Annotated in this window: 95 protein-coding genes and 4 pseudogenes (2 of these 99 cut by a window edge); 58 read left to right on the top strand and 41 right to left on the bottom strand. The window is 63.6% G+C overall.

All coding sequences use genetic code 11. The features are described 5' to 3' along the window. The 4 genes in view from AC5WEY_RS21990 to AC5WEY_RS21975 are tightly spaced (at most 7 nt apart) and all read left to right on the top strand, a layout consistent with a single transcriptional unit that may run on beyond the window. Positions 1–1,935, top strand: partial view of a xanthine dehydrogenase family protein molybdopterin-binding subunit gene (locus AC5WEY_RS21990; protein WP_495647539.1) — the 3' portion only. 432 nt of this gene lie to the left of the window's left edge; only the last 1,935 of its 2,367 coding nucleotides appear in the window; its start codon lies off the left edge, out of view; the stop codon is at positions 1,933–1,935. Then, the gene (locus tag AC5WEY_RS21985; protein WP_495647538.1) at positions 1,932–2,435 is read left to right on the top strand and encodes a (2Fe-2S)-binding protein; all 504 of its coding nucleotides are present in this window, start codon (positions 1,932–1,934) and stop codon (positions 2,433–2,435) included. The genes AC5WEY_RS21990 and AC5WEY_RS21985 overlap by 4 nt, the downstream gene beginning before the upstream one ends. Next, positions 2,432–3,058: an SRPBCC family protein gene (locus tag AC5WEY_RS21980; RefSeq protein ID WP_495647537.1), complete on the top strand. Its 627-nt coding sequence runs from the start codon at positions 2,432–2,434 to the stop codon at positions 3,056–3,058. Before AC5WEY_RS21985 ends, AC5WEY_RS21980 begins: the two co-directional genes overlap by 4 nt. A 7-nt stretch (positions 3,059–3,065) precedes the next feature. Further along, on the top strand, positions 3,066–4,265 hold the full coding sequence (locus AC5WEY_RS21975) for an XdhC family protein (RefSeq protein ID WP_495647536.1): 1,200 nt from the start codon (positions 3,066–3,068) through the stop codon (positions 4,263–4,265). On the opposite strand, the gene AC5WEY_RS21970 is transcribed toward AC5WEY_RS21975, so the two are convergent. Then, entirely contained in the window at positions 4,175–5,293 is a 1,119-nt protein-coding gene (locus AC5WEY_RS21970; RefSeq protein WP_495647535.1) for a YbfB/YjiJ family MFS transporter, read from the bottom strand. The two genes, AC5WEY_RS21975 and AC5WEY_RS21970, sit on opposite strands and share 91 nt — an antisense overlap. A gap of 130 nt (positions 5,294–5,423) precedes the next feature. On the opposite strand from AC5WEY_RS21970, the gene AC5WEY_RS21965 reads away from it, so the two are divergent. The 5 genes from AC5WEY_RS21965 (at position 5,424) to AC5WEY_RS21945 (ending at position 9,126) form a co-directional block, all read left to right on the top strand. Further along, positions 5,424–6,287: a hypothetical protein gene (locus AC5WEY_RS21965; protein ID WP_495647534.1), complete on the top strand. Its 864-nt coding sequence runs from the start codon at positions 5,424–5,426 to the stop codon at positions 6,285–6,287. A gap of 91 nt (positions 6,288–6,378) precedes the next feature. After that, positions 6,379–6,678, top strand: coding sequence for a type VII secretion target (locus AC5WEY_RS21960; protein ID WP_057475972.1), 300 nt, complete (start codon positions 6,379–6,381; stop codon positions 6,676–6,678). Then, positions 6,675–7,658 (top strand): hypothetical protein, encoded by a 984-nt coding sequence (locus AC5WEY_RS21955; protein WP_057475971.1) that lies wholly within the window; start codon positions 6,675–6,677, stop codon positions 7,656–7,658. The genes AC5WEY_RS21960 and AC5WEY_RS21955 overlap by 4 nt, the downstream gene beginning before the upstream one ends. Before the next feature lie 164 nt (positions 7,659–7,822). Then, the gene (locus AC5WEY_RS21950) at positions 7,823–8,599 is read left to right on the top strand and encodes a hypothetical protein (protein WP_162248316.1); all 777 of its coding nucleotides are present in this window, start codon (positions 7,823–7,825) and stop codon (positions 8,597–8,599) included. Positions 8,600–8,616: 17 nt separating this feature from the next. Continuing rightward, the gene (locus AC5WEY_RS21945; RefSeq protein ID WP_057475969.1) at positions 8,617–9,126 is read left to right on the top strand and encodes an LpqN/LpqT family lipoprotein; all 510 of its coding nucleotides are present in this window, start codon (positions 8,617–8,619) and stop codon (positions 9,124–9,126) included. 1 nt (position 9,127) lies between these two features. On the opposite strand, the gene AC5WEY_RS21940 is transcribed toward AC5WEY_RS21945, so the two are convergent. After that, positions 9,128–10,051: an ABC transporter substrate-binding protein gene (locus AC5WEY_RS21940; protein WP_495647533.1), complete on the bottom strand. Its 924-nt coding sequence runs from the start codon at positions 10,049–10,051 to the stop codon at positions 9,128–9,130. Between the two features lie 73 nt (positions 10,052–10,124). Continuing rightward, positions 10,125–12,428, bottom strand: a complete 2,304-nt coding sequence (locus AC5WEY_RS21935; RefSeq protein ID WP_495647532.1) for an ATP-binding cassette domain-containing protein — start codon at positions 12,426–12,428, stop codon at positions 10,125–10,127. A 173-nt stretch (positions 12,429–12,601) separates the two neighbouring features. On the opposite strand from AC5WEY_RS21935, the gene AC5WEY_RS21930 reads away from it, so the two are divergent. Then, entirely contained in the window at positions 12,602–13,063 is a 462-nt protein-coding gene (locus AC5WEY_RS21930) for a PASTA domain-containing protein (protein WP_495647531.1), read from the top strand. A 35-nt stretch (positions 13,064–13,098) separates the two neighbouring features. Here AC5WEY_RS21930 and AC5WEY_RS21925 read toward each other — a convergent pair whose 3' ends face one another. Beyond that, complete coding sequence (locus tag AC5WEY_RS21925; protein ID WP_495647530.1) at positions 13,099–13,611, bottom strand: DUF2231 domain-containing protein; 513 nt, start codon at positions 13,609–13,611, stop codon at positions 13,099–13,101. Positions 13,612–13,700: 89 nt separating this feature from the next. On the opposite strand from AC5WEY_RS21925, the gene AC5WEY_RS21920 reads away from it, so the two are divergent. Then, a complete protein-coding gene (locus AC5WEY_RS21920; protein WP_495647529.1) occupies positions 13,701–15,197 on the top strand; it encodes an acyl-CoA synthetase in 1,497 nt (498 codons plus the stop codon). Between the two features lie 7 nt (positions 15,198–15,204). On the opposite strand, the gene AC5WEY_RS21915 is transcribed toward AC5WEY_RS21920, so the two are convergent. The 3 genes and pseudogenes from AC5WEY_RS21915 to AC5WEY_RS21905 all read right to left on the bottom strand — a co-directional run. Continuing rightward, positions 15,205–16,992, bottom strand: a complete 1,788-nt coding sequence (locus AC5WEY_RS21915; RefSeq protein ID WP_495647528.1) for an HNH endonuclease signature motif containing protein — start codon at positions 16,990–16,992, stop codon at positions 15,205–15,207. 37 nt (positions 16,993–17,029) lie between these two features. Continuing rightward, positions 17,030–17,281 (bottom strand): DUF3253 domain-containing protein, encoded by a 252-nt coding sequence (locus AC5WEY_RS21910; protein ID WP_495647563.1) that lies wholly within the window; start codon positions 17,279–17,281, stop codon positions 17,030–17,032. 15 nt (positions 17,282–17,296) lie between these two features. Continuing rightward, positions 17,297–17,425 (bottom strand): annotated as a pseudogene (locus AC5WEY_RS21905) (DUF2256 domain-containing protein); the annotation flags it as partial. Positions 17,426–17,462: 37 nt separating this feature from the next. On the opposite strand from AC5WEY_RS21905, the gene AC5WEY_RS21900 reads away from it, so the two are divergent. Continuing rightward, complete coding sequence (locus AC5WEY_RS21900) at positions 17,463–18,029, top strand: peptide deformylase (RefSeq protein ID WP_495647527.1); 567 nt, start codon at positions 17,463–17,465, stop codon at positions 18,027–18,029. A 104-nt stretch (positions 18,030–18,133) separates the two neighbouring features. Here AC5WEY_RS21900 and AC5WEY_RS21895 read toward each other — a convergent pair whose 3' ends face one another. Further along, positions 18,134–18,484 (bottom strand): hypothetical protein, encoded by a 351-nt coding sequence (locus tag AC5WEY_RS21895; protein WP_495647526.1) that lies wholly within the window; start codon positions 18,482–18,484, stop codon positions 18,134–18,136. Between the two features lie 84 nt (positions 18,485–18,568). On the opposite strand from AC5WEY_RS21895, the gene AC5WEY_RS21890 reads away from it, so the two are divergent. Beyond that, positions 18,569–18,982, top strand: coding sequence for a DUF6992 family protein (locus AC5WEY_RS21890; RefSeq protein ID WP_495647525.1), 414 nt, complete (start codon positions 18,569–18,571; stop codon positions 18,980–18,982). Positions 18,983–19,124: 142 nt separating this feature from the next. Further along, positions 19,125–20,393, top strand: a complete 1,269-nt coding sequence (locus AC5WEY_RS21885; RefSeq protein ID WP_495647524.1) for a glycoside hydrolase family 183 protein — start codon at positions 19,125–19,127, stop codon at positions 20,391–20,393. Here AC5WEY_RS21885 and AC5WEY_RS21880 read toward each other — a convergent pair. Further along, positions 20,326–20,988 (bottom strand): hypothetical protein, encoded by a 663-nt coding sequence (locus AC5WEY_RS21880; RefSeq protein ID WP_495647523.1) that lies wholly within the window; start codon positions 20,986–20,988, stop codon positions 20,326–20,328. The two genes, AC5WEY_RS21885 and AC5WEY_RS21880, sit on opposite strands and share 68 nt — an antisense overlap. Continuing rightward, entirely contained in the window at positions 20,985–21,941 is a 957-nt protein-coding gene (locus tag AC5WEY_RS21875) for a hypothetical protein (protein WP_495647522.1), read from the bottom strand. The genes AC5WEY_RS21880 and AC5WEY_RS21875 overlap by 4 nt, the downstream gene beginning before the upstream one ends. A gap of 320 nt (positions 21,942–22,261) precedes the next feature. Between AC5WEY_RS21875 and AC5WEY_RS21870 the strand changes: the two genes are divergently transcribed. From AC5WEY_RS21870 to AC5WEY_RS21845, 6 genes are all read left to right on the top strand, one after another. Further along, positions 22,262–23,242, top strand: a complete 981-nt coding sequence (locus AC5WEY_RS21870) for an ABC transporter permease (protein WP_495647562.1) — start codon at positions 22,262–22,264, stop codon at positions 23,240–23,242. A 32-nt stretch (positions 23,243–23,274) separates the two neighbouring features. Then, positions 23,275–24,195 (top strand): ABC transporter permease, encoded by a 921-nt coding sequence (locus AC5WEY_RS21865; protein WP_495647521.1) that lies wholly within the window; start codon positions 23,275–23,277, stop codon positions 24,193–24,195. Then, positions 24,188–26,089 (top strand): ABC transporter ATP-binding protein, encoded by a 1,902-nt coding sequence (locus tag AC5WEY_RS21860; RefSeq protein WP_495647520.1) that lies wholly within the window; start codon positions 24,188–24,190, stop codon positions 26,087–26,089. The genes AC5WEY_RS21865 and AC5WEY_RS21860 overlap by 8 nt, the downstream gene beginning before the upstream one ends. Before the next feature lie 35 nt (positions 26,090–26,124). Further along, positions 26,125–27,813: an ABC transporter family substrate-binding protein gene (locus AC5WEY_RS21855; RefSeq protein ID WP_027497842.1), complete on the top strand. Its 1,689-nt coding sequence runs from the start codon at positions 26,125–26,127 to the stop codon at positions 27,811–27,813. Positions 27,814–28,004: 191 nt separating this feature from the next. Further along, positions 28,005–28,463, top strand: coding sequence for a hypothetical protein (locus AC5WEY_RS21850; protein ID WP_495647519.1), 459 nt, complete (start codon positions 28,005–28,007; stop codon positions 28,461–28,463). Positions 28,464–28,544: 81 nt separating this feature from the next. Beyond that, complete coding sequence (locus AC5WEY_RS21845; protein WP_495647518.1) at positions 28,545–29,909, top strand: acetamidase/formamidase family protein; 1,365 nt, start codon at positions 28,545–28,547, stop codon at positions 29,907–29,909. A gap of 14 nt (positions 29,910–29,923) precedes the next feature. On the opposite strand, the gene AC5WEY_RS21840 is transcribed toward AC5WEY_RS21845, so the two are convergent. Continuing rightward, the gene (locus AC5WEY_RS21840) at positions 29,924–30,517 is read right to left on the bottom strand and encodes a TetR/AcrR family transcriptional regulator (RefSeq protein ID WP_495647517.1); all 594 of its coding nucleotides are present in this window, start codon (positions 30,515–30,517) and stop codon (positions 29,924–29,926) included. 143 nt (positions 30,518–30,660) lie between these two features. On the opposite strand from AC5WEY_RS21840, the gene AC5WEY_RS21835 reads away from it, so the two are divergent. Continuing rightward, positions 30,661–31,725, top strand: coding sequence for an aldo/keto reductase (locus AC5WEY_RS21835; RefSeq protein WP_495647516.1), 1,065 nt, complete (start codon positions 30,661–30,663; stop codon positions 31,723–31,725). An 8-nt stretch (positions 31,726–31,733) separates the two neighbouring features. Here AC5WEY_RS21835 and AC5WEY_RS21830 read toward each other — a convergent pair whose 3' ends face one another. Further along, entirely contained in the window at positions 31,734–32,351 is a 618-nt protein-coding gene (locus AC5WEY_RS21830; RefSeq protein ID WP_495647515.1) for a TetR/AcrR family transcriptional regulator, read from the bottom strand. Positions 32,352–32,437: 86 nt separating this feature from the next. Between AC5WEY_RS21830 and AC5WEY_RS21825 the strand changes: the two genes are divergently transcribed. Then, positions 32,438–33,790: a cytochrome P450 gene (locus AC5WEY_RS21825; protein ID WP_495647514.1), complete on the top strand. Its 1,353-nt coding sequence runs from the start codon at positions 32,438–32,440 to the stop codon at positions 33,788–33,790. 2 nt (positions 33,791–33,792) lie between these two features. Here AC5WEY_RS21825 and AC5WEY_RS21820 read toward each other — a convergent pair whose 3' ends face one another. The 5 genes from AC5WEY_RS21820 to AC5WEY_RS21800 all read right to left on the bottom strand — a co-directional run bounded on the left by AC5WEY_RS21820 (position 33,793) and on the right by AC5WEY_RS21800 (position 37,899). Next, on the bottom strand, positions 33,793–34,656 hold the full coding sequence (locus AC5WEY_RS21820) for an alpha/beta fold hydrolase (protein WP_495647513.1): 864 nt from the start codon (positions 34,654–34,656) through the stop codon (positions 33,793–33,795). A gap of 43 nt (positions 34,657–34,699) precedes the next feature. After that, complete coding sequence (locus AC5WEY_RS21815; protein ID WP_495647512.1) at positions 34,700–34,996, bottom strand: antibiotic biosynthesis monooxygenase family protein; 297 nt, start codon at positions 34,994–34,996, stop codon at positions 34,700–34,702. Further along, complete coding sequence (locus tag AC5WEY_RS21810) at positions 34,993–35,649, bottom strand: response regulator (RefSeq protein WP_495647511.1); 657 nt, start codon at positions 35,647–35,649, stop codon at positions 34,993–34,995. The genes AC5WEY_RS21815 and AC5WEY_RS21810 overlap by 4 nt, the downstream gene beginning before the upstream one ends. Beyond that, positions 35,646–36,725, bottom strand: coding sequence for a sensor histidine kinase (locus AC5WEY_RS21805; RefSeq protein WP_495647510.1), 1,080 nt, complete (start codon positions 36,723–36,725; stop codon positions 35,646–35,648). The genes AC5WEY_RS21810 and AC5WEY_RS21805 overlap by 4 nt, the downstream gene beginning before the upstream one ends. A 238-nt stretch (positions 36,726–36,963) precedes the next feature. Next, positions 36,964–37,899, bottom strand: a complete 936-nt coding sequence (locus AC5WEY_RS21800) for a UbiA family prenyltransferase (RefSeq protein WP_495647509.1) — start codon at positions 37,897–37,899, stop codon at positions 36,964–36,966. A 224-nt stretch (positions 37,900–38,123) separates the two neighbouring features. Between AC5WEY_RS21800 and AC5WEY_RS21795 the strand changes: the two genes are divergently transcribed. From AC5WEY_RS21795 to AC5WEY_RS21745, 11 genes are all read left to right on the top strand, one after another. Next, positions 38,124–38,288 carry a hypothetical protein gene (locus AC5WEY_RS21795; RefSeq protein WP_495647508.1) on the top strand — a complete coding sequence of 55 codons (165 nt, stop codon included), beginning with the start codon at positions 38,124–38,126 and terminating at the stop codon, positions 38,286–38,288. A 98-nt stretch (positions 38,289–38,386) separates the two neighbouring features. Next, positions 38,387–46,933, top strand: coding sequence for an AMP-binding protein (locus AC5WEY_RS21790; RefSeq protein ID WP_495647507.1), 8,547 nt, complete (start codon positions 38,387–38,389; stop codon positions 46,931–46,933). Beyond that, complete coding sequence (locus tag AC5WEY_RS21785) at positions 46,930–47,850, top strand: TauD/TfdA family dioxygenase (RefSeq protein WP_495647506.1); 921 nt, start codon at positions 46,930–46,932, stop codon at positions 47,848–47,850. Before AC5WEY_RS21790 ends, AC5WEY_RS21785 begins: the two co-directional genes overlap by 4 nt. Beyond that, entirely contained in the window at positions 47,847–49,943 is a 2,097-nt protein-coding gene (locus AC5WEY_RS21780) for a non-ribosomal peptide synthetase (RefSeq protein WP_495647505.1), read from the top strand. Before AC5WEY_RS21785 ends, AC5WEY_RS21780 begins: the two co-directional genes overlap by 4 nt. Then, positions 49,940–54,274: a condensation domain-containing protein gene (locus AC5WEY_RS21775; protein ID WP_495647504.1), complete on the top strand. Its 4,335-nt coding sequence runs from the start codon at positions 49,940–49,942 to the stop codon at positions 54,272–54,274. The genes AC5WEY_RS21780 and AC5WEY_RS21775 overlap by 4 nt, the downstream gene beginning before the upstream one ends. Then, positions 54,271–55,884 (top strand): cyclic peptide export ABC transporter, encoded by a 1,614-nt coding sequence (locus AC5WEY_RS21770; protein WP_495647503.1) that lies wholly within the window; start codon positions 54,271–54,273, stop codon positions 55,882–55,884. The genes AC5WEY_RS21775 and AC5WEY_RS21770 overlap by 4 nt, the downstream gene beginning before the upstream one ends. Positions 55,885–55,926: 42 nt before the next feature. Next, positions 55,927–56,130 (top strand): MbtH family protein, encoded by a 204-nt coding sequence (locus AC5WEY_RS21765; protein ID WP_495647502.1) that lies wholly within the window; start codon positions 55,927–55,929, stop codon positions 56,128–56,130. Next, on the top strand, positions 56,127–57,452 hold the full coding sequence (locus AC5WEY_RS21760) for an aminotransferase class III-fold pyridoxal phosphate-dependent enzyme (RefSeq protein WP_495647501.1): 1,326 nt from the start codon (positions 56,127–56,129) through the stop codon (positions 57,450–57,452). Before AC5WEY_RS21765 ends, AC5WEY_RS21760 begins: the two co-directional genes overlap by 4 nt. After that, on the top strand, positions 57,449–59,278 hold the full coding sequence (locus AC5WEY_RS21755) for a non-ribosomal peptide synthetase (protein ID WP_495647500.1): 1,830 nt from the start codon (positions 57,449–57,451) through the stop codon (positions 59,276–59,278). The genes AC5WEY_RS21760 and AC5WEY_RS21755 overlap by 4 nt, the downstream gene beginning before the upstream one ends. Beyond that, on the top strand, positions 59,272–61,422 hold the full coding sequence (locus AC5WEY_RS21750; RefSeq protein ID WP_495647499.1) for an MMPL family transporter: 2,151 nt from the start codon (positions 59,272–59,274) through the stop codon (positions 61,420–61,422). Before AC5WEY_RS21755 ends, AC5WEY_RS21750 begins: the two co-directional genes overlap by 7 nt. A 41-nt stretch (positions 61,423–61,463) precedes the next feature. Further along, complete coding sequence (locus AC5WEY_RS21745) at positions 61,464–62,903, top strand: serine hydrolase domain-containing protein (protein WP_495647498.1); 1,440 nt, start codon at positions 61,464–61,466, stop codon at positions 62,901–62,903. 74 nt (positions 62,904–62,977) lie between these two features. Here AC5WEY_RS21745 and AC5WEY_RS21740 read toward each other — a convergent pair whose 3' ends face one another. Further along, positions 62,978–64,354, bottom strand: a complete 1,377-nt coding sequence (locus tag AC5WEY_RS21740; protein ID WP_495647497.1) for an NAD-dependent succinate-semialdehyde dehydrogenase — start codon at positions 64,352–64,354, stop codon at positions 62,978–62,980. Between the two features lie 240 nt (positions 64,355–64,594). Between AC5WEY_RS21740 and AC5WEY_RS21735 the strand changes: the two genes are divergently transcribed. Continuing rightward, positions 64,595–66,832, top strand: coding sequence for an NADP-dependent isocitrate dehydrogenase (locus AC5WEY_RS21735; RefSeq protein WP_495647496.1), 2,238 nt, complete (start codon positions 64,595–64,597; stop codon positions 66,830–66,832). Positions 66,833–67,005: 173 nt separating this feature from the next. On the opposite strand, the gene AC5WEY_RS21730 is transcribed toward AC5WEY_RS21735, so the two are convergent. Beyond that, the gene (locus AC5WEY_RS21730) at positions 67,006–67,899 is read right to left on the bottom strand and encodes a LysR family transcriptional regulator (protein WP_495647495.1); all 894 of its coding nucleotides are present in this window, start codon (positions 67,897–67,899) and stop codon (positions 67,006–67,008) included. 82 nt (positions 67,900–67,981) lie between these two features. Between AC5WEY_RS21730 and AC5WEY_RS21725 the strand changes: the two genes are divergently transcribed. From AC5WEY_RS21725 to AC5WEY_RS21715, 3 genes are read left to right on the top strand one after another with little or no spacing between them, the layout of a single operon-like run. Then, positions 67,982–69,394 (top strand): CitMHS family transporter, encoded by a 1,413-nt coding sequence (locus AC5WEY_RS21725; RefSeq protein ID WP_495647494.1) that lies wholly within the window; start codon positions 67,982–67,984, stop codon positions 69,392–69,394. Beyond that, positions 69,391–70,743 (top strand): acyclic terpene utilization AtuA family protein, encoded by a 1,353-nt coding sequence (locus tag AC5WEY_RS21720; protein WP_495647493.1) that lies wholly within the window; start codon positions 69,391–69,393, stop codon positions 70,741–70,743. The genes AC5WEY_RS21725 and AC5WEY_RS21720 overlap by 4 nt, the downstream gene beginning before the upstream one ends. Continuing rightward, positions 70,740–71,054 (top strand): AtuA-related protein, encoded by a 315-nt coding sequence (locus tag AC5WEY_RS21715; RefSeq protein ID WP_495647492.1) that lies wholly within the window; start codon positions 70,740–70,742, stop codon positions 71,052–71,054. Before AC5WEY_RS21720 ends, AC5WEY_RS21715 begins: the two co-directional genes overlap by 4 nt. Here the strand turns inward: AC5WEY_RS21715 and AC5WEY_RS21710 are convergent. Beyond that, positions 71,051–71,884 carry an adenylate/guanylate cyclase domain-containing protein gene (locus AC5WEY_RS21710; protein WP_495647491.1) on the bottom strand — a complete coding sequence of 278 codons (834 nt, stop codon included), beginning with the start codon at positions 71,882–71,884 and terminating at the stop codon, positions 71,051–71,053. The genes AC5WEY_RS21715 and AC5WEY_RS21710 overlap by 4 nt on opposite strands. Further along, positions 71,881–72,861, bottom strand: coding sequence for a GlxA family transcriptional regulator (locus tag AC5WEY_RS21705; RefSeq protein WP_495647490.1), 981 nt, complete (start codon positions 72,859–72,861; stop codon positions 71,881–71,883). The genes AC5WEY_RS21710 and AC5WEY_RS21705 overlap by 4 nt, the downstream gene beginning before the upstream one ends. 125 nt (positions 72,862–72,986) lie before the next feature. Here AC5WEY_RS21705 and AC5WEY_RS21700 point away from each other — a divergent pair, with 125 nt between their 5' ends. Genes AC5WEY_RS21700 through AC5WEY_RS21685 form a run of 4 tightly spaced genes read left to right on the top strand, consistent with a single transcriptional unit; the run spans position 72,987 to position 75,722 of the window. After that, a complete protein-coding gene (locus AC5WEY_RS21700; RefSeq protein WP_495647489.1) occupies positions 72,987–73,619 on the top strand; it encodes an isochorismatase family protein in 633 nt (210 codons plus the stop codon). Between the two features lie 20 nt (positions 73,620–73,639). Further along, positions 73,640–74,059: an EVE domain-containing protein gene (locus AC5WEY_RS21695; RefSeq protein ID WP_495647488.1), complete on the top strand. Its 420-nt coding sequence runs from the start codon at positions 73,640–73,642 to the stop codon at positions 74,057–74,059. Positions 74,060–74,071: 12 nt separating this feature from the next. Beyond that, the gene (locus tag AC5WEY_RS21690; RefSeq protein WP_495647487.1) at positions 74,072–75,058 is read left to right on the top strand and encodes an alpha/beta fold hydrolase; all 987 of its coding nucleotides are present in this window, start codon (positions 74,072–74,074) and stop codon (positions 75,056–75,058) included. Between the two features lie 7 nt (positions 75,059–75,065). Beyond that, positions 75,066–75,722, top strand: a complete 657-nt coding sequence (locus tag AC5WEY_RS21685) for a nitroreductase family protein (RefSeq protein WP_094718743.1) — start codon at positions 75,066–75,068, stop codon at positions 75,720–75,722. A 22-nt stretch (positions 75,723–75,744) separates the two neighbouring features. Here the strand turns inward: AC5WEY_RS21685 and AC5WEY_RS21680 are convergent, their stop codons facing one another. From AC5WEY_RS21680 to AC5WEY_RS21670, 3 genes and pseudogenes are all read right to left on the bottom strand, one after another. After that, entirely contained in the window at positions 75,745–76,035 is a 291-nt protein-coding gene (locus AC5WEY_RS21680; RefSeq protein ID WP_495647486.1) for a hypothetical protein, read from the bottom strand. A 64-nt stretch (positions 76,036–76,099) separates the two neighbouring features. Beyond that, positions 76,100–76,745: pseudogene (locus AC5WEY_RS21675) on the bottom strand (response regulator). Then, on the bottom strand, positions 76,736–77,956 hold the full coding sequence (locus AC5WEY_RS21670; protein ID WP_495647485.1) for a sensor histidine kinase: 1,221 nt from the start codon (positions 77,954–77,956) through the stop codon (positions 76,736–76,738). The pseudogene AC5WEY_RS21675 and the gene AC5WEY_RS21670 overlap by 10 nt, the downstream one beginning before the upstream one ends. Before the next feature lie 171 nt (positions 77,957–78,127). On the opposite strand from AC5WEY_RS21670, the gene AC5WEY_RS21665 reads away from it, so the two are divergent. Further along, positions 78,128–78,811, top strand: coding sequence for a DedA family protein (locus AC5WEY_RS21665; protein ID WP_495647484.1), 684 nt, complete (start codon positions 78,128–78,130; stop codon positions 78,809–78,811). A gap of 4 nt (positions 78,812–78,815) precedes the next feature. Here the strand turns inward: AC5WEY_RS21665 and AC5WEY_RS21660 are convergent, their stop codons facing one another. From AC5WEY_RS21660 to AC5WEY_RS21640, 5 genes are all read right to left on the bottom strand, one after another. Beyond that, a complete protein-coding gene (locus tag AC5WEY_RS21660; RefSeq protein WP_495647483.1) occupies positions 78,816–80,597 on the bottom strand; it encodes an ABC transporter ATP-binding protein in 1,782 nt (593 codons plus the stop codon). Beyond that, positions 80,597–82,171: an ABC transporter transmembrane domain-containing protein gene (locus tag AC5WEY_RS21655; protein ID WP_495647561.1), complete on the bottom strand. Its 1,575-nt coding sequence runs from the start codon at positions 82,169–82,171 to the stop codon at positions 80,597–80,599. Before AC5WEY_RS21655 ends, AC5WEY_RS21660 begins: the two co-directional genes overlap by 1 nt. A gap of 177 nt (positions 82,172–82,348) precedes the next feature. Beyond that, complete coding sequence (locus AC5WEY_RS21650) at positions 82,349–83,416, bottom strand: ParB/Srx family N-terminal domain-containing protein (protein ID WP_495647482.1); 1,068 nt, start codon at positions 83,414–83,416, stop codon at positions 82,349–82,351. Positions 83,417–83,548: 132 nt separating this feature from the next. Continuing rightward, on the bottom strand, positions 83,549–84,775 hold the full coding sequence (locus tag AC5WEY_RS21645) for an MFS transporter (RefSeq protein ID WP_495647481.1): 1,227 nt from the start codon (positions 84,773–84,775) through the stop codon (positions 83,549–83,551). A gap of 33 nt (positions 84,776–84,808) precedes the next feature. Then, on the bottom strand, positions 84,809–85,339 hold the full coding sequence (locus AC5WEY_RS21640; protein WP_495647480.1) for a GNAT family N-acetyltransferase: 531 nt from the start codon (positions 85,337–85,339) through the stop codon (positions 84,809–84,811). 158 nt (positions 85,340–85,497) lie between these two features. Between AC5WEY_RS21640 and AC5WEY_RS21635 the strand changes: the two are divergent. The 5 genes and pseudogenes from AC5WEY_RS21635 to AC5WEY_RS21615 all read left to right on the top strand — a co-directional run. Beyond that, positions 85,498–86,298: pseudogene (locus AC5WEY_RS21635) on the top strand (ABC transporter permease); the annotation flags it as partial. A 10-nt stretch (positions 86,299–86,308) separates the two neighbouring features. Beyond that, entirely contained in the window at positions 86,309–87,028 is a 720-nt protein-coding gene (locus tag AC5WEY_RS21630; RefSeq protein ID WP_495647479.1) for an ABC transporter ATP-binding protein, read from the top strand. 28 nt (positions 87,029–87,056) lie between these two features. Next, positions 87,057–88,103, top strand: coding sequence for an ABC transporter substrate-binding protein (locus AC5WEY_RS21625; protein ID WP_495647478.1), 1,047 nt, complete (start codon positions 87,057–87,059; stop codon positions 88,101–88,103). A 28-nt stretch (positions 88,104–88,131) separates the two neighbouring features. Continuing rightward, positions 88,132–89,232 (top strand): LLM class flavin-dependent oxidoreductase, encoded by a 1,101-nt coding sequence (locus tag AC5WEY_RS21620; RefSeq protein ID WP_495647477.1) that lies wholly within the window; start codon positions 88,132–88,134, stop codon positions 89,230–89,232. Positions 89,233–89,372: 140 nt separating this feature from the next. After that, positions 89,373–90,404, top strand: coding sequence for a zinc-binding dehydrogenase (locus AC5WEY_RS21615; protein ID WP_495647476.1), 1,032 nt, complete (start codon positions 89,373–89,375; stop codon positions 90,402–90,404). 67 nt (positions 90,405–90,471) lie between these two features. Here AC5WEY_RS21615 and AC5WEY_RS21610 read toward each other — a convergent pair whose 3' ends face one another. Genes AC5WEY_RS21610 through AC5WEY_RS21595 form a run of 4 tightly spaced genes read right to left on the bottom strand, consistent with a single transcriptional unit; the run spans position 90,472 to position 94,468 of the window. After that, positions 90,472–91,605, bottom strand: a complete 1,134-nt coding sequence (locus AC5WEY_RS21610) for a serine hydrolase domain-containing protein (RefSeq protein WP_495647475.1) — start codon at positions 91,603–91,605, stop codon at positions 90,472–90,474. Beyond that, positions 91,595–92,221: a TetR/AcrR family transcriptional regulator gene (locus AC5WEY_RS21605; RefSeq protein ID WP_495647474.1), complete on the bottom strand. Its 627-nt coding sequence runs from the start codon at positions 92,219–92,221 to the stop codon at positions 91,595–91,597. The genes AC5WEY_RS21610 and AC5WEY_RS21605 overlap by 11 nt, the downstream gene beginning before the upstream one ends. Next, on the bottom strand, positions 92,218–93,780 hold the full coding sequence (locus AC5WEY_RS21600) for a class I adenylate-forming enzyme family protein (protein ID WP_495647473.1): 1,563 nt from the start codon (positions 93,778–93,780) through the stop codon (positions 92,218–92,220). The genes AC5WEY_RS21605 and AC5WEY_RS21600 overlap by 4 nt, the downstream gene beginning before the upstream one ends. Positions 93,781–93,805: 25 nt before the next feature. Next, the gene (locus tag AC5WEY_RS21595) at positions 93,806–94,468 is read right to left on the bottom strand and encodes a nitroreductase family protein (RefSeq protein WP_057475927.1); all 663 of its coding nucleotides are present in this window, start codon (positions 94,466–94,468) and stop codon (positions 93,806–93,808) included. 183 nt (positions 94,469–94,651) lie between these two features. Here AC5WEY_RS21595 and AC5WEY_RS21590 point away from each other — a divergent pair, with 183 nt between their 5' ends. Beyond that, on the top strand, positions 94,652–96,577 hold the full coding sequence (locus AC5WEY_RS21590; protein ID WP_495647472.1) for a flavin-containing monooxygenase: 1,926 nt from the start codon (positions 94,652–94,654) through the stop codon (positions 96,575–96,577). On the opposite strand, the gene AC5WEY_RS21585 is transcribed toward AC5WEY_RS21590, so the two are convergent. From AC5WEY_RS21585 to AC5WEY_RS21575, 3 genes are read right to left on the bottom strand one after another with little or no spacing between them, the layout of a single operon-like run. Further along, positions 96,578–97,210: a DUF6636 domain-containing protein gene (locus AC5WEY_RS21585; RefSeq protein WP_495647471.1), complete on the bottom strand. Its 633-nt coding sequence runs from the start codon at positions 97,208–97,210 to the stop codon at positions 96,578–96,580. Continuing rightward, positions 97,210–97,842 (bottom strand): DUF6636 domain-containing protein, encoded by a 633-nt coding sequence (locus AC5WEY_RS21580; protein ID WP_495647470.1) that lies wholly within the window; start codon positions 97,840–97,842, stop codon positions 97,210–97,212. Before AC5WEY_RS21580 ends, AC5WEY_RS21585 begins: the two co-directional genes overlap by 1 nt. Positions 97,843–97,856: 14 nt before the next feature. After that, positions 97,857–98,528 carry a hypothetical protein gene (locus AC5WEY_RS21575; RefSeq protein ID WP_495647469.1) on the bottom strand — a complete coding sequence of 224 codons (672 nt, stop codon included), beginning with the start codon at positions 98,526–98,528 and terminating at the stop codon, positions 97,857–97,859. Positions 98,529–98,790: 262 nt separating this feature from the next. Between AC5WEY_RS21575 and AC5WEY_RS21570 the strand changes: the two genes are divergently transcribed. Further along, on the top strand, positions 98,791–99,318 hold the full coding sequence (locus AC5WEY_RS21570) for a hypothetical protein (protein WP_495647468.1): 528 nt from the start codon (positions 98,791–98,793) through the stop codon (positions 99,316–99,318). A gap of 12 nt (positions 99,319–99,330) precedes the next feature. Here AC5WEY_RS21570 and AC5WEY_RS21565 read toward each other — a convergent pair whose 3' ends face one another. Together AC5WEY_RS21565 and AC5WEY_RS21560 are read right to left on the bottom strand one after the other, a co-directional pair. Beyond that, positions 99,331–99,804, bottom strand: a complete 474-nt coding sequence (locus tag AC5WEY_RS21565; RefSeq protein ID WP_495647467.1) for an ArsR/SmtB family transcription factor — start codon at positions 99,802–99,804, stop codon at positions 99,331–99,333. Further along, the gene (locus AC5WEY_RS21560; protein WP_495647466.1) at positions 99,801–100,904 is read right to left on the bottom strand and encodes a serine hydrolase; all 1,104 of its coding nucleotides are present in this window, start codon (positions 100,902–100,904) and stop codon (positions 99,801–99,803) included. The genes AC5WEY_RS21565 and AC5WEY_RS21560 overlap by 4 nt, the downstream gene beginning before the upstream one ends. A 159-nt stretch (positions 100,905–101,063) precedes the next feature. Here AC5WEY_RS21560 and AC5WEY_RS21555 point away from each other — a divergent pair, with 159 nt between their 5' ends. Both AC5WEY_RS21555 and AC5WEY_RS21550 read left to right on the top strand, forming a co-directional pair. Continuing rightward, on the top strand, positions 101,064–101,666 hold the full coding sequence (locus tag AC5WEY_RS21555; protein WP_495647465.1) for a TetR/AcrR family transcriptional regulator: 603 nt from the start codon (positions 101,064–101,066) through the stop codon (positions 101,664–101,666). Between the two features lie 32 nt (positions 101,667–101,698). After that, the gene (locus tag AC5WEY_RS21550) at positions 101,699–102,130 is read left to right on the top strand and encodes a GNAT family N-acetyltransferase (protein ID WP_495647464.1); all 432 of its coding nucleotides are present in this window, start codon (positions 101,699–101,701) and stop codon (positions 102,128–102,130) included. A 56-nt stretch (positions 102,131–102,186) separates the two neighbouring features. Here the strand turns inward: AC5WEY_RS21550 and AC5WEY_RS21545 are convergent, their stop codons facing one another. Together AC5WEY_RS21545 and AC5WEY_RS21540 are read right to left on the bottom strand one after the other, a co-directional pair. After that, complete coding sequence (locus tag AC5WEY_RS21545; protein WP_495647463.1) at positions 102,187–102,960, bottom strand: 8-oxoguanine DNA glycosylase OGG fold protein; 774 nt, start codon at positions 102,958–102,960, stop codon at positions 102,187–102,189. A 56-nt stretch (positions 102,961–103,016) separates the two neighbouring features. Continuing rightward, positions 103,017–103,892 (bottom strand): helix-turn-helix transcriptional regulator, encoded by an 876-nt coding sequence (locus AC5WEY_RS21540; RefSeq protein ID WP_495647462.1) that lies wholly within the window; start codon positions 103,890–103,892, stop codon positions 103,017–103,019. Positions 103,893–103,978: 86 nt separating this feature from the next. Between AC5WEY_RS21540 and AC5WEY_RS21535 the strand changes: the two genes are divergently transcribed. The 5 genes and pseudogenes from AC5WEY_RS21535 to AC5WEY_RS21515 all read left to right on the top strand — a co-directional run bounded on the left by AC5WEY_RS21535 (position 103,979) and on the right by AC5WEY_RS21515 (position 107,857). Then, positions 103,979–104,764, top strand: coding sequence for an SDR family NAD(P)-dependent oxidoreductase (locus tag AC5WEY_RS21535; protein ID WP_032406951.1), 786 nt, complete (start codon positions 103,979–103,981; stop codon positions 104,762–104,764). A 150-nt stretch (positions 104,765–104,914) separates the two neighbouring features. Continuing rightward, on the top strand, positions 104,915–105,157 hold the full coding sequence (locus AC5WEY_RS21530) for a hypothetical protein (protein WP_495647461.1): 243 nt from the start codon (positions 104,915–104,917) through the stop codon (positions 105,155–105,157). Positions 105,158–105,163: 6 nt separating this feature from the next. Beyond that, positions 105,164–105,568, top strand: a complete 405-nt coding sequence (locus tag AC5WEY_RS21525) for a hypothetical protein (RefSeq protein WP_495647460.1) — start codon at positions 105,164–105,166, stop codon at positions 105,566–105,568. A gap of 424 nt (positions 105,569–105,992) precedes the next feature. Further along, a pseudogene (locus AC5WEY_RS21520) lies at positions 105,993–106,490 on the top strand (helicase-related protein); the annotation flags it as partial. Further along, complete coding sequence (locus tag AC5WEY_RS21515; protein WP_495647459.1) at positions 106,487–107,857, top strand: hypothetical protein; 1,371 nt, start codon at positions 106,487–106,489, stop codon at positions 107,855–107,857. The pseudogene AC5WEY_RS21520 and the gene AC5WEY_RS21515, both read left to right, overlap by 4 nt. A gap of 81 nt (positions 107,858–107,938) precedes the next feature. Here the strand turns inward: AC5WEY_RS21515 and AC5WEY_RS21510 are convergent, their stop codons facing one another. Then, the gene (locus AC5WEY_RS21510; RefSeq protein ID WP_495647458.1) at positions 107,939–109,063 is read right to left on the bottom strand and encodes a DNA-binding protein; all 1,125 of its coding nucleotides are present in this window, start codon (positions 109,061–109,063) and stop codon (positions 107,939–107,941) included. A gap of 418 nt (positions 109,064–109,481) precedes the next feature. Here AC5WEY_RS21510 and AC5WEY_RS21505 point away from each other — a divergent pair, with 418 nt between their 5' ends. Further along, a complete protein-coding gene (locus AC5WEY_RS21505; RefSeq protein ID WP_495647457.1) occupies positions 109,482–112,448 on the top strand; it encodes a UvrD-helicase domain-containing protein in 2,967 nt (988 codons plus the stop codon). A gap of 131 nt (positions 112,449–112,579) precedes the next feature. After that, positions 112,580–115,343 carry the 5' portion of a helicase-related protein gene (locus AC5WEY_RS21500; protein ID WP_495647456.1) on the top strand. 302 nt of this gene lie beyond the right edge of the window, so the window shows 2,764 of its 3,066 coding nt (coding positions 1–2,764); its start codon is at positions 112,580–112,582; its stop codon lies off the right edge, out of view.

The raw sequence follows: 115,343 nt of genomic DNA, 5'->3' as shown, positions 1-115,343 counted from the left end.
GCAGATCAGGCAATGTCCGAAGGCGTTCCTCTGGTTCATGATTCGGTTCCGAACAACACCGTCGTCGACGTGCAGATGTTCGCCACCGAGGGCATCGACGAGATATTCGACGACGCGCACACCGTGGTGTCCGTGCAGTCCAGAACCGGACGTCAGAACGCACTGCCCCTCGAGACCCGGGGATGCATCGCGTACTGGGACGACCGCGACGAGCAGTTGATCATCTACATCTGCACGCAGGTCCCGCACCAGGTGCGTACCGTCACCGCGCAGTGCCTCGGTCTGGACGAACGTCAGGTGCGAGTTGTCGTGCCCGATATGGGCGGCGGGTTCGGGCAGAAGTGTGTCGTCGGCCGCGAGGAGATCGCGGTTGCTGCGGCTGCCCTGAAACTCGGCCGTCCGGTCAAGTGGATCGAGGACCGCAAGGACGCGCTGACGGCCTCGTTCCTGGCGCGCGAGCAGCAGTACGACGTGCGGGCCGCTTTCGACTCCGAGGGACACATACTGGGCCTCGACGCGGATGTCGTGTGCGACATGGGCGCGTACTCGTGCTACCCGTTCACCGCGGGTATAGAGCCACTCATGGCGTCCGCGGAAATGCCGGGGGTGTATCAGGTTCCGGCGTACCGAGTACGTGGACGGTCGGTGTTCAGCAACAAGGCTCCGACCGCGCCGTACCGAGGGGTGTCACGCCCGCAGTACGTCATGGTGATGGAGCGATTGTTCGAGCGCGCAGCGCGCGAACTGGCCCTCGATGCAGTGGAGATCCGGCGCCGCAACGTCATCACTGCCTTTCCGTACACCGGCGTCAACAACATCACCTACGACCCCGGCTCGTACCTCGAGGCTCTGAATCTGTGTGAGCAGACGCTGCGAGACGGCGGATGGTACGACTTCCAGCAGCGAGCCGCAGCGGAAGGCCGACACATCGGCATCGGATATTCGTGCTTCAGCGAGCGAACAGGTTACGGCAGCAGCGCCTTTGCGGCCCGCAAGATGAACGTGGTCCCGGGATTCGACATCTCGGAGGTCAGGATGGACACCTCCGGAACCGTGGTCGTGACGACCGGAACGATGAGTCACGGCCAGAGCCACGAGACCACCATGGCGCAGATCGTTGCAGATCGACTCGGCATCGGCGTCGAACAGGTGAAGATCGTGCAGGGCGACACCGACCGGATCACGTACGGATTCGGATCGTTTGCGTCTCGCTCCATCACCATCGGCGGCAGCGCGGTGGCGTTGGCGTCGAACAAGCTGGGAGACAAACTGTGTGAAATCGCAGCGCACTTGATGGAGACCCGGGAAGACAACGTCGAGCTCGCCTCGGGTCGCGTTCGCCAGCGCGACGACCACTCGAAGTACGTCACCTACCGGGACATCGCCGACGTCGCGTATCTGAAGGCGCAGCTGCTACCGAAGGGCGTCGAGCCGGGATTGTCCGCGACGGCAAGTTTCGACGTGTTCAACGACGGCACCTTCTCCAACGCCACCCACGGCGTCGTCGTCGAATTGCACGATGGCACCGGGCAAGTGGAGATCCTGAAGTACGTGTGTGTCGAGGACTGCGGGGTCGCGATCAATCCGAAGATCGTCGAGGGCCAGTGCCGCGGCGGGATCGCGCAGGGGATCGCAGGCGCGTTGTTCGAGCAGGTGTCGTACGACGACCGCGGGAACCCGCTGTGTGCCAGCTTCATCGACTACAAGGTGCCGACGGCATGCGAGATTCCCGACATCGAGATCCATCACCTCGAGACCCCTTGCCTGTTCACCGAATCCGGTGCCAAAGGGGCCGGTGAGGGTGGAACGATCGGAGCACCGGCCGCGGTCCTCAATGCAGTCAACGACGGATTGCGTTCCACCGGAGTGGAACTGAACGATACACCGATCACTCCCGTCGCAGTACAAGCGGCACTGGCGAAGGGAAAGCCATGAGCAACAAGCAACTGATCGAACTGACCGTCAACGGTACCGAGCACGAAGTGATCAGCGAACCACGCCGCACCCTGGTCGACGTATTACGCCACGACCTGCAATTGACCGGAACCCATGTGGGTTGCGAGCACGGCGTGTGCGGGGCCTGCACTGTCCTGATCGACGGTAAGCCGGCGCGTGCCTGCTTGACGTTTGCCGCGCAGGTGGAGAACTCGGAGATTCGGACCGTCGAATCACTCGGCACCGACGGCGAATTGAACGATCTGCAACGGGCGTTCGCAGACCACCACGGACTGCAGTGCGGATTCTGCACACCAGGGTTTCTGATGCTGGCCGAGGGATACCTCGCCGACAATCCCGATGCAACCAAGGACCAGATCCGCGAAGTGGTGGCCTCGAACTATTGCCGCTGCACCGGATACCAGACCATCGTCGAGGCCATCGACTCGTGCGCCGAACAGCGTCGCTGCGTCGGCTGCGCGAAAGGAGTTTCCCAGTGATACTGACCAATACCCTCGACATCGACGCGTCTGCGGACGACGTCTTCAGGCTGATCAACGACGTCGAGAAAGTGGCGACCTGTGTACCCGGGGCCGCTATCACCGGCAAGGACGGTGAGACGTTCCTCGGTGGAGTCAAGGTCAAGGTCGGGCCGATCAGCGCGGCTTACGCCGGCACGATTCGGTTCCTCGAGGTCGACGCCGAGACCCGCACGCTCACCCTCGAAGCCAAGGGCGCGGACTCGCACGGTAACGGCGATGCCGAGGCCCAAGTCGATCTTGCGGTCGAGGCGATAGGCGACCGTTCGCGGTTGACCTTGAACACGGACCTGGTGATCAGCGGCAAGATCGTCTCGTTCGGCAAGGGCGCGATCGTCGCGGTCTCGAACAAGGTGCTGCAGCAGTTCGCTGTCAATCTCGGTGCGCTGCTCAGCGGTTCGGCCACGGCCGATCCCACCGCGCCGGCAGCTGCGAGAACAGCTGTTGCGAGCCCGATGGGCGGCGAACTGAACGCAATGTCTCTGCTGCCGGACCCGATGCGCAAGTATGCGCCGGTCGCGGGGATCTTTCTCGCTGGAATGTTCGAGGGCTGGCTGGTGTCCAGAGCCTTCGGGCGTCGGTAGGTCCACGATGCTCGACTTTGCTGCCACACTGCGCGATTGGTTCGTCGACGGACGACCGTTCGGTGTGGCCACTGTGGTGGCCACCTCGGGCAGCGCGGTCCGGGACGTCGGTGCCGTCATGGCCGTCGATGCCGGTGGTACCGCTCTCGGCGGCGTATCCGGCGGATGCGTCGAAGGTGCAGTGTTCGACGCAGCAGTGGCGGCGGCGGAGGGTGGACTCGTCGACCGCCTGAGGTTCGGCGTTGCGGCCGACGACCCGTTCGTCATCGGTCTCACGTGCGGCGGAACGGTCGATGTTGTGGTCGACCGAGTCGATCGGGACACCCGCCCGCACTATGAAAAGCTCTTGGCCCGAATAACATCGCGATCGCCGGTTGCCGAGGTGACCGTCGCCTCCGGTGCCGCGGCTGGGCATCTCGTGGTGAGTGCCGACGACTCGTCCGGCTCCATCGGCACCCCGACTCTCGATGCCGGAGCTGCAAGTGTCGCTCGGGTCATGTTGGCGCACGGCGCAAGTGGACTGCGGGAAATCGAAGTCGACGACGGTGTCGTCGAGGTCTTCGTGCGATCGTTTCCGGCCCCGCCGCTGCTGATCGTCTTCGGCGCACTGGACTTGGCCGATGCCGTTGCTCACGCAGCAACCATCGTGGGGTACCGCACCGTGGTGTGTGATGCCCGGCCGATATTCGCCACGGAGGAGCGCTTCCCGCACGCCGACGAGGTGGTGGTTGCCTGGCCGCACGAGTATCTGACGTCCCAGTGGGACAAGGGGCTGATCGACGGCACCACCGCCCTGTGCGTGCTGACGCACGATGCGAAGTTCGATGTCCCGTTGCTCGACGTCGCAGTGCGCACCCCCGCCGGCTACATCGGCGTGCTGGGCAGCCGTCGAACGCACGAGGACCGACGTGAACGTCTTGTCGACAGAGGGGTCGGGGAGGACTCGTTCGCGCGGTTGTCGTCGCCTGTCGGTCTCGACATCGGCGGACGCACCCCCGGGGAGACCGCACTGTCGATCGTCGCCGAAATGGTTGCGGTGTCCAATGGACGATCCGGCGGGCGCTTGCGTGACGGCATCGGTCCGTTGCACGGCAGAACGGTCCGCGGCGGCGGGGCTCAGAGTGGCGCGGTCAACTGCGATACGCGCACTGCGCCCGCAGTTCCGAGTATCAGCACGCCGGTCGCGATGGCGAAGGCGATCGAGTAGGAGCTGCCGATCGCGGGTGCCACGATCAGTGGACCCACCACCTGTCCGAGGCCGTAGACCGCCGTCAACGTCGCCGCGGTACGGCCGACGGGAAGCGCCTGCGCGGTGGTCATCGTCAGCATCGTGATGCCCATGAACGTTCCGCCGAACAGCAGTGCCGACAATACCGCCGCGATGGTGTTGTCGGTCAGGGCCGGCAGCACTGCGGCGACGGACTGTAAGGCGAACGCGGCCACCAGAGCGCTGCGCAGGCTGGTTCGACGGGCCACGCCCTGCCACAGCACAGTGGCCGGCACCGCGGCGAATCCGACGACGATCCACACCACCGGACCCACCGACGTGCTGCCGTGGCCACCGACCGCCGCGACGAGAAACGTGCCGACGATGATGTAGCCGAGGCCCTCGAGGAAGTACGCGACGAGCAATGTCTGCCACACTGCCCGGGTCCGGACGTTCACCTCGCCTGCCTCGGACCGCCCTGCAGGTTCGGGGTGCACCCGAAGCGTCCACGCCGGGGCGACGAGCACCGCAGTCAGTATCGCCGAGCACAGCCACAGTGCCTGCCACGACAGATGCGGCCCGACGAGCAACGTGAGTATGCCCGACGCTGCGATACCTGCACCGACGCCGCCGAACGCGATGCCGGGTGACGCACCGTCGACCCTGTGCTCGGTCACGGTGCTCGCGCAGGCGATGAACACCGCGGCACTGGCCAGGCCGGCCAGGAACCTCAGTGCCGAGAATGCTGCGGTGGAATGTACTGCTGCCATGGCCAATTCGCTGGCGATGAGCACGAGCGTCCACAGCCTGAACGACGCCGTCGTGTTGATCGACGGGCGCACCGACAACACGATCGCGCCGACGAGGTAGCCGGCGTAGTTCGCGGTTGCGATGACGGCACCGCTGCTCGGGGTCACCTCCGCGGCATCGACCATGATCGGTAGCAGCGGCGTGAACACGAATCGCCCGACGCCCATCGCGGCCGCGAGTCCGGCCGCGGCAGCGAACGATAGTCGACGGCCGTTCATTGCGGTTACCCTCCTAAGTCATTAGCCGCGCCAACGGTACTCGTCGCATTCGCGTCGCCGGAATCGGACCGGAGGGAACCGATCGCACCACCGGTGCGTCCAACACCTGATACCGACTGTGGGGGGACGCATGAGTGAGACGAAGTACACCGACGCAGAACGACCTATCTGGGCGCCGTACTGGCCGAACACGTTAAGCCGACTGTGGCAGGCCGTCATCGCGATTGTCGCGGTGGTAGCCATTGCGACCTATCGCGGACGGCTCGAGGTGCACGGAAGCGACAATGGGTACACGATCGGATCGATCGCTCTACTTGCCTTCATGGCCTTTGTCTGGATCGGCATCAACGACAACGTGATTCGATGGGGAATCCCCGTCCGATTCGTTCGGCGCGTCGAGGACCACGTGCTCGGTGGCGGCGTCTCCATTCCGCCCCGGACCGCCAAGCTCTGGTTGATCACGGTCGCGTCCATCTTGGTGTCAGGAATGGGGGTCGCCCTGTCGAAGAGTGACGTGTTCGGCGCGGCCGGTATACCGATTGCTGGAATTGCCATCGTTGTACTGGTGGCGACGCTCGGCTTCCGCAGCAGCGTCGAACTGCGTTTGTTCGCGGATGGATTTGTCAGACGCAGACGGTCGTGCATGTTCTTCTTTCCGCGCACTCACGACATCCTCGTGCGCTGGGACGATGTGGAGCAGTACGAGGCCTCGACGTACCGAACGTCAGAGAAGCGGGGGAGTGGATTCACCGAGCCCGTTCTGTACATCCGGGCCGCTGGGCTCGGCATCGAACGTCCTCGCGACCGGCTCGATCAACCGGACCGGATGGCGATTCGCATCCATTTGCTCGCCGCCGAGCCGAATGCCGTTCTGGCATTGATGAAGTGGTGCACGGACGGCCCGGTCAATCGGATTCGCATGACCGGCTACGACTCACCAGACCTGCTGGTGCCACCACCGCTTCGGGAGCGACTGGAACTGTCGCGGTCCTAGCTTCGGCACGGAACCGATCACGGGCTCGCTGCGTCAAACCCGATGACGTCGATCGACCGGGCGTCGATTCGGTACGACTCGGGGGAGCGTCATGACAGTGAATGTGGATCCAGTGATCCTGCGGCAGTTCTCGACTGTGCTGAGGGGAACGGGGGAGGCTATTGCCGAGTTGGATGCCCTCGACCCGTTCCGCAAATCCGAGAATGCGCTGCAGGGCACAGACTTCGGCGCAGCATGTGCGGCAGCCGCCGCTGCGGCGGCGGGAGCTGTTGCAGCACTGGCCGGCCGGGCCGAATGCGTCGCGGACATCGCTCGTGGTGTCGCACAGAACTACGAGATCGCCGACGACGAACTCGCACGCCGCCTCGCTGCGATGGACCAGCCGAAGTGACCCCGACCGTGCCGCACGTCGCGGGCTGGGAGCCGGAGTCGATGCGCAAGACGATGATCGAACTGGCCGAGATCGTCGAGCGTGTCAACGGCCAGCGCACCGGAGTGCTGGAGGAGCAGGACGTGCTGGCCGAGACGTGGACCGGCGACGCAGCAGTCGCAGCGGCCGAACGCGTGGTGACCGAATGCTCCCGGATGAGCTCGGTGTGCGGTGAGATCGATTCGCTCGGTGCGGCATTCGAGACCGCAGCAGGAATGGTCGACGCCGCGAAGGCGCATCTGCAGGCGCAGGTGTCGGCAGCGACGGTCAGTGGGTTTGCCGTCGCAAGTGACGGTGTGGTCAACCCCGACGGGATGATTGCGCTGATACCGGACAGCCTGGGCGAGGAAAAGGTGCGACAGGCCGACGAACTACGCTCTGCTGCAGCGCAGTTGACCCGGGACATTCAGGGTGCTCTGAAACAGGCCGAGGAGGCTGCGCTCGACGCTGCCGAGCAGTTGGCCGGACCCACGAAGCTGTTGACCGAGCTGGCGCTCACCAGTCCGACCGGGAAATTCGTCGAGAACCCCGACGGATCGTTCTCATGGATGCCCGACTGGCCGACGACCATAGCGTCGACAGTGATCGGAGGCATGGCCGACGTGACGAGTCGAGCACTCGAGTTGCCGGGTGTCGATTCTGTGGACGACGTTGCCAGGAACATCGGTCGGGGATTGGGAGCGTTCGGTGCCGTGGCCGGAGCGATCCCCGGAATCGCCGGCAATATCGATGACGGGATGGACCCGGCCAAGGCCGTCATCGTCGAGGCAGCACCCATCGCTGCGGGGGCCGCCACGACATGGGTGTTCGGTGCCATCGGCAGCGTGGCGGGTTCGATCGTTCCGGGACCCGGCACGGTGGCCGGCGCGGCGATCGGTATTGCTCTCGGAGGTGCCGTCAATTACGGCGTGTCCAAGCTGTTCGAGGCGAAGTGGAAATGAGCCGAGACGAAGACAACCGCGCCATCTCGAAGCAAGCCGTCTGTTCGCTGCGTAAAAGCACTGCAGGGCAGCAGAAACCATTGTGGGTGCGAACCTGTCGCAGTGTGCATGTTGGGTGGCTCACAGCGTTCGTCGGTCTCGCTGGGGCATCCGTAGCGATTCTTGTGACCCTCGTCCTTCTGTTCGAGCCCCTTACCCCGGATGTGCTCATGGGCGTGTTGTGGCTCGCGTTTCTGGTGATCGTGGCACTCGGACAGTCTGTGGTGATGTCCGGCGTAGGGTCTGCGCGGCTGTCGCGTTTCGTGCGACCGATCGAGGTGGCTGCGGCGGGACGTGGTTTGTCCGTGCCCGGGCGCGGAGACTTCCTGATCCGGAGCTTCATCTTCGCCTTCGCGGTTCTGCTCGGCTTTTCATACTTCTATTGGAGGGACGACGAACCTGGACGTCGTCAGTTCAGGGCGGAGATCTCGACGCTCGTCGGAGCCCCGGTGGGCCTTCTGTGGTTCATTCTGGGATTCGTCATCGTCAACCGGACGAGAATTTCACTGCATCCCGACGGCATAGTGCAGGAGATCTATCGACGTCGGGTATGGAAGGTGACGAGCGATGTCACAGTTGTTCCGTGGGACGGGATTGTCGGCCTGCAGCCGCAGACACATCCGAATCCGGCGGTGCCCCATCCGCATCAGTACCCCACTGTCCGCGTTGTGTATCGCGAAGTCGACAGTGAATTGGATCAGGAACTGACGCTGATGGTGTGCGAGAAGAAGGTCGAGCCCAACGCGTTGCTTGCTCTGTTGCAATGGTGTCGCGACAATCCATGGGCGCGCGAACAGCTCGCTCACGACGACGCACGGGAATTGCTTCGCCCGCCCCGGTTCCTCGATCGCATCGAAGCAGACCGAGCGGCGTCGATGTCGGGTCGACGGGACGTCCAGTGACTACTCGGGAACGGTCGATGCAGAGCTTCTTGCAGCAGCAGGGTGTCGAGCTCGTGGCCGTACACCGCAGTGAATGCAACAGGTTCGGTCTCGAGCTACCCGCGCTGCCGGGGTGGGACGTGGTTCCCGAGCACCTGTTCCCGCATGCCACCGCGGTGCTGTGTTCACCGGTGAACGCCGTCGATGGGTTCGTGCCGAACGCCGTGACGCTGGTAGGAAAGCTATCGCGATCGGTGGATCCGATGGTGTTGCTGGAGTCCGGGTTCGGAGACTCACGGGCGTTGCCGGGCTGGGTCGAGGTCAGCCACGACCGAGACCCGCTGCGCGGACTACCGTCGGTCTCGATCGCCGGTCGGTACGAGTGGGATGGGCATCTGCTCTTCGCCAGGACCCGTTACGTGGTCGTCCACCACATCGTCGATCAGTACCTCGTGCAGCTGACGGTCACCGTGCCTGACGCGAGTAGGGCTCGATCGGGTTGGGTAGCAGACGAATTCGTGGACGAGGTGCGGATCGGGTACGAGTGACTCACGCCGGAATCTGCTGCACTACGGCGGCGACGGCCTCGACCTGGTCTGCGATGCGGGGTCCCCATCGACTCGACAGGTCCTCGTCCATCGGGAAGATTCGGCCGTCTCGCACCGCGGTCATCGAACTCCAACCTGGTCTGGCTGCAACGGATTGGGCTGTCACGCCGCAGCATTGGGCGTCGGCGAGGAAGACCACGTCGGGGTCCGTAGTGATCACCGTCTCGGCGGACAGCTGCGGGTAGTCGCCGGCATCGGAGCCGTCGGCGATGCTCTGCAGACCGAACAGGCCGTAGATCTGGCCGACGAAGCTCTGGCTGGACACGGTGTACAGCGTGTCGTCGAGTTCGTGAAAATACGTCAGCGGCTCTGCACGCGTCGGCACGCTCGCGACGGCGGCGTCGATTCGGTCACGCATCTGAGCGACCACCGCGTCGCCTTCGGCGTCGTGACCGGTCGCGTCGGCCACTTGTTCGATCTGCGAATAAGCGTCGTCGAGGCTCGTCGCGGCCGGCAGCAACAGCGTCGGGACCCCCGCCTCGGCCAGGGTGGAGGTCACGATGCCGAGGTCGGTGGAGGTGATCACCAGATCGGGGTCGTAGGCGACGATCGCTTCGAGGCTCGGCGTGAATGCCGACAGGCCGGTCTTGGGTGCATCGGCCGGATAGTCCGACTGATCATCGACGGCCGCAACCTGATCACCCGCGCCGACGGCGAACAGGGTCTCCGTCGCCGTCGGGCTGAGCGAGACGATCGTGCGGGGCATCGCGTCGAGGGTGATGGTCCCGCCGTCCGAGCCCGACGCGATCGACTTGGGAAACTCCCCGTTCGACGCCGCGGACGGGGTGGCGGGGGGTGCGTCGGTCGTCGCGCTGCCGCACCCGGCTGCAACGAGCGCGACGACCGCGAACCCTGCTGAGATCATTCGTGCCGATCGACGCTGCACTGCCACTCCTGTGTCCGATGTCCCTGGAGCGCCAACACTATCGGGTCTCAGGTCACCGTCTCAGGCTGCGTGCCAGGTAACGCCCGGTGTGGGTGTCCGAGGTGAGCAGTCCGTCCACTGTTCCGGTGAACGTGATGAGGCCGCCGTTGTGTCCGCCGTCGGGGCCGAGGTCGATGACCCAATCGGCAGCGGCGACGACGTCCAGGTTGTGTTCGATGACGATCACCGATCTACCCTCGTCGACCATCCCTGACAACAACGCGATCAAATTAGACACGTCCGACGGATGCAGGCCGGTCGTCGGCTCGTCGAGTACCAGCACCGGTGATGATCCGACCAGCTCGGTGGCGAGCTTGAGGCGTTGGCGCTCGCCACCGGACAATGACGAGAGGTTCTGGCCCAGCGAGAGGTAGCCGAGTCCGACGTCCCGGCACCGCCGCAGAATGTCTCGGATCTTCTTGACGTCGAAGAAGTCCTGCGCGTCCTCGACGGACATCTCGAAGATGTCCGCGATGCTGATGCCGTCGACGGTGTGCCGGATCGCCCCCGACCGGAATCGCCGACCCTGGCACGTCTCGCACGTGCTGGTCACGGGGTCGGTGAAACCGAGGTCGGTGAAGATGACCCCACTGCCCTGGCAGTCGGGGCACGCGCCGTCGGAGTTGGGTGAGAACAGCGACGGCGGCTGCCCGGTCTTCTTGGCGAAGTACGCGCGGATCGGGTCGAGTAGTCCGGTGTACGTCGCGGGGGAGGAGCGGCGCGAGCCACGGATGGGGGCCTGGTCGATGATGACGGCGTCCGGAGCGGCCTCGCAGAGGTGTCCGTGGATGAGGGAAGACTTGCCGGAACCGGCGACCCCGGTGACGGCCGTCAGGACTCCCAGCGGAACGTCGACGCTGACGTCGCGCAGATTGTGGGTGCGCGCTCCGGTGATGCTGAGCCAACCGGAAGGGGTACGGGGAGTCCGCAATTCGATGTTCTCGCGCCGCAGTGCGGCACCGGTCCGGGTGTCGGCGTTGCGCAGCTCGTCGTAGGTTCCCTCGAACACGACTGTGCCGCCCGACTTTCCGGCACCGGGCCCGATCTCGACGATGCGGTCGGCGATGGCCATGACCTCGGGGTCGTGCTCGACGACGAGGACGGTGTTGCCCTTGTCGCGCAGGGCGAGCAGCATGTCGTCGAGGCGGTGCACATCGCGGGGGTGCAACCCGGTGGTCGGCTCGTCGAAGACGTAGAGCATGTCGTTGAGTGTGGCTCCCAGGTGCCGGACCATCTTGATGCGCTGCGATTCACCGCCGGAGAGCGACGACGTAGCGCGGTTCAAGCTGAGGTATCCCAGCCCGAGATCGACGAGTCTGCGCAGCTGCGTGACGATTTCGTTCGTGAAGGTGCCCAGGCCCGTGATCTGCCAGCCGTCGATGCGATCGGCGAGTTCGGATACCTGCATGGCGAACGCGTCGGGCAGGGAGAGTCCTTCGAGGGTGGCGCCTCTGACGGTCTCGTTGTAGCGGGAGCCGCCGCAGGCCTCGCATGTTCCTCGGGTGACGATGCGCTCGAATGCGATTTTCGCTTTGCCCTTGAGCGCATCGGCGTCCTTCGCCAGGTAGCTGCGTCGGAAACGAGAGACGATGCCCTCGTAGCTCTTCATCACGGCATCGGGGTTCATCACCTCGACCTCGCCGGGCTTGGCGTCGAAGAAGACGTGGCGCTCGCGGGCCGAGTACTGCTCGATCGGTACGTCCAGGTCGAACAGACCCGAGTCTGCGAACACTCGGTACGGCCATTTGCCGACCTCGAAGTCCGGGTGCTTGAACGGCCCCTCTCGCAACGACTTCGACTCGTCCACTAGTTCACCCAGGTCGACGATCTTTGCTTCGCCGAGCCCCTCGCATTCGGGGCACATGCCGGCGGGGTCGTTGAACGAGAATGCGTTGGCGTACCCGATCGATGGCGTGACGGCCCGTGACCAGAGCATGCGGAGCCAGTCACCGATGTCGGTGATCGTGCCGACCGTCGAACGCGGGCCGCCGAAGAGTCGCTTCTGATCGACGATGACGACGGCCGACAGGTTGGCGATCAGATCCGCGTCGGGGCGACCGTAGGACGGAAGGAACGTCTGCGCGAAGGCAGTGAACGTGGAATTGATCTGCCGCTGAGCTTCGGCGGCGATGGTGTCGAAGACCAGGGAAGACTTACCGGACCCGGAAACGCCCGCGAACACGACGAGCGAACGTTTGGGCAGGTCAAGGCTGACATTACGGAGATTGTTCTCGCGAGCGCCGCGAACGATGATGGTGGACAGGTCGTGGGCAGGTGTCGCTGGAGGGGTGGACATCATCGGCTGGGCTGGAGTCATTGCGCGGAATCGCCTTTCGCCGCCCCCGACGCTGGTTCGTCCGGGGCCGCTGCAGTCTACCGTACGGTGTACGGAAATGCTCGAAGAGCGATCGACGTAACAGACTTACCGGTCTGACGATCTCACAGGGGTGCCGGTTGCATCAGGCTGTCGGTCGTCCTCGAGAGGTATTCATGACGCGTAGTAGTCGTGTCCGCGTGCGATCGGTCATCGCGCTCGCTCTGCCCGTCGTCGTCCTCGCGGGCTGCGGATCGACGGACTCCGCCGAACCCGAAGTTGGAACCGAAGTGCGGACAGTGACCATGGAGGCGACCGCGACCACGACCCCGATCGCGCCGACATCGATCCCACGGATTGTCCTACCGGACAGCGCCGTCTCCGAGACTCCCGCACCGAAGCCCGTCCTCGTCTCGATGCCTGCGGTCGTGTGTATGAATTTGCAGTCCGCGCAGAACGCGATCCAGGCAGCCGGCGTCTTCTACTCCAGGAGCGCCGACGCGTCGGGCGCGGGTCGGATGCAGGTCAACGACTCGAACTGGATTGTCGTAGCACAGGATCCACCCGCTGGGACGCTCATCGGTGAGGGGGATGCACTGCTGTCCGCGGTGAAGATCGGGGAGCCGAGCAACTGCTGAGGGGTTGCTCAGTTCGATAGTCGGTGCCGATCTTCCTACTCCGCGTCGCTACCGGTCGAGCTGTAGGCGAGGTGACCGCCGATGAGTCCACCCATGCTGGCGGAAGCGAGACCGGCCGCGGCGAGGACCTTGGCGACACCGTCGGTGTGCTTGCGGCGTCGTAGGTAGGAGCCCAGGAACAGGAAGACGCCGGTTGCGTTCGAGGCCGCGTGGATCATCCCTACGCGCCGCTGTCGAGTGTTCATCGTCGACCAGTCGGCCCAACCGGTGGCAATGGCTGCCGGCGCGGACGCCAGCCCGACGGAGATGACTAGCTTGCTCGCCCGGGACTGGTGATTCAGCAGGTCCAGAACCACGGCGCTCATCCAACTACCGATCGTGACATTGACCAGCGCTGGGTGAATGGGGTGTCCGATCCACCGTCCGCGGAGCGCGGAGCCGACTGCGCTGTCGTTCAGCGCCGGTTCGAGAACGCCATTGATGGCATTGCTGGGCCCGTCCAGGAACGAGGCCGATTCGAGGTTGTCGAGTGCTTGTTTCAGTGTCATACCTCACCGGATGCCCCGTCAGCGTTCGACGAACCCTCGTAGCGCCAGAACCCGCGACGGAACGCTTGGACGTCCTATAACGTCGGGTGATGAGCAGCGGAACACGAGTGAACACCGTCGACGGCGTCCTGCGACGGTCGGCAGCAAAATTCCCCAACCGTCTCGCCGTGACGTTCGAGGGACGTAGTCACAGCTACAGGGAACTCGATACCGCTGTCACCCGCGCCGCCCGACGACTGATCGCGTTGGGATTGAACAAGGGTGACCGTGTCGCGGCGTACGGCGTGAACTCGGACGCGTACGTCGTTGCGTTCCTTGCCTGTGCGCGAGCCGGATTGGTGCACGTTCCGATCAACTACGCGCTCGTGGGCGAGGAACTGCAGTACCTGCTGGAACAGTCGGGCTCCCGCGTGGTTCTCGTGGACCCGGCGTTGACCGCCACCCTCGATTCGGTTCGGGCCAACTCGAGCATCGAGCACGTGGTGTCTCTTTCCGATGTGCTGAGCACGGACGGAGACGGTTCCGAACTCGAGCCTGCCGCCGATTCGAGCGACCTCGCTCAGTTGCTCTACACCTCCGGAACGACGTCGAAACCCAAGGGCGCGATGATGTCTCACGGCGCGCTGGTTGCCGAGTACGTGTCGTGTGTCATTGCCCTCGGGTTCACTCAGGACGACGATCCGCTGCTCGTGATGCCGATGTACCACTCGGCGGGGATGCACGTGTTCATGCTGCCGTACCTGTCGGTGGGTGCCACTGTGCGACTGATGCGGAGGCCCGACGTCCCGGAAATCCTGCGCCGCATCGAAGAAGAGAAGATCAAGTCGCTGTTCCTGGCCCCGACCGTCTGGGTTCCGCTCGCCAATCACCCCGATCTGGAGACGCGCGATCTCTCGTCGTTGAAGAAGGCGCAGTACGGGTCGTCGATCATGCCGGTCACCGTGCTCACTCGGCTGCGTGAGCGGTATCCGGACATCGAGTTCTACAACTGCTTCGGGCAGTCCGAGATCGGTCCGTTGGCAACGGTATTGCAGCCTTCCGAGCACGAGGCGAGGCCGGCGTCGTGCGGCCGGGCCGTGTTCTTCGTCGAGACCCGCGTCGTCGACGCCGATGGCAACGATGTGCCGGACGGCGAGCCCGGTGAAATCCTCTACCGTTCCCCTCAGTTGTGCGACGGCTACTGGGACAAGCCGGAGGCGACGGCAGATGCGTTCTCGGACGGGTGGTTTCACTCCGGCGATCTGGTGACCCGCGATGCCGAAGGGTTCATCACAGTGGTCGACCGGATCAAGGACGTGATCAACACCGGCGGGATTCTTGTCGCGTCACGCGAAGTGGAGGATGCGATCTACACCCATTTGGCGGTTGCCGAGGTCGCGGTGATCGGGACCCCGGACGACCGGTGGATCGAGGCGGTGACGGCTGTCGTCGTACTGAAGGACGGGCAGCGCTTGTCGGCAGAGGAGTTGATCGACCACGTCAAGGGGCGCATCGCGCCGTTCAAGGTGCCCAAGACCGTCACGTTCGTCGACGAGTTGCCGCGCAACCAGAGCGGAAAGCTGCTCAAGCGAGAGTTGCGCGGTTGACCTGTGCTCAGGCTGCGCGCCGTTTTCGTCGGTGGTAGCTGGGGATGGGTTGTCTCGTGGGGTCGACGGATTCGGGTGGAATCACGTAGGGGTGTCCGTCGTCGCCCATGATCATCTGCCAGTCGCCGTGGTGGACGAGGCGGTGGCATTCCCCGCAGACCAGCGCGAGGTTGTTCAGATCGGTGTGGCCGCCGTCTTCCCAGAATTTCACGTGGTGGGCTTGGCACCACTGAGCGGGTCGGCCGCACATCACGCAGCAGGTATCGCGGATGGTCAGCGCGATGCGTTGGTCCTCGCTGGCGAGTCTGGTGGTCCGTCCGAGCGCGAGCGGGACACCGTTGTCGTCGACGATGACGGGGGTCAGGTCGGCGTCGCAGGTGACGAGCTCGGCGAGGGAGCGACTGATCGGGCCGGTCCAGTCGAGGTGGAACGGCCAGTCGACGTCGCCCGGCTCGGGCGAACACTTCGGCCCAGCAACATGATCATTGGCACCATCACCGCCCGCGGCTTTTTCGCCGCGAGCATCGGCGCCGCCCGGCACTGGCACAGTCTTCTGTCCGGCACCATAACCACCACCACCCGGCTCGGACGCAGATTTCGGCCCGACAGCACCACCAGCATCTACTGTGCCGCGAGCGTCACTATCGCCTGGGGCAGCGCCAACAGGACGCGCGCCAGTGCCACCGCAGGTGTCGTTGTTTTCGTGACGCTCAGCGTCGCCGCCAGAACCGGCACCGTGACGATCGGTGCCGCGACTCGAAGTACTGTCGGCAGCCGCATCGGTTCCACCCGACGTCGTTGTTGCGCTTCGTTTTTGGCTCCTTCCACCGTTGGCGAGCAAGTCTCGCAGTGGAACGATCAGGTGCACCGACGCCCGCGACCCGCCCGCCGACCCGCGGATACCCCCGCGCAGGTGTCGATCGAGAATGTGATCGAGTGCATCGGCCCGGCGCTTCGACGGGCTACGCGGATCACGCTCACCACCGGGACCGGGCCGAGGCGCCGTCAACGCCGACAAGGCGGTCAGCAGCTTCTCTGCCAGCAACCGGTCGGCGTTGCCACCGAATTGATAGCGGCCATTGGCCAGAGGATGAAGATCGAACCGGTTCAAGTCCGGGTTCTCCGACACCGGTACCGGTGGAACAGGTTCGGGCTGAGCAGGTTCCGGTCCCGGGTTACCGCCGACAGCACCCGACTCTGCACCTTCGCCCTCCGGATCGTCGTTCGAATCCGCACGGTCATTCGTATCGGCACCCGAGGCTTTGGCATCGGCTCGGCTCGCCTGTTCCTGCTCGCGGCGTTCCTGCTCTGCCTTCTCGTGTCGGGCGCGGGCGTCCTCGGCCGCGGAATATGCCAGTGCCTGTGCGCGTGAGGTGACCTGACCGGCGGTGCGCTGCAGAGCCGTCTCGAGTAGCTCGGCGACGACAGCGTCGCGATGGTTCTCGTCCAAGGTCGGATCGGCCACCATCACGGTGGCGTAGCCGTCGGCGATCGCCGAGGCGTGCGCGGCATGGATGTCACCGCCGGCGAGGGCGTCGAGCACGCTCGGCCACTGAGTGAGCCACTGCCCGACTTCCATCTGGTGGCCGGCGGATCCGTCGGTGATCCGGACCGATCTCGCGTACCAGCGGGTGACGGACGAGTGTCCGAGTTTCATCGCCAAGCCGCGTCGGTCGATCTCGGCCAGCAGTGTCAATCTGGTTGCTGCGAGAGCATTTTCGAGGGAGGTCACGTCGGCGAGCTCGGAGACCGATTCCTGGTCGCCGAGCTCGAACACATCCCCCCATGTCTTCACACCACGAAAGCTATACCCACCCACCGACAGGTTTCCGTCAGCGCTTCCAGCGAATGCGGATCGGGCCCTTCGCGGTCGAAGGATCGACGACCGAACCCTTCTGCGTGATCTCGACTTCTCCCGCGTCGACCATGCGGCGAGCAGCGCGGCGGACCGGCTCCATCAAGTCGCGCCATCCGTCGTCGGACAGTGCTCGTGCGACGTCGGAGGGGCAGATCGTGGCGTCGCGGGATCGGGCGTCGAGCAGGTCGCGGATTTTGTCTTCGAGTTCCTTGTCGGTGGTGCTCACCTTGTGTCTCCGGCATGCGTCGCTGCAGTACTTGATGTCATCCCAATTCTTCTCCCACTTCTTGCGCCATTCGATTCTCCGTCCGCACGATGCGCAGACCTTGTCCGCGGGGTGCGCCGTGGGGGAGCGACGGGAGTGAGCCATGCTTCGACAGTAACCTCGTCGCAAGTAACCTCGCCGCATGGCGGTTCGATCCATCCTCATTGCCGGCGACCCGCGTATGACGACCCGAGCCACTACCGTCACGCAGTTCGATGCGGAGCTCGCGGCGTTCGTGGACGACCTCTTCGAGACGAACACCGCGGCGCACGGAGCCGGCCTCGCCGCCAATCAAGTCGGTGATCCACGTTCGGTTTTCGTCTACGACCTGCGAGACGGCGGAGTTCGGCACCGCGGCCACGTGGTGAACCCCGTGCTCGAGACGTCGCCGATCCCCGAGACGATGCCCGCCCCGGAGGACACCGAAGGATGCCTGTCGGTTCCGGGGGAGCGGTATCCCACGGGACGCGCCGAGTGGGCCCGCGTCACCGGTGTCGATGTGCGGGGCGATCCGGTGGCGGTCGAGGGCGAGGGCTACCTGGCTCGGTGTCTGCAGCACGAGTGCGACCACCTGGCCGGTCATCTGTATCTCGACCGTCTGATCGGCCGCAATCAGCGGGCAGCGAAGAAGATGATCAAAGCCCATGGGTGGTTGGTCCAAGGCAACAGCTGGCTGCCCGGGGCGGACTCGAATCCGTTCGGTCGGTGATTAGCAGGCCTCGACTGTGGGGGTGATGCGAGGCTCGGGTTGTGGTGCAGCGCAACCGGTCAACGCAAGCAGCGTCAGTCCGCAGATTACTCGACCGACGACCATCAGAAGGGGTTGTAGATGTACAGCATGCGGTAGTCCCATTCCGAAGACCCTGCCGGAATTTGTACCTGGGTCAGTACCCGGCCGTTTTGCGTGCACCAGCTCTGGCCATGGAACGACGAGCAGTCGATCTGCTGACCGGTGCCGAACGGGCTGACGATCAACGACTTGTCGCTTCCGTACGCCGCAGGATCGAATGCGCTGACGAAGGACGCAGTCGAATCCTTGGGGCCGAACGGGTTGTCGTCCGGTGCAGCCGATGCCGTCGGCGCGAGGAGCAGTGCCCCTCCGATCGTCAGCGCAAGTCCGGTGAGAATTTTCTTCAGCATGGTGGCTCCGTCGGTTTCGAGCACGAAAACTCGGTCTCCACTGGATCGACCGCAACCGACCCGTCGTTACGAAACTGCGCTGCCGTCGAACACGGCACACTGGAAACCATGACCCGAATCGAAGCTCCCATCGTTGCCGAGCGACTCGGCCGTCGCCTCACGTTCTGGGGCGGTGGAAGTGTGCTCGCCGGAACGGTGTTGGCGTTGCGTGGCTCGTCGCCCGCCTGGCGGGCGTTCGGTCAGCAGACGGCCGGGTGGGGCGCGATCGATGTGGCGATCGCCGGGGCTGGGGCGCTGAACTCCTCGGTCCCGACGTCCAAGAGTTTGAGCAAGCTGCTGTGGATCAATGCCGGTCTCGACGTCCTTTACATCGCGGCCGGTGCACACATCGCTGTCAGGAAGCCTCGATTCGGCCGCCGGATCACCGCCGACCAGGCGTTGGGTCACGGAACGGCAGTGGTAATCCAAGGCGCGGCGTTGCTGGTTCTGGACACGACGCACGCCCGCATGATCGCCGACTAATCACACGAGTGTCATTCCCGCAGTAGGCGATTTGTCAAGCACCGACACGCCCCATTTGTTGCGCGATCAGTAGATTTGCGTAACACTCGTCCCATCAGTCACATCAGTATCGTGGGTCACACGGGAAACGGTGGGTTCGTCCATGCGTGTACGTAGTCGGCAGATCGCTGTCGGGGCTGTCCTAGCGCTGGCAGTGAGCGGTCTCAGCGCTCTGACCGCGCCTACCGTCTCGGCCGAGCCGTGTGGCGGGCTCGGCGGGCCGGGCTCGTCACCGCTGTTCGGGTCCTCGGGCAGCGCAGGGATGTCGGGAAAGAACCCTCAGGGTCCGCAGGGGCCTCTTCCCCGCATTACCGGCAACACCCAGAGCGTCGCCTGGGTCACCGGCCCGCAGAGCGTGAACGACACCTACAACTCCCTGGCGATGTCGGGAACCGACCTGGGCATCAGTTGGGACAACGGCTCCGGCCAGATTCTGATGGCGTTCGGCGATACGTTCGGTGACTGCTCCTCCGGAAATGCGCAGTGGCGCAGCAACGCGCTGTTCCGTTCGGACAAGGCGTCTACCAATTTGGCGCAGGGCATCAAGATCGGGCCCGCCGACCCCGCGAACACCACCTCGGGCGCGGTTGTCAGAGCGAGCAATCCGCGGTACGCCGCCGAGATCATCTCGAGTGCCAAGCTGCCGAGCGTCGAGGACACGACCATCCCCACAGCGGCTATTGCAATCGGCGGCACGCAGTACATCAACTTCATGTCGGTGCAGAGCTGGGGCGCACCCGGTCGCTGGATTACGAACTACTCCGCGACGGCCAAATCGACCGACAACGGCCAGAATTGGACGACGGATCCCAAGACGATCCGGGTCAACAAGGGCGTGACGATCCCCGGTTTCACCAACGTTCACGAGAGCCAGGGCAAATTCCAGCAAAGCGCCTATGCGTTGGGTCGAGACGGTAAGTACCTGTACCAGTTCGGCACTCCCAACGGACGATTCGGCGACGCGTTCGTATCTCGGGTTGCACCCGATCAGATCGAGAATCTCGACGCGTACGAGTACTCGACGCAGGATCCTGATCCGGCCAAGCAGTGGTCCAAGAACATCGGCGATACCGTTGCCATCGTCAAGGGCCCGGTCAGCGAAATGTCGGTTGCATGGAACGACTACCTCGGCCGCTACGTGATGATGTACGGGGACGAGAACTCACGCACGCTGGTTGCGCGAACCGCGGAGAATCCCGAGGGGCCGTGGAGTGCGCCGAAGACCATCCTCGACGCCAACCAGACGGCCGGCGGCATCTACGCACCGTTCATTCATCCGATGTCCAGCGGAAAAGACCTGTACTTCACCGCATCTCGGTGGTCGGACTACAACGTTCTGCTGCTGAAGACGAATCTCGATGCGCTGAAGTGATCTCCACCGATCGTTCGACTGCCGCGTCGAGGTAGGCGTCGACGTCCAGATCGAGGTCGGCGGAGAGCAGCCCGCGGCGAATCGTCGAAAGATACCTGCTCGACGGTTCGCCGAGCTCTCGTACGATCGAACTGGTCAGGGTGAAGGCCGGCCTTCCGTCGATGTCCGGAAGCCTCAGCAGTGCATCGTATTTCCCGCGGAAGCTCTCGCCTTCGCGATCCACTGCCAACCGGGTCCACTGTCCGATGCCGAGCGTCTCCGTCGCTCCGACGTCGATGGCTGCGACGACGTTCTCGACCGCGGCCAGATGAGCGAACTGAACTCGATCGATCAGGTAGCCATGCCCTACAGAACGATTGGCGGAATCGACCGTCGTCGACACGAAGGCGGCTGCTCCCGTCCAGCGCTGGGACACTCCCGCGAAATACAGCGCATGATCGATCCACAGCCAGCGTTGTTCTGCAGGTGAAGCCGTCGAGGGTGCCGGCGGATGCGCGCCGAATTCCGAGTGCTCGTCGGATCCGGTCAAGTAGGTGAGGAACCTCTCGCGCAGCAGGTTGGACCCGTACGAGACGTACCACAGCCGATCGCTCATTCCGCCTCGAACAGCTGCCGGTACGCCTCGGCGAGTAGGTCGGCCGCGAGATCGTGGTTGTGTGCCGTTGCGCCCGTTGAGTTTCCGGACCGCATCAATCGTGCGTTGAGGCCGTAGGCGAGGTCGTCGAACGTGTCGTCGTCGATACCCAGGTCGACGTCCACGTCCTCTTCCAGCAGCGCGCCGAGGTCGATCGACCACGACCACACGCGCTCGTCCCGGTACGGTCCGCGTCCGGCGCTGACGGTCTCGTTGGAGATCTCGAGCTGCTCGTCGGTCCGGTCGCGCGGAACGTTGGTGTTGATGCGCAGGTCCAGTTCGATCGCATCGTCGTCGTGCATGATTTCGTCGACGCGCAGGGTTTCGAAGCCGCCGCACGTCAGCGTCAGCAAACGTCGCGGTCCGGTGTCGTCCTGTGCGTCGGCCAGAGCGCTGATCTGCCACAGGTACTTCTCGGTGTTCGCCGGGTCCGGTATCGAGGAGTTGATGTAGTCGGCCACAATGCTGCGGATGGCGGGGTAGGCAATGTGGTCGGACAGTTCCCAGAACTGTCGGCGGCGCTGACCGACGGCAGCGTCCAGCAGCGTTGCCCGCTTCGCGCGTTCCTTCGGCAGCGCGGTCTTGGCGCTCGGGGCATCGCCGATCGCGATCGGCTCGGCCGGACGCTCACGCAGGTTTTTCAGTTGCGAGACCGACGCTGCCAACTGCTCGAGCTTGTCCTCGGTCCCGGGGCTGAAGTCGAGTGTCTCGATGTCGGCCCAAATATGCCGGTCGGCAGCGAATTGGGCTGCTACGGAATCGGAGTATCCGACGATCGCCTCGTCGTTCGTGAAGTGCAGGATGTACAGCCCGGATCGGTGATCCTTGGCCGCGAATATGGTGGCGATGGATCCGGCGTCGGTGACGTCGAATCGTTCGAAGGCGAACCCGTCGGGTGTGGAGGCTGTCGGCATGGTCGTGAATCTACCGAGGTGAGCTGTAAGCACCTATTTTCGGGCTTGTCCGCAATGTCGGGAATTCATTCCACAAACAAACGATTTAGGTGAACCTTCGTAAACGCGACGTTCAGACTTGTTCTGGCACCGACTGTTCCGCATTGTCCGATGTACCGGAAGTGCTTCCGCTACCGTGAACGAAAAGCGAATTCGTGGTGCTATCTTGTGGAATGTCTGTTTCCACCGCTAACGAAACAAGCAGGTAACACGCGGTGTGAACAATGCCGAGAGCAGTGCCATCGGGCACGGCCGTGGTGCTCGATGGAAGGTGGTTGCGCGTGGGCGGTTATCTTGCGCGGAGGTTGCTGAACTACGTCGTCCTACTGCTCATCGCGACGTTTCTGACCTACCTTCTGGCCTCGCTCACGTTCGATCCGCTGTCCAATCTGCTCAGTCGCAATCCGCCGCCGTCGAGCGCGGTTCTCGACGCCAAGCGCGCAGCACTGCATCTCGACGACAACCCCGTGTTGCGCTATCTGAAGTGGCTGTGGGCAGTGCTTCATGGTGACTTCGGTCAGACCATCGCGGCCGGCTCCGTCAACGACGAACTGTGGCGACGCATCCTCGTCTCGCTCCGGTTGGTAGTACTCGGCACAGTCCTCGGCGCGGTACTGGGAACACTGGTCGGTGCCTACGGTGCCGTCCGGCAGTACAAAATCTTCGATCACGTCGCAACGGTCGTGACGTTCATCCTCATCAGCACCCCGATCTTGGTGCTGGCACCGGTGCTCAAATACTTTGCTGTGCAGGTCAATCAGAGCACCGGCAGTCAGTTCTTCCAGTACACCGGTGAGACGTCGACAACGCTTGCCCCCGGTCTGATGAACGAAATTGTCGACCGCGCACAGCATTTGCTGTTGCCGACCGTCGTCCTGATGTTGTTCACCATCGGTGGTTACAGCCGCTACATGCGCAGTTCCATGCTCGACGAGCTGAACATGGACTACATCCGCACGGCCCGCGGCAAAGGGCTCACTCGCGGCCGCGCGATCTTCAAGCACGGTTTCCGTACTGCTCTGATTCCGATGGCGACGCTGTTCGCGTTCGGTATGGGCGCGGTGATCACCGGTGCCACGTTCACCGAGCGTGTCTTCGGTTGGTACGGCATGGGTGATTGGCTGATCTACGGCATCACCAGTCAGGACATCAACATCACGCTTGCGGTCTCGCTGTTCACGGCTCTGTCGGTGCTCGTCTCCGGCATGTTGACCGACATCTTCACTGCCGCTCTCGACCCGCGCGTTCGCTACGCGGACTGACCCACCACCTCGGACGAAAGAAAGGACTGGCGATGGCGACACCCGTGGTTCCCGAGATCACCGCGGTGGACGGCCCGAGCGACACGGCGGCTCCGATCACCCGCAGGCGCTTGGTGCTGCGCCGGTTCCTGCGCAACCGGCCGGCGTTGGTGGGCATCGTGGTACTCGTCGCGATGTTCGTCGGAGCGTTCGTACTCCCGCATTTCATCCCGTTCACCTACGAGGAACTCGACGCGTACGCGCTCAATTCGCCGCCCACCACGCGGCATTGGTTCGGTACCAACCAGATCGGGCAGGATGTCCTGGCTCAGACGTTGCGCGGTCTGCAGAAGTCGCTGATCATCGGCATGCTCGTCGCACTGATCTCCACGGTGCTCGCCGGTGTCGTCGGCGCGGTCGCTGGGTACTTCGGAGGTTGGACCGATCGCGCGCTGATGTGGGTCGCCGATGTGCTGCTCGTCGTCCCCAGTTTCCTGGTCATCGCGATCTGCTCTCCGCTGTTCCGCGACAAGAGCTTCTTCATCCTGGTGCTGCTGCTCGCGGCGTTCGCGTGGATGATCACCTCACGCATCATCCGGGCGCTGACCCGATCGCTGCGCGAGCGCGAATTCATCCGCGCCGCAAAGTACATGGGCGCAACACCGGGCAGCGTGATCGGCAAGCACGTGCTGCCGTCGATGGCCTCGATTCTCATCGTCGACGTCACGCTCAACGTGGGTATCGCCATCATCGGTGAGGCGTCGCTGAGCTACTTCGGCTTCGGTGTCCAGCGACCCGACGTCTCTCTCGGCACACTGATTGCGGACGGTACGTCGTCCGCGTTGACGTATCCGTGGCTGTTCGCGTTCTGCTGTGGCGCACTGGTATTGATCGTGCTGGCGACGAACTTCGTCGGCGACGGTCTGCGCGACGCATTCGATCCGAACTCGACGAGGGGACAGGCACGTGGCTGAGACTGTGCCGGTGTTGAAGGTCAGCGGACTCGAGGTCAGCTTCCCGAGTGAGGAGGGCCGCGTCACGGCTGTCCGCGGCTTGGACTATCAGGTCGACAAGGGCGAGGTCGTGGCCATCGTCGGCGAATCCGGCTCGGGCAAATCGGTGTCGTCCTTGGCCGTCATGGGATTGCTTCCGCAGACCGCCCGAGTAACCGGGTCCATCGAGCTGAACGGCCGTCAACTACTCGGACTGTCCGACCGCGAAATGTCCCGTGAGCGAGGGCGTTCGGTTGCGATGATTTCGCAGGACCCGCTGACGGCGCTGACTCCTATCTACCGCATCGGGGATCAGATCGCCGAGGCGATCTCGGTGCACAATCCGTCGCTGACCAAGGCGAAGGTCCAGGAACTAACCCTGGAGTTGCTCGATCTGGTCGGCATCGTCGATCCGAAAACACGGGCGAAGTCCTACCCGCACGAGTTCTCCGGCGGAATGCGCCAACGCGTCGTCATCGCGATGGCCATTGCCAACGATCCCGATCTCATCATCGCCGACGAGCCCACGACCGCTCTCGACGTGACGATTCAGGCGCAGATCCTCGATCTCCTGCGTACTGCGCGCGACGTCACCGGCGCAGGCGTCGTGTTCATCACGCACGACCTGGGAGTCGTTGCCGGCGTGGCCGATCGAGCCATGGTCATGTACGCGGGTCGGGCGGTCGAGACAGCTCCGGTCGACGAGCTGTATGCGCACCCGTCGATGCCCTACACCGTCGGCCTGCTCGGCTCCGTTCCTCGCCCGGATCGTCCCGCGCAGGAGCGGTTGGTGCCCATCGAGGGAACGCCGCCCGCTCTGGTGAATCTCCCGACGGGTTGCCCGTTCGGTCCTCGGTGCCCGTTGCACACGGACGCCTGCGACAAGGGCGAACCGCCGTTGATCCAGGTGGCACCGAATCACAGTGCGGCGTGCATCCGCATCGACGCGGCAACGGCCGAGTCGGTGGAAGCAGAGTTCGAGGGTGCGCCGCGGTCGGAGGCCCCGGCCGAGCTGGCGGTGACGGTATCGAAGGATGCTCCGGTGCTGTCGGTGACCGATCTGCACAAGAGCTACCCGGTCTTCAAGGGCTCTGTGCTTCGTCGTCGGGCCGGGGAAGTGCCTGCGGTGCAGGGCATCAGCTTCGATGTGCACGCCGGATCCACCTTGGCCATCGTCGGCGAGTCGGGTTGTGGCAAGTCGACGACCCTGCTCGAGATCATGGAATTCGTGAAGCCGCAGCAAGGCTCGATCCAGATCAACGGCGTCGAGCCATACAGTCTGAGTAGGGCAGAGCAACGAAAGCTGCGCGCGCACATTCAGATCGTGTTCCAGGACCCGATGGGCTCCCTCGATCCGCGCATGCCGGTGGGGGAGATCATCGCCGAACCGTTGAAGATCAACGGCGTCCCGGTCGACGAGCGCACCCGCCGGGTTCGGGAACTGATGGACACCGTCGGAATGCGTCCCGAGCTCGCGGATCGGTATCCCACCCAGTTCTCCGGCGGGCAGCGTCAACGTGTCGGCATTGCACGGGCTTTGGCGCTGAAGCCGTCGATTCTGGTGCTGGACGAGCCGGTGTCGGCACTCGACGTATCGATCCAAGCGGGCGTGCTGAACCTGCTGCAGGATCTGCAGGAGGAGCTCGGTCTGGCGTATCTGTTCGTCTCACACGATTTGTCGGTGGTCCGACACCTCGCCGACGAAGTGGCGGTGATGCGCAACGGAGTGTTCGTCGAGAAGGGCCCGACGGAGCAGATCTTCGACGCACCCAGGGACCCCTACACGCGCGCACTTCTGAAAGCCATCCCCATCCCCGATCCCGTGCTCCAACGAGCCCGAATCGCCGAGGCCGCAAAACTGGCCGACGCCATATGACCCGCAAGATACGGCACACTGAGAAAGGTGAACTGATGAGAGCCAAGCTATTTCGGGCACTGGTCCCGATCGCGGTGGCCGTGACCACTGTGGGACTGGTGGCGGGGTGCAGCTCCGGTGATACCGGGCCGAACGCCGATGCGCCCGCGTCCTTCGATAGCGGAGCGCAGATCAATCCGCATCCGATCAGCGATCTGCAGCAGGGCGGGAACATGAACTTCCCGCTGTCGCAGGTGCCGACCAACTACAACTACTACCAAATCGACGGCACCACAGTCGATGCCGCTCGGTACTACCTCGCCTTGATGCCGAGAGCATTCACCGCGGCGGCCGATGCGAGCCTGACCACTGCGTCGGACTACTTCACCGACATCACCGAATCGGAGGTCGACGGTAAACAGGTCATCACCTACAACATCAACCCGAAAGCCAAGTGGAGCACGGGTCGGTCGCTGGATTACACCGACCTCGTCGCGACGTGGACCGCGAACAGCGGCAAGGACCCGGCCTACGAGGCGTCGTCAACCGCAGGTTACGACAAGGTCGAATCGGTGGTTCGGGGTGAGAACGACCAGCAGGTGATCTTGACCTTCAGCGAGAAGTTCGGTGACTGGCGTTCGCTGTTCGTGCCCTTGATGCCTGCAGAGTCGGTGAACACCGTCGAGGCGTTCAACACCGGTTCGGTGAGCACGATGCCCGCTACCGCAGGCCCGTTCCGTGTTCGCAACATCGAGCCCGGCGGAAAGCGCATCGTCGTCGAGAGGAACCCGGATTGGTGGGGTGAGAACCCAGCGGTCCTCGACACCATCACCTACCTCCCACTCGATTCGACGGCCTCCGTCGGAGCGCTGCAGAGCGGCGAGATCGATTACTACGAACTCGGCAGCAGCGCAGACGCATTCAAGGTTGCGCGCGGTGTCCCGAATGTGGACCTGCGGCAGAGCCTGGGGCCGCAGTACCGCCACTTCGACTTCAACGGTGCGTCGGGTCGTATCACCTCGGACAAGGCAGTGCGTCTGGCTCTGATGAAGGCGATCGACCGCGACTACTTGGCTACCTCACAGCTCGGTCAGATCACCTCGAATCCGACGGTGCTGAACAGTCATATCTACGTCGACGGTCAGAAGGGCTACCAGGCCAACAACGGTGATATCACCTTCGATCCCGAGAAGGCGAAGTCCGAGCTCGACGCGGCCGGTTGGACTATGAACGGTGAGTTCCGCTCGAAGGACGGCCAGCAACTCGATCTGCACGACATCATTCCGGCCGACACTCCGAATGCGACGCAGGAAGCGCAGATCATTCAGCAGAACCTCAAGGCCGTCGGTGCCAACCTCATCATCGATGCGGTGCCGTCGGACGACTTCTTCGAGAAGTACATCTTGGTGGGTGCCTTCGATGTCACCCACTTCACCTGGGAGGGAACGCCGTACACGTCCAGTAGTGACGGCATCTTCCGCCTGACGCCCGGCAGCACGTTGCAGAACTACGGCCAGGTCGGTTCCGAGGAGATCAACGGTCTGCTCGACAAGGCGGCCGGTGAGCTCGACGACGATGCGCGTATCGCCGACTACAACGAGGCGGACAAGGCGATCTGGGCGGAGGGCCACAGCCTCACGATGTTCCAGCGCCCGTCGACGTATGCGACGAAGTCGAATCTCGCGAACTTCGGAGCTCCGGGATTCGGCGACATCGACATGTCGAAGGTCGGGTTCCTGAAATAAAGAACGGGCTCGGATATCCGGTCGGTGTCGCGGCAGTCACTTTGATTGTCGCGGCATCGACCGCTTTCGTCACTCCACTCGGCCTGTTGGTTGCGTTCGTGGTGCTCGTCTGGACGGGTTGGTCCGCGGGGTGTGCTCTGCTCGCCGCTCGATTCGCGATGCGGTCCTCTGGTCGGACCACTGTGCGGCGCGTGCGGTTTCAACACCGGATGCGCTCGCGTGGATACCTGGAGGTTCACGAGAAAGGAAGGCGGGCCTGGTGCCCCGTCTACTTCCACACCGGGCTGCTGGCAATCGTTCCCGACGCCGATGCCCGCATCAGTAGGTCGATTCTCGGACGTCGCGCCTTCGTCGTCGAACCGGGGATCGTTGCCGTGCCGTCGGGGCGGCGTCGCACGTCCTTACCGCCGGGCACCCCGCTCGACGCACCTCGCCTCAACGAATCCGATCTACGCACGCGCAGTGACAGATTCGGCTCGCTACGTCGCCGGATCATTCTCGACGCCCCCGCCGCGGTGGCCGGCCCGTTCATCGGCCTGCTGTGGCTGATCGTCGACGGTGGCGGGTTCGCTCAGTTCGTTGCAGTGAGTCTGCTGGCCGCTGTCACCGCGATCTGGTGGTCGGCGATCGCCGGGAGCGATCCCAGCTGAGCAATTGGGGCGACGCGCGATCGTAACTGCTGAGAAACACCCCTGATCTACGTTCGAGATTCGGACAATTCAGGAGGCATCATGGCGCGGTCGATGGCGGAGCAGGCAGCAGAGACGATCAGCAAGGGGATCGGTCGTCGCGGATTCATCCAGGCAGTGGCCGCTCTGGGAGCGGGCGTCGGAATTGCTGGAACGGCAGCGTGTTCCACGTCTTCCTCGAACACCGCCGCTGCGAGTTCTTCCGCACCGGCACCTACCGCTGGCGGGATCTTGCAGCCCGGAGCCGGCGACATTGCCGGCGATCACTACCTGAGCTCGGAGGTCGACAAGGTCCTGTGGGGCTATGTCCCGACGGTCGAGTCCGAATCGGTGCTGCAGATGAAGTCGGGCGAGACGGTGACCATCGACGCGCTCAGCCACGAGGGGATCCTCGAGGATCAGGGCCGCGATCCCGTCGAATTCTTCGGCGGCAAGGGTGTTTCCGAGTCCGATGTTCTTCAGGATGCCATCGACATTGCCGGCGGGTACGACCGGACGGTCCGCAACTTCGACGTCGACGGACCGCATGTGGTGACAGGCCCGGTCTTCGTCGAAGGTGCGCAGCGTGGTGATGTGCTCAAGATCGAGACACTGGAGGCGACTCCACGCGTTCCGTACGGCGTGGTGTCGAGCAGGCACGGCAAGGGTGCTCTGGCGGTCACTGCGTCCGGTGAAGCACCTGCGGGTATCAGCCTCGGCGAGGTCATGCCGCCGATCGGGGGCGACGGCAGGAAGTCGGGTGACCCGACGCAGTACGGCAACGTCTCCACGTTCACCGCAGTCGAGGAGGGGCAGGGTGTGATGCGGTACGGCGATGCGGCCGTGCGCTTTCCGCTGCGACCGTTCATGGGAATGATGGGCGTTGCGTTCGCCAGCGATCCGGGTCTGACGTCGCCCAACGCCAATTCGATTCCCCCGACGCTGGGTGGCGGCAACATCGACGTGGGTCTGCTCGGCGTCGGATCGACGTTCTACCTCCCGGTGTTCGCGGAAGGTGCGTTGTTCTACGTCGGTGATCCACACATGGCGATGGGCGACGGCGAGGTGGCCCTCACCGCAATGGAGGGATCGCTGCGCGGCACCTTCAGGCTCACGGTCTGCAAGGCGGGCAGTGGTGACGCGCCGTCCGTTGCGTACTCGTATCCCTTTGCCGAGAATGAGGATTCGTGGATCCCGATCGGCCTGTCCGATCCGGACGGTGCCGTCGGCGGTCAGAGCTCGGACCTGAACGCCGCGATGCGTCGCGCCGTGGTCAATGCTCTGGACTTCCTCGAGACCGACCTCGGCATGGATCGCGCGACGGCGTATGCATACCTCTCCGCGGCCGCGAACTTCACCGTCTCGCAGGTGGTCGACAAAACGGTCGGAGTGCACGGCCAGATCTCGAAGGCGCACTTCGACCGGTAGGTCATCTGGACGACCTACAAGGACCGGGCGTCGAAATCTACTGCTTTGTCGATCAATTCGCGAGCAATCCCGGCAGCGATCGGCAGGGTTTCGATGCCCAGGGCTCTGGTCCTGATGGATGCCCCGTCGAGCAGAAGCGCAAGTTGCTGCCCGAGTACATCCGGGTCGTGAGCCCCAGCCATGCGCGCAAGTTCCGAAAAGTGCTGCGCAACCGACAGCTTGTACGCGCGAACGACCTCTCGTGCGGGGTGTTCTGGGTCCGCAATTTCGACGGCGGCCCGGATGAACGGGCAGATCGGCGTCGCATCGCCCGAGCTCGTCGGGCTCGGCTCGAATGCGGCCAGAATGTGCTCACGGGGCGAGAGGTCGGTGCGTCCGAACACTCCGGGCTCGGACTGCAGGTCTTGTGTGCGTAGGCACGCGGCGACGACTTCGTCCTTGCTGCCGAAGTGTTGATAGATCGTTCGCTTGGATACCTGCGCTTGTGCGCTGAGTATGTCCATGCCGGTGTTGTTGATCCCACGTTCTCGGAACAGCTCTCGGGCGGTATTCAATAGACGCTCCCGCGCCCCACGGCCACGGCGCACGCCGGTCGGGCCTGTATTCATCTGCTGCCCTCGCTTTCTTCAATCCGGTAACGGTCAGTGTACTTAGCTTGCAGGGGCATGCAATCGTTGCTACGTTGAAAACTGATCGGTGTACTTAAAGTTGGTAGCACCGTTCGCACGCCACCATCGATGAGGAGAAGACGATGACTTCAGGTCTCGACACCTACCGGACGCTGGGGCGTTCCGGATTGCGTGTCTCGCGGCTGGCCTTGGGCACAGCAACTTTCGGCACCGACTGGGGATGGGGGGCCGAGCACTCCGTGGCCCGGAAACTGTTCGACACGTATGTGGAGAGAGGAGGAAACTTCATCGACACTGCCCCGACCTACACCGATGGAACTTCGGAGAAGATGCTCGGCGAGTTCAGTCGCGGCAATCGGGACGCGCTCGTGCTGGCGACGAAGTACACCACGCTTCGTCGTCCCGGGGATCCCAACTCCGGTGGCAGTAATCGAAAGAACCTCCTCGCCTCGGTTCACGACAGTCTGCGCCGATTGGGCACCGACTACATCGATTTGCTGTACCTGCACGTCTGGGACGACACGACCCCTATCGACGAGATCATGCAGGGACTCGATGATCTCGTCCGACGCGGAACCGTGCTCTACGTTGCAATCTCGACGGCGCCGGCATGGCAGGTTGCCCGGATGCAGACCTTGGCCGACCTCCGTGGCTGGGCACCGTTGGTAGCACTGCAGATCGAGTACAACCTGATCGAGCGGGGTGGCGAGCGCGATCTGATCCCTATGGCGCATCAGCTGGGTCTGGGTGTCGTCCCGTTCTCGCCGTTGGCGGGCGGGGTTCTGTCGGGGAAGTACGCCCGGGCCGACGTGAGTGGCAGCGATTCGGAAAGCAGCCCTGGGACCCGACGAAACTTCAACATCGCCATGGGTTCGCTCACCGAGCGCAACCTCGCCATCGTCGACGTGGTGAGTGGAGTAGCGAGCGAACTGGGCTGCACGCCTTCGCAAATCGGCCTGGCATGGAACCTGCAGAGTCCGCACGTCACCGCCCCGATCATCGGTGCGCGAACGCTGATGCAGTTGGAGGAAAATCTCGGTGCACTGGAGATCGAGTTGAGCGCCCAACATCTAGCGCGGCTCGACCGAGCCAGTGCGATCGACCCCGGCTTCCCGCACTCAATGCTGGCAAGCGATCACATCCGAAGGCAAACGCGTGGCGACTTGAACATCGACGCCAGGGTCTGACCCCCACCTCAGCGGTGCGCGGTGGCGATGAACTGACGGGTTGCGGCGTCGACGATGTCCGAAGGGGTGATGGCTATTTCGTCGTTCAGCCAGGCGATCACCAACTCAGCGAGTCCACCGATGAACAGCAGGCCGTTGATCTCCGACTGCGGTTGAGGGAAGGCCTGTTCACCGTAGAGTTCGCGTGATTGTTCGGCGACAAGATGGGCGAACGCGCGCATGGACTTTCGTCGGTACGTCCGGAGTGAGTCGACGGCCAGCGATTCGATCATCGCGACGCGGCCCTTGCGCGGGTCCTCGGTGAGCACATCGACGAACGCGGCGATGGCATTGTGCGCCTGTTGCTCGACCGTGGGTGCGGGGGAGTGCAGTGCGTCCAGGGCCTTGGCTCGAATCTCGTCGGAAATCGAATCCACTACCTTTTCGAGGAGATCTTCTCTGCTACTGAAGTTTTCGTAGAAATACCGCTCGGTGAGCTTGGCGCGCGCGCAGATGGCGGTCATGGTGGCGCCCTTGGCTCCGGCTGCTGCGAACACCTCGAGCCCGGCGTCGAGCAGACGGGCACGACGGTCGGCAAGGCGATCGTCTGCGCTCATGCCGTTGTAGCGGCGCGTGGTGGATGCCATGGATAGATCTTGACAGACGCACGGGGTGTGACGCAGACTACCTTTTATCTGACAGGACGCTCTGTCAGATTGATGGAGGTCGACGAATGTCTCGTGCTCTTGCTGCTCCGCCTGCTGATTCGACGCTGCAACCGGTGTTCGGCGATGGAGGTCTGCCTGTTGTCGGCCACACCCTCGAATACATTCGGGACCCTTTGAAGCTGCTGGGGAGTCGGTGGGAGAAGTACGGCGAGGTGTCCTGGCTGACCATGGCCGGCCAGAAGTGGATCACCGTTCTCGGTCCGGACGCGTGCCAGCAGGTGCTGCAGAACGCGGACAAGGCGTTTGTCAACGGCGATGGATGGTCTCTACTGATCGGACCGTTCTTCCATGGTGGGCTGATGCTGCTCGACTCGGAGGAGCACCTCCGGCACCGCCGAATCATGCAGCAGGCGTTCACTCGCGATCGGCTCACCAAATCCGTTGACGCGTTGAATCCCGTTGCAGCAACAGGATTGGACGCTTGGAAGGGTGGACGCGACGTCCAGGTATATCCGGCGCTCAAGGCTCTCACGCTCGAGGTTGCGACGAGCATCTTCATGGGCGGTGCGGAGGGAACGACCGACGCCGACATTGCCGAGATCAACGCGAGTTTCATTGCCTGCGTGCAGGCCGCCACGTCGATCGTGCGCTACCGCGTTCCGGGTACCCGGTGGAAGCGAGGGTTGGACGGTAGGGCTGTGCTCGACGACTTCTTCCGCCGCTACCTGCCGTCTCGGCGTGCCACCGAGACCGACGATCTCTTCTCCGTCCTCTGTCACATCGAGGGGGACCATGGCGAGCGTTTCTCGGACGACGAAGTGATCGACCATATGATCTTTCTGCTGATGGCGGCCCACGACACGTCGACCATCACGCTGTCCACGATGATGCAGTACCTCGGGCAGCATCCGCAGTGGCAGGACAAGTGTCGCGCCGAGTCGGAGGCCCTCGGCACCGATGCGCCGACGCTCGCGCAACTCGACGAACTCCCCAGCATCGATCTGGTCATGAAGGAATGTCTGCGGTTGGTCTCGCCCACCCCGGTGGTTGCCCGGCGCGCGATCAAGGACACCGAGGTGCAGGGCAAGTTCGTCCCCGCGGGGACGTATGTGTCGGTCGCCCCGCACTTCACGCACCACATGGCGCAGTACTGGCCGAACCCCGAAGAGTTCGATCCCGGCCGATTCGCCGGCGACCGTCGCGAGGACAAGGTCCATCGCTATGCGTGGGAGCCGTTCGGCGGCGGCGTGCACAAGTGCATCGGGATGTTCTTCGCCGGCGCTGAGATCAAGACGATCATGCACCACCTGCTGCTGCGCTTCGACTGGTCGGTCGACCCCGATTACGTTGCACCACTGAACTTCACGTCGCTGCCCTTCCCGGAGGACGGGCAGCCCGTGCAGCTGCGAAAGCGGTAGGTCTACCCGGCGCGCTCGGTGAGCCAACCTATGATGTCGGAGGTGACCTCGTCGCGGTTGGTCTCGTTGAGGATTTCGTGGCGGGCACCGGGGTAGAGGGTGACCGTCACGTCGCTCATACCGGCCTCGCGGTAGCGAGAGGCCAGCGTCTCGATCAGCTGCCCGCCGCCGGCCAGTGGATCGTCGGTTCCCGAGGTGATGAGCAGCGGAAGGTCGGAGCGGATCTGCTCGAGGTTGTGTGGATCGGCGAGCTTCTCGGCTTCACCGAACAGTGCAGGAACCGTCGACTCCGGCAGGTCGAAGCCGCACAGCGGGTCGGCGACGTACGCGTCCACTTCGTCCTCGTCGCGGGACAGCCACTCGTACCCGGTGCGGTGCTCGAAGGCGGCATTGAACACGCTCAGGTCGCCGGCGGGGGCGTCGGCCATTCCGGCGGCGAGGATGTTCAGCGTGGTCGAGCCCGACAGCACCACGCCCTCGTACAGATCGGATCGCTCGATCAGAACATGCTGCGCAGCAAAGGAACCCATCGAATGAGCGAACAGGAACAACGGCAGGTCGGGGTACTCGCTGAGCAACGATTCGCCGAGCTGCTCGATGTCGGCCCACAGGCCGGCGAACGCAGCTGCACCGAAATCGCCCGGAGTATCGACGATCGACTGGCCGTGACCGCGATGATCGGAGGCGACGACGTGGAATCCGGCGTCGTTCAGCGCGGCGGCGAAGCGGGCGTAGCGGCTGCCGTGCTCGGCGAGTCCGTGCGCGATCTGCACGACGCCCCGAGCCGGGTCGGCCGAGGTAGCCCAGGTATAGGTGCTGATTTCGATGTCGTCCTGCTTGGATACGAACGACGAAGCGTTGGCCACGAAAATCTCCTCGGAGCGGCGATGGGGATTTCGAACTTATCTCCTACGCCCGCAGTACCGGGTCGAAATGCTCGACGACGGGGAACGGCTCGTAGAAGTGATGCAGGAGCGTCTTCCATTGCTGATACTTCTCGGATTGTCGAAAGCCCTCGGTGTGGTCTTCGAGGCGATCCCACTCCACCAGCAGTAGATAGACATCGGGCTGCTCGAGGCCACGCGAGAGTGTCAGATTCACGAACCCCGGCATCGAGGAGATGATCGACTGCGCGTCGGCGAATGCGGCCTCGAATTCGTCGGTTCGTGCGGTGGCGACGTGCAAGAGGGCATGTTCGACGATCATCGGTTCGGTGGGCCCGAGATACCCAGGGCCGACGCTTTTCTGGCGCAATCGACCCGGGACACCGCGCCGAGCTTGGCGTAGATGTTGGTCAGATGACGTTTCACGGTCGACTCGGTGATGCCGAGTTCGCGTCCGATCTGTCGATTGGAGCGTGCCTCGGTCAGCAAGTGGAGGACCTCGAGTTCACGAGGTGACAATGGATTCGGCGTCTCGGAATTCTCGGTGTCCAATGCGGAGTTGATCGAGTTCCGAGATGTGGACAACAAGATGTCGTCTGGGCTGCGGTGCACCGAGTGCAGGCCCGCCACCAGTTGATCTCGCGCAACGGTTTTGGACAGGAAAGCCGATGCGCCTGCGTCGAGCAGGCTGCGCAGTAGTTCCGCGTCCTGATGCATCGACAGGACCACTATCGAGACCGACGGTGTCGCGGCGCGAATAGCCGTCACAACTGCGTGTGCACCCGGCCCGGGCATCTCGACGTCGAGTACGGCTATGTCCGGCACATCGCGGGTGATCACCTCGATGGCGTTCGTCCCGTCCGGGCACTGTCCGACCACTGTGAATGCTGGGTCGGTTTCGATCAGTGCAGCGAGGCCGTCGCGGAAGAGAGTGTGGTCGTCGGCGAGGATCACCCGAATGGGTTCGATGGTCACCACGTGACGTTTCCGAGTGAATCTGCAGCGTGATTCGGCAACGGTAGTAGTACCGCCACAGTGGTTCCGCATCCCGGATCGGCCGTGATGGAGGCCCGTCCACCGAGCAACTCTGCGCGCTCGCGGATCGATGCGAGTCCGCCTACGGTCTTGATGGCGGTGACAGCTCCAACGTCGAATCCACAGCCGTCGTCGCGGACGACCGCTCGCAATGTGTCGTGCTCGGTGGCGAGACTCACCGTGATCCCGGCCGGCTTACCGTGGATCACGGCGTTTCGTATCGCCTCTCTGAGCAAGAGATAGAGCTCTTGGGCGACTTCGTCTGCCAACTCGGGGTCGCCGCCGGTAACGCTCACGTCGGTGGTCGTCCCCTCGGGCACAGTCGTTTCCAAGTAGGAAGCCAAGGACTGGCTCAGCGATTCATCGGTCAGCCTCACCCACAGGTCTGCGGACACCTGACGGGTGCTGTCGAAGCTTGCTCTGATCGACTCCCGAGCAGTCACGAGGTGGGAGTCTGCTCGAGCGGGATCGCGGGTGCGGTAGTGGTCGAACAGGTCCAATTGCTGGAGCGCAGCCCCCATTCCGTGCGCGATTCGGTCGTGCAGATCACGAGCGATGCGGCTGCGCTCGTCTTGCTGTGACGACAGCAACTTCGTCAGCAGGAAATTGACGTACGGAATCGATCCGGCCGCCAACCGGTTCTGGATCTCGCGCTCGAGTGCGGTGCCGAGGTCGATGACGGTCTGCGGGTCGGTCGGACGGTCGAGTGTGTCGACAAGGATGGGGAACAGAGCCTCGAACATCAGAGAAGCTGCCCGTAACGACTGAGTCGGGTGTATCCCGGATCTCGCACGCTGCGTGCCTATTTCGTCGCTGGGGTCCGGCGGTGGAGAGGTCAGGTTCGGCGCGCCGAATGCAGTGAACGCTCGTGACACGTTGCGGACGACGGCTTCGGACTGACGTGCGAGCTGCATTTGAACTGTGCGATCGGTGAGCACCGGACTGGCCGACGCGTCGAGTAGACAGGTGTACGCCGCGACCGTGTCATCGATCAGTCGATTCGGCCCGACACTCACCCTGTTTGCCCCGCCCTCGTGACTCCGGTGGATCTGGTGCGGACGAGCTCGGGGCTCAGCACCGACCCTGGTGGCGTCATAGTAGCGGCAAAAACAGCGCAACAGGTTTCGACAGCGACAGGCAGACCAGGTGGAGTTATCCGAGTTCAGCGCCTCGCTGCGGAAAATTTATCCGTCGTGCACCGAGCATTCAGCGACAATTTAACTCCGCCGTCGGTGAATGCGTACGAGGAGTCGATCACAGTACGAGACAGAGAGCGCCCGCATGCGCACCGTACTGGGAATACATGAATGCGTGGTAGGAGGTGCGTGCGTGCCATCGGTGCCTGCGTACCGCGACCGATCGGACCGCCATCGTCGCTGCGCCTGCGCACAGGAAGGCTGCGGGAACGACGAGCCCGGCGTTGGAGAACCGGGAGGCAACGAGGAAGCTCACGGCCACGGTGGTGGCGACAGCCGCAATGACGACGTGGGCCCCTCGTTCGCTCCATATCGCCAGCGTGAACCGGCCTGCTGCGCGATCGCCGTCCACGTCCGACAAGTCCTTCGCAAAGCCGCCGACACCCATCCATGCGGAAAGGGCTATCGCGAACACGAACACGGCGGGCGATGGTCCGGTGCCTGCCGCGCTCACACCAGCCGCATAGGTCGCGAACCCACCCCCGACGACCGAGGCCTGCACCCCACAGACCGTGTTCTTCAGGGGCACGGGGCCTGCGGAGTAAAGAAATCCCAAGACGAGCATCGCGGCACTGAGCAAGAAGACCTGCTCACCCGCCAGGTAACACAGGCCCGATCCGGTTGCTGCGAGGACGAACACGAGGATTCGTGCGAAGTCGGGGTCCAGAGACCCATGCGCCAGTGGCCGTGTCGACCCGTTCACTCGGTCGGTAGCCAGATCGCTCAATCCGTTCAGCAAGTAGATGGACCACGTCACGCATAGCCATCCCGAACAACACAGCGCCACCGCGAGCGCATTCGGAGCGACTCCCGATTCGAGAGAAGCAACGGCCACGATGGCGAGTAGGCGTAACTGAAAGATGATTTGCACTGCGGGGCGGGCCTCGGTCCATGCCGAACGGAGCGAGCACCACCACAGGAATTTCGCGGTGTAACCGACAGTCGTGCGCCCGGTGGTCGTTCCCGGATCGATGATTCCACTCCTGGTGGGCATGGGATCGATCGTCTACCGGAACGGGGCGTGCGTCTATGGGCCGAGAGTCGTAGTCCACTACGACCTTGGTCGTACGGGAGGGTGCACCTTCGCGGCGACCTCATTGGCTTTCGGCATTCTGCCACTTAACTTTTGAGCTGTAACACCGTATTCGACGGAATCGGAACCCGGCGCACGAGAACGACAGTCGCCGGCTCTCATCGGCCTACGAAGGTGGAATGCTCGTGAACACGGACTATGTCTGGTTGGCGCTCGGATGGATGGCCTTCATCGCCGTCATCATCGTGGTGGTCGTCGTTGCACTGGTGGTCCTGGTACGCGGACGCCAGCCGGCATCCCGATCGGCCGATCACCGCACGGTGCCGGCAAAGAACGACCCGGCGGAGTAAGTACCCCGGACCTGATCTACACCCCGCATTGCACCGTCGGAGCCGATGCGCGTCGTTCCTTCGGTGATCGCGACGCCAGTCCATGGGAGATCTGCGAGATGAATCGATTGACCGCCGCTCAGTCGGCGATGCTGTTCGACCAGATCGCCGAACCCACGGATGTGGGTAACAACGTCGTGGCGTCCGTGATCGTTGCGAGTGTGGCATCGGCGTCGGCGCACCGATCGGCCTGGGAGGACGCCTTACGACGCCACCCGGTTCTGACGAGCCGAATTGTGGCTCACGACAGCGGTTTCCGATTCCAGACGACCGACCGGTCGATGTCGGTCGACGTTGCTCAGGTGCCCAACGTGCGAGACCGGAGCGTACGAGAGGATCTCGCGCTTCGGGCGATGCAACCGTTCGACCTGTTCGCCGGCCCCCTCGTCCGAGCGGCAGTCCGCTGTGACGGACACCGTGCCGTGGTGTCGCTGGTGGTCCATCACATCTTGATCGACGTCGCAAGCGCACCACTGATTCTCAACGAGTACTTCGCGAACCTGCGAGCGCTCGAATTCGGCGAACCGGGAACGACGATCGATCCCGGAGCCAATTTCGAGCAGTTCGTCGACGCCGAGCAGGCCTACCTGCGATCCTCCGACGCGGAAGCAGACCGAGCGTACTGGCGGGCGGCGGTCGAGGGTTATTCGAACGATCCGTTGGCCGATCTGCCGACCTCGACCGACCCCGCTCACGACCCTCTCGAACCGTTCGTGCGCTTCGAGGCCGAGCCCGACGTCGCCGAAGCTCTTCGCGCGCATGCGAAGACGGCCGCTGTGTCGCCGGCCGCACTGTTCCTCGCAGCCTTCCAACGCGCTCTCGCCGCTGTCTCGACCTCCACCGCCGCCGACATCGCCGCCGACATCGCTGTCGGAATGCCGGTGCTGCAGCGCGACGAACGACATCTGACGACGCTGGGCAGCTTCACGCAACTCGCAGTAGCGCGTTCGCGTGTCGGGCTGTCGTTCGACGACGACCTTCGTGCAGCAGGCGCGGCCATTGCCGGGGCCAGGCGCCACGGACGCCTTCCGCTCTCGGAGTACGCGCAGTACGCCGACGAACCGTCACACCTGACTCGCACCACTTTTCTTTACGAACCGTCGCATCTGGCGTTCGGCACCGCCTTCGTTCTCGGTGATCGATGGGAATTCGACCTGTCGGGTTATCGGGCGAACCCGTATCCTGTGCCCTCGCAGACCGGCCAATTCGATCTGAGACTCCAGGTCGGACTGGTGCACGGAAGATACGTCTGTGCAGTGCATTTCGGACCGCGGTATCACCGTGCCGCGGTGCTGATCGCCGAACACATCCGAAACGATCTCCAGCGCATATCGGGACCGGCGTCCGTCGCTTTCGTCGAACCGGGTCGATTCGGGTCGGGTTGGGTGCACCCGGCCGATCGCGAGCCTGCGCCGCCACCTGCCGATGTGATCGCACGAATCGGCGACATCGCACGTTCGCACCCCAACCGGTCCGCAGTGTCGGCCGGTTCGAGCAGGCTGAATTACGCAGACCTGTGGCATTCGGCGAGTCGGGTGGCCCGTCTGCTGAGCGGTCGACGGGGCGAGCTCGTCGCTGTGTCGATGCCCAAGGAACCCGACACCGTGGCGGCAATGCTCGGGGTGATGTTGTCCGGCAACGCTTTCGTGGTCGTGGATCCGACGTATCCCGAGCAGCGGCGCGCCATCATGCTCGCCGGTATCGACGTGGTCGTCGTCGCTACCGGTACGAGGGGAGCGATTCCCGAGACGTTCACAGGGGCCGTCGTCGAACACGGCGGAGCGGTTGGGAGCCCTACTGCCGGTGCGCTCCCGATACCCGACCGCACACCTCCCACGCGTGCTGCATACGCCGTTCACACCTCGGGATCGACCGGACGGCCGAAACGGGTGCTCGTCGGTCGTGCAGCGCTGGCGTACTCCACGGCTGCACGCGATGTCGTGTACGACGAAGAGCCGCAACGCTTTCTGCACCTGTCATCGCTGTCGTTCGACAGTGCATACGCCGGTCTGTTCTGGACGTTGGTGCGCGGTGGTGAGCTGTTGCTCGTCGACACGGGGCAGCCGCGCTCGACCGCAGAACTGGCCGATATCGTCGCCCATCGGGGTGTCACCCACGTACTCGCCATCCCGTCGCTGTACGAGGCACTGCTCGACGAGTCCGCGAGCCTGTTCTCTGTGCGACAGGTGATCGTCGCGGGCGAGGAGTGCACCGAGGCTCTGGTCGATCGACACCATGCCAGACTTCCCGGTGCCACGCTGACCAACGAGTACGGGCCGTCCGAAAGTGCGATCTGGTCGACCGCCGATCACGTCGCGGCGAGTGAGCCGGTCACGATCGGGCGAGCAGTCCCCGGTATCGGTACTCGTGTGGTGGATGAATCCGGTCGCCCGGTCCCGGCAGGAACGTCCGGAGAACTTCATCTGACCGGCACACTGGCGTACGGATACGACGGCGACCCACGCACAACGGCCGACAAGTTTCGGCCCGATCCGTGGGGGACCGGCGGACGGCGGGTGTACACAACCGGGGACCGAGTGCGGATCGGATCCGACGGTCGGCTGGTGTTCGACGGCCGAGTCGACGAGCAGTTCAAGATCTCCGGGTTTCGTATCGAACCGCGCGAGGTCGAAGCAGTGGTGCGTCGGATCACCGGGCATCAATGCGTCGCGGGTGTCGCGACGGGGCCTGGTGGGCGCCGCGACCTCGTCATCGCCGTCGACCATGCCGTGTTCGCCGATGTGGATGTCGAATCGATGCTCTCGCGTATTCGCGAGGAGGTGCCTGCGCATCTCGTGCCGCGCGCTGTGAGGGCCGTCGAGTCCATCCCGCGCACTGTGAACGGCAAGGTGGACAGGCGTGCGGTTGCGGCACTGTTGTCCGAGGTCGCGGTCCCGACGACCGAGCGCGATGCGGCCGATGTGCCGTCGACCGACACCGACGGCCTTCTCCTGGATGCGGTTGGGCATGCGTTGTCGCGTGACGTCGACGCGAGCCGAACGTTCGTCGAACATGGCGGTGACTCGATCGCCGCCATGCGGGTCGTGGGATTTCTGCATCGACGGGGTGTGCAGCTGTCTCCTCGCCGACTTCTGGCACCGGTACCGCTACGCGAACTGTCGCTCGTCGCCGGCCAGGAGGTCGTTCCCTCCGTACGACCCAGCGGAGATCGGACGGATGCTCTGGCCACCAGCCGTGCTCAACGAGCGATGCTGCTGCAGACCGCGCAGGCGTCGTCACCGGGGGTCTACGTCGAGCAGTTGGTGCTCGAACTGTTGGGTGATGTCGACGTGGACCGTCTCGCCGCCGCGTGGCGAGCAGTGTTCGACGCCTTCCCGATCCTCGGTGCGCACGCCACTGCGGCCCCGTACCTCACCCTCGACACCGGACGAGCAGGCACCGTTCCGATCGATGTCCGCCACGGTGTTGCAAATTGGACCGACCTCCTGACCGAAGATCGTGCGCGCGGCTTCACCCTGCCGGTCGACTCGCTCTCGAGGGTGCTGATCGCGCCGAACGCGGAAGGTGTGCGGGTCCTGTGGACTCATCACCACGCGATCGCCGATGGCTGGTCCCTTCCTGTGATCGTCGCCGCTCTCGCTGCGGCGTACCGCTCGGGGGATGTCGGCGAGAGACAATCCGGATTCGAGTCGTCGGCGGACGAGTCGGCTGCCGCCCATCGATCGGGTGCACGCCCTCTGGTGGAGAGGCTGTCCGCGCCGACGGAGCTCGAACTCGATGCCCCCCGGACCCACACGATCACGCCACCGGTCGATCTCGACATCGTGGCCGACCGACTCGGCATCACGGAGGCCGCACTGGTCAACACGGTGTGGTCGCTGGTGCTCGGAAGTGTCTTCGGAGTGCAGACCGTCGAGCACGGCATGGTCAGCAGCGGCCGTCACATCGGCACACCGGGGATGGATCGCGCGGTGGGCATGTTCGTGCGGATCGACCCGATCACCTCGACGTGGAGCGACGTCACCGAGCTCATCGACCTCGGTGCTCACGTCGCCGATCGAGTGGCCGCCGCGATGGACGCACCTGTTGCCACCGGGTGGGCACCGGAGACCCTCGTGGTTGTCGAGAACTATCCGCTCGATCCGTCGGTGCTCTCGTTCGGACCAGGGATCGAGACTTCATCGGTCGAGCTCGTCGAACAGACCGAGTTCGCATTGGTTCTGCAGTACCGGACATGGCCGACGAGCGCGCTGCATCTGCACGTCGACACCACGACGGTCTCGCCCGCGGCCGCAGCAGCCGTGGCTCGACGAGTCGACGCCGTGCTGTCGGGGCTGGGAACCGCCACGCGTGACACCCCGGTTGCAGCGATTCTGACCGGCCCCGCTGACCGAGAGGTCGATCACGCTGTCGAACAATCGGTTTCGGTGGTCGAGAGATTCGCCGAGAACGCGCGGACATGTCCGGATCGGATTGCCCTTGTCGACGGTCGCGTCCGCACGACCTACGCCGAACTCGACAAGCTTCGTCGAGACGACGCGTCTCGGTTGCGTGCGGCCGGTGTCGCACCGGGGCACGTGGTGGCCGTCCACGCGCCGGCGTCGATTTCGCTGGCTCGTACGCTTCTCGCGATCGCGACGTTGGGTGCCACCTGGATGGTGGTCGACGACGACCTTCCGGCCCAGCGAGCCGACGCCATGCTCGCCCGATCCGGTGCGCACTGGTCGTTGGTGCCGGGTGAGCAGGCCGTGCGGTCGACCGTGGCGCTGCCGAGGTCCGAGGCGAGCCCTGCCGACCACCTCGCTTACCTGATCTTCACGTCCGGCACAACCGGTGAGCCCAAGGTGATCGCCGTGGAGCACGGCGCTCTTGCTCGCCATCTTTCCGGTACGTGCGCGCGTTTCGACTATCGGCCGACCGACGTCGTGTTGGTGTTCGGCTCGGTGGCGTTCGATGCATCGCTCGAACAGTTGTTGGGTGCACTGTATGTCGGCGCGACGGCGGTGGGGAGACCGAAGAACATCGTCGCACCGACCGAACTCGCACGGTTCCTGAACGAGTTCGCCGTCACCGTGTTCAACCCTCCCACCGGCTATTGGATCCAGTTCACCTCCACTGCGCTACCTCCGGCTGTGCGCACTGTCATCGTCGGTGGAGAAGCTCTGCCGGCGTGGGCAACTCGCGTACCGGACGGGGTGGCGCTCTGGAATGCGTACGGCCCGACGGAGGCAGTGGTGACGGCGCTCGCCCACCGCGTCGACGGCCAGCCGATCGATCCGCTCCCGATCGGCACGTCGCAGCCGCGCCGCGGTGCGGCGGTCCTCGGCCCCGACCTGCTGCGGGTCGCCGACGGCGTGATCGGCGAAATTTGGCTGACCGGCATTCTGGCAGCAGGCTATCTGGGCGACCCCAGAAGTACGGCCGATGCGTTCCGGCCGAACGCGGCCACCGGAGCATCGGCGGGCGAACGCATGTACCGCACTGCGGATCTGGGGTTCAGGGCGGCGGACGGTTCGATCACGTTCGTCGGCCGGGCCGACCGTCAGGCCAAGGTTCGAGGATACCGAGTCGATCCGGCCGAGATCGAGACCGCGGCTGTTGCAGTGGACGGCGTGGTCTCCGCGCGCGCACTGCTCGTCGCCCCCAGCGAGGGTGTGGCGGTACGCATCGAATGCGTTGTCGTGGTTCGAGACCGGGACGCTCGGTCCGTTCGTGCGGCGATGGGAACTACCTTGCCTGCCCATCTGGTGCCGGCGCGTGTGCACGTGGTCCCCGAGTTGCCGCTGACCCGAAACGGGAAAGTGGACGACGTCGCGTTGCGGACTCGGATTCTCGCCGGTACATCAGCCGTGGGTGACCCCGGCGACGCTGCCGACATCGACGGCATCGTCACCTCGGCGGTGCGGGAGGTTCTCGGCGTCACCGATCGAAACATCGGGTTCGTTTCCGCCGGAGGCGATTCGCTGCGTGCGCTGGAACTGTCGGCGATAGTGCGGCGCAGCGGTGTTCTACTCGACGTACAGGTAGCCCTCGCCGATGGCACCGTCGATGCCCTGGTGGCAACCGCATCCGTCGACCCGTCTGCCATGGCCGACGGTACCCAGCCGAATCGCAGCCGACTCCTGCCTCCGGCAGTGCACTGGTTCAGGGATCGCGTGTCGAGCGAGCCGGTCTCGCAGTGGAACATGGCAATTCGGCTCGAGCTGGATTACCTGCCGGACAGTGCACTCGTGGACGCGGCAGTGGCCGAAGTGCTTCGAGTACACCCCATGCTTCGAGTCCGACTCGAAGAGACGGACTCGGTTCGGGAGTTCGTTCTCGCCGAGGCATGCCCTGTTCTGTTCTTCTTCGACACGGTCGAGCAGGAAGTGACGAACGCGTGCAAGCGGGTGTTCAACATGCTGACCCGCCGAGTCGGCATCGACAACGGCACTCCGATCGGTTTCGGCGTCGTCCGAGCGATGGACTCGGGTGCGGCCACGATAATCGTGCTCGCGCATCACCTCGTCATGGATGTGGTCTCCCTGCACATCGTTGCGGGTGACTTGATCGAGGCCATCGCTCACGGCAACGACGGCGCTCGTCTTCCGTCCGAGCGCACCAGTGTTCACGAGTGGGTGCAATGGCTTGCCTCCGACGCGAGCGCGCCCGGCGCGTACGAGCGATGCCGCGCGGCCTATCGAGGATCTACGCCGACGGTCGCCGATGCCGGACGGATCGACCCGGGCACCGAGGGGAACGCAGTCTTGGTGCTCCGAAGTGTTTCCGCCGCGGTGATCGATACCGCGACGGCGGCCATCGGTGCCAGCGTCGAAGAGATCCTCCAGTCGGCGGCGGTCACGGCGTATGCAGACACAGCAGGTGCCTCACCGGTCGTCATCGAAGTCGAGACGCACGGACGTGAACTCGGTGCGGAGGGTATCGATCTCACTCGAACCGTCGGGTGGTTCACCGGACTGTCCGCGGTGCCGGTGCATCCCGCGACGCCGGCTGAGCAGATCGCCGAGATTCGGGCAAGACGTGCGTGTCTCGGCACCACCGGCCAGCTGCCCACGGTCTTGCGGTACGTGCTCGGGTCTGACCCGTGCCCGGGACTGCGTCCACACGTCGGCGTGAACTACGTCGGGCGACTCGACGACGACCGGACGGGTTCGGCGAGTGCCTACGGAGGGGGGCACCTGCGTGCTGCTCACGCCGCGAGGCCGGTCGCCGTGCAGATCGACGCCTGGTTCAGAGGCGGGGAATTCGTCGTGGCGGTCGAACACGTCGATGTCGAGTCGGCGGAACTGGTCGCGAATGCGATTGTCGCGGCGATGACAGCCGCGTCGGCGGCCCAGTCGATTGCGATCGCGGCAGGTCTGTGTGCGATCGATCTGCGCGGCAACACGATCGACGACGTACTTGCTTCCGGGCCTGTCGAGGCCCTCGCGCCGCTCACCGAGGTACAGGAGGCGATGTACCTGCGCAGCGGTTCCGATCCCGGTGCTGCGTACATCGAGCAGATCGTTCTGCGACTGCCGGACGGCATCGAGGTCGACCGGCTGCGTGCAGCCGTCCGATCCGCGGTCGCGGTGATGCCCCTTCTTCGCGGCGACATCGTGTGGGAGGGGCTCGCCGATCCGATTCTGGTGGTGCGAGCGCTCGCCGATCCGGTCTTCGTATCCGATACCGTCGATGCAAGGGCCGAAGTCGATTCTCTTGCAGAAGGTTCGGCCCTTTTTCGGGCCACCATCTCGGACGGCGTGTTGGCACTGACCTTTCACCATCTCGTCGCTGATGGCTGGACTGTTCGAATGCTGTTGCAGCACATCGACGATTACTACTTCGATCGCCCCGTACCGACGGAAGCCGATCACCGGATGCTCCTGCACATGGTGGTATCGGCGAATCGGCAGCGGCTTCCATCTCTCGACCGTTCTCCGGCGATGTTGCTGCCACCGCTCTATCGGGACGCGCCCGCGGCGGGCCACGGGAACATCGATCTGACCCGAAAGATCGAACCGGCGGCTGCTCGGCAGCTGCGGCGCGCCGCCGCGCGACGCGGTGTCACGTTGGCATCGCTCGCCCACGCAGGCTGGGCATTGCTGCTCGGCCGGTCCGGTCGACACGTGCGGTTCGGAAGCGTCGGACAACACCGTCCGGCCGGCCACGACGATTCGCCCGGCATGTACATCGAAACCCGCACGCTCGATGTACGACTGCCCGCAGATGTCGACGTTCTGCTGAAATCGATGCACAGCGCTCTGCGAACGGAGTCCGCATTCGATGTCCACGAACACGATCCTGATGATGCAGTCACGGCCGGTGTCGGTGCGATGTACGAGACCGCGGTGATCGTCGACGATGCGCGCGGAACGGGTACAGCTACAGAGTTTCTCGGTTACCCCGTCGATGTGCTGTCGACCCGTGAACGTACGGGCCTTGCACTGACCGCGTCGGTGATCGACCACGGCGGAGTGTCCGGCATCGAAGTGACCCTCAACTGCGATCTCGAGCAGGTGACCGAGCAGGACGGACACCGCATCCTCGCTGATCTCTTCGCGATCCTGACCGACCTCGCCGAGCCTTTCACTTCCACGGACCAAGGCGCTTCCGATCAGCCCATCAGCACTACAGCCGACTCTGCACCGAGGAGCACACGTTGACCACCACCACCAGCACGGCAATCGTCGTCGGGGCCGACGCGACCGCGTGGATCGATTCCCATCTGATCGAACTTCGCGAGATTCTCGCAACCGAGGGCGTGCTGCGTCTGCGCGGTCTCGGAGAGGCAGTTCAGGAGTTCGACGCGATCGCCGAAACTATAACGGGCGCTGCGCCACTCGAATATCACGGTGGCGCTACGCCGCGCACCCGAATCGATCGAAACGTGTATTCGTCCACGGATTTCCCGTCCGAATATGCGATCGATCTGCACTCGGAGATGGCGTACTCGCCTACCTGGCCGCTCTATCTCGCATTCTGCTGTGCGCAACCTCCGCAGTCCGGCGGGGCAACTCCGCTTGCATCGACGGTGGAGATCGCCGAGCGCGTGCCGAGTGGGCTTGCCGAGCGGCTCCGTCTTCTCGGTATCCGGTACCGGCGCGCCTTTCACCCGCTTCTGGGTATCGACTGGCGGAGTGCGTACGGCGTGAACGACGAGACCGAGCTGCTCGACGCTGCCGCCCGACGCGGAGAAAACATACGGATCGACGGTGACCTTGTCACGTCGTCGTGGACCCTGCCTGCATATCGCCACCGCGAGGGCGGCGTCGAATCGTGGTTCAACCAGATGGTCGCGTTCAACGTGCACACGCTGCCGTCAGGGGTGCGAGAGGACTTGCTCGATGTGGTGGGCGAGGACGGAATTCCCAAGAACACCCTGTTCGGTGACGGCACGCCGTTCGTCGAATCCGACATCAGCGCCGTGCGCGATGCGGTCGACGCGACGTCCACCGCTGTGCCCTGGGAGGCAGGGGATCTGACCATCGTCGACAACCGCCGGTTCGCGCATGGGCGGCAGCCGTACACCGGTTCGCGCGAGGTGCGGGTGTGCATGACCGGAGAGGGGAGTTGGGTATGACCGCCGATACGTTGTTCGCTCGTCTGGCCGGGGCATGGGTCGCGGTCGACGACACTGCGGGCCACGAACCGGCCGGGGTGACGGCGCGTGTGGCCGACGCCTCCATCGATGCCGTCGAGTCTGCAGTGCATGCTGCGCTGACGCCGTTTCTGTTGGGGGAAGGCACTATCGGTTCGCTGCAGACGACACGCACCGGCACCGGTTGGGTGGTCGACGCCGGTGACATCACCATCACGGCCACATCCGATCGGATGGAGGTCACGGCGCAGGTGGACGGGTGGACCTTGGATTCGTTGGTCGCGTCCTCCATCGCGACCGAAACAGCACGCCGACTCGACGTGGGTATCGCCGGTCACGAGTCCTTGCCCCCGGCGGGAAAGTTCGAGAGCGTCGATGTCGTCGAGCGCATCCGCGCACACGCCCGAACCACCCCCGACCGCAGTGCAATTCGATCCGCTACCGAGACGCTCGATTACGCGAACATGATCAGCGCCGCCGAGGTGCGAGCCGACGAACTCGATGCATCACGAGCCGGTCAGGTGGTCGCGGTGCGATTCGATCGGTCGATCGACTCGGTGGTGGAACTGCTCGGAGTTCTGATCTCGGGGCGCGCCTATCTGTTGTTGTCCTCCGACGACGAATCCGGTTATGCCCGTGTCGCATCGACCATCGCGTCGGGGAAGGAATCCGCCTCCGGCGACGTCGATCGAACGTCGGCCTCTGCCGCCGCGTACGTGCAGTTCACGTCGGGAACGTCGGGGCAGCCGAAGGCGATCGTCGTCGAACGGGCTCAGTTGTCGGCCTACTGTGCTTTTCTCGAGGCCGAGAACCTCTGCGGCCCAGGAGTGACCATGCCGGTCCTCAGCGCTCCCGAGTTCGACGCCATCGTCAAGCAGATCTGGGGGCAGCTCACCGCCGGGGGAACGGTGCTGCTGCCCGAGTCGGGCGACGTACTACGGGAGATCGACCGCGCTACTGCGATCGACACCGTGTCGATCAACACTGTGCCGACCGTGTGGAATCAATTCCTGGACGTGGCTGCGCAACGTCCGATCACGACACAAGGAACGCTACTGCTCGGTGGTGAGGCGCTCGATCCGGTTCTGGTCGACCGCACCCGGGCACTGTGGCCGGGCGTACGTATCGTCAATCTGTACGGACCATCCGAATGCACCTCCAACGCAACGTTCTTACGCGAGGTCACCTGCAGGCGCGATCGCACCCCCATCGGCACTGCCATCCGTGGTTCGATCGCAGTCGTACTCGACGACCGGCTGGCCGCCGTTCCCGTCGGGGCCGTCGGGACCCTGCACATCTCGGGTGACAGCGTTGCGCGCGGCTACCACGGCGACACGCGTCGCACTGCGGCCTCGTTCCTGCCGATGGCAGTGGACCGCGGGACCGGATCGGGCATCAGGATGTACGCGACCGGTGACCGCGTGCGAGCCACGTCCGACGGGCTGGTCTATCTGGGCCGTACCGATGCCGAAGTGAAGGTGAACGGAGTCCGAACCGACCTCGAGGCTCTGCGCAACGACGTAGCCGTCGTCCAGGGGGTGACGAGTGCCGCCGTGATAGTGGTGGACGGCGGGATCGACATCGTCGTCGAATGCGCACCTCGAGAGCGTGACGATGTGGTCGCATCGGTGCGAGAACGAGTCGACACCACCTGGCGACGCGAATTGCGCACCAGCCGGGTGCGCTGGGTGGCCGAGATTCCTCGTACCGAGGTGGGCAAGGTCGATGTCTCGGCCCTCGCCCGGTACGCGGACCGGCCGGCGGTGTCGGAAGGCCTCGAATCAACGGCAGCAGCCGCATCGTCCGCCGCTCCGCACCGCGTGCTCGAAACGATCTGGACGTCCGTGCTCGGATCCGAGCCGACTCGGGCGTCGTCCATCGTTGCGCTCGGCGGCGATTCGATGAAGCAGCTCAAGATCGTCGCGCTGTACCGGCGCATTCTCAAAGTGGATGTCTCACTGCACGATTTCAAGCAACGCGACACCCTGGGTGAACACGAGGACCTACTTCTCGAGCGCGTCGACGTCGCCCACCTCGACCGAATGGCCGCATCGTTGAACGGGGCGAAACGGTGAGCGACATCGATCTCCTTCTCGCTGTCGCAGACACGGCCGTCGACTCGACGGTGTCCTTGGATCCGCGGACACCCAGCTCGTATCAGGAACGCCTCTGGAGAGCTCACTGCGCTGCACCGTCGACCGCATATTCGGTGCCGTGTGTGTTCGATCTGGACGGCGGAGACAGCGCTACCGTGCTCGCGGCGATTCTCCAGGTCCTGGCAGCACACGACGTGTTCGCTACGCGCATCGTCGACGCGGACGGCCCCGGCTTCGTACTCGAACCCGTCGGTCCGATCGTTCCCGAGATCGCGGTCGTGGACGACGTGGACATCGCGACCGAGGAACTGCTTGCACGTGGGTGGACGAGCGGACCGTTGGTGCGTGTCGCCCTGTATCGCCGAGAGGGTCGAGCGGACCGCATTGCCTTGGTGTTCCACCATGCCGTCATCGACGGCCATTCGGTGTCGCTCCTGATCGCCGACATCGCCCGAGAGCTCGCCGAACCGGGTGTGTCCTCGATTCGGACTCGTCCCCGCTACCGCGATGTAGCCCGCGTACGGCGTTCGTCCAGGTCATGGTGGACACAGCATCTGGCCGCGGTGCCGTATCGCCGGGCCTGGCGGCCGTCCGAGCCCGGCGAATCAGTCGTCACTCGGGCTCCGGTGACGGCCGGTCGTCGGGATGCCTCGAGCTGGTTCACTGCAGTCGCCGTCACGCTGGCGAGGCTCCTCGGCGCGGAGGTTCTGTGCCTGTCGGTGCCGCTGGCCAATCGTCGAGAGGTCGAGGAATTCGATGTGGTCGGCCCACTGGTGAGCACCGTGCCCGTGGTCGTCGAGGTGCGCAAGACCGATACTCTCGGCACGGTCCGTGGCCGCATCGAAGCGCTGATCGAGGATGCGAGCGAGCACGCCGACGTAGATCTGGCAGGAGTGGTCGCCGACTTACGCCGCGATGACCCCGAGTTCTTTCTGCCGACCGAGGTGTTCGTCAATGTCCAGAGCGTCGATCGATCCGACATCGCGCTGGGTGGCGCGACAGCCAGGCCTGTCGCGGTGCACACAGGTGAGATGAAAGCCGCACTGACGGTGAGTATCTCGGCTACCGATTCACCGGAAGTGCAGATCGAGTCGGCGCTGCCGGGTTGGTCGGAGGTGACACACGACGGCATTCGAGACGTTCTGCTCACCGTTCTCGCCGCAGATCCGGTCGTAATCGTTGCGGAGCTGCCGCTCGGCGTCACGGGTCGGACAGCGTCTCGGTCGACGGTCGACACCTCGATTCTCGCGCCGCTGCTGTCCGCGACCGACGATTCCCGATTAGCGCTGGTGGCGCCCGATCGCACCCTCACCCGCGCGGAGCTGGTTCGGGAAATTCGCCTGCGTGCAGGAGTTCTGACGCAGCACGGTGTGGTCCCAGGAGACGCAGTCCTGTTGACGGTCGAGCGCGATCACGAGTTCGTGGTGTGGGCGGCGGCGATCATGGCGATCGGCGCAGCGTACGTTCCGGTGGACACTCGGCACGGAGCAGCCCGCCTTACTTCCGTTGCGGCACAGTCGAATGCGAAGTCGGGGGTGTTCTCGGACATCTCTCTCGCTCCGCCCGGCCTCGACATGATCGACCGCGCACCGGTTGATGCCGAGGTCGATGCGGTCGAGCTGCCGGGTGTCGTGTCAGGTCTCCCCGCTTATGTCATCTTCACCTCGGGAACCACCGGCACTCCCAAGGGTGTCCCGGTCACCCACGCCAATCTGTTGGCGCTGCGCGATTCCACTGCCTCGATCATCGGGACGGGCGACATCGTCTCCGCCGTGCACGCGTTCACCTTCGACTTCAGTGTCTGGGAGATCTGGATTGCACTCTCGCTCGGGGCACGCGTCGTGATCTACGAGGAGGGCGTCGCCCGCGACCCCTTCGAGTTGGCCGTGCGGCTGAACCAGGACCGTGTGAGCGTTGTGTCGCTGACGAATTCGGCGTTCGGTTCGCTCATTGCGGCGCGGCCGGCACTGCCGTCGTTGCGACGCGTGGTGCTCGGCGGGGAGCAGGTCTCGTCCGGCTACGTGCAGCAGTGGCTCGACACGGTCGAACACCCGACGGGGCGTGTCGACGTCATCAATATGCTCGGTGCCACCGAGACCACGGTGCACACCACTCGGCGGGTGGTCACCCGGACCGATCTCGAGGCCCCCGCCGTCCAGGTGGGCGAACCGCTCGCACATCTCGACGTCGTTGTTATCGACGCGGCCGGTCGGGCACTGCCGAGGGGCCTCGAAGGCCAGATAACCGTTCGTGGTTCAGGTCTGGCTCTCGGCTATCTCGGACGCGGTCGGCTGACGGCGTCGCGCTTCGTCCCCGATCCGTTTCCCGATGCTCTGCCCGGGTCGAGGCTCTACCTCACGGGCGACAAGGGGCGGTGGCTCGCGCCACGCGAACTACACGTCGACGGTCGCATCGACTCACAGGTGAAAGTCCGCGGACACCGGATCGAAACGGCTGGGGTCGAGGCTGTGCTCGAGCAACTCCCCGGTGTTCGGCGTGCCTGCGTCGTTGCCCACGAGAACCGTTTGCTCGCGTTCGTCGACGCCGCCGACGACTGCGCCGATCTGTATGCCGGTGCTGCCGATGGTCTGGCTGCCTACGAGGTACCCGACCGAATCCATCGCGTGCATGAGTTCCCGGTGACGGTCAACGGCAAGCTCGATCGTCGAGTGGAGTCGCTGGCGGCGGTGGCGCTCCCGCCGGAGGTTAGTCAGCCTGACGAATCGAACTCTGCCCGAGGGTGGTTCGATCACGCACTCACCGATGCGCTGGGAGTTCAGGCGCTTGACGAAGACCGCTCGTTCCTGGCCAACGGCGGCGATTCGATCCTCGCAGTCCGCCTCGTCAGCGATGTTCGCTCGCGTGGAACAGAACTCGGAATCGGCGATGTACTCGGCGCATCGAGTCTGAGAGAGCTTGCCGCACTCGTTGCAGATCGTGGGCACAGGACCGAGCCCGAAGACGAAGAGCTGCCACCGTTCTCGCTGATCGACGCCGAGGTTCGTGATGGCCTGCCCTACGACGTGGCCGATGCGTACCCGTTGTCGGCAGCGCAGGAGGGCATGTTGTTCCATATTCGCTCCGATTCGGCCGTGGGGGTCTACCACAACACGGTCAGCGTGCGCATTCGCGGTGGGCTCGATCCGTTGGCGTTTCGAGTGGCTCTCGCCGATACCGTGCGCAGGCACGAGGTGCTGCGAACCTCCGTCGACGAGTGGAGTGCAGCGGAGCCCGTGCAGTTGGTGCATCGGCATGTGGCCACACCCCTGTCGGTGGTTTCGGTGCCTGCCGGTTCGGACGCCGATGCGGTGATCGACGAGATCGTCTCCGCGGAACGAGTGCGCCCGTTCGACCTCGACCGGGCACCGCTGTTTCGTCTCACGCTGGTTCGCGTCGCGCCGGGGGAGGACCAGCTGATCATCAGCGACAGCCACCTCGTGCTCGACGGGTGGAGTTGGACCTCGACACTGGCCGAGATCGTCGACCGGCACAATGCTTTGCTCCGACGAGATCAGGCGTACGACACCACCTACAAACCCGTACCCGTCAAGTTCGTCGATTTCGTTGCAGCCGAGCGACGTGCGCGATCGTCCGCAGCGACATCGCGAGCCTGGGCCGAGCACCTACGCGGCGTCCGGCCGCGACGGGTGGCCGATGTTCGCAGCATCGGTGACAGAGACGTCCGACGCACCGAGATCGACGCCGACGCTCTGCGTGAACGTGCCGCAGCAGCAGGTATTTCGGTTCGTCACCTCGCGATGGCCGTGCACGTTCACGCGCTTGCCGATGTTTTCGGCGATCGTGAACTGGTCACCGGGATAACCGCGAACGGGCGGCTCGAGCGTCAGGGCGGTGTCGACGCCCGCGGGATGTTTCTGAACATGCTTCCACTGCAGCTGCGTGCCCTGGCCGATCCGATCGTCACAGCGGAGGAATGCGCGCGCACCGAGGCAGCCTTGATGCCGCATCGACGCCTGCCGAACGTGGACATAACAACGGCGGTCGGCAAGGGACCGTTGTTCGACTACGGATTCAATTTCGTTCGGTTTCATCGCCTTTCGGACATCGAGAGGACGCACACCTTCGGTTCGAAGGACGATGATTCCCACTTCGCACAGGAGGACACCGACTTCGCCTTGATGGCGACGTTCTCGATACACCCACCCGAGCATCGACTCGCGTTGATGCTCGTCGTCGACACCGCCCGGGTGTCACCGCCGCGGCACAGACGGATCATCCAGGCGTACCGCGCAGCACTGGCCGAAGCGGCACCAGCGGTCGACGCCACCGAAGGAGACACCGAATCATGAAAACACTGCTCGCAGTTCTACTTCGAGGCGGCCGCGGCATCTCGGCTCTTGCCGTGATCGCGGGGATCGTCACCGGCGTTGCCACCATCGTCATGGTCGCGACCATCACCAGCGCGGTCACCTCCGACACCGGACTCGACGCGTTGGCACCGTTCGTAGCGGCGGCCGTAGCGGTATTGCTGTCCGGTGCGTTGGCATCGAACGCGTTGGTACGGGTGACGCAGAAGTCGGTCGATCGACTGCGTACGAAGCTCGTCGACGACCTGCTGTCGGTGCCGCTGCGCCGATTCGAGTCGTTCGGCACTGCGCGTGCGATGGCGGTGCTGACCGAGGACCTCGCCGCAGTGGGGCAGGCTGTGCAGTCCCTGCCGTTGCTGCTCATCAACTCGGTGATCGTCGTCTGCGCATTGGGGTACGTGGGCATGTTGTCGCTCGTTGCGTTGGGAGTGTTGGCACTGGTCATCGTCGTCGGTGGCAGTGCCTACGCGTTCGCGAACGGCAAAGCCGGAGCTCATATGTACCGAGCCCGGGAAGCTCAGGACGGTCTGCACGAGACGTACCAGTCCATCACGCACGGCTTCAAGGACGTCAAGCTCAGCTCCCGACTGAGAGCATCCCTGGTGGAGCAGGACCTGCATCGGCAATCCGCCGACTACGCACGCAGTGTCGTCAGGGGTTCCACCGTCAGCCTCGTCACGGGGTATTGGGGGCAGATGCTCTTCCTGGCGTGTGTCGGTGCCGTCGCCTTCGGCGGAGACGCGCTCGGCATTCCGGCACAGGATCGGGTCGGTGTCGCACTCGCCGTTCTTTACCTGAACACCCCGCTCGTCACCGTACTCAACATCGGACCGGTTCTATCGCGTGCCGTCGTCGCACTGCGCCGAATCGGCGAGGTCGCGACGCTGCGCGACGACAGCGAAGCATTCGTCGCTGTCGATCGACCCGCGGTGGTCGACGATATCGGCGTCGAGGACATGGCATTCGCGTACGACGCTGCCTCGCCAGGGGAGACCTTCGCGATCGGACCGGTGACACAGCGCTTCGCCCGCGGCACCATCACCTACCTGGTGGGCGGAAATGGCAGCGGCAAAAGCACATTGGGCCGCGTACTGTCCGGGTTGTACACCCCGGACGGTGGCTCGCTCGAGATCGACGGCAGTGCGCTCTCACCGAGTGAGATCGTTGCGTATCGGGAGAACGTCTCGGCGTGCTTCGCCGACTCGTACGTGTTCGGACGGTTGCGGTCGGCCGATCCCGAGGTCGCCGCGCGTGCCCGCTACTGGTTGCGCGAGTTGGGGCTCGACTCGATCGTCGAGCTCGACGGGGAACGACTGATCTTCGACGGGCTCTCGAGCGGGCAGCGCAAGCGGCTTGCACTGGTGGAAACGTTGGCCGATCCGCGCGACGTCGTGGTGCTCGACGAGTGGGCCGCAGAACAGGATCCAGAGAACCGCCACCGCTTCTACACCGACATCCTTCCGCGTATTCGCGACGAAGGACGCATCGTGATCGTCGTGACCCACGACGATCGGTACTTCGACCTGTGCGATCACCTCGTCAAGCTCGAGCGTGGTGCGCAGGTGCTCGTCGATCAGCCCGTACACAACTGACGCAAGCCATCACGCAACCAGTCGAAGGAACAGGGGATCACAGTGCAGGACAACATTTCCGAATGGACCGTCGTACGCAACGACGAGGAACAGCATTCGATCTGGCCGGCGGAACGACCACTGCCGCTGGGGTGGTACGAGGTCGGATTCACCGGTGATCGTGAGGCGTGCCTGGACCATATCGAGGTCGTGTGGACCGATATTCGCCCTTTGTCCCTTCGCCGGGCGCTGGGGGTGGCACGATGACCGTCCTCGACACTGTGTCAGGAGTCCCCTCGTCACTGGCCCGGACTCTCGTGGGCGATTTTCTACCGATGACCATCGACATCGAGCGGTCGTCCGGTTCCTACCTCTGGGACGAGGCGGCCGGTCGACCGGTCTTGGACTTCGGGATGTTCTTCTCGTCCTCCCCACTCGGCCACAACCCCACACCGCTCGCACACATCGAAGCCGAGCGAAAGCTTCTGGCAGCAGCCAAGATGAAGCCCTCGAACCCGGATTTCGCGTCCCGTGTCCTGGCCGATTCGGTCGAGACCTTTCGTCGTCTGCTGATGCCGGAGGACATGCCGCATCTGTTCCTCATCGACGGCGGTGCGGCTGCCGTCGAGAACGCACTGAAGGTCGCCTTCGACTGGAAATCCCAGCGAGCGGGCACCGACGAATCGAATCTGCAAGCGCTGCATCTTCGTTGGGCCTTCCACGGTCGAAGCGGTTACACCATGTCTTTGACCAATACCGATCCGGCCAAGACAGCAAGGTTTCCCAAATTCGACTGGCCCAGAATCGAAGCACCGGCTCGCGGCGAGGACGGTGGTGACGAAGCCGACCGAGCCGATCTCAGTGAGGCCGAATGCCGGACACTCGCCGAGATCGAAGCGACTCTCGTCGCCGACGGTGAGAGAATTGCGTGCTTCGTCTACGAGCCGATTCAAGGGGAGGGTGGTGACCGACACCTGGGCGCTGCCTTCCTGAGAGCCGCGCAAGCATTGTGCGTCGAGCACGACGTTCTCACCATCGCGGACGAAGTCCAGACCGGTGGTGGCATAGTCGGCACACGTTGGGCGCACGAGGCATTGGGTCTGCGTCCCGACCTGGTGGCGTTCGGAAAGCGTCTGCAGGTGTGCGGAGTCATCGGTGGCCGTCGCGTCGACGATCTCGACACCAACGCGTTCGCCGTACCAGGACGGATCAGCTCGACCTGGGGTGGTTCGTTGGTGGATCTGGTGCGATTTGCACTGCTCTACGAGTACATCGCGCGAGAGAACGTGATCGCGCGAGCGGCCGCGATGGGTCCCTTCGTGCGCGCCGGACTCGACGAAATAGTGAGTTCTTCGGGCGGTCGTGCCACTTCGGCCCGGTCGCGTGGTTTGTGGGGGGCCGTCACACTGTCCTCTCGCGAGATGCGCGACGCAGTCCTCGGCACCGCATTGGACGAATACGACACGGTACTACTGCCGTGCGGGACCAGGTCGATTCGTTGGCGTCCGTCGATGTTGGCCACCGAGCAGGAACTGGCGCTCTCGTTCGACGCAGTGACTCGCTCGCTGACGGCGGTGGGGCGCTCGTGACAGCCTTCGTCGACGATCTGGCGTTCACCGGGCTCTCTGAGCGCTTCGGCGACCGTCCCGTGCAGCTCTGCGTGGACGGAGAATTGGGTGTCGCCGCCCTCGAACAACGGAGCGCAGAGGTCCGCAGCACCTTGACTCGCGCCGGTGTCGGTCGCGGGCACGTCGTCGCAGTGAAGGGTCGCCGCGACTCCTGGTTGCTGCCGACGTTGCTGGGCATACTCGGTGCAGGTGCTGCGTACACGGTCATTCCGTACAACAGCCCGCAGGCCGTCGAGACGCTGCTGCTCGAGACCGTCGAGCCGGCCGCCATGGTGGTGTGGGAGGACCTGCATCCGGCGTCCTGGCGCGGCCGGCCTTCGGTAGCACTCGGCGACGCGGTCGTCTTTCTCTTCGGTTCGTTCGAGCCGGCTTCTCCCGCACCGCGCAGCATCGACGATCCCGCTTACATCATCACCACGTCCGGGACGTCGGGTACGCCGAAAGCCGTTCTGGTACCGCACCGAGCCGTAATGGCATTTCTCGACGCCTCCTGCGGGGTGGTCGCCCTGTCGAGATCCGATGTCGTGGCAGCGCGGTCATCCGCAGCCTTCGATCTTTCGGTGTGGGAACTGTTCGCATCGGTGGGGGCGGGCACCACCGCGGTCCTCGTCGTGGAAGGTGTTGCGGCCGATACTGCTCGGCTGCACGAGCTTCTATCGCAGACGGGTGCGTCCGTGCTCTCGACCACACCGTCCGCGGCCTATCAACTCGGCGCGTACGACGAGTCGGTCGGTGGTGGGCTGGCGCTGCGACAGTTGCTCGTGGGCGGCGAAGCCTCCGACGGTGGCAGGCTTGCCGACGTCATGGCCGCACCGTCTTTCGGCCCGTGCCGGCTGGTCAATTGGTACGGCCCGACGGAGGTTACGGTGTCCTGCACCGGCGGCGAACTCGTAGAAGAGGATCTCGCCGAACCGCGGACGCCCATCGGGCCCGCTCTGCCGGGCGTGAGAACGCAGGTTCTGCCCGTTGCCGACGATGTCGGTTCGATCGACGGCCTCGGACAGCTTGCGTTGGGCGGTGCCCAACTCGCACACGGATACCTCGGAAACCCTCGCGCGACTGCAGCAGCGTTCGTCCCGGACCCAGCCGGGCACGGTGATCGGCTGTATCTGACCGGGGACATCGTCGGTACCGATGCCGGCGACCGGTTCGTGTATCACGGCCGCGCCGACGACCAGGTGCAGTTGCGGGGATACCGGCTCGAGCTCGGCGAGGTGGAACGAGCGATTGCGTCCCACCCGGGGATTCGGTGGTCCCATGCCACGGTCGGCGGCACGGACCTCGATGTTCTCGTCGCGTATTTCGCCACCTTCGAGGAGATCGGTGTCGATCGTGCGGAGTTGTGGTCGCAGCTCTATCGCACGTTGCCGCGCCACGCAGTCCCTGCCGCTCTGGTGAACGTGGCCGATGTTCCGGTCACCGTCGGTCAGAAGTTGGATGTCGCGAAGTTGCCTGAGCCGGTGGTCACCGACTTCGTTGCCGGTACGACAGCGGGCCGGGCGGCGGAGACCGATACCGAGGAGCGGCTGCTGACGCTGTGGCGACGTCTGCTGGGAATCGAAGAGATCGGTACAGATCACCATTTCTTCGCGCTGGGTGGCCACTCCTTGTTGGTCGCGCGCTTGGTCAACGGCATCGCCCGTGAGTTCGGGGTGCGGTTGCAGTTGGCGGATGTAGTGGAGGGACTGACCGTGCGCGAGATCGCGTCGGTCGTGGACAGAGAAACTAATCGTCTGTCGGTCGGCGCATCGGCGTCGAGCCGTGGACAGGAGGAGATGTCATGGTGACCACGAGGGAGAGGCCCCCGATAGAGGGTGCGACGAGGGATGGCTCCATCCTGGAACGTTTCGCGGGAGTGGCCAGGTGGAGTTATCGCCATCGACTCGTAGTGCTTGCGGGATGGCTTGTAGCGCTTGTGTTGTCGGCCGGTGCCTACGTGGGGCTCGGTATGTCCGAGTTGTCTCCGGCGGAAGGGTTCGTAGGCGAATCCGGTGCAGCGGAGCAGCTGGAAACGGGCTCGGACTTCCTGTCCTCGCGTACCGAAACGATTCTGGTGCAGGGCAGCTCGGCGCAGGACTCCGATCGCATCGCGGACGAATTGGCCGCGGCCCTGGCAGGGACGGCGCAGGAGCCGCCGGAGAAGTTGTCGGCCGCTACAGGGGACCAACGGGTTCTGCAGGTGTTGCTGCCCGATGAGCAGGCATCGCCGTCCGAGCGCGTGCAGGGGATCGAGTCTGCGATCGAGAGCGCCCGCGAGACCAACCCGGGTGCTGCCGTATCGGCTACCGGGCCCATCTCGGTGCAAGCCGACGTGACCACCAGTTACGGTGAGCGACTGGTGTTGCTGGAAATGCTCAGCCTGCCCGTCACGGCCGTCGTGTTGTTCCTCGTGTTCGCCGGTCTGATTGCCACGTTGATCCCGCTTGTCACCGGCCTTGCGGTGGTGGCACTGGCGATCCTCTGGAGCGGGCCGACGTCGTTGTTGGTGCCCATGGAAAGCAATCAGATGAGTGTCATCTTGCTGATGGGTCTCGCTCTGGGCGTGGACTATTCGTTGTTCTTCGTCAGGCGCGCTCGCGAGGAGTTCGCCCGATCCGGTGACGCCGACGCGGCCGCAACGATCGCGGTGTCGATGACCGTGCGCTCGGTTCTGGTGGCCGGTTTGGTGACCGGTGTGTCGGTGATCGCAGCATTCCTGACCGAGTCGCCGATTTTTCACTCGCTCACACTCGGCATCATTCTCGTCGTCGTCGCCGCGATGCTCGCGTCGATCACCTTGCTCCCGGCGCTGTTGGCCTTGGGGCGTCGACGAGTTGTCCGGCAGCTGTTCGGCAAGACTCCGAACGACGCAACGGAGGAGACAGGCTTCTGGGGGCGTCTGTCGGGTACGGTCGTTCGGCGCCCGGTGCCGGCGCTGCTCGCCGGACTGGCCGTGATGGTCTTGTTGGCAGCACCAGTTGCGACCATGAAGTTGCAGTTTCCGGGAACCGACAGCATGCCGCGAACTTTCGAGACGCTGCGCACGCTGGACGACGTGTCCGAGCAGTTCCCGCTGTACGGCGTCAGCCACACCGTGGTCACCGAGACCGACGGTGACGTGGCGGGTGCCTCGGCCGCACTCACGGACATCGCCGAGAACGCGGCGGGGCTGCCCGGATTCGACGGGCAGGTACGTGACGTCCAGGTCTCCACGGACGAGTCGGTGGCGCGCGTCGAGATCGGCACCGACGCAGACGGTATCGATGCGCAGTCCGCGAGGGATTCGCTGAACGAGTTGCGAAGCAACGTCGTTCCGGAGTTCGCCGGTGATCGTGACATTCTCGTCGGTGGTGAGACTGCAGTCAGTGTCGACGTCTCGGACTCGACGTCGCGTGATCTGCTGATCGTCATTCCGATCGTCCTGCTGGTCGCTTTCGCGCTGATCTACCTCGCGTTCCGCAGTGTCGGGCTGGCCGCTCTGAGCGTGGGCCTGAACCTGCTGTCCGTTCTCGCGTCCTACGGCATCCTGGTGCTGTTGTTCCAGTACGGCTGGGGTGCATCGGTGTTCGGTTCGGAGTACGTCGGTCCGGTGGTGACTCTGCTGCCGGTGATGATGCTGGTCATCCTCATCGGCCTGTCGATGGACTATCACGTCTTCATCCTCACTCGGGTGCGCGAAGCATTCGGTCGTGGCCTCGGCGTCGAGGATGCCGTCCGGCAGGGTGTGGTCCGGTCCGCGCCGCCGGTTACCGCGGCTGCGGCTGTGATGGTCGTGATCTTCGCTATGTTCACGTTGTTGCCCACGCCGGAGATGAAACAGCTCGGTGTGGGGCTCGCGGCAGCAATTGCTTTGGACGCCACAGTTGTTCGCGGCATTCTCGTTCCCGCTGCATTGCGATTGCTGGGTGCGAGCGTATGGAAGCGCTCTCTCTCGGGCGCGGGACACCACTGACCGAGCAACCGAGTTCACGACAGAGAAGGAGCCCGAGAAGGATGACCACCGGCACGATGTATATCCGGCAAACCGTTGTGGGGGTGCTGGTGTCGGTCGTCGTCCTTCTCGGGCTCGCGCCCGGCCCTGCGGCTGCCGCGACGATATCGACGTCCGATCTGCAGTCTGCCGTCGATGGCTGGACCTCGGAGATCGGTGCACCGGGTATGTCGGTGCAGATCGTCGATCGAGACGCGGTGGCGGCACAGGTATCGAGCGGCGTCGACGGCCACGGTGTTCCGGTCGACGCCGCAACGCCTTTCGTGTGGGGGTCGGTATCCAAGCAATTCACTGCGGCCACCGTCCTCGGACTGGAGCGGCAGGGTGCTCTCGAAGCGTCGACTCCCGTCGTAGATATCGTGCCGCAGGCGGCCGGGATGCTGGGCGATCAGAGGACGACCGTCGACGATCTGGTACACCACACGAGCGGGCTACCGCACGACATCACGGTCACCGACGATTGGTCTCGCAGGAATTCGGCAGCCGACACGATCGGGACCATCTCGCAACCGGCCGGGACGACCGAGCGTGGGTCGTTTCGATATTCCAGCCTGAACTACATGCTTCTACAGGCGATGGTCGAGACGGTGACTGGAGAGTCGTTCGCCGATGCGCTCGGCGCGGAAGTTCTCGCGCCGGCCCACACCTCCGCCATCACCGATCCGGCGCAGTTCACTCGTGACGTTCCTCCGGGCCATGTGCCTTTCTTCGGTTCGCCCCGGCCCATCGATGTGGGAGTCGATTCGGCGGGTTTGGGATACGGCTACCTTGCCGGTACGACCGACGAGCTCGGACGGTACGCCTCATGGAGACTCGGTGAGCTGCAGGACGGCGAGGATGCGGCTCCCGAGGTAAACACCGGTCAGGGGACGGAATACGGCGACGGGTTGTTTCACGAGAACATCGCCGGCCAGAACGTGTGGTGGCATTCCGGTGCCGTTCCCGGCTTCTACACCTACGTTGCATTCGTGCCGGGAATGGACAAGGCAATGGTGTTGTCCACCAACCGATACGGTGAAATCGAAGCCGAACACATCGCCGCAGTGGGAAGAAATCTCACTACGCTCGTCATCGACGGGTCGACAACCGGCCTACCCTCGTCTTCGGCACCGATGGTCTTGGGTGCCATCTTCGCGGCAGTGGCGGTCCTGCTCGCCATCGTCGTCTGGGTCACCGCTCGGCTGTTCACCGGACAGGTCCGACAGCGTTCGCTCGGCGGTGCAGCGCTTCGGATCGCGGTCACCACGGTGTTGGGTGGGTCGGTGGTGATCGGTGCCTACGTCGGCGTGCCGTCGATCGTCGGTGCGTCACTGTCGGTCATGGCTCTGTGGGCACCCGACGTCACCCTGGCGTTTTGGGTCCTGCTCGGCACGGTGTTCCTCGCGTCCGCGTTGGTCGTTGCCGATCAGGTGGTCAACTACAGCCGAGTTCGACAGACCTAGCCGATCGGACGTAGCGACAGACGCGCTGCTCCCCGGCCGTGGGGCGGAGGAGCAGCGTCGGTCGAGATCGTGCTCTATTTCGCGGAGACTCGCACCAGCTTCTTGTTCACGAATTCGTCCATGCCCCAGGGGCCCAGCTCGCGGCCGACGCCGGAGCGCTTGACTCCGCCGAAGGGCAGGCCGGGCAGCGTGGTGCCGTGTTCGTTGACGAAGGCCATGCCCACTTCGAGCTGCTCGGCCACGTCCCGGGCCTTGTCGAGGTCGGCGCTCCACACCGAGCCGCTCAGGCCGTAGGGCGAGGAGTTCGCCAATTCGATTGCCTGCTGCGGGCTTTCGACCTTGTAAATCACGCCGGCCGGCCCGAACAGCTCTTCGCTGTACGCGCGCATGTCCGGGGTGACGTCGGTCAGCAGTGTCGGCTGCACGAATGCACCCGGTCCGTCGATCTTCTTGCCGCCGGTCAGCAGCGTTGCGCCCTTGGCGACGGCGTCGTCGATCTGCTCGATCAGCGTGTCGGCGGCGGTCTGCGACGACAGAGGTCCGAGAGTCGTCTTCGCATCCAGCGGGTCGCCGGTTTGCACGGCCTCGAACGACGCGACGAGCTTGGTGACGAAGTCGTCGTAGACGTCCTCGGCCACGAGGATGCGCTTGGCGGCGTTGCAGGCCTGTCCGGCGTTGGACAGCCGCGCCCTGGTTGCTGATTCCACCGTGGCGTCCATGTCGTCGGAGTCGAGCAGGATGAACACGTCCGATCCGCCGAGCTCGAGGACGACCTTCTTGAGGTTGCGTCCTGCAGTCTCGGCGACAGATGTTCCGGCCCGCTCGCTACCGGTGAGCGAGACACCTTGCACGCGAGAATCGGCGATCATGTCCGCGATCTGGTCGTTGGTCGCGAAGATGTTGATGTACGCGTCCCGGGGGAGTCCGGCCTGCTGGAAGATCTCCTCCATCAGCAGCGCCGACTGCGGGCAGTTGGGCGCATGCTTGAGCAGAATCGTGTTGCCCACCATCAGGTTCGGGCCGGCGAACCGCGCAACCTGGTAGTACGGGAAGTTCCACGGCATGACGCCGACGAGTGCGCCCACCGGCTTGCGCTGCAGCACTGTGTCTTCCGCGCCGGGGACATCGAGCTTCTCGTCCTCGAGCAGCGCGGGGCCGTAGTCGGCGTAGTAGCGGTAGATGTTCGACGACAGTTCCACCTCGCCCTGGGATTCGGTGAGGGGCTTGCCCATTTCGAGCGAGATCGTGCGAGCCAGTTCATCGGAACGCTCGGTGTAGAGATCAGCGACCTTGTGCAGGATTTCCGCGCGGTGCTTCGGTGAAGTCTTGCGCCAGGTCTGAAAACCGGCGTGTGCATCGGCGAGTGCGCGCTCGACGCCGGCATCGTCGAGAGTTTCGAATTCCTTGACAGTTGTGCCGTCGGCAGGATTGACAGTCTTGTAGGTCGTCATGCTCCGGTCAACGCTCGGGACGGGCACCATTGTTCCGATCCGGGCAAAACGGATGCTCCGATGGTGGTCAGAGGCGGGCCGGGGCGGGGTCGCGAAATCCTTTGAGCGCCCTACTGGTCGGTAACTTGGAACCGTTGACGGAGTGATACCCCACTGCCCCGCACATCGGCGGGTTCAAAGATTAAAGTCGACGGTGGACGCATCCAAAAGACGACGTTGAAACTGAGGCAAAGGCGAAACATGACTGCGAAGAAGCCGACCATTATCTATACCTTGACCGACGAGGCGCCCATGCTGGCGACTCACGCGTTTCTGCCGGTCATACGTTCTTTCGCCAGCGCGGCCGAGATCAACGTCGAGTCGAGTGACATCTCCGTTGCCAACCGCATCCTCGCCGAGTTCCCCGATTACCTGAACGAAGACCAGCGAGTGACCGACAACCTCGCCGAGCTGGGCAAGCTGACGCAGCTGCCCGAGACCAACATCATCAAGCTGCCGAACATCAGCGCGTCGGTGCCGCAGTTGCTCGCGGCCGTCAAGGAACTTCAGGACAAGGGCTACGCGATCCCGGACTTCCCCGGCAACCCGAAGACCGACGAAGAGCGCGAGATCCGCGACCGGTACACCAAGTGCCTCGGCAGCGCGGTCAATCCTGTTCTGCGCGAAGGTAACTCGGATCGCCGTGCGCCGAAGGCCGTCAAGGAGTTCGCGCGCAAGCACCCGCACAGCATGACCGAGTGGTCGATGGCGTCGCGCACCCATGTCGCGCACATGCGCGAGGGCGATTTCTACCACGGTGAGAAGTCGACGGTTGTCGACGGCGACCGTGAGGTCAAGATGGAGCTCATTCCGGCCGACGGCGAGCCGATCGTGCTCAAGGAGAAGGTCTCGCTCACCGACGGTGACGTCATCGACTCGATGTTCATGAGCAAGAAGGCGCTTCTGGATTTCTACGAGGCCGAGATGCAGGACGCCTACGAGACCGGCGTCATGCTGTCGCTGCACGTCAAGGCGACGATGATGCGGGTCTCGCACCCGATCGTCTTCGGCCACGCCGTCCGCGTGTTCTACAAGGACGCGTTCGCCAAGCACAACGAGATCTTCGAAGAGCTCGGCGTCAACGTCAACAACGGCTTGTCGGACCTCTACACCAAGATCGAGACGCTCCCGGCATCGAAGCGTGACGAGATCATCGAAGACCTGCACAAGTGTCACGAGACCCGTCCGGAGCTCGCGATGGTCGACTCCGCTCGCGGAATCTCGAACTTCCACTCGCCCAGCGACGTCATCGTCGACGCATCTATGCCCGCGATGATTCGCGCCGGCGGCAAGATGTGGGGAGCGGACGGGCGTCCCAAGGACACCAAGGCTGTGAACCCGGAGTCGACCTTCTCCCGGATCTACCAGGAGATGGTGAACTTCTGCAAGACCAACGGCCAGTTCGACCCGACGACGATGGGCACCGTTCCCAACGTCGGCCTGATGGCGCAGAAGGCCGAGGAGTACGGCTCGCACGACAAGACCTTCGAGGCACCGAAGGCCGGTACTGCCAACATCACCGACATTGCCACCGGCGAGGTCCTGCTGACGCAGACCGTCGAAGAGGGCGACATCTGGCGCCTGTGCATCGTCAAGGACGCTCCGATCCAGGACTGGGTCGCGCTGGCCGTGCGTCGTGCACGTGAGTCGGGAATGCCGGTCGTCTTCTGGCTCGACCCGTACCGCCCGCACGAGAACGAGCTCATCGGCAAGGTGCGCAAGTACCTGAAGGATCACGACACCGAGGGCCTCGACATTCAGATCATGTCGCAGGTTCGCGCGATCCGATACACGATGGAGCGTTTGGTCCGTGGACTCGACACCATCTCCGCGACGGGCAACATCCTGCGCGACTACCTCACCGACCTGTTCCCGATCCTCGAACTCGGCACCAGCGCCAAGATGCTCTCCATCGTTCCTCTGATGGCCGGCGGCGGACTGTACGAGACGGGTGCGGGTGGTTCGGCTCCCAAGCACGTCAAGCAGCTCATCGAGGAGAACCACCTGCGGTGGGACTCGCTCGGCGAGTTCTTGGCACTGGCCGTGAGCCTCGAGGATCTGGGTATCAAGACCGGCGACGTCAAGGCGACCATCCTCGCCAAGGCACTCGACGCCGCGACCGGCAAGCTGCTCGAGAACAGCAAGGGACCGTCGCGCTCGACTGGTGAACTCGACAACCGTGGCAGCCAGTTCTACCTCGCGCTCTACTGGGCGCAGGAACTCGCTGAGCAGACCGAGGACGCCGAACTGGCCAAGCATTTCGCGGCGCTGGCGAAGACCCTGTCGGAGAACGAGGAGAAAATTGTTTCCGAACTCAATGAGGTCCAGGGCAAGGCAGTCGACATCGGCGGCTACTACTATCCCGACCCCGAAGCCACCGCTGCCGTGATGCGTCCGTCGAAGACGTTCAACGAGGCGCTGGAGTCGGCGAAGCAGTAGTTCTTCCGGGCTCACCTCCCCATCGAATGAATGGCCCATTCACGCGCTCAGACGTTGTGAATGGGCCATTCATTCGTTCCAGGGCGGCACCAGATTTCGGTCCACAGTCCGCCCGCCCCTCCCATTTGGGATCAATGCGCCTTTCAGTCGCTCAGATGAACTGAATGCCACATTCATCCGTTCGGGGGCGGCACCAGAACACTCAGGAACGCCGAACAGCTTGCACTCTGGCGTCGTCCGGGCAGTTGGACGACGGAGATGGTCCGGTGGATCGTCGGCTCGATCGGCAGGTAGACCAGGTTCGCGAACGACATCACCGGCACCACCAGCTCCGGGATGACGGTGATGCCCAAGCCGGCAGCGGTCAGGCCCGCGACGGCGGCCACATTGTGTGCCTGAACAGACGGCCCGACGTCGACTCCCGCGCTTTCCAGGGCCGATCGTACGTGTGAGGAGATGCTCGACTCCGGGCCGAAGGCGATGAACGGCTCGTCGGCGAGGTCGGTCCATAACAGGCTTATGCGTTGTGCAAGAGCATGATTCGGCGGTAGCGCGCAGACGAATGCGTCGGCGCTGATCGTCGTGCGCATCAGATCGTTCGCTCGTCCCGAAGCCGCCACCACTGCGAAATCCACGGAACCGTCGCGGACGGAGGCCACCACGTCGTCGCGCAGACCGTCCTTGATGTGCACCGAGACGTCGGGGTGGGTGCGACGGAACTCGACGATGTACGGGGGCAAGAAGATCGCCGCGATCGACGGCAAGCATGCGATCGTCACGGTTCCGCGGTCGCCCGAGACGAAGCGTCCGATCTGCTCCAGGCCGTCATCGAACTCGAGCAATACCCGACGGGCATAGGCCGTCACTTCGTGGCCGTCACCGGTGAGGTCGACGCTGCGGGTGGTGCGCACGAACAGCCGCACGCCCAGACGGCGTTCCGCCTCGGCAACGGTGCGGCTCAGGTTCGGTTGAGAGACCTGCAGCCACGCGGCCGCCGCGGTGAAGCTCGCATGATCGGCGAGTGCGACGACGGCACGCAGATGTGCAATGCCTAGGTTTATGCCCACAGTGCATGAATGTATACCCAACTGATGTTGGACTGCGTAAGTGATCTAGACAACACTCGTCGTATTCGATGAAGGAGATCACATGCTGTCACTGCTCGGCTTCGGGACGATTGCCATCATTCTGCTGCTGTTGTTCACCCAACGCGTCGCGGCCATCGTTGCGCTTGCGGGTGTCCCGCTCGCCGCAGCGTTCCTGGCCGGCAACTCGCCGTCCGAGGTGGCAGGTTTCGTCAAGGACGGGCTCGGCGGCGTGGTCGGCGTTGCGGCCATGTTCCTGTTCGCGATCGTCTTCTTCGGGATCATGCGCGACGCAGGTCTGTTCGATCCCCTCATCGCGCGCATCGTGAAGTGGGCAGGCAGCGCACCGCCCACCGTCGCCGTGGCCACGACGGCTCTCGCGTTGGTCGCCCATCTCGACGGCGCAGGCGCGGTCACGTTCCTCATCGCCGTTCCTGCGATGCTGCCGATCTACGAGCGCCTCGGCATGAGCCGGCTGGTGCTGGCCACCTGTGTCGGACTCGGTGCGGGCGTGATGAACATCGTTCCCTGGGGCGGGCCGACGGCGCGAGCGGCAGCAACATTGGGCGTCGACGCCAACGAGCTGTGGGTTCCGCTGATTCCAGCGCAGATCGCCGGTGTGGTGTTCGCGTTGGCCATCGCGTACTACCTCGGGCGCCGAGAGCGGACACGGTTGGCGAAGGTCGCAGCGGGCGATGTCAAGGCCGAGGTGGAGGAGTCGACGGCACGCGTCGGGCAGCGAATCCCCGTGCCCGCCACCGGCGGAGCAGACGAGCCGGCCTCAACCGGCTCGGGCGGTGACGAGACCCCAGAACAGCTCGACAAGCCTGACGAGCCCAGCCTGCTACGTCCGAAGCTGTTCTGGGTCAACGTCGTTCTCGTCGTCGCGACACTCGCCGCACTGATCGCAGCCGTCGCGCCTCCGGAGACCTGCTTCATCATCGCGACCATCGTTGCGCTCCTGATCAATTACCCGGGCATGAAGGCGCAGTCCGCGCGCATCGAGGCGCATGCTGTCGGCGCGATGCTGATGGTCGGTACGCTGCTCGCCGCCGGTGTTCTTCTCGGTGTGCTCGACGGCAGCGGCATGATCGAGTCGATGGCCGTCAGCGCCGCCAACGTGATTCCGGACTGGATGGCACCGGCACTTCCGCTCATCGTCGGGGTGTTCGCGGTACCGATGAGTTTGATCTTCGGTCCGGACGCGTACTACTTCGGTGTGCTGCCGGTGCTCATCGAGGTCGGCGACCAGTTCGGTATCAGCGCAATCGATCTCGCTCAGGCGTCGATCATCGGTGAAGAGACTGTCGGCTTCCCGATCAGTCCGATGACGGGCGCGTTCTACCTTCTCGTCGGTCTGGCGAAGGTCGACATCGGCAGGCACATCCGGCATACCTTGGGGTGGGCATGGCTGGTCAGCCTCGGCATGCTCGGGGTCGCTTTCGCGACGGGCGTCATCCCGGTGTGGGTATCGTGAGCGCGCCCGGAATCGTCCGATTGGGCGCGGGCGCAGGGTTTGCCGGCGACCGTATCGACCCCGCCCAGATCTTGGCCGAGCGAGGCGAGCTCGATTATCTGATCTTCGAGTGCCTCGGAGAGCGGACGGTTGCGACCGGGCAGGCCCGAAAATTACTCGATCCCGCGGCGGGCTACGACCCACTCCTGGCAGCGCGCATGCGCGCAGTACTCGGCGCGACGACGGAGCAGGGCATCACCGTCGTGACCAACTCCGGTGCCGCCAATCCTGTTGCGGCAGCCGCCGTCATCGCCCAGGTTGCGGAGCAGGTGTGTTCGGGTTCGGTGCGCATCGCCGCCGTCACCGGCGACGACGTGCTCGACGCGGTGCGCCGCATCGATCCGGTGGTGTGGGAGACCGGACGCCCGCTGTCGGAGCATTCCGAGGAACTGGTGTCGGCCAACGCCTACATCGGGGCCGACGCGGTATTGCCCGCACTCGACGTCGGTGCCGACGTGATCGTCACCGGCCGTCTTGCCGATCCAGCCCTGTATCTCGCGCCGCTGATGCACGAATTCGGTTGGGCCGGGCAGGATTGGGAGACACTCGGTGCCGGGACGGCCGTCGGGCATCTGCTCGAATGCGCGGGCCAACTGACCGGTGGCTACTTCGCGGACCCAGTCACCAAGCCTGTGCAGGGTCTGGCGAATCTGGGCTTCCCGTTCGGGGACGTACATGCCGACGGCACAGCCGAATTCGGGAAGGTTACCGGCACCGGCGGCGAACTGACGGTGCGCACGTGCGCCGAGCAACTGCTCTACGAGGTCGGCGATCCCGCCGGATACCTGACGCCGGACGTGACGGCAGATTTCACCGGCGTCTCGTTCGAGACCGTCGGACCCGATCGGGTGGCGGTGTCCGGGGCGACAGGCAGTACCCGGCCGGAGGAACTGAAAGTGACCCTCGGATTTCGCGGCGGTTGGCTCGGTGAGGGGCAGATCAGTTACGCCGGGCCACGCGCACTGCAACGCGCGCAGCTCGCCGGAGAGATTGTGCAGCAACGACTGTGGGAGGTGCACGGCATTCCGGCGGAGAACGTGGGCATCGAGTACATCGGCGCGGGCGCAGCATTCCGCGGGCTTGCTGCCCACACCGATGTACCCGAAGTGCGACTGCGCGTCACTGCAAAGGTGCCCGACGCGGAGACAGCGGCGTTGGTGGGGTGGGAAGTCGAGAGTCTGTACACCAACGGCCCGGCCGGCGGAGGTGGTTCACGGAGCAGCAGCAGTGAGGTTCTCGCGATCAGATCATGTTTGATTCCACGCGCTCAGGTGGCGACGGACGTGCTCATCACGGAGGTGACGGTATGAGGACTGTCGATGATCTCGCCGACGTGAGAACCGGGGACAAGGGCGACACTCTCATTCTCGCGGTGTTTCCGCGAAGCGACGAGGACTACGAGTTACTGTCCCGCGAACTGACTGTCGATGCCGTTGCCACGCATTTCGCACCGCTGGTCACCGGAGACGTGCGACGCACCGCAATGCCCTTGGTCTCGGGCTTGGTGTTCGAGCTACCCGGCGTGCTCGGTGGGGGAGTGACGGGGAGCCCGGTTCTCGACGGGCATGGCAAGTGCCTGAGCTACCACTTGCTGAGTATGCCTGTGGCCGAGCAGCTCTAGTCGAGCTGTTTGACCTCGGTGTTGGGCAGCACCGGTAGCGCAATCGGATACAACTGGAAGCTTCCGCTCATTCCTTTCAATTCGACTTCACGGGGCAGGCCTAGGGGCAGATCGGCGGCCGTGCTGATGGCATTGCGCACTGGTTCGCTGATCAGAATCTCACCGCCCTCGGCCTGTCCCGCAACCCGTGCCGCCATGGCCACGTTGAGGCCGAACAAGTCGTCACCTCGGCGCACCGAGCTGCCGACATGCACGCCCATACGCACCCGGATGCGGTCCCACCGATCGGGATTATTCAGTAGTGCTTCTTGCACTTTCACTCCGCAGCGCACAGCTTGACCCGGGTCGGAGAAGGCAATCATGTAACCGTCACCCTGACTCTTCACCACATGTCCGCCGTGATCCGCGACGTGCTTGCAGATCAGTTTGTTGTGCTTTTCGAGCAGCTTCACCCAGCCGCGATCACCGAGTTCCTCGTTGCGTGCGGTGGATCCCTCGATGTCGGAGAACATCACCACGATGTCGCCGTCGGCGGTCATGCGCGCCAGATCGGGGCGTTCCACCTTGGCCCAGCCCGCGAGGTCTTCTACGGAGTTTCGGACCGTGGCGCCGAAGCCCTTGTTGATCAGCAAGTCCGTGGTGTGGAAGGCGGTTCTGATCGCGAAGGGAACCAAGCCGCGTCGCTTACGGCGTTGCTGCGATTCGAGAGCGCGGTCGAGCGCTCGGCGCGTGTGCTTCAGCTTGCGACGCGACACGATCAACACCACACCGAGCGCAATGATGGCGGCGAGCTCTACTCCGGCAACTACCCACAGGATCACGTCGCTCATCCTTGCCTGTCCAAGGCCTCTGCGGGCGCACAACCGACGGCGAATTGCCGTCGATAGGCCGTCGGTGTCACCGCGAATGCCGAGCGGAAGTTCTGACGCAGAGTGACAGCGCTGCCGAATCCGCACAGGGCTGCGATGTTCTCGATACTCCGATCGGTCGTTTCGAGCAGGCTCCGAGCTTCCTCGAGGCGTTTGTCCAGCACCCAACGAGCCGGGGTGGACCCTGTCTCGAGCTGAAACTGACGGATGAAGCTGCGTCGGCTCATGCGCGCATGCTCGGCCAGTCGTTCGATGGGTAGCGGCTCGGCCAGTCGTTCGAGTGCCCAGCTCTGTGCGTCGGCAATCGCAGTATCTCCGGATGCCTCGATGACCGGCCGTTCGATGTATTGCGCTTGACCGCCGTCACGATGCGGTGCGACCACCAGACTGCGCGCCACCCGCGTCGCTGCCGCCGAGCCGAGGTGCTTGCGCACGATGTGGAGGCAGGAATCGATCGACGATGCGGTTCCCGCGGAGGTCATCACGTCTCCGTGATCGATGTATAGAACCGACTCGTCGACGCCTGCGTGTGGGTTTCGCTCCCGCAGCTCGGTCATCTTGGTCCAGTGCGTGACGGCGGGGCGGCCGGCCAGCAAGCCAGTGTCTGCGACGGCGAACGAACCGAGACACAGACCCGCGATCTCTGCGCCTCGTGTATGTGCTCCGCGGAGTGCGTTCGAGAAGTCAGTACCTATGTGGGGCAACGACTCCGGCCACGACGTCACGATGACGATATCGGCCCAGTCGACTGTGCTGGGATCCGCGATCTCACCGATCGGAAACCCTTCCTCGGTGCGGATCGACCCTGGTTCGTCGGACCACACTCGTGTCTCCCAATCCGGCGCAAGTCCGAGTCGGGTGACCTCGCCGAACACCATCAGCGGCGCGGCGAGGTGAAACATCGTCATGCCGTCGAACACGTAGAGCGCTATTCGCATGGCCGGCTCCGATCTCGAACGTTGGCGCAAATCAATCGAAAGTATGCATCCGTGCCACTCGTGAACGCAAGATCAGCACCGGAGTATGAGTATCGACCGAGAACGCCACTTGAAGGAGAACGCCCATGACCGCACCGCGTAGAGCCCTCATCGTCATCGACGTCCAGCAGGAGTACTTCGAGGGAGTGCTGAAGATCCAGTACCCGCCTCGCGACGAGTCGTTGGCCAACATCGTCCGCGCCATCGAAGCCGCTGCGGCGCAGGATGTTCCCGTTGCCATCGTGCAGCACGAGATGCCTGAGGGCGCTCCGGCATTCGTGAAGGGCACCCCGACCTACGAGCTGCATCCCGACATCGAGGCCGTCGTGCAACCGTCGTTCGAGCGAGTCGAGAAGAAGTACAGCAGTGTGTTCGCAGGAACCGGCGTCGCGAAGTGGCTGCAGAGCAACAACATCGACACTGTCACGATCGTCGGCTACATGACCAACAACTGCGACCTGGCGTCCAGCGCCGACGCCGAGGCGCTGGATCTGACGGTCGAGATCCTGTCCGACGCCACCGGTGCCATCAACCTCTCCAACGAGGCGGGCACCGTCTCGGCCGAGCAGCTGCACAAGGCATTGATGGTGCTCTACCAGTCGAACTTCGCAGCAGTGGCGACGACGGATCAGTGGATCGACGCGGTCAAGAACGGAAACGAGCTGACCGCAAGCAATCTGGTGGTCTCGGCAGCTCAGGGCAACGACGCGGTGGCCTGACGCTCGGTACGCTGGCTGCGGTGACGGCACGCGCGATTACCGACCAGACGCTCGGTGCATGGGTGATCAAGTGCAATCCACACACGACCGATCTCGCACCGATGGTCGACGCCCGACGTGCGCACGAGAACTGGTGCGTCGCCGACAACTACCGAACGCGTTTGATGAAGCCCGGGCAACCCGTGCTGTTCTGGGTCAGTAGCCATCCGCGACGCGGGATCTGGGGTGCGGGTCGGTTGACCGGCACCCCGGTCCCCGGCCCGCAGTGGAAGGTCTCGACGAGCATCACGCTGTTCGACGAGCCGATCCTCGCGTCGAGCATTCAGTCCATCGCAGCACTGTCGACACTCGAGGTGTTTCGATCGCCGCAGCAGTCCAATCCCTCGTGGGTCGACGCCTCCGCGTGGGCAGTGATCCGGCAGATGCTGCCTCTCGAATGATGTGATGGCGTCATGACACTGGAGGACGAGCCGACACTGCACGGAATGTTGGATGTAGGGGATGGTCAACGCATCTACTGGGAGCAATGGGGTCCATCCGACGGCGTCCCGGCGGTCTATCTGCACGGCGGACCAGGCGGAACCCTGAACGCCAGTCAGTTTCGTCGCCACTTCGACCTGTCCCTTGTTCGGGCCGTCGGATTCGAGCAAAGGGGGTGTGGACGGTCCACCCCACACGCGTCGGACCCCTCGACGTCGTTGGCCACCAATACAACCGCGCACCTGATTGCCGATATCGAAGCCTTGCGTGAGAACCTCGGCGTCGAGGCGTGGATCGTCAACGGCGCGTCCTGGGGATCCACTCTCGCTCTTGCCTACGCCCTCGCCCATCCGTCGAGGGTTCTCGGCATCGTCCTCGCGTCGGTCACGACGACCAGTCGCGCGGAGGTCGACTGGATCACCGAGGGCGTGGGTGCGGTCTTCCCGGAATCCTGGGATCGTCTCGCCACCTTCGCCGAGCAGGCCGGCGTCGGCTATCGCCGGGGGCGCGGTCGAATAGTCGACGCGTACGACCGTCTGTTCAACTCACCCGATTTGCAGTTGCGGGACAGCGCATCTCGGGAATGGGCACTGTGGGAGGACGTCCACATCTCGATAGGAACCGGTGGCGTTCGGCGCAATCCGCGGTGGGACGACGACCGGTTCCGATTGGCCTTCGTGCGGCTGACCGCGCACTACTGGTCGCACGACGGGTTCTGCGATCCGCCTCTGCTCGATCGTGCCGGCGGTCTGGCCGATATTCCGGGCGTCCTGATTCACGGTCGAAAAGACATCTCGGGACCCGCTGTCACTCCGTGGCATCTACACCGGAAATGGGCAGGGTCGACACTCGTCGTCGATGAGGGGGACGGGCATGGAGGCATGTCCATGGCGGCGCGCTGGGATGCAGCAAACGAAGAACTGGTCGACCGGGCCCGGAGCAGAGCGAATGGTGCATGATCGAGAGGTGACTTCTTTCCCGATTGTCGACCTGACTCCCGACGAACTGCTGACCACGACGCGCACCGTCCGCAAGCGTCTCGACCTGACGCGGCCGGTTCCGATGGAACTGATCAAGGAATGTCTCGAGATCGCGCTGCAGGCCCCGTCCGGGTCGAACAAGCAGGGGTGGCAGTGGATCGTCGTCACCGATCCTGATCTTCGTGCCCGCATCGGCGCCATCTATGGCGAGCTGTTCGCCGCCTATCAGGCGTCGAAGCATTCCGCGTCCGCTTTGTTCGCCGACGATCCGGAACGCGCATCGGTGCAGAAGCGCGTCGGCGACAGTGCCGGATGGCTCGGCGAGCACATGGGTGAGGTTCCGGTGCTGTTGATCCCGTGCATCCAGGCAGGTAAGACGCTTCCGGCCGGCAATCAGGCCGGTTTGTGGGGCTCGCTGTTGCCCGCGGTGTGGAACTACGCCCTGGCCGCGCGCGCCCGTGGGCTCGGGACGGCATGGACCACAATCCATCTCGCTCGCGAGCGGGAGATATCCGAGCTACTCGGCATCCCCGAGGACTTCCATCAGGGCGCGCTCATTCCGACGGCGTACTACACGGGCGAGACGTTCAAGGTCGCTCCGCGCGATCCGATCGAGACGGTGCTGCACGTCGATCGCTGGTAGGCGCATCGGCCAGGCGCAGCCATCAGACGAGCGTCTCCACGTGGATTAATTCGGTTCTCGCCACTACCCGGCGATGCACGTCGGCAAGCGCAAGGCGCTCGGGGTCCTCCATGTAGGCCTGCAAGGCCGAATCATCCGGTAGGTGGATGACCTGGACCTCGAGTGGTCCGTCTCCCGGGTCGATGCGTCGAACCCTGCTCACCACTTCGCCGCCGTACTTCGGAATCAGGTTCAGCACCGTGTCCTCGTAGCGGGTGAGCGCGTCTTCTTTTCCCTCCGACGCCCACAGCAGCACACACAGCTTCAGGTTCATGACGCGAGACGGTACCGGACGCCACGACCCGAACCTGGTCGATCACGTAGGCCCCCGATCGACATCACGTGCGCAAGTAGGCCACCACAGCCATCACCCGGCGGCTCAGACCGGTGGAGTTCGCCAATCCGAGTTTGTCGAACACGGCATTGATGTGCTTTTCGACCGAGCTCACCGAGATGAACAGATCGGCTGCGATTCGAGCGTTCGTGAGACCTTGTGCCATCAGCTCGAGAACATCGCGCTCGCGCGGCGTGAGTCGTTCGAGCGGATTCGACCGAGTCGTGCGAGACAACAGCTGCCGCACCACCTCTGGGTCGAAGGCAGTCCCGCCGCCGGCCACCCTGTCGAGGGCGTCCAGGAACTCGTCGACTTGCGCGACGCGGTCCTTGAGCAGGTAGCCGACCTTGCCCCCTGATCCACTGATCAGCTCTGCTGCGTACCGGTTTTCGACGTACTGGGAGAGCACGAGTACCGCCACCTCAGGCCAATCGATTGCGAATGGTCAGTGCTGCGCGCAGTCCCTCGTCGCTGTGGCCCGGAGGCATGCGGACGTCGGTGACGACGATGTCGGGACGGTCCTGTTCCACGGCGGCGAGGAGCGCGTCGGCGTCGCCCACGGACGCGATCACGTCGTGGCCTTCGTCGACGAGCAGACGCACCAGACCCTCACGCAGCAACGTCGAGTCCTCCGCGACGATCACCCGCACGGGACGCTCGCAGTCACGACCGTAGGGCCGCCGACCGGGCTGTCCACGGTGAGGGTGCCGTCCATGGCAGCGACGCGGCGGGCCAGTCCGGACAAGCCGGTGCCGGACGGGTCGGCGCCACCGGGCCCGTCGTCGGTGATGATTGCCAGTACCCGATCGAATTTCTGGTGAGTGACGCTGACCTGCAACGATTTCGGTGAGGCGTGCTTGGTTGCGTTGGTCACCGCCTCCGAGACGACGAAGTAGACGACTGTTTCCACGGCGGGGCGCAACCTCTCTGTCAGTTCGTACGAGAGTCGGACTGGAGCACTGGCCCGCTCGGCCAGCGTCTCGAGAGCTGCGCGCAGGCCGTCCTTGTCGAGCGCGATGGGATACACCCGGTTGGCAACCTCGCGCAGCTCGTCGATCGCACCCTGCGATGAGACCTGAGCTTGGGCGAGGAGTTCGTGCACCTTCTCTGGATCTTCAGCGCGACGAGCCCGGCCGACGAGCATCCCCAGCGCAACCAGGTGCTGCTGCACTCCGTCATGCAGGTCGCGCTCGATGCGGCGGCGTTCGTCGTCGATGGCGTCGACGACGTGATCGCGGCTGCTCGTCAGTTCGGCAACCCGCTGGTGCAGCAACCGATCCGATTGCCGGCCCAGTACCTGGACGGCGAACCATCGGTCCAATGATCCCACCCCTGCCACACCGACTGCGGCGACGAAGATCAACAGGATTCCGGGCAGCGCGGCCATTGCGACGAGTCCTCCGTCGACGCGATTGGACTCTTCGATCAACCCCCAGTCGCCGCTGAACACCCACGCCGAGACCATCGAGCCGGCGACGACGAGACACAACATCAACAGAAGGACCACGCCGAGCCCGAGTAGTCCGATCGTCCACCGCATACCGAGATACCAGCGACAACGGCGAGGGGTCAGGGCGTCGGTGTGTGGTGTGCCGTGAAAGCGGACGATGCGACGAATTTCCAACTCGGACAATGACAGTGCGCTCCTGCCGACTGCCGTTTGTAGTGGTGCTCCCGACCGGCCGAGGAGACGCGCCAGCGCATGGGCGGTTACCGCCACCAGGGAGAACAGCAGGGCTGCTACCGCGGTGACGCTACCGAGCAGAACTCCGGACAGTGCCGTGAGCCAACGCCGCAGCAGTGACCCGATCGACGCGCGATCCGCCTGCCCGGTTGGGTACACGCCACGGTTAGCCAGCACTCCAGCAGCGTAACCGCACAAATGCCCCCAGATACTGCGGTAAACCACAAGATCTCCACGCGGACTGCCCCGCGAGAGGCGACGGCTTTCCTCGATGTTCCGCGTCCACGAAGTTCGTAGCGTTTTCGGTGTCCTTCACGACACGAAACATCGACGAACAAGGGAATTGCAATGTCCAACTTACTGATTGCTGCAGCTACTGAAACCGACACTCTCGACGGGCTGGCCGGCTGGGCAGTCGGTGTCATGGATGCGCTCGGCGGCCCCGGTGCAGCCATGGTCGTCGGTGCCGACAATTTGTTCCCACCGATCCCGAGCGAACTGGTTCTCCCGCTTGCCGGGTTCTCGGCCAGTCAGGGAGTGTTCTCCTTCGGTGCCGCACTGTTCTGGACGACACTCGGCTCGGTTCTGGGCGCGATCATCGTCTACGCGGTAGGTGCACTCATCGGACGCGAACGCACCCGGGCACTGGTGGCGCGAATTCCGCTGATCAAGGCCAGCGACTTCGACCGCTCGGAGGCATGGTTCGCCAAACACGGCTCGAAGGCAGTGTTCCTCGGCCGCATGATTCCGCTGTTTCGCAGCTTCATCTCCCTACCGGCGGGGATCGAGCGGATGGGGATGATGAAGTTTCTGGTTCTCACCACGCTCGGAAGTCTGATCTGGAACACCATTTTCGTCACCGCGGGGTATCAGCTGGGCGAGAACTGGCATCTGGTCGACGCGTATGCCGAAATCCTGCAGAAGATCGTTATTGTCTCGGTGGCAATCGCTGTCGTCGTATTCGTGGCCGTGCGGCTACGGTCGCGTCGCCGGGCTGGAAGCAAAGTTGTGTCGTCCGATATCAACGACTGATCAGTCAGTCATCTTCCCAGTCCGACCACAGGGTTCGGTACGGGCCGTCACAGGCGATGAGTTGATCGTGAGTGCCGTCCTGCACGACGGCGCCTGCGGCCATAACTACGACCCGATCGGCGTCCTGCGCGATGCGCAGCCGGTGCGCGATGGTGATGATGGTCCGTCCTGGGAGCAGTTGCCGGATCGCAGTTTCGAGAGTGCGGGCGGTCATCGGATCGAATTGTGCTGTGGCCTCGTCCAATACGACCACCTGCGGTTGCGCAAGCACCATGCGCGCCAACGACAGCTGCTGTTCCTCGACAGGAGTCAGCGAGCGTGAGCCTTGGGCGATCGGGCGATCCAACGTGAACGTGTTCAGTAGGCTCGCCGCGCCGACTGCCGCCAGAACCTCAGCGAGGTTTTCGTCGCTTGCCGTCGGCGCGGCGATGCGCAGGTTGTCGGCAACACTGCCACTGAATACGAACGAGTGTTGCGAGAGCATTCCCACCGTTCGACGCACTACCTCGGCGGGCAGTTCCGCCAGCGGAACGTCGCCGTACCGGACACCCCCGGATCGAGGGGCATCCAGTCCCGAGATCACCCGTCCCAAGGTAGTTTTCCCGGCACCGGACGGCCCGACGATGGCAACCCGCTGACCGGACGGGACTGTCAGTGTGATTCCTCGCAATGCTGCACCGCCCGAAATGCTGGTCCTATTACCGGGATAGGTGAAGTGCACATCCGTCAGGACGAGATCGGCACTGGAGTCGAGTGCAGCCCCAGCGACCGGATCTACGTTTCTGCGCTCCTCCGGGGGAACATCGCTACGAACGAATCGTTGCAAGCCGAGAATGCGAGCAAACGCTGCCCCACCGACTTGGAGTTGGTTCTGATGGACGAGCAGGATGTCCAGCTGAACAGCCAGGTTCTGCGCATACAGAGCGCCGGCCGTCACGGCAGCAAGTGGCGTCGCGTCGTCGAGATACGCGATCCCGCCGAGCAGCAGAACCATGGCAAGCGGCACGTTTCGACCGAAATCGGCGACGAACCAGAAGGTGGACTGCAATCGCAACACGTGCCGTTCCGCGCTGCGGACGTCGTTGTTGACGCTGACGATACGCCTGTCCCACCATGGCTCCCAGCCGTGCCGAGCCAAAGTGGCGGCTCCGGCGTCGGACTCAGTCAACACCTGTGTAGCAAGGGCTTTGGACGCTTGGTTCACCAGGAATGCGTTGCGGGATCTACGCAGGAACCAGCGGGTCACGGGAATCAAGAGCGGCAGACACACCAGAAACGCAACGAGATACCGCCACCCGAGAACTGTCATCGCGCCGAGCGTCATCACCATCATCAGGACGGTGACAATCACTGCGGGCAGGGAGTTTCGGGTGCCCCGCACCAGTGCATCGATATCTCTGGTGACTCTGCTCAGCAGTTCGGCGACAGGGATTGCGTCGACCTTCGCCAACGGTGCCGTGAGCACCGAGCTCATGGTGTCCTCCCTGAGTTCGGCTGCGACTGTCTCGGCCAACGCACCGGACAAGTACGTGGCCGTCCACAGTGTGACTGCCTGAACTGTCAAGGCCGCCATCATCGAACCGGCCATCACCCACACGCGGTCGGTCCCTTGTCGAACCTGATCGACCACCAAGCCGAGGAGGTAGGGCGGGAGCAGACCAGCCGCCACCGAGGCGGCGTACGCCAGCAGCGCCGCCAGCGCCATGGTGCGATGCTGCCGCAGAATGAGTGCAGTCGCGCGGCGAACCTCGGACCGATCTGCAACGGGAACGATCGACGCGGGCACTATGCCTCGCCCCGCAGTCGGCGGATCAGTTGTCGATATTCGGGAAGTTGCTCGAGCTCATGGTGTGTGCCGACTGCGACGACCTCGCCTGCCCCGCCGAGAACGACAACTCGGTCGGCGTGCAGCAGATGCGGGAGGCTGTACGTCAGGACCACCGTCGTCCGGTCGGCGCGTAGTTCCCGAATGCCCGATACGACGGCGGACTCGGTGGAAACATCCAATGCCGCCGTGGGATCCACCAGAACCAGTACCTCGGGTGCCGTGCTCAGCGCTCTGGCCAGTCGCAGGCGTTGCCGCTCACCACCGGAGAACTCCACAGCTCCGGCGGTCATCTCGGTGTCGAGTCCATCCGGGAGTGCCTGCACTATGTCCGACGCCATCGCTGCCGTCACCGACGCGCGTTGCCGCGCGTCGACCTCGGACCCACCATCGTCACCGGGTTGTCGACACAGTGGAGTGAGTACCTCACGCAGGGTCCCGGAGAACAGATAGTCATCGGTGCCCACGATCTGAACCGTCGCGTGCTGACCCAGGGTGGCCCGTGCGAGTTGGACGTTGGTGGCATGCCAATCGCGCCCATCCAGGGATGTGATGCCGGTATAGGCACCGAGGGGAATCGATGCGCCGACGACGGATTCGAGTGCTTTCATCGCTGCATCGGTGTTGGGTAGGTGAACGGCGGGCCGGCTCGCGGGAGTGGCTGCCAACCATGTGTCGATTCGTTGCTGCGATACGATGCCGGCTGCCCTCAACTGACGACCCCGCATGATGAAGTCGAGTGGGTTGCCGAGAAATGTGGTGTAGCCGTAGGCGGTGACGACGTCACCTACCGTGATGGTGCCTGACAACACCAGTTTCGCACCGAAGGCAATGGTGACGATCTTGTAGATTCCGGACACCAGCGCGCGGAACGCCGACGCCTGCGAATCTGCCCTCGATAGGGAGATTCCGGATCGTTGCAGCTTCGCAGACGAATCGGTGTAGCGGTGCAGAAATGTCTGTGCAGCACCCAAGCCTTTGATGACCCGGGCACCACCGCCGATGTCGTGCGCGATGTCGGTCAGTTCATCGCTGCAGGTGCGTTGAATCTTCTGGCGGTGCCGAAAGTTGCGCAGCACCAGATCGTTCGACACGAGGGCGACAACTGCTCCGACCAAAATGACCAGCCCGAGCTGCCACGACGTAGCCAGCATCAGGGCACCGATCAGCAGTACCGTGAACACCCCACCGATGCTGCGCGGGAGCGAGGAAACACCGGTGGCAACGCTGGTGATATCCACCATGCCGAGGTTGACGGCGCTCGATGTCGACGGTGTGATGCCTACGTCGGCCGAACGCCTCGACAGCACCCGCATGAGTGAAAGCTCGCACTCGATACGGAGGAGCATGCTGGTGCGTTCCTCGGCCAGAATTGCCACCGCCCCACCGACGGCGAATGCCATCAGCACAGCGCACTGGTGCGCGATGTCCGTGACCGTAGTGCCTCGCGTGGTGAGGGTGTCGATCGTCTTGCCGATCCACCACGGAGTTACCGCAAAGAACAGCATCCAGCAGCCGGCAAAGAACGTTGCCAGAGTCAGTCGCCATCGAAGGTGGATGCTGTCGAATATGGACAGAAAAGATCCGGGGGTTGTGCGTCCGGGCGACCGGTTCTGTTGATCGGACGTGGCTCCTCACCCTCCCCTCGAACTCCGATGCGGCGTCGACGCATGCCGATTTCTTCGGCGGACACGCAGACGCCCCGTCCGAACCTACCGGGGCAATCCCATCTTGTACTGCAAGGCGTAGGCCAGTTTTCCGGGCTTGTCGTCCGAGAACGGTGCCGACAGCTTTCCGAACTCGCCCTTGGTGGCTGATTTTCCGTCGTTCCACGCGCCCAGTGCGCCGAGTTCCGCTGCGGTGCGGCCACTGTCGATCACGGTGTCTTTCGGGACCGCGACCTGAGCGCGCGAGACCGACTGGACGGTGCTCAGGTAGCTCGCCAGGTTGTTGCTGTCCCAGCCGCTGATGTCGACTTCCGCCGAGTCGCGAACCCATGCACCCCAATAGAATTCCTGGAAGGGAATGGTGCCGGGGGTGAAGCCGATGTCGCGGGCGAAGTACATCAGGCTGCGGTACTTGTCGTTCTGGAACTTGGCAAGGCCGACTCCTGACGGAAGCTGTTCCACCGGAACTTCGTTACCGTCGACGTCGTAGTTCCAGACCCACTTCTCGGCCTTCATTCGAGCCCAGAAGTCGGCTGTGCTCAGGTCACTGAGATTCGCGACCACCCGCAGACGAAGGTGCAGATTCGGCCCACCGTCGGCTGTTTCGTAGAACGAGGTAAGTGTGTGGTGTCCGTCGGTCAGGTACGGCACGCCGCCCGGCCCGATGACAACAGTCTTCATGGGCGCGATGGTGTCGGGCGTTTCCTGGCCGACGGGAACGGTGCAGGTGAACGACGACGGATTGTCCAGTCGCGCACCGGGCGATGCCGAGGCGGCCTCTTCCTGGCCGTTGGCCTCGCACCAGTCGTCGAACTTCTTGTTGATCTCGTCTTTGCCGAGCGTGTAGCGACCGAGCTTGTAGTACACCTCGTCGTATCCGAGTGAGGGTTGCGTCGCGCGGACATCACCGATCGGGAGATCGAGAAGCGCACCTGCTTCGGCACATTGGTAACCGAGGCCCGACGACGATCCACTGGGGAGGAGGTCTGCGACCTGGCACAACGGCGACGCGGTCCGTGCCGGCGCAGCAGTGGCAACGCTGCCCATCGACGTGGTCGCGACGGAAATCAGTGCGAGCGTGCCGAGCAGGGCTGCTCTACGAAACGAGGCCATCGGTAAAACTCCCAGGAGTCGAGAAGTGAAGTGTCACGAGACTGTCGCACGACGGTCACCGGTCGATGTCGCGGAGCCGAACGAGAGGTGGTCGCGAGGTGAACGCGCCACGTCGCGGACGCAACCCCTGTGTCAGAACTCGGCGTCGCGGAGCCGCAGTGGCGAAAAGGCGACTATGGCAACAGCGATGGTGAATATGACGATGACGCCGATCAGGGTCGGTCGTTCACCGATCATGCCGATCAGCAGGCCCGCGATCACCGCACCGACGGCGGCCATGGTGCGGTTGACGGAGCGCCTGGCGGCATTCACACGCCCGAGGAGTTCATCCGGTGTGAGCGCTTGCCAGTACCCCATCTCGTTCGCGTTTTCCGCACCCGCCGCGAGGCCCTGCAGGGCCAGGGCTGCGAACAGCAGTGCATGGCCGACGGCTGTGTCGGTTGCGGAGGCCACGAGAATCCAAGCGAGGGGATATATGGCGCGGGCGAGGATCACTGCGCGACCCGAGCCGATCCGCTTGCCCAGCGTGTGGGCAATGGATGCTCCCATCAGGCTGGCCGCACCGAACACCGTCAACAGCAAGCCATATGCGTAGGCGCTGAACCCGAGTGAGCGGAGCGCGAAGAGCGACAGCACTGTCAACGCGGCACCGTTGGCAAGGAACCACACGTGCGTCGAGACAGCGAGCGGGTTGAGCGTGCGGTGACGGTACGTGAATCTCAGACCGTCACGCACTTCGCCGATCAGGTTGCGAGAGTGAACAGTAGGTCGAGGCTCGTCCACATCGAGACTGGAATTGAGTGCTGCATCGACGATATAGCTGATGGCGTCGACGGCAATCACCAGGGGAGCGCCCAGCAGGCCGACCAGTCCGCCGCCGATGCTCGGTCCCAATGTCGTTGCTGCCGCGTCGGCTTGGTCGAGGCGTGCGTTCGCCTGGACCAGTCGACTGCGTGGCACCAACCGAGGCAACAACGACTGCGTCGCAGCGAATCCGAACACCGAGAAGGAACCGAACAAGAGCAACACGATGATCAGTACCCAGATGTGGAGAAGGCCTGCCAGCCACAGCAGCGGCACAGCCCCGAGCGTCACGGCGCGGCCGATGCTGGACCACACAAGAATTGGCTTGCGACGCCACCGGTCGACGTACACCCCGGCGATCAACCCGAGCACCGCGTAGGGAATGAACTGCGCAGCGTTCACCACACCGACCTCGAAGGGTGTCGCGTCCAGAAGCTGCACCACCAAGATGGGCATCGCCACCGCTGTCACGGACGAGCCGGCCGAGCTGATCACTGCCGCCGTCAGAAACCGGCGAAACGACGAACGACTGTCTGGCGGAGAGACTTCATTCATGGGTACTGCTCACGATGCCTCCGCACGGCCGACTCAGCGATCCTCGCGCAATATCGCGAACACCAGGGTATCGGTCCACTCACCCTTGCACCACCAGTTCTGGCGGAAGTGCGCTTCCTGACGCATCCCCACCCGCGCGGCCAACCGGGCCGACGCGTCGTTGCGTCCGTCCAGCTGTGCGCTGATTCGGTGGATCTGGGGTAGCGAGAACACGTGCTCGATCAACGCGTTCACTGCCTCGGTCGCGTAACCACGGCCGGCCACGGCGGGGGAGAAGGTCCAGCCGAGCTCGACAAGTGCCGGGGATCCGTCCACCAACCATGCCTCGACGTTGCCCACCACGGTGCCCTGATGTTCGACGACCATCGCCAACGCCTGGGTGTGCAGCCCGCTTCGCTTCATCCGTTTGCCCACCGCCGCAACAGCATCGGCGTGCGTCCACGCTTCGTGCAGGAGGTAGCGGCACACTTCCGGGTCGCTGTAGTAGGCGAGAATCCGGTCTGCGTCGTCGGGTTCGTACAGGCGCAGCGTCAGGCGTTCGGTGTGAATGGGCTCGACGTTCATGACAGCGATTCTGCCCGACCTAGATTCAGGCTGATTCGAACCCTGTTCTCGGACCCACATCGTGACGGAGGGTGGTGAATCGAACCTGCTCGTCATCAACCGGAAGGCACGTGAACATGGTCGTCACGTCGTACGCCCCACCCGCTGGGCCCGTGCACATGCGCGTCAGCGACGCCGGCCCCGCACCCGCGTCACCGAAGCAGTCGGTGTGGCAGCGCTATCGATGGACCGTCGTACGCAGTCTGTCGCCCCTCGCGCTCCTCGTTCTGTGGCAGATCGCCAGCGCTGCCGGAGTTCTCTCCGAGCGAGTGCTGCCCGCACCATCCTTGGTCTTCGACGCGGGTGTGCAGTTGCTGCGCAACGGTCAGCTGGTCGAGGCACTCGCCGTCTCCGGAACCCGCGTTGTTCAGGGACTCGTGCTGGGCGGGGTGATCGGGGTGGTGCTCGGAGCGCTCGTCGGTCTGTCGAAGCTCGCCGAGGCAACCGTCGATCCGCCGCTGCAGATGCTGCGTGCACTGCCGCACCTCGGTCTCATCCCGCTGTTCATTCTGTGGTTCGGGATCGGCGAGACTCCCAAGATTCTGCTCATCGCTCTGGGAGTTGCATTTCCGCTGTACCTCAACACGTACTCGGCCATCCGGCAGATCGATCGCGACTTCCTCGACACCGCCGTCGTACTGGGTTTCTCGTGGCGTCAACGCTTCACCACGATCATCCTGCCCAGCATTGCTCCACAGCTGCTGGTGGGACTGCGACAGTCATTGGCGATCGCCTGGCTGTCCTTGATCGTGGCCGAGCAGATCAACGCCGAATCCGGACTGGGCCACATCATCAACGATGCCCGAGACTTCCTGCGCTTGGACACCATCATCTTCGGACTCGTCGTTTACGCGCTGATGGGAATCGCCACCGACGGCATCGTTCGAATCCTCGAAAAGCGTGCCCTCCATTACCGATTGGACCCCGATCATGACCTCGACGACGACCTCTGTCGCCACCCTGGACGGCATCGACAAGTTCTACGGGTCCAGTCACGTGTTGAAGAATGTCGACCTGTCCATCGAGCGAGGCGAAATCGTGTCGCTGGTCGGGCGATCCGGCTCCGGCAAGTCCACGATCCTGCGCGTTCTGGCCGGACTGTCCACAGACCACACCGGAGAGCGGCACGTAGCCGGCAATCCCGCGGTGGCGTTCCAGGAGCCGCGCCTGTTTCCGTGGCGGTCGGTTCGTCAGAACGTGGCCTACGGTCTGAACACTGCCGGTGTGACGGGCAACGACGCACTGACTGCTGCAGATACCACCCTGGACGAGGTGGGGTTGGCCGAGAAGCGGGATACATGGCCACTCACGTTGTCCGGTGGGCAAGCTCAGCGCGCCGCGCTGGCACGAGCGTTGGTGGGGGAACCCGAACTGCTGCTGCTCGACGAACCGTTCGGAGCGCTCGACGCACTCACACGATTGACCATGCAGTCGCTTCTACTCGATCTGTGGGGACGGCACGGCTTCGGCATCTTGCTGGTCACCCACGACGTCGATGAGGCAATTGCGTTGGGCGACAGGGTAGTGGTGCTCGACGGAGGTGCCGTCGCCGAGACGGTCACTGTCGATCTGCCCCGTCCCCGCGACCGGGGAACAGCCGGATTCTCCCGCATTCGCACGCACTTGCTCGGTGCCCTCGGCGTCCACTGATTTCACTGATACGAAGGATCTTTCACCCATGTCGTCACACGCTCGCCCACGCTCTGTTCGCGCCCTGGGCGTTCTCGCCGTCCTGTCCTTGACGCTCGTCGGCCTGACGGGTTGCGTCTCTCGTGGCAGCGATAACGCGACCACCGAAGCCCCCGCGCTGCTCTCGAACGATCAGCTCGCCACGGTCACCCTCGACGTCGGTGATCAGAAGGGTGGCACCGAGGCGCTGCTTCGTGCGTCGGGTGAGCTCGACTCGGCTCCCTACGATGTCGCGTTCTCCACCTTCACCTCCGGACCGCCTCAGGTGGAGGCCGCAACGGCCGGCCAGATCGACTTCGCGGTCACGGGGAACACGCCGCCGGTGTTCGGCGTAGCAGCCAACGCGCGCATCAAGGTCGTCTCCGCCTATACCAACGACGCGAGTGGCGATCAGATTCTCGTGCCGGCAGATTCGACTCTAGGGTCGTTCGCCGACCTGCGCGGCAAGAAGATCGCAGTGGGCAAGGGAAGTTCGGCGCACGGCCACGTGCTGCTGCAGTTGCAGAAGGCCGGGTTGACGACCGACGACGTTCAGCTGGTGTTCCTTCAACCTGCCGATGCGCTGACGGCATTCACCTCGGGTCAGGTCGATGCCTGGGCGATCTGGGATCCCTTCACCGCGATCGCGCAGGTGCAGAACGGCTCGAAGACGCTGACCACTGCCGAGGGTGTGGCCAACGGTTACGGCTTCGGTATCGCGTCGCAGCAGGCGCTCGACGATCCGGCGAAGAACACCGCCTTGCAGGACTTCGTGGTTCGCCTGGCCAAGGCGTCTGCATGGGCCGAGAAGAATCCGGCGGAGTGGGCTGCGGCGTACTCCACTGCTGTCGGGATCGACCCGGCTGCAGGTGAATTGGCACAGGGACGAAGCCAGCGACCGGCAATTGCACTGGATGACAACGTCATCGAGTCCGAGCAAGCACTGTTCGATGCGTTCGTCGAGAGCGGAAGCATCCCTGGGGGCAACACGTTCGCGGACTTCGTCGACACGCGGTACAACGACGCCATCGCCGACGCGACCGCCCCCACCAACTGATCACCCACCACGTCGTAGGAGTTCACTCGTGACCGCACGCATCTTCTGGTTTCTTCCTACCGCAGGCGACGGCCGCTCCATCGTCGGCGCGTCTCACGCCTCGGGCAACCTCCGCGAACCCGCCGGGTTTCGTCGTCCGTCGCTGCGTTACCTCACCGAGGTGGCGCAGGCCGCGGACCGCCTCGGCTACGAAGGGGTGTTGACTCCGACCGGAACATGGTGCGAGGACGCGTGGTTGACGACGGCCGCTTTACTGCAGAGCACCCGACGGCTCAAGTTCCTCGTTGCCTTCCGTCCCGGCCTCACGCCGCCGACGTTGGCGGCGCAGCAGGCCGCGACGTTGCAGCGGTTCTCGGAGGGGCGGGTGTTGTTCAACATCGTCACCGGGGGCGACGACGTCGAGCAGCGTCGTTTCGGGGATTGGATCGACCACGATCGGCGCTACGCCCGCACCGACGAATTCCTTGGACTCGTCCACCGGATCTGGACCGAGTCGGCAGTCGATCACGAGGGCGAGTTCTTCAAGGTCGCCGACGCGCGTGTGTCCGAAGCGCCGGACCCGTTGCCCGAGTTCTGGTTCGGCGGTTCGTCGGGTCCCGCACTCGCCGTCGCTGCGAAGCACGTCCAGACGTATCTGACGTGGGGCGAGCCGCCGGCCGACGCTCGCGCGAAGATCGAGAAGGTGCAGGCGCTAGCGGACGCCGAGGGGCGCAAGCTCACCTATGGCATTCGCCTGCACACCATCAGCCGTGACACGTCCGAAGAGGCCTGGGCCGTCGCGCAGAAGCTCCTCGACGAGCTTCCCGAGGAGCAGGTTTCCCAGGCACACGCACTGCATTCGTCCTCGCAGTCCGAGGGGCAGCGCAGGATGGCGGCGCTGCACGGGGGCAGCAAGGACTCGCTCGAGATCTACCCGAACCTGTGGGCCGGCGTCGGACTGGTGCGCGGCGGCGCGGGTACTGCACTGGTCGGGTCGCACGAGGAAGTCGCGAACCTGATCGGGGAGTACCACGACGCCGGATTCGACGAGTTCATTCTTTCCGGCTACCCGCATCTCGAGGAGTCGTACCACTTCGCCGAAGGTGTTCGACCTATCCTCGACGCGCGAGGAATCACGGTTCCCGCCTGATAGATTCGCGCGGCATCGCCGGTTCGCCATCGCCTGCTGGATCGGCAGTGAGATTTCGGAGACCAAGCACTACTGCTGCCCCGAATACGCCGGTGGCCCTCCCGTACGCTGAACATTTGCACTACGAGAGACGAGGTGGCATGAAAGCACTGGTATTTCGCGAGTACGGCGGCCCCGAAGTGCTGAAGATCGAGGAGCTTCCTGATCCGATTCCGGGATTCGGTGAGGTGGTGGTCGATCTGAAGGCGACCGCGCTCAACCACGTCGACATCGATGTGCGCGAGGGCGTCTCGCGCTTCGACTTCGCGATGCCGCACACCTTGGGCCTGGAGGGTGCCGGCGTTATTTCCCTAGTCGGCGACGGTGTGGACCCCGCTCGGATCGGCGAGCGCGTAGCCGTCTCCTACATCCGCACCTGCGGCCACTGCGAGTGGTGTCAACGGGGCATGGAGAACATCTGCGTCAACCGCAAATTGCTCGGCGAGCACATACCGGGAACGTACGCACAGAAGATCTCGACACCCGCCGACCATTGCCTGACACTTCCCGACGCCGTCGACTTCGGTGAGGCGGCAGCCTCACTCAGTGCATTCGGCACCGCCTGGCACGCGCTCATGATCCGCGCCGAGCTGAAGCTGGGAGAGACCGTGCTCATCCATTCGATCGGGGGTGGCGTTGCATCGGCTGCACTGCAGATCTGCAAGGCAGCCGGCGCGACCGTGATCGGTACGGCCAGCCGAGACGACAAGTTGGCTCAGGCGACCGCTGACGGTGCCGATCACGTCATCAATTACACGAGAACCAATGTGCGCACCGCCGTCGACGAGATCACCGGAGGCCGCGGGGTCGAGCTGGTCTTCGACGGGGTAGGTGGGACAGCCTTCACCGAGTCGATGTTCATGCTGCGCCCGTACGGCCGTCTGGTGTCTATCGGTGCGCACGCGGGGGAGGTCGTCGAGTTCGACATCATCGAGTTCTTCCGCCGCCAGATCTCGTACATCTCTTCGCATACCCAGACGCGCGACGAGATGCGTACTGTGCTCGATCTTGTCGGCAAGGGGGTACTGCGCCCGCGCATCAACTCTCGTTATGCGTTGGACCGCGCCGGGGAAGCGCACGAGGAGTTGGCTGCGCGCACCGCCTACGGGAAGATCATCCTCGACATCGACTGAGGAGAGCGTGGGTGGACGCGATGCCGTCTCACCTACAGCAGACACGCCCCGGACCCGTTGAGTGCAGTCAGCCGAGGGCGTCGTACACCGCGCGCACGTAGTGCTCGGCTCGCTCCGAACCGATGATGCCGGGACCCATACGGTTCATCACGTACGAGATGGTCAGCTTCGATTCCGGGTGCAGAACGGTCAGCGATCCGCCCCAACCACCCCAGAAGCAGATTTTGCCGTCGGGGATGTAGGGCATCGAGTCCTGTTGCGGCAGAGCGAAACCCAGTCCGAAGCGTAACGGAATGCCCAGCGCCAGATCGACTCCGTTGGATCGCTCCTCGAAGATCGTGTCGATCGTCTCCGGGCTCAGCAGGCGTACGCCGTCCACGGTTCCGCCTCGGGAGATGATCGACAGGATTCGTGCAACCGATCGCGCGTTTCCGTGTCCGTTCAGTGCGCCCATGTCCGCGGCACGCCACGCCGGGGTGTTTGCGGACGAGGCGTGCACCAACGGTCCGAGAAACGTCCTGCGACGCACAATCGTCGGATCGGGCACAGCATCATCGGTCGGCGGGGGCGGCGGAACCACATCGGCGATCCGGACCCAGTCGGCCTCGGCGGCACCGATCTGGAAGTCGGCTCCGAGGGGACCAGCAATCTCGTAGGCGACGAACTGCCGCAACGGCTTTCCGGTGACGCGGCGGACGACCTCTCCGATCAGGTGGCCCTGGCTGGCCGCGTGATACCCCGATGTGGTGCGCGAGTCCCACCACGGAGCTTGCTCAGCCAGACGTGAGGTCGAGAGGTCCCAGTCGTAGAGGTCCTCTTCGCTGAACGGCCTGTCCCATCCCGATACTCCGGAAGTGTGCGACAGCAAATGCCGAACCGCGATGTCCTGCTTGCCTGCGGCTGCGAACTCGGGCCAGTACGTCGCGACCGGTGCATTGGGATCGAGCACTCCGCGGTCGATCAGCATCAACGCCGCCAGGCACGTCACCATCTTCGTCGTCGACCATACGTTGGTGATCGTGTCCGACTCCCACGGCAGTGTGCGCTCGGTGTCGCGATACCCGCCCCACAGGTCGACGGCAGTGTGGCCGTCGATGTCGACCACGATGGACGCGCCGAGTTCCGCCCCACTGTCGAGGTTGGCCGCCAACTTCTCGCGCACGCCCGAGAAGCGTGGGTCGCAGTGACCGTCAATTGCCATGTGATGCCCCGAGAACGCGGTGAACGGCCAATTCGACGTAGTTGTCGGCGACGTCCTCGATGCTCAGCTCGCCCCCGTCGTGGAACCAGTTGCTGATGCCGTTGAGCATGTCGGTCAGAGCGAACGAGGCCAATCGTGCATCGGGAACGCTGAATTCACCACTCCGCATCCCCGCGGTGATCACGTCGCGGACGCGTCGTTGGTACTGGCGGCGATAGTCCTCGACAACAGTGCGGTGCTCCGGTGTGAGCGAGGCCAATTCGTGCAGGCCGACGATGTACTCCACCCGTCGCCGATTCAGATGCACGAGGTGCGCACGCACCAGAGACGACATGCGCTCGGTAGGGGTTCCGGCCGCGTCGAGCAGCGGCAGGTTCTCCTCGGCCGGTTCCTGCGTCACCGTCAGACAGATTGCGAACAGGATGTCTTCCTTGGACGGGAAGTGGTGATAGAGGCTGGCCCCCTTGATGCCGACGGCATCGGCGATATCGCGCATACCCACGTTCGAATAGCCCTCACGCGCAAAGATATTCGCGGCGTTGGCCACGATGTCCTCTCGCCGCTGGCGCGTACGGATCTGGCGAGGCAGTGGACTCACATCGGCCGGCTGCGTCATACCGTCTCCTCCACCGCCGCCAACAGTCGCAGTTCACGCTTAAGGATCTTGCCCTGCGGATCGACGGGCAGTTCGGCCACGATGTGTACCGACTTGGGGGCCTTGTACGACGCCAACTCGGTGCGGCAGTATTCGATGATCGCGGCCGGGTCGGCGGTCACCCCGTCGCGCGCGATGACGAAGGCGGTCACGGCCTCGGACCAGTACGGGTCGGGCACGCCGACGACGGCGGCGCGCAGCACGTCCGGGTGCGTGTGGATGGTGCGTTCCACTTCCTGCGACGACACGTTCATCCCTCCCGACTTGATCATGTCCTTCATTCGATCGTAGAAGAACAGGTTGCCGTCGGCGTCGATACGGACCATGTCGCCGGTGTGCACCCAGTCGTCGCGGAATGCCTCGGCAGTGCGCTCTGGGTCCTTGAAGTAGCCGAGCATCACCGATGGAGTGCGGCAGAGCAATTCACCGATCTCGCTCTCGTTGCCCGCGGGGTCGACGACCTTGATTTCGAGGTGGGTGACGGGCTTGCCGATCCACGACGCGTCGCCGTCGGGGATGTCGTCGAGGCTCGAGAACCAGCCCACCGAGCCGAGCTGGGAGAGCTCCGACTGTCCCCAGTAGGTGCCCCAGATGGCCTCGGGTGCGGCGGCGGCCCAGGCGCTGATCGTGTGTGGTGACACCTGGCCACCGTAGGTGAGGCAGCGCCGTACCTGGCTCACGGCCTCGGGCCCGAACTGTTCGTCACGGGCCAGGGCCAGGTAGAACGTCGGAGTTTGCGCGATGACGGAGATCTTCTCGGCGGCGATGATGCGCAGCGATTGAGCAGGATCGACCGTCGCGGGCAGCACGAGGGTGGCACCCATCAGCGTGAGGGTGGTCATCGAGCCGAGTCCGGCGATGGTGTGGAACGGCATGACGAACAACCAGGTGTCTTCCGGTCCCGTGCGCAGGCCCCAGCTCCACGCGGGCGCGGTGGAGATGAGGAAGTTGCGGTGCGGGATCATGACGCCCTTGGGAGCAGCTTCGGTTCCCGAGGTGTAGATGACCATCGCGACGTCGTTCTCGTCCATCTCGACGGCCGGCTCGGTGGACGGCGTGTTCGCCGTCAGTGCGGCGTATTCGGGGCCGAACGTCACCAGGGTGGTGGTGTCGGGCTTCACCGAGGAGATGATCTCGGCGTAGGCCGGATCGGCCACCACCACAGTCGGTTCAGCGTGTTCGAGTTGGTGCTTCACCTCGGCTGCCCGATACATCACGTTGATGCCGGTGAAGGCAGCTCCGGCCTTGAGGGTGCCGTAATACGCCACCACCACGTCGACGCTGTTACGGGCCATCGATGCGACGCGGTCACCCGTCGTCACCCCGAGATCGACCAACAGGTTGGCGAATTGATTTGCGCGAGAGTCGAGTTCGCCGTATGTGGTGACCTCACGGGTGCCGTCCGCCGCGTAGCTGATGAACGCGACCTTGTTCGGCTGAGTCCGCGCATGGCGACGCAGCTGATCGCCGATGGTGGCGCGGCCGATGGGGGAACGGTGGTGGATGGCGGTACCGGGCACGGCGGACTCCTCGAGGTGCGAGCTGTTAAAGGGCAGTGGAGAGGGCAGCGGAGTCGAACATCGGCTGCGAGAACGTCTCTGCCGCAACGATCTGCTCCACCGGATCACGGGTGAGCTTGCGCGGAAACGACTTCTCCGGATACCCGACGGCGATGTGTGCGGCGGTGATGTAGTCGTCCGGGATGCCGAGCAGTTCGCGAATGGCGGGCTCCTCGTGGCACAGCAACGTCGTCACCGCGGTTGCGACGCCCTGATCGCGCAGGCTCAGGCACAGGTTCTGCACGGTCGGGTAGATGGACGCGCCGCCAACCACGGAGAGTCGGCCGAGTTCGTGATCGGTGGGGTGCAGTCCGTCCAGTGCGGCGCAGACCACCACGATGGCGGGCACCTCGGCGAGGTGGCGAGCGAAGTAGTCGGCGTCCTGCACGGTCTTGGGCAATGCGCCGACGGCGACGGTTCCGCCGGTGATGCCGGCGAAGTAGGCGTCCCACATCGGGAGGTAGAGGTCGGCGAGTGCCTGCTTGCGGGCGGCGTCACGCACGACGATCCACCGCACGGGCTGACGGTTGCCGCCCTGCGGGCCGAAGCGGGCGACGTCGAACGCGGCTTTGAACACCTCGTCGGGAACAGGATCGCTGAGGTACCGCCTGCAGGTGCCGGTGGTGCGCATCGCCTCGGTGAGTTCCATGGGTGTTTCCCTTCGCCTGTCCGCTGTTAGGTAGTGCCATGAAGCATTGTGTGGCGTGGGCCGCATTGTCAAGGGTTGAAATGCTGAGAATTTCGAGATCACGAATCCCTTGCGCAAAATTGCCTAACCGTGGTTAGTTGAGCTGTCGGAGTCGGATGGAGCAGCTCGCAACAGGAGGTACCGGTGTCCACAGACGCAGCAACGGCAGCGGAGACCGTGGGTGGAGTCGATCGGGACCGACTCTCGCGGGCTCTCACCGCAGCCAACCTGCCCACGCTGGTGGCGGTGCTCTATCAGTTGACCGGCGATCGCACATGGCTCACCGATCCGTATCGCCCCACGCGTAGTCGGGGCATGGACAACAACGACACGGGCGGGTTCGACGACGCGGTTGCCGCCCATATCCGTGCCGCAGCGCTCGACGCGATCTGCGCGTTCCACGAGGGCACGCCCATGGCGGTGCCCTCGCCCGACTCGGAGCACCTCGTCGAGATGATCAGCGTGGCCGTCGGTGAGCAGGTTCCTCCCGAATTCGGCGTCATGGTCGCCGAGGACATGGGCTTCACCGCCGCGGACACTCCGGTGGCCGCGCCGAACGATCTGTCGGTCATCGTGATCGGTGCCGGCGTCTCCGGAATGCTCGCCGCCATCAAGCTGCACGAGGCGGGCATCAGTCACACCGTGCTGGAGAAGAACTCCGACGTGGGCGGTGGCTGGTTCGAGAACACCTACCCCGGTGCGGGCGTCGATACCCCCAGTCACCTGTACTCCTACTCCTTTGCGCCGCGGGCGTGGAGCACCCACTTCGGCAAGCGCGACGAGGTGTGGGAGTACCTCAGCGATGTCGCCTCCGAACACGATCTGCGGCAACGTATTCGCTTCGACACCGAGGTGGCGACCGCCGAGTACGACGCGCAGCAGCAGGGCTGGACCGTCACGACGGTGGACGGCGAGATCCTGACCGCTGATGTGGTGATCACCGCGACCGGGCAGCTCAATCGGCCGAAGGTGCCCCACATTCCCGGGCTGGAGTCGTTCGACGGACCGATCTTCCACACGGCGAACTGGCCGGCCGATCTGGATCTGACCGGCAAGCGCGTCGCCATCGTCGGAACCGGGGCCAGCGCCATGCAGGTGCTGCCGGCCATCGCGTCGACGGTGGGGCATGCGACGGTCTTCCAGCGTTCGCCGCAGTGGGTGTCGTCGAGCGACGTGTATTTCACCGAGATGGGCGACGACGCCAACTACCTGATGAGTGTCGTTCCGCTGTATCGGCTGTGGTACCGGACCAGACTCGCCTGGAACTTCAACGATCGGGTGCACAGCTCGCTGCAGGTCGATCCCGAGTGGGAGCATCCGCAGCGCTCGATCAACCCGGCGAACGACGCCCACCGACGGGTGTTCACCCGCTACATCGAGGCCGAGCTCGAAGGCCGACCAGACCTGATCGAGAAGTCACTTCCCGATTACCCGCCCTTCGGCAAGCGGATGTTGCTCGACAACGGCTGGTACGCCGCGCTCAAACGAGACAACGTCACCCTCATCGCCGACGCCGTCGCGTCTATCACCTCGAATTCGGTTGTTGCGCGCGATGGTTCGGAGACCGAGGTCGATGTGGTGATCCTCGCGACGGGCTTCGAGACTCACAAGCTGCTGACGCCGATCGACGTTACGGGCCGATCAGGCGAGTCCATCCGCGATATCTGGGGTCCGGAGGATGCGCACGCGTACCTCGGCATCACCGTCCCGGACTTCCCGAACTTATTCATCACCTGCGGTCCCGGAACGGTGTTGGGCCACGGGGGTAGCTACATCACCATCGCAGAGTGTCAGGTGCGCTACATCGTCGACGTGTTGATCGACATGGTGGACAAGCGAATCGGAGCCATCGAGTGCAAACCTGACGTGGAGGCGGAGTACGTCCGCAAGCACGACGAGGCGCACGCGAAGATGATCTGGTCGCACGGCGGCATGGACAACTGGTACCGCAACGACGCCGGACGTGTGGTCTCCACGCTGCCGTGGCGCATCGTCGACTACTGGGAAATGACGCGGCGGGCCGATCTGGACGACTTCGTCATGGAGCCTCGACGGGATGAGGCGCGCTGATCAGTTGGAAGTCGCCTGCTGCATCGACAACGCGAAACCGTGCCCGCTTCCCGCGTCGCAGACCATCGCGTCGACGCGGGAGTAGCAGGTGTAGCCGAGGTGCGAGATCGATGTGTTGTAGTCCAGCGATTGCGCGTTCTCGACCCCGAAAGCGCCTTGGTTGAAGCACATCGGGGTGACCTTGCCGGGGTCCAGGAAGAAGCCCTTGCTCATCTCGTCGGCCGAGAACGGTGGCTTGTCGCAGTCCGCGCCGTCCGGCACCGGGGCGTCGGTCGCCTGGCATCCGGACGAGAACGCTGTGGAGCCGAGCTTGCAATAGATGTTGCCCGATGGCGACTTCCACCCCACCTCGTCGTTGACGGCGGCATATCGGGTCGGGTCGACGGGAGTGATCGGCGCGGAGTCGACCGATGGTGTTGGCGCAGAATCGGTCTCGGATGCGCTGCCGCCCGGTTGCGGAGCCACCGTCACCTGCGGTGCCGCCTCGGTCGATGTCGCCGGCGCACCCGCGACGACGGTGGGAATGACCGACGGCATCGCATCTGTCGGTTCGTCCGAGCTACTGCATCCCGTCAGAAGTACACCAATGAACGCGATGGCGACGAGGGCCGCGCGACTGCTGTGTCCCGTCATCAGTTGGACGTCGCTTGCTGCATCGACAACACGAAGCCATGCCCGCCGCCGGCGTCGCAGATCATCGCTTCGACGCGGGAGAAGCACGTCATCCCATTGAACGTGATGGAGGTGTTGTACTCCAACGTCTGCGCGTTCTCGACTCCGAACTGGCCTTGGTTGAAGCAGGTCGGTGTCACCTTGCCCGGCGTCATGTAGAAGCCTTTGCTCAGTTGGTCGATAGTGAAGGACGGGGTGACGCAGTTCGCGCCGTCCGGTACCGGAGCATCTCCTGACTGGCAACCGGACCCGAATTCGGAAGAGCCGATCTTGCAGTAGATCTTGCCCGAGGGCGACTTCCACCCCACCTCGTTGCCGTATGCGGTGTAGCGGGCCGGGTCGACGGGAGTGATCGGTGCGGTGTTGTTCACCGGATTCGGGTTGCTCTGCGATGAATCCGCGGTCTCCGGCGCGGCAGTGTCCGTGGTGTCGACCGGGGGATTGGCGATGGTCACTTGCGGTGGAGCAGGAATTGTTGATGCGGCGTTGGAGGCGGGGGTCGGTGCAGCCGCGGGGGCCTCTTCGCCGCCGCAGGCGGTCAGCGCGAAGGCGAGGGCAGCAGTGGACGCGAGTAGAGCACTTCTTCGGATCATTCGGAGCTCCTTCATCAGAAAGCGATGTTGACGTCGCGGGAGATCATGAAGCCTCGGTCGCCGTCGTAGCAGGTGATACCGGCTTCGGTGGACCGGCAGAAGTTGCCTGTCACGCCGATGACCTGGCCGTATTCGAGAACTCGTGGCCCGGGATTGCCACCGAAAAAGATTCCCTGGTTGGTGCAGATCTGTTCGACGGTGCCGTCCTGGGTGATCTGCACGCCGTAGGTGTTGTTCTCGGTATTAAGGCACTCGCGCCCGGTGTTGCCCGGCACCGAGTAGCGGACCTGGCAGCCCACGATCGTTCCGGGGGCATTGGATGAATTGAATGCGCAGAACACATTTCCACTGGGGGATTGGAAGAAGTACTGGCCACCGTCTACCTCGAAGTCGCGTGCGTCGACGTTGACGTCGTCACGGTTCGGGGCGGGTGGAACGGCAGCCGGTCCCGCTTCAGTGGGTTGCTCCGCTGCCGGAGTCGCGACCTCGGGAGCCTCGACGGCCGGTCCGTCTGTACCGGTGCCACTACCTGTGTCGGGAGTGCCACCCGCTGACGGAGCGGTAGCGGCACTGGTGACCGGCGCTGCATCGGTGCTGGTCGGTCCCTCGGACCCGCAGGCCGTAAGAGTCAGGGTGGTAGCAGCGACCAGGGCACACATGGCCACGATGTTGCGGACTTGCCTCATTCGTTCGTCCTCACCGGTGGCTGCAGAGTGCATCACCTCTGAACTATGAATCGAACGGGCCAGGTGGTCTGTTAACGTCGTTCGTGTCACGACCCCGTCACGAATCGGTATACGGCTGGACTATCAGACATTTCGCCTGCGAGGGTGGACGGAGATAACACTCAACCGCCAGTTGATGTTTCAGGTTCAACCTGAGACGCCTGGCGCTCGATCTAACTCGATCTGGAATCACGTTGTGCGACTTCGACGAAAGGTACGCAGTATGCGAAAGTCATTGCGGCGAGCGGTGGTAGCAACAGCACTGACTGTGCCCCTGGTGTTCGGGATAGGAGTGGGTACGGCAGCGGCCGCCCCGCAGGTGACGAACCTTCAGGTGCCCATCGTGACCGGTTTCCAGATCGCTCCCGGTGCCGTCCCCGGCGGCTTCTTCCAGACCATTCCGATGAAGGCCACCGTGGGTGAGGACCCGGGTGTCGCTCGCTTCTCGGCTGCGAACATTGCCCCGTTCGCCGACCAATATCCCTACCGGTATCTGAACCTGAACTGGCGAAACCTCGCGACAGGTGCGACGGGTGCCGCCGATCTACGGCATTGGCAGGACGATCCGACGCCACCGGCGGACAACTCCTTCAGTAAGCAGTACCTTCCACTCGAGGTGATAGCGAATACCGGTCCAGGGCCTGTTGTGGTGACAGTGACGCATTCTCGCGACTACTCGTACGGTGCCGAGTGGGGCTCTCCGTACCTCGACACTCTTCTCCCCGGTGCCGGCGTGGTGCTGGTTCCCTGATCGGGTAAGGCCTCAGGTGCCGAGGTCTCCCGCGATGTCAGCGGCGGTAAGCATCGAAACCAGGAGCGGCACAACCCGTTTGGGGGCGATGCGGTAGTCACCACGACCCTGTTGTTCGACGATGTTGGCCGAGCTCAGCGTCTTGAGGTGGTGATAGATCTGGCCCGAGGAGCCGACTCCGACCGCCGCATGCAGATCTGCCGCATTCGCCGGGCCGCGGAGCAGAATGCGCACGATCTGTAACCGCACCGGATGTCCCAGTGCAGCAAGCACTTCCGACATCGAGGCGATGGGCAGGTCGACGATGGCGTCGGGGGAGTAGCTGATGTCCCAACGGACCGTGCCGTGCAGATGCACGTCGCCCTGATAGGCGACGATGCCGCCCGTCGACGGGGCGGCATCGACCTGCTCGGGAGCGTCGCGTCGTTCCAGCTCGGCGACGCGGGCCTCCAGCTCTGCCAGTCTCGACTCGAACGTTGAACTCACACCACGCAGGCTATCCGGTCGAGTACGTCCGACGAGAGCATGGCCTCGAGGATGAGTTGCTGCTGCACGCCGGCTCCGGCCATTGCTTGCTCGAATCGATCGGCCGGCAATCCGTCGGTGAGCCACACCGCGGTCGCGACTGTTCCGTCTGTGCGGCGCACCTCGAATCCCTGGGTCAGCACACCGGGGAGGCTGCCGCCTTTGAAGCCGACACCGAGAACGCCGTCACCTGCGGGTTGCCATTCCAGTTGGCGCAGAATGGTATCCGACGCGGTGCCAAAGGTTCCATCCGTGAAGGCGCGATACATTCCATTGAGTTGTTGAGCCGACCCGCCGCGAAAGCTGCTCTCAACTCGGGTGGCCTGGTCTTCGTAGGTCGGTTGTTGCGCGGCTGCGTCGACCTGGGCTCGGAACTGCGGATCGAATGCCCACTTCTGCGCGGTCTCCCAGCGGTCCTCGTCGGCAAGGGTGGGGTCGAATATTGACAGCATGTCCGCCACCAGGCTCGGCACTTCGAAGTTCTCCCACCCGCCAGTTGCTGCAGCGTCGATGATGGCTTGGTCACCGAGTCGGTATCGGAGGAAGTCGGGGACGGAGTTATCGCTTTCCTGGATCATGGCCGTGACGATGTCGTCGATTCGGACCGTGGCATTGGGGTCGGTTGCGTTGGTGCCGGTGTTTGCGATTCCCAAGCGGTTCAGGGCGTTGGGATGGGCCCCGCCATCGGTGTTGGGTACGTACCAGCGCTCCCAATCCGATAGCGACACTTGCTCGTTCGGGTCGATGCTGCCGTTCGCGACGGCTTGGGCGTAGGCGGCGAGGTGCACCACCTTGATCGCGGATGCGAGTACCTGCTCCTGATCGGCTCGATGTTCGACGGTGCGGCCGCGTCCGTCGTCGATCACGAGGCCGACGGTGTCGGGTGCCTGATCGATCAGTCCGATCCACCCGTCTTCGGTGGTGAGGTCGGTGGAGGTCACCGGTGCGCAGTTCTCCGGTGTCGGGGTGGTGGCCTCGGCTGTGTCGGGGTCGGTGGAGGCGCATCCGCTCATCAACAGGACCGTCGCGCAGGCTGCCGAAACCAGGGTAAGGCGTCGCATCTCGAGCTCCTTGGTTGTTATTCCGTAATTACGGAATAACAGTAGAACGGAATGTGCGTCTCGGCAACCCTGTCCGGTGGCTCCCGGAGGATGGCTGGCCGTAACACCTGTTACGCTCGTCCGTAACAAGTGTTACGGCGAGAGGAGAGGTGGGAACGAGTGACACTCGAAGCGGACGATCCGCGGCACCGCATTTCGCAGGCCGTGTGGGACACGATCGCGGAGTTGGGAATCGAGGCGACGACGGTGCGCGCGGTCGCGACTCGGGCGGGCTGCACCACCGGTCTGATCATGCACCGCTTCGGCTCTCGTTCGGCGATGTTGGTGCACGCGCGACAGACCCTGTTCGAGCGCACGGCAGCACGGGCCGACGAGGCCGGCGCCGGCGGCACACAGTCCGCGGCGGAGCGGCTGTATTCCGTTGTCTGCTCAGTACTTCCGCTCGACGACGAGCGCATTGTCGAAGCTCGAATCTTCACGGGTTTCGCGGCGGCGGCGATCGCGGACGCCGAGCTGCGAAACCCGCACGTGACCCACACGCGTCAGTGGCTCACTCGCATAGCGGGCCTCGTCGCTGACCTCGGCACTCACATCACCGATGCCGAGGCCGCGGATCACGCCTTGCAAATCGCGACCGCGGTGGAAGGCATCGTGGTCCTGGCGGTACTCGATCGCGAGACGTATCCGCCGGCGACGCAGAAACGACTGGCCCAGCTCACGATCGCCAACGTGGTCGACCGCAGTGCCGACACCGACCGGTGACCTTGCCCCTACCTCCGACAGAACGGACCCCCATGCCCACACTCCATCACGCCCCGCTGGCACGCGTCGACCAGAACACCCTGTATCGCATCATGGCGCTTCGGGTCGCGGTATTCGTCCACGAGCAGGGCATCGTCGACGACATCGAACTCGATGGCGCGGACCTGCTTCCGACGACGGAGTTGTTCTGGATGCAGGACGACGACGGTGAGGTACTGGCGACCATTCGAGTCCTCGTCGACGACACCGTTCACATCGGCCGAGTCGCGACCGCCGCCAGTGCGCGGGGTAAGGGCTATGCCGGAGAACTCATGAAGGCGGCACAGGAGGCATATCCCGGGGTTGTCGAACTCTCCGCGCAGGCGCACCTCGAAGAGTGGTACGGCCGCTTCGGATTCGTTCGTGTGGGGGAGAACTACCTGGACGCTGGAATCCCGCACGTGCGCATGGTGACGAGCGGATGACGAACCCTCTTCTGTTCTGACCAATGCCGTTGGGCTGCGATGATATTTCGAGCGTTTCAGAACAACGTGGGTGCGGTGTATCGACCGTTCCGTGCTTCGTTCAGTCGGGCGCTCCAGCGCTGCACGAGCCACATTTCGACGAGCTCGGGGCTGGTACCGATGTTCGTGGCCCATGCCGTGATGAGTTCGACGTAGCGGTCGTAGCGGCGACGAGTGAATCCGGTGACGGACGGGTCTTCGAGCCACCCTTCGTGAATGAGGGTCGACACTCCGTATTGGTCGATCAGCTGCGCCGGCCCGCCGTAGACCGACGCGTTCACCGCCCAGAGAAACGTGGCCATCAGGGACATTCCGACGCCCGGTGCGTCGGGCCAGCCGGACCAGGTGGAGTTCGGATGGTCGGGCACCGCGCGGTTGCGTACGCAGCTGTCGAGCACAGCGAGAGTCTTGGCGACGGGGTTCTCGTCGGGACGGCTGAGGTGTGGGTTCATGACGTCGGGAAATCGGCGCATTGCTCGGCGGTGCCGATGGCTGCCCTGCCAGGCCGCGCAAAGGAACAGCAGTCCGAGCGAATCGTGTTCGCCTACAGCCAGATCGGTGCCGATCCGAAGATCGTTGCGCTGCACGGTGGCACCGCCGTACTCGACGATTTCGCCGTCTAGGTTGCGGCCGCGGAGCCGGAGATCGTGACCTGCCCTGTCGAGGTGGCCGTTCCACCAATCCAGGTCCACCTCCACGCCGTCGTCGAGCACATGCAGGTCGTAGCTGCGGTGTTGACACCACTGCACACAGGCCGTGGGAGGCGGGAACCCCTCGTCGAGTCGTGACATACCGCCATCGAAGCATCGGGTACCGACAATTCGCCGTTGTCGATGCCTGGACAGGATCACTCGATGCGGGTTCCGGCTGGTTCGTCGCGGTGATCAGTTCCCTGCGGTCCGATCATTGCCAGTAGCGCCAATTTGTCGGCATCGGGGCTACCGGCAGCGGCGGTATACAAGATCAGGTGCTGGTCGAGTTCGACGAGCTTCAGCGAATCGCAGTCCACCGTGATCTCTCCAACGGGTGTGTTCCGAAACGTCTTTCGCAGGGCGGGGGAGACTGCGACGTCGTGTCGTTCCCACAGTCGGGCGAAGTCGGGGCTGCCCTCGCGCAGTTCGGTGACAAGGTTGCTCACAGTCTCGTCGGTCGGATATCGGGTGAGTGCGGTGCGAAGTTCGTTGACCACGCTATGGCGAAAGTGGACGTTGTCGGAGATGCCGTAGAGCCGCTCGCTCGGCTGCTCGGTGCCGAGGAAAGCTTTGCGGGCAAGGTTGCGATCACGAGGGGTCAGGGCACCGAAATCTTCCATGAGCGCTGCGGCGAGATCGTTCCAGGCGAGTACCTCGAACGCGGCCGACATGACGATGCCAGCGGTCTGCGATAACCGTTCCAGGAGCGTGAGAATGCTGGGCCGAACATCGCGCCGGTGCACACCTGATCTCGCGGGCGCGGTGCCCGCCAGCGCGTGCAGATGGTTGGACTCGGTGTCGCCGAGGCACAGGGCAGCCGCGATGCCCGCCAGCACTTCTGCCGACGGGCGTGGTGCGCGGCCTTGTTCGAGGCGCACGTAGTACTCCGTCGAAATATGCGCGAGCACGGCAACTTCTTCCCGGCGAAGACCCGGGGTCCGGCGGCGAGGGCCGGACGGAAGACCCACATCCTGCGGTTGAAGCTTTTCGCGGCGGCTACGGAGAAACGCCCCGAGTTCCTGCTTGTCCATGAGTTCGATTGTGCCCCGAGTCGAGCGTCGGAACCTAGTACCGTTTGTGCCTGTATCCGGTGTTGATGAGCCTTGATGCTTGCACCATGACCATCGAAACAACTTCCAGTGCTGCCGGCCTTCTAGCCGGAAAAATAATGTTCATCACCGGTGCCAGTCGAGGAATCGGTGCCGCTGCGGCTCAACTCTTCTCGGCTGAAGGAGCTGCTGTTGTGCTCGCCGCCCGCAACGTCGACGCGCTCGATCAGCTCGTGACGACAATCCGAACGGCCGGGGGTACCGCCGATGCGGTCTCCATGGACCTTGCTGACTCCGACAGCATCCGTGCCGCCGTCGCCCGCGTCGAGCAGCTGCACGGACGACTCGACGGCGCGTTCAACAACGGTGGCGTCAATCAGCAGCAGATAGGTCCCCTCGACACAACCACCGAAGACGACCTCGACGAGCAGTTCACCGTCAACTTCCGCGCTCACTGGACCGCGATGAATGCCGAAGCCGCCCTTATGCGTAGGAGTGGAGGCGGTGCCATCGTGAACACCTCGAGCATCGGCAGCCGCCGTGCCGTTCCGCCGCTTCCGGCGTACGGGGCGATGAAGCGGGCGCTCAACAGCATCACCGAAACCGCTGCGGTCACCTGGGCCCCCGAGGGTATTCGTGTCAACGGTCTGATGCCCGGAGGCACTGCAACAGAAATGATGGACGAATGGGAGGCAAAGACGCCAGGCGTTATCGCGGCCAGTAGCGCTGCGTCACCGATGGGTCGCATGGCGGAGGCCCGCGAAGTTGCCGAGGCCGCCGCGTGGCTGCTGAGTGACAGGGCTTCCGCGGTGACCGGGGCGATCGTGCCCGTCGACTGCGGTTCGGGGGCCTGAACCTGATCCGCACGTTCGTGTCTTCCTGAGACCAACCTTCACCGGTCCGAGCTGACGGTGAATCGGAGATCGTTCATGTCCCTGCGAACTGTCGGCACCATACGGAACTGTGGGGTCTGGTTAGCCATCAGAACGAACAGGGGAGTGCCGGTGACCGTTGCCGACAATGCTGTCGACAGGCCACTCGTCGACGTGGTGATCGACGCCATCGACGCGCACGATGAACTGTCCGATGGGGTCAAGTACTACGATCTCGCAGCCCTCGAAGGCCGCCGACTGTGCTGGGCGACGGCGTCTTGGTGCCGCACATCCCTTAGGTGTCCGGCCTGCACCGAGGAGCCGGACGGCTCGGTTTTGGCAGTGATGCGGGTTACAGAGTCCAGGGTCTCGTAAAATCCAATGAAAAAACTGTTCGTAGATTTTTCTTTGAACATGTTGTACGTTTCCTTCATGACATCATTCGACGACATCCGCAAGCACGTAGCCGACGAGGGAGGCGTGGCGACCTTTGAGGCATGGGAGCTTCGCGACGCACTGCAAGCGGGGCGCCTCACCCGACGCATAAACGGCATGATTTCGGAAACGCTGCGATCGTACGGTCTAGGCCATGTACCGATTGACCCGGAGAACCTGCCGACCAACCAGTACGGATCGGTTCGCGTTTACGACGCGACACTGCCGGTGGGAAAAGCAATCGAAGCAGCTCACACTCCAGGAGAGGCAAACGACCGGCTGCTGAAAGAATCCATCAAAGGAGACGCCGCGCGAATCCTGGCTCAGATTCGCGCGCTGGTTGAGGATTAGAATCTTCGGGAGAGGCCATCGTCGGTTTATCGGACGGTGCTACTTCTACCCTCAGCGACTCGACATCTCCGTGACTGCAGCCTTGTCGTCAGTGACGAGACGCACCAGATCGAAAACAAAGCTGCGCAACGATCTATCGCGTCGCGCAAGCTGATCGGTAAGGCCAGACGAGGAGTTCTTCTCAGTGGAACTCCAGACGTAACCAGGTGGACGTAGTCAAGGAGCTGCCGGAACTCATCGAAGTCGAGGACTGGGTGCAACCGACGGCCGACTACAACTCGCGGTACCGGGACGCGGTGGCATCACGAAATTTCATGGCGATGCGACAGTCGGCATACGCAGTTTCGGGGTAGACGAAGTCGGCCAAGATTGAACGGTTGCGGGAAATCGTGGAGGAGGCTGAGGACAACGGCGTCAAGATCATCGTGTTCTCGTTTTCAAGTCAGTGCTCGACGCAGTCCGCCGCGAGGTGCCAGGCGTCGTATTCGGCCCACTGACTGGTGCAACGTCATCGACCCAACGGCAGCAGATGGTCGACGACTTCACATCGCACAATGGTCGGGCAGTGTTGGTCAGTCAGATCGAAGCCGGCGGCGTGGGCTTGAGCATCCAGGCCGCCTCGGTGGTGATCCTGACTGAGCCCCAATGGAAGCCGAGCACTGAGGTCCAGGCGATCGCAAGGGCGCATCGGATGGGCCAGATACGTACCGTGCAGGTGCATCGATTGCTGGCGAAGGACACAGTCGATGAGCGGATGCGCGAAGTGCTCGAACGAAAGACCCAGCTGTTCGACGAGTATGCGCGACGCAGTCAGGCGAAGGAGATGGACCATGCGTCCGTGGACGACGGGTGGGACCAGGGCATTGCTCCGGCAGAGAACTCGATCATCCAGATGGAACGCAAACGGCTAGGTCTGGCGTGACGGGAGCCAAGTTTGCCGATGCGCTCAAGAACCTGTCGGTCGGTTCGATTAATGTCTGCGCTTACAACCTCAGGAGGCTTGGTATGACCGATGACTGGATGAACCAGGAACTGACCGACTTCGACAGGGAGCTGCTCGAGTCCTCTGGAATTTCGGTGCACGTGGAGCCGGAGGGCCTGCTGATTTCGGGTGATGACGACGCGGTTGCGGGTTACCTCAGCCGAATCAAGGACCTTGCCGGCGATGGGGTGCAGGTTGCCGGCATCGACAAAACCGCTGTAGCGAACGCGGGTGGACTGATAGCCGCTGCAGCCGCAGCGAAGATGCAGCATGGTCACTTCGTGAAACTTGCTCCTCAGACTGTTGACATGCTCAAGTCCTACAAGGTCATTCCGGGACTCCCCGGATACAACCGTATGACTCTGGTTGACTCGGCACACAAGTTCCGCCATCAGATGCAGTGGCAGTCGGTCTCAATGACACCGACTCGAGCCCTGGGAATGCAGATCATGGTGGTGCAGCTCGCCTTGCAGACAGCAATCAGCGAGGTGTCGGAGGGAATTAGGCGCATCGAGGGTGAGGTCGACAAGATCCTCCGTCTCGCCGAAGCGTCGCGTGTCGGGGATGTCCTCGGCCATCACTCTGCGTTGTCGCACATCGTCAAGGTCTACAAAGAGACGGGCGCGCTTCCGACGACCGATTGGGAGAGCGTCGCCTCGCTCGGTCCGCAGCTTCAAGTCGGTATCGAACGACTTCGTGACCATGCGAAGCGAACTGTCAACAGCTTCGACGCGGACAAGCCGGTCCAGGAGCGCGCCGCGTATCTGACCCGAGCAGTCAAGGACGAGCGTCTCGGTGAGACCCTGCAGCTCTTGGTTATCGCGGAGAGTTCGCTCTACCTTTGGCAGACGCTCCGTATTGCTCGTGTGCGCGCGGTGGAGCCCGAACATCTCGACGCAGTCGTCGCGTCGGCACGGGAGATACTTGCGGACCACGTTGAGCGGGACGGCGACCTATTGCGTCACGCTCGGCTCGAGCTGTCCAATTACGGCACGGTCAAGCCGCTGGAGATTGTGCGATGGATGGCGACAGGTGATCTCAAGCGTGACATCACCCAACTGCGCAATGACTTGGACGCTTTCGCGTCGGCACGGAACAGTCAGGTTACCGGTTGGATCGACAACGAAGACCCCTCCATCAGCGACGCTTTCTCCGAGTTGGGAAACCGTGCGAAAGCGGTTGGCGATGCCGCAGCTGAAATTGGTGGCAAAGCGGTCAGCATCGGCGCAGCGGGTGCCGGTTGGATCGGTAGGAGCGTCAAGGGAATTGCCTCCCGAAGCTCGGACAAAAACAAGAATGGCGAGTGACACCCGTGGCGTGAGCTGCCTGCATTTCGCTGTGCCGTACCCGCTGAGACCACTTATACCGATTTCATCCGGTTCGACACATCAGTCCTCAATCTTGGCCTTGTTCGCGATCACTGTAAGTCGTTGGCCGAGGTATTCCCAACCAAATGGCCCATGAATGCTCCCGGGCGGATTGCCCTGAGTCGCTTCGGCAATGATGTGTTTGATTAGAGATGTGGGAGCCCAGGTTCGATCCATGGAGTCCGCAAGCCACCGTAACGGACGAGTCGGGTCGGTAACCCACTGCGCTGCAGTGCGGTCAGGATTTTCTACCGCCCAGCTCTGAACTTGCTCACGCACTTCCGGCCGAACCATGCCTTCGAGATTTAGTGTCACCCGTCCGCCTGCTGGGACTAGATTGTTCGACACAAGGATGCTGACGGTGCGCGCTTGCCTCTTGCGGCTGAAGATCCGTTCGCTGATTTCAGCACTACGGCTATCCGATGCACCTGCGCTGAGCAGCGATGGCTCCAGGTCTTCGACGGGAAAGAGCCGTTGGAAGACAGCGCAAGTCTGGCCAGCCCCGGAATCCAGAACGAAGAGATTAACGATGTGCAATTCAATCTCGAGTTTTCCGGCGGCAATGCCAGTGATCCAACTGACAGTCGTCAGGACCTGCGCCGGAAAGTCCTCTGCGATAAGGACAATTTTTGGCTGGGTGAGGAGATCGACATCCCAATCGTCGGCAACGTGATCGTTGAGCAACGACAAAGCGGAGACGTGGTCGATGCGAGTGCCTTCCGTATCGATGCTGTTTACATACGCCGCGTGGGCATGTGCGAGTGACTGTTTCGTGAAGGTCGAGACTAGAGCTGCGTACGTCAATGCCTGCAAATGGACCCGAGGGTCAGAGCCTCGCTTCAGCTCGACAACGATGAGTTGCCCACTGGAGTCAAGTGCAAGAATATCGAGTCTCTCTCGTGCGTTCGTACCGGATTCGGACGACCATTTGTCGTATTGTGTCGCCACAATCAGAACGTTCTCGCCGAGTATCTCAGGATGATCCACTACCCACCGTTCCAAGTGAGTTGTTTCCCAAAGGCCCTCGGCCTGCAAAGACGAGCGGCGTGCTGGAACAGACGATTGACCGTCGACTGCGAACATTTGAGTGGACGACTGCATGAAGTCGACAGTATGTGATTCCTGTCTGAAGGTCAGGCCGTTCAACATCCTCGTGTCTACTTTTCAATCTGTTGTGCGGCAGACGGTGCTGGTTCGGCACGCAAGAATTGCGGTCACTCACGGTCGCCGTGGACGGATTGTGATGACCCCTTCCTGCTGGGGGCGGGCACTCACTGCGTCGGATGCGGTTGACTGTTGCTGAAACGGTGAACCGGCGACAGACCGGACGATCGGGTTGACGCGAGGTGACACGCACGGGGGACGTAAACGGGCCGGGCAGTCTGTCCACGGGATAGATTGTTCGAGACTGAAAGGAGCGTCTTTGCGTTCGGTTGTGGAAGTGCAGGCTGTTGCGTCGCTACGAACTGTTCTGGTCGAAGCACGGGCACTGGACGACCGAGTGAGGCGTGCAGCTGTCCAGAACAGTGGCGTGGCGTCGTTCGTCACGTCTCTGACGGACTCGGTGGGCGAGCTGGCGGCCTCGGTGACGGCCACTTCAGATGGATTGCTGGTGCTCCGCGGCGACGTCCGAGAAACCGAGGTTCCTCCTCGCTTGCCTTGGCCTCTAGATGAACTCATCGACGACTCAGAGCTCGCGGATTGGTCGCCCGACGTCCTGGTTGTCGATCTCAGCGAAGTCCAGACGTACGCAAGCTTCTATCGCCGTGAGTACGGGCTCGACCTGGATGCTCTCTTCGGCGACTACCGACGCACATGGAGGTCATGGGCTCGTTCGCAGCGTCGAATCCAAGAGGGAGCCGAGCTCTACGATGCGTTGGACGAACTCGAACGGTCCGTGTCAACGCCGGGTGACCTCGACACGGTGCTCGCGGCCTGGCGTCTGCGTGTCCCAGAGTTCTCCGTGGATGCGCACATAGCATTCCGGGCAGCAAAATTGACCAGGACAGCGGGGACTCGCCCGACCGGTGACCTGAACCAGGACGACGAGTTCACGGATACACAGGTACCGGCGATCGCACTACACGTCGACGCGGCCGATGCTCTGTTCTTCGAGTTCGGATCGACCGGTATAACTGATGATGACCACGAGCCCCTGCAGATCCGTCCCGGCGGTATCGAGCTAAATGATCTGCCCATCGGAACTCGCGTTCGTGACCGGGTCTTGTCCGACATACGGCCGGCGATTGCGAGTGCCATAGACCGGCGGTGGGGACCGAATACGTCGTGGACCCTGACGATGAGCCCTGCGTTTGTGGTGGCCGAACCGGTTGAAACCCAGTACCAGGCAGACGTGCAGCGGCTGCAGAACGCTGTCGTTGATGCACTACTTCCCTGGCCGGATCTTTCTGAGACTGCAACGTCGGACCTGTCCAACGCGGTCGCCGGGCGATGGGCGAGCTCGATCGAGCAACGCTTAACGAGCCTGCTGGCGCGCCTGGAAGGTTCAGATGAATCCCCAGCGCCCCTTGATCAACCAACAGCTTCACCAGTAGTCGAAGTAGGTCGGATAGCCACGCCGAGGTTCCGCGATCGGCTCAGGGCCAGAAGGCACCCCATCGACGCGTTGACGCGGTTCCGTGACCGGCGCCGCGCAGCCGCTGAACTGGCAACGCCTACTTCAGTTTCGACGGGCGAACCCGAAACCCTTTCTCTAGAGGTAGATCTGGGTGCGACCGCATTCGAGCTCGATCACCTTCAACGTCGCATCGCCGAGGCGGAACCAGAAGACCGACTTGTGGTCATAGCCGGCGCTGGGCAAGGCAAAACCGAAGTTGTCGCAGCGCGACTCGACCATCTGGCACGCGAGTGCGACCTGTCGCTGTCAACTGAGGTGCTTGTCCTGAGCTTCTCGAGGGCCGCAGTATCCGCTGTTCGTAGTCGACTTCAGACGCGGGTGCTGGCACAAGCGGAAATTCGCACGTTCGACTCCTTCGCCAACAGGGTCATTATCGATGCCGACGAAGAGCCAAAGGGGAACTTCGAGAATCGAATTGCGCGTGCAGTGCAGCTACTGACCGACGGCGATATCGATCTGCCCATGCTGGACGATATCCAGCACGTCGTCCTGGATGAGGTTCAGGATCTGGTGGGTCAGCGAGCACGGCTAGCGCTGGCTCTGATCGACAGATTGGGCGGCGATGTCGGCTTCACTGCACTCGGCGATCCGAATCAAGCGTTGTACGACTTCCAGCTGACTCCGGAAGAACGGAATCAGCGGTTGGACGTGATTCACGAATTGAGCCGACTGGATGACGTAGAGGCGACCGGGCTCCAACGAAACTTTCGTGCGCGTGGAGAAGTTCCTCTGGCTGTCGTACAGCTAGGGCCACGTTTGAGGACGATCGAAGAGCCGGCTGCAGCTCGTGCAGAGGTCGACCAGTTCATCTCAGGATTGGATGCAGTGGACTCAGATACTTGGCTGGGTGATGTTTACCGCGCAGGCAAGAGTACCGCTGTACTCACGAAGACCAATGGAGACGCTTTGCGAGTGTCTCAGCAACTGACATCGATCAACGTCCGGCACACATTGAGACGAACGGCTCAGGAACACGGTGCTCGCGCGTGGGTTGCCGAGCTCACCCAACAATTGCCGAGGAACCTCAATAGACGCGAGGACGTCATCGCTGCGTTGCGCAATACGTCGGTGGCAAACCCGACGGACGCGTGGAATCTATTGAAGGAATCGGAGGGGCGTACACAATTTCCCAACGACCTTGACGTGTCCCGTGTTCGAAAGGTGATCGGGGGATACGGAATACCGACTGCCTTGCTGGCCGATACAACCGAGGACGTTGTTGTCTCCACCGTTCATCGTGCGAAGGGGCTCGAATTCGACCGAGTCTTCTTGTACGACAACAAGTACGAATCCGGCGAAGACGACCTCGCGATTGCTCGCCGCAACTACGTGGCGCTGAGCCGCGCCCGGGACGAGATAGTCAGATGTACCCCCAAGAAGACAAGGTCTTGGATGCAGAAAGATTCAGGACAGACAGGTCGTTGGACTGAGCAAGGCTTCGGGGTTGGTGGGAAAAAGCGAGCGCGGGCGATCGAAGCTCGCGTCGAGGACATAGACACTGACGAGCCGTTCGAGGTTGACGGAAATGCAGTGGCAGTGCAGGAGATTCTTGCGAGCGGGGCGTTGGCGGGGCGAACGGTGACTCTCCATCTGGACTTGGACTGGACCCACCGTGACGCACCGATCTACATCGTGAAAGTGCCGTCGGGGATGGCCTTTGCCCGTACCACCGAGCAATTTGGGCGTGAGGTCAGGCGCATCTTCACCATCGGTAGCGCACGATGGCCGATGGTCATCAATGGCGCGACAGTGATGTCGATCGAGTCGGTGGTGGGGTCACCCGAAATCAGTGAACAAGTAGGGCTTGGCGAGTCCGGGATCTGGCTTGTGCCCCGACTGGCAGGCTTGATTCGGCCGGACTGGACAACGAAATGGGACGGTAAGAACCGATGACTGGCGCAACTGACCTCGATGAGATGTACGGGTTTCGAAGCGAAATGGTTGAGGATCTTCGACGCGATCTCCTCGGGCCCGCAGGCGGGGACGAAGAAGTTCTCGAAGAGGCTCCTCTCGACCGTTACGTGGTGGGTGTGCTGTGGCCCTTGGATGATGCACTGCAGGACGAGCCGGAGCCCGACAGTGCGGAGCCCGACACCGTTGACGGTGCGAGCGACTCACCCGTCGCGCAGTCCCTCATGCGCTACCCCTCATCGATGGGCCTGACCTTCACGGTCGACTCGACACGGGTGAGCGTGGTTCACTTCGATGTCTCGGCCGCACGATACGACCCGTCGGAGGATTTGGTCGAACCGGACGACTCCTCGCCTCGCCGCCGTGGCCGCACCAGGCCAGCAACGTGGAGCAGGAAGCTAGTCCGCCCCGATCGAGTGACGCATTCGTTGGCTACCAAGGGTGCCGTGAAACTGCGTGTGGCACCAGGTCTCGAACTGTACGTCCTCACCCGTAACCCGCGGGATGGCAAAGTCACGGTTTCAGCAGTTGCCCGTAACGTACAGACTGCAGAAAAGAATGAACTCAAGGACGCCAGGGCATGGTTTCAGGTCGAGCTGATCGTGTCGACGGATGTCGATGCGATAGTCGACCGGAGCATGCCCAACCGACTCGGAGCCGAAGACGATCTACGATCTGCCCAACTGATCTATCGCAATGCACGTAACTTCGGGATCGGTCACGGTTGTGCCGTCACGTGGTACGGAGTGTCAGCCCCGATCACCGACAGAATCGGAACAACCCTGCTGCCCACACATGAAGTTTCGCGGGCGAGGCCAGGGCAAGTGGGTTCTGACGTAGATCTGCGGATGTCGTTTCTCGCCAGCGCAACGACCGACACACTCATCGGCACTTTGGGCAGGCTGGTTGCCGCATATCGCGAGTGGATTTCCACTTTGGAAGCTTCGCTGGCGGCCGGAGAAACCGATGTGCCAGAATCGCTTACACCGACGGCTGCCGAACATATCGAAAGCGCCCGCGAAGCGGCCGGTCGTATTCAGGCCGGAGTTGAACTGCTGCAGAAGGACCCGGATGTACTGCGTGCGTTCCGGTTGGCCAATTCCGCGATGCAAGCGCAGCGTGCTCGGCAGGTATGGGTCCGTAACGGCGCTACGGGGTCTGCCGACGGCGGTGAAGAGCAGTCGTGGTACCCGTTTCAGATAGCCTTCATTCTCTTGAATCTTCCGAGTGTGGCGGATCGGAGCCATCCAGAACGGGATGTCGCAGACCTTCTGTGGTTCCCGACCGGTGGTGGTAAGACCGAAGCATATTTGGGACTTGTTGCATTTATTGTGCTGCTGCGCCGAATTCGTGACAACGCCGCTATCGGTGTAGCCGTCATCATGCGGTATACGCTCCGTCTGTTGACGATTCAGCAGTTCGAGCGCGCGACCATGCTGATGTGTGCGCTCGAGCAGATCCGAACTGCAGACAATGGGTTGGGGTCGAGACCGTTCTCGATCGGCCTGTGGGTAGGGCGTGGGGGAACACCGAACACCCTGGAAGATGCGAAGAAGTCGCTACGCGCTTTGCGGTCGGGTACCGAAATCACTGAAGCAAATCCAGTGCAGCTGACCCAATGCCCCTGGTGTGGGAAAGCGCTCGACAACTCCAAGTACAAGGTGGTCTCCAGTCCATCGCCCAAACTGGTCATCGCGTGTGGCAACCAAACGTGCGACTTTGCATCTGGTCTGCCGGTCTACTTGGTCGATCAGGATATTTACGAGTACCGACCCGAGTTGATCCTAGGCACCGTGGACAAGTTTGCCATGATGGCGTGGCGTGCCGAGGTGGGGAAACTGTTTGCTCGGGACGGAGTTGGCAGCGCTCCCGATCTCATCATCCAAGACGAATTGCACTTGATTTCGGGTCCACTGGGGTCGATGGTTGGCCTGTACGAGACCGCGGTCGATGTCGCGTGCTCCACAACCGATGCCGATGGCAACGTTTTGTCGCGTCCGAAGATCATTGCTTCGACTGCCACGATTCGACGAGCGAACGAGCAGATCAAACAGGTCTTCGACCGGCAATCGCGCCAATTTCCGCCGCCAGGGATCGACCCCGACCAGTCGTTTTTCGCCGAACCGGCGCCACGCGACGTTGCGGGAACACGCATGTACGTAGGAGTGATGAGCCCCGCAACAAGCCACGCAACCCTGCTCGTTCGAACCTACGGAGCGTTACTACAGGCTGCTCGAGACATCGAAGGCCGACCCGAGATCCGCGATCCCTATTGGACGCTGCTTGGGTACTTCAATAGCTTGCGCGTTCTCGGCAGTGCCTTGCTCCAAGTGGAGGGCGACGTGCGCGAGCGGCTTGGCGTCGTCGCACGGCGAACGGGTACAGACGCACGACGGCTTCAATCGGCAGGCGAGCTGACAAGTCGTGTGTCATCTGCCGATATCCCCCGGCGGTTGAAGAGTCTCGAGCGGACGTTCGAGTCCGGTAATTCAGATGACGTCGTGCTGGCGACGAATATGATCTCGGTAGGCGTGGACATCGATCGGCTAGGGCTGATGGCTGTGATGGGTCAGCCGCAATCGAGCTCCGAGTACATCCAGGCGACAAGTAGGGTTGGCCGGAGATTTCCCGGTCTTGTGGTCACGATTTTCAATTCGGCACGTTCGCGCGATCGGTCGCACTTCGAGAACTTCGTTCCTTTTCACCAGGCTTTGTACAGGGCCGTCGAAGCGACGAGCGCGACGCCGTTCGCTGCCAGGGCTCGAGATCGCGGACTTCACGGTGTCTTCGTCGCGCTAGCACGCCTCATGGTCGACTCGATGTCTGGTGACCTCGGGGCTCACGCAGCACCGAGCCATGAGGCCGAACTTCGTCGAC

Source organism: Rhodococcoides sp. S146-33 (genome assembly GCF_059489205.1).
The sequence above is the reverse complement of the archived record's forward strand: the minus strand, read 5'-3'. Positions and strand labels throughout refer to the sequence as shown.

What these genes read in the sequence shown, in the direction of transcription:
- AC5WEY_RS21985 (WP_495647538.1), top strand. Translation starts at nt 1,932, where the DNA reads ATGAGCAACAAGCAACTGATCGAACTGACCGTCAACGGTACCGAGCAC.
- AC5WEY_RS21975 (WP_495647536.1), top strand. Translation starts at nt 3,066, where the DNA reads ATGCTCGACTTTGCTGCCACACTGCGCGATTGGTTCGTCGACGGACGA.
- AC5WEY_RS21970 (WP_495647535.1), bottom strand. Translation starts at nt 5,293, where the DNA reads ATGAACGGCCGTCGACTATCGTTCGCTGCCGCGGCCGGACTCGCGGCC.
- AC5WEY_RS21965 (WP_495647534.1), top strand. Translation starts at nt 5,424, where the DNA reads ATGAGTGAGACGAAGTACACCGACGCAGAACGACCTATCTGGGCGCCG.
- AC5WEY_RS21960 (WP_057475972.1), top strand. Translation starts at nt 6,379, where the DNA reads ATGACAGTGAATGTGGATCCAGTGATCCTGCGGCAGTTCTCGACTGTG.
- AC5WEY_RS21945 (WP_057475969.1), top strand. Translation starts at nt 8,617, where the DNA reads ATGCAGAGCTTCTTGCAGCAGCAGGGTGTCGAGCTCGTGGCCGTACAC.
- AC5WEY_RS21940 (WP_495647533.1), bottom strand. Translation starts at nt 10,051, where the DNA reads ATGATCTCAGCAGGGTTCGCGGTCGTCGCGCTCGTTGCAGCCGGGTGC.
- AC5WEY_RS21935 (WP_495647532.1), bottom strand. Translation starts at nt 12,428, where the DNA reads ATGACTCCAGCCCAGCCGATGATGTCCACCCCTCCAGCGACACCTGCC.
- AC5WEY_RS21930 (WP_495647531.1), top strand. Translation starts at nt 12,602, where the DNA reads ATGACGCGTAGTAGTCGTGTCCGCGTGCGATCGGTCATCGCGCTCGCT.
- AC5WEY_RS21925 (WP_495647530.1), bottom strand. Translation starts at nt 13,611, where the DNA reads ATGACACTGAAACAAGCACTCGACAACCTCGAATCGGCCTCGTTCCTG.
- AC5WEY_RS21920 (WP_495647529.1), top strand. Translation starts at nt 13,701, where the DNA reads ATGAGCAGCGGAACACGAGTGAACACCGTCGACGGCGTCCTGCGACGG.
- AC5WEY_RS21900 (WP_495647527.1), top strand. Translation starts at nt 17,463, where the DNA reads ATGGCGGTTCGATCCATCCTCATTGCCGGCGACCCGCGTATGACGACC.
- AC5WEY_RS21890 (WP_495647525.1), top strand. Translation starts at nt 18,569, where the DNA reads ATGACCCGAATCGAAGCTCCCATCGTTGCCGAGCGACTCGGCCGTCGC.
- AC5WEY_RS21885 (WP_495647524.1), top strand. Translation starts at nt 19,125, where the DNA reads ATGCGTGTACGTAGTCGGCAGATCGCTGTCGGGGCTGTCCTAGCGCTG.
- AC5WEY_RS21880 (WP_495647523.1), bottom strand. Translation starts at nt 20,988, where the DNA reads ATGAGCGATCGGCTGTGGTACGTCTCGTACGGGTCCAACCTGCTGCGC.
- AC5WEY_RS21875 (WP_495647522.1), bottom strand. Translation starts at nt 21,941, where the DNA reads ATGCCGACAGCCTCCACACCCGACGGGTTCGCCTTCGAACGATTCGAC.
- AC5WEY_RS21865 (WP_495647521.1), top strand. Translation starts at nt 23,275, where the DNA reads ATGGCGACACCCGTGGTTCCCGAGATCACCGCGGTGGACGGCCCGAGC.
- AC5WEY_RS21855 (WP_027497842.1), top strand. Translation starts at nt 26,125, where the DNA reads ATGAGAGCCAAGCTATTTCGGGCACTGGTCCCGATCGCGGTGGCCGTG.
- AC5WEY_RS21845 (WP_495647518.1), top strand. Translation starts at nt 28,545, where the DNA reads ATGGCGCGGTCGATGGCGGAGCAGGCAGCAGAGACGATCAGCAAGGGG.
- AC5WEY_RS21840 (WP_495647517.1), bottom strand. Translation starts at nt 30,517, where the DNA reads ATGAATACAGGCCCGACCGGCGTGCGCCGTGGCCGTGGGGCGCGGGAG.
- AC5WEY_RS21835 (WP_495647516.1), top strand. Translation starts at nt 30,661, where the DNA reads ATGACTTCAGGTCTCGACACCTACCGGACGCTGGGGCGTTCCGGATTG.
- AC5WEY_RS21830 (WP_495647515.1), bottom strand. Translation starts at nt 32,351, where the DNA reads ATGGCATCCACCACGCGCCGCTACAACGGCATGAGCGCAGACGATCGC.
- AC5WEY_RS21825 (WP_495647514.1), top strand. Translation starts at nt 32,438, where the DNA reads ATGTCTCGTGCTCTTGCTGCTCCGCCTGCTGATTCGACGCTGCAACCG.
- AC5WEY_RS21815 (WP_495647512.1), bottom strand. Translation starts at nt 34,996, where the DNA reads ATGATCGTCGAACATGCCCTCTTGCACGTCGCCACCGCACGAACCGAC.
- AC5WEY_RS21800 (WP_495647509.1), bottom strand. Translation starts at nt 37,899, where the DNA reads ATGCCCACCAGGAGTGGAATCATCGATCCGGGAACGACCACCGGGCGC.
- AC5WEY_RS21790 (WP_495647507.1), top strand. Translation starts at nt 38,387, where the DNA reads ATGAATCGATTGACCGCCGCTCAGTCGGCGATGCTGTTCGACCAGATC.
- AC5WEY_RS21780 (WP_495647505.1), top strand. Translation starts at nt 47,847, where the DNA reads ATGACCGCCGATACGTTGTTCGCTCGTCTGGCCGGGGCATGGGTCGCG.
- AC5WEY_RS21770 (WP_495647503.1), top strand. Translation starts at nt 54,271, where the DNA reads ATGAAAACACTGCTCGCAGTTCTACTTCGAGGCGGCCGCGGCATCTCG.
- AC5WEY_RS21760 (WP_495647501.1), top strand. Translation starts at nt 56,127, where the DNA reads ATGACCGTCCTCGACACTGTGTCAGGAGTCCCCTCGTCACTGGCCCGG.
- AC5WEY_RS21750 (WP_495647499.1), top strand. Translation starts at nt 59,272, where the DNA reads ATGGTGACCACGAGGGAGAGGCCCCCGATAGAGGGTGCGACGAGGGAT.
- AC5WEY_RS21745 (WP_495647498.1), top strand. Translation starts at nt 61,464, where the DNA reads ATGACCACCGGCACGATGTATATCCGGCAAACCGTTGTGGGGGTGCTG.
- AC5WEY_RS21740 (WP_495647497.1), bottom strand. Translation starts at nt 64,354, where the DNA reads ATGACGACCTACAAGACTGTCAATCCTGCCGACGGCACAACTGTCAAG.
- AC5WEY_RS21735 (WP_495647496.1), top strand. Translation starts at nt 64,595, where the DNA reads ATGACTGCGAAGAAGCCGACCATTATCTATACCTTGACCGACGAGGCG.
- AC5WEY_RS21725 (WP_495647494.1), top strand. Translation starts at nt 67,982, where the DNA reads ATGCTGTCACTGCTCGGCTTCGGGACGATTGCCATCATTCTGCTGCTG.
- AC5WEY_RS21715 (WP_495647492.1), top strand. Translation starts at nt 70,740, where the DNA reads ATGAGGACTGTCGATGATCTCGCCGACGTGAGAACCGGGGACAAGGGC.
- AC5WEY_RS21710 (WP_495647491.1), bottom strand. Translation starts at nt 71,884, where the DNA reads ATGAGCGACGTGATCCTGTGGGTAGTTGCCGGAGTAGAGCTCGCCGCC.
- AC5WEY_RS21705 (WP_495647490.1), bottom strand. Translation starts at nt 72,861, where the DNA reads ATGCGAATAGCGCTCTACGTGTTCGACGGCATGACGATGTTTCACCTC.
- AC5WEY_RS21700 (WP_495647489.1), top strand. Translation starts at nt 72,987, where the DNA reads ATGACCGCACCGCGTAGAGCCCTCATCGTCATCGACGTCCAGCAGGAG.
- AC5WEY_RS21690 (WP_495647487.1), top strand. Translation starts at nt 74,072, where the DNA reads ATGACACTGGAGGACGAGCCGACACTGCACGGAATGTTGGATGTAGGG.
- AC5WEY_RS21680 (WP_495647486.1), bottom strand. Translation starts at nt 76,035, where the DNA reads ATGAACCTGAAGCTGTGTGTGCTGCTGTGGGCGTCGGAGGGAAAAGAA.
- AC5WEY_RS21665 (WP_495647484.1), top strand. Translation starts at nt 78,128, where the DNA reads ATGTCCAACTTACTGATTGCTGCAGCTACTGAAACCGACACTCTCGAC.
- AC5WEY_RS21650 (WP_495647482.1), bottom strand. Translation starts at nt 83,416, where the DNA reads ATGGCCTCGTTTCGTAGAGCAGCCCTGCTCGGCACGCTCGCACTGATT.
- AC5WEY_RS21645 (WP_495647481.1), bottom strand. Translation starts at nt 84,775, where the DNA reads ATGAATGAAGTCTCTCCGCCAGACAGTCGTTCGTCGTTTCGCCGGTTT.
- AC5WEY_RS21640 (WP_495647480.1), bottom strand. Translation starts at nt 85,339, where the DNA reads ATGAACGTCGAGCCCATTCACACCGAACGCCTGACGCTGCGCCTGTAC.
- AC5WEY_RS21630 (WP_495647479.1), top strand. Translation starts at nt 86,309, where the DNA reads ATGACCTCGACGACGACCTCTGTCGCCACCCTGGACGGCATCGACAAG.
- AC5WEY_RS21625 (WP_495647478.1), top strand. Translation starts at nt 87,057, where the DNA reads ATGTCGTCACACGCTCGCCCACGCTCTGTTCGCGCCCTGGGCGTTCTC.
- AC5WEY_RS21615 (WP_495647476.1), top strand. Translation starts at nt 89,373, where the DNA reads ATGAAAGCACTGGTATTTCGCGAGTACGGCGGCCCCGAAGTGCTGAAG.
- AC5WEY_RS21610 (WP_495647475.1), bottom strand. Translation starts at nt 91,605, where the DNA reads ATGGCAATTGACGGTCACTGCGACCCACGCTTCTCGGGCGTGCGCGAG.
- AC5WEY_RS21605 (WP_495647474.1), bottom strand. Translation starts at nt 92,221, where the DNA reads ATGACGCAGCCGGCCGATGTGAGTCCACTGCCTCGCCAGATCCGTACG.
- AC5WEY_RS21595 (WP_057475927.1), bottom strand. Translation starts at nt 94,468, where the DNA reads ATGGAACTCACCGAGGCGATGCGCACCACCGGCACCTGCAGGCGGTAC.
- AC5WEY_RS21585 (WP_495647471.1), bottom strand. Translation starts at nt 97,210, where the DNA reads ATGACGGGACACAGCAGTCGCGCGGCCCTCGTCGCCATCGCGTTCATT.
- AC5WEY_RS21580 (WP_495647470.1), bottom strand. Translation starts at nt 97,842, where the DNA reads ATGATCCGAAGAAGTGCTCTACTCGCGTCCACTGCTGCCCTCGCCTTC.
- AC5WEY_RS21575 (WP_495647469.1), bottom strand. Translation starts at nt 98,528, where the DNA reads ATGAGGCAAGTCCGCAACATCGTGGCCATGTGTGCCCTGGTCGCTGCT.
- AC5WEY_RS21570 (WP_495647468.1), top strand. Translation starts at nt 98,791, where the DNA reads ATGCGAAAGTCATTGCGGCGAGCGGTGGTAGCAACAGCACTGACTGTG.
- AC5WEY_RS21560 (WP_495647466.1), bottom strand. Translation starts at nt 100,904, where the DNA reads ATGCGACGCCTTACCCTGGTTTCGGCAGCCTGCGCGACGGTCCTGTTG.
- AC5WEY_RS21550 (WP_495647464.1), top strand. Translation starts at nt 101,699, where the DNA reads ATGCCCACACTCCATCACGCCCCGCTGGCACGCGTCGACCAGAACACC.
- AC5WEY_RS21545 (WP_495647463.1), bottom strand. Translation starts at nt 102,960, where the DNA reads ATGTCACGACTCGACGAGGGGTTCCCGCCTCCCACGGCCTGTGTGCAG.
- AC5WEY_RS21540 (WP_495647462.1), bottom strand. Translation starts at nt 103,892, where the DNA reads ATGGACAAGCAGGAACTCGGGGCGTTTCTCCGTAGCCGCCGCGAAAAG.
- AC5WEY_RS21535 (WP_032406951.1), top strand. Translation starts at nt 103,979, where the DNA reads ATGACCATCGAAACAACTTCCAGTGCTGCCGGCCTTCTAGCCGGAAAA.
- AC5WEY_RS21525 (WP_495647460.1), top strand. Translation starts at nt 105,164, where the DNA reads ATGAAAAAACTGTTCGTAGATTTTTCTTTGAACATGTTGTACGTTTCC.